This window comes from Desulfogranum marinum, from assembly GCF_963675105.2.
Lineage (GTDB): Bacteria > Desulfobacterota > Desulfobulbia > Desulfobulbales > Desulfobulbaceae > Desulfogranum > Desulfogranum marinum.
Genome location: NZ_CAXXRO010000003.1, coordinates 288,358 through 403,700, shown reverse-complemented (window position 1 = coordinate 403,700; position 115,343 = coordinate 288,358). Strand labels below are relative to the sequence as shown.

Here is a 115,343-nt window from a genome sequence, read left to right as displayed (position 1 = left end):
ATTGTCACTGTCTAGCCTCAATGTAAGGGTTTGCTCTGAGCTGATTTCTGTTTTTAAATTAAGCTCTATTGAACAAATATAGGAGCTATAGGTAGGCTTGAAGCTCTGTCCTCTAGCGAAGTTAGCATAAATACTTGTTCCTTCCCCATTTTGGTTTATCTGTTCAGTTACAATAGCATTTTTTTCATAAACTAGTTTTTGGGTAATTGATATACCTCCAGCGTTATCAACCACTGTTAAGGTGGCAAAATATGGAGATGTTGATTCAAAAGTATGAGTTTTTATCATGCCAAATTCTGTTGATTCATCCCCCCCCCATTTCCATTTATATTGGACTATTTGTCCATCTTGGTCAGAAGAATTGCTAGCGTCAAAAGTATATGATTCGCCAACCTTCGTATATGTAAATTTGGCAATAGGGGGTTGGTTTGTTTCATCTGCGTCAGTTATCGAAACACCTGTGAGGTTCACTGGCAAGTCCTCTGCGGCTTGCGTGATTACTGGTGCAGTTAAAATACATGTGATTAGAAAACTTCCTATTAGATAGGAATGGCTATTCTTTTTCAGGCCTAAGTGTTTTTTTGATTTGTTGATTCTATATCGCATCTTGCCCTCGTTTCCTCTGTTTTTTTAGGCATTCATTTATTGTGTCAATTGAAGTTGGTTGGAGAGGTTCGTCTCTTCACCTAGTATAGTTACAGCCGTCATTTGAAATGTATACGTATCCGCTTCTTGAATTTCGCAACTTATAAACCTGGATGCAACATCTGATTCTTCACAGACGGCCTCTCCATTAACATGCATTCTAAAGCTGGAAATCGTATCTTCCAGTTCACTTGGGAAGTCCCAGTTGAATGTGACTAGTTTGGTGATGCTTCCAGGTTGTTCTTTGCTTGTTAGTACGAGGTAGCCGATAACCTCTTTTGTATGGCTGACTTCGTCGTTTTTAGATTGCTCTTCCTCCACTTTAACCTGTAATCCTGTTTCGGTGGAGTTTTGGATTCTCACTGTAGAGGTATCACCTCCGTCAGTTGTCTGCATGTCACCGAACAGGAATGGGATTTGTTCGGCCGTTGTTTGGTAGGTAATGTCATACCAGGCATGTGTTACTGCATCGGCTGTTTGTCCGGCTTCAAAAATTATGGAGTCGATTGTTCCGCTTCCAGGTTGCCATGCAATATAGTTGATGGTTTCATCGACATGTTTGTTGGTATTTAATTCTTGTTCTCGGAAGTAATAATCAAAGCCTGAGGCCGATATTTTTCTGATTCTACCACTTATGGTTTCTGTTTCGTTTTCGGTAGCAACGGTTGTCATCACAACTGGTACTTCATTAAATACTTCTTGGAAACTGTTCGCTTTAAAGCTTGTCGTTCCGGTGAAGGTGCCTGCTTCTATTATGTTGTCGTCCACATGATGGTGACCTTTTTCTATGGCCAGGTAGCTCACAGTTTCGTCAGCGTGATTGCCATCAAGATAGTCCCATTCTGCAAATTTAATTTCAAAGCCAGTTGTGTCAATATTGCGCAGGCGTATCACCCCTGGATCACTGCCGTTAAAGGTCGGAGGACCTGCTATGATGATTGGATCAGTAAAGGATTTCTCAAGTTCTACCCGCTTCCAGTTTGAGTTAACTGCTACTTCGCCGATCTCGATCGCAAATGGTGCGTCCTCCTCAGCAGGGTCAACTGTGATGGTTGTGCTGGCGGTGGCGGTCATGCCTTTGTCGTCCATTACCTGGAGTGTGGCTATGTAATCCGCCTCTGTGGTATACGTATGGGTAGTCGAAATACCGCTGGCAGAGGATCCGTCACCGAAATTCCAGGTGTAGCTTGCAATTGTTCCGTCGGTGTCTGTGGAGCCGGATGCACTGAAGCTGACAGTTAAAGGTGCCTTGCCGGTTGATGCTGTTATGCTGATAGCTGCAACTGGCGGTTGGTTCGTCTCTTGTACAGGGGCGGTCGCTATAATCGGTATACTGGTCGTGCTGGTCAACCCTTGGTTGTCTGTTACCAGGAGGTTTGCAGTAAATGTGCCAGCATCGGTAAAGGTGTGGCTTACCTGCTTGCCAGTAATTGAAGATCCGTCACCAAAGTTCCATGTGTAGCTGCTGATGGTACCGTCGCTGTCGCTGGAACTTGAGCCGTCAAAAGTAATGGTTAATGGTGCTTCCCCTGCGGTTGCAGAGGGGGTAATGGCAGCAATTGGTGGGGTATTGACTATGACTGCTTCGGTTACAGTAATTGTTGCGGTGTCGCTGCTTGTGTTGCCGTTGTTGTCGGTAATGGTCAGTTTGGTAGTATAGGTGCCGGGGAGGGTAAAGGTATGGCTGGTATTATTGACATCTGCAGTGTCCCCGTCACCGAAAGACCATGCGTAGGAAGTTATGTCGCCGGTTGAAGACGAACCATCAAGAGCGACGGTCAGCGGTGCTGTACCTTCAGTTGCATTTGCAGTTATTGCTGCCAGGAGTTGGGTAGTAGCAGGGGTGCTGTCTTCTGTGTAAGTGAGTGTGTTGGATAGGGTTGTTTCTGTGCCGTTTATATCCACTGCGGCGATGGCAAAGGTATTGGTGGAGCTGGTAAAGTTAGCGGTGCAGGTGAGTGACCGGTCTTCCGGGTTGGTTGTTTCGCAAAGGGTACTGCTGTTGTGGTATATTTTAAATCCGGCCAGGTCCGTTGCGGCAGGGTATTCCCAGCTAAAGGCGACCTGTTTGGGGTTAAACAGGGTGGGGTATTCGGTTGGGTCAAAGGTAAGGATATTGGACGGTGCGCTTTCGAGACCATTGGTGTCAACTGTGGTCATGGAAAAGGTCATTAAGCCGTTAATGAGATCTGCGTTGCATGTGAGGCTTGTGGCTGTCGGTTGGCTTGAAGCACAGAGAAAGTTGTCATTCAGGTAGACGCGGTGTTCACTGAATGTATCGGTTGCAGTGGTGGTTTCCCAGGTAAAGGTGAAAGCATGGCTGCCGCTTGTCTCAGGCTCAGGAGTCTCGTCAGGTGGTGTTGTCTCATCTGCAGCGGTGAAGGGGAACGATGCTGAATGCGGGCTTTCCGAGCCATCGTCGAACAGGGCTGTGAGGGTGAAGTTGGTTGTGTCTTGTTCGAGAGACACGGAGCAATCCATGCTTGTCGCAAGGGGATTTTGGGTTTCACAGGTGAAGGTCCCTTCTTTGTAGAGTCGGTAGCCGGTTACAGCAGGTTCACTGGGCGGCGTATAGCCCCATTCGATGTGGATGGAATGGTCTGCAGCTGCAACCATGGTGGCAAAAGTGCAGCAGGTGATAGTGAGGAGTATTTGCAATAGTTTTTTTAGCATCGGGCTTCCTAAACTCTGAGAAGTTAGTCTCCGTTAGCTAGTGCCCATCCATAAAGGGTATTTAGGCCCGATAGCGGCGTTATGTAGAAAATTTTATCCTCGAAGATAAGCGAACGAAGTGAGACTTCGATATTGACTATATGTCTGTGGTAAAATTTTCAACATGCCTAGCTCTCGAACCAAAATCCTCCTTTCTGAATAGACACTAATTGGGGCTATGAAAAAAGTCTTCTGCTGTCAGGAAGCATTTAGCGTGCCAATTGTGCGCTGTGGGGAAAGTCTTTTTATATTAAGTGGTTAGTTGTTTTTGAGGTTGTTTTTTATGTTACGGTATCGTAATTGAGTCCTTCTTGGTTACATTTTATTCTGTCGTCTGTCGGTCAGCGGGGGTGTGCAATAGCCCATTTTATCCATTCGTATTGGGAGGTGGAGAGGTCGTCTTTTTTATGATCAATAAACTTGGCGAGTGCCTCGGGTGAATCAAAGGAGATGGAGTAGTAGCCGGTTGTATAGGCGCCTCGTCCAAGGAGGGTGGTGCTGCCGGTGTGCTCTATGCCGACCATGAGGTCATGGTTTTTGTAAATAATAGAGTCTGCGGTTTTGGTGATGGTGCCGTATTTGGTTTCGCTGTAGAAACGATAGGTGAATCCTGCCACTGCTACAATCATTACCAGGGCAACGGTGGAGGCTATTTTTGCCCATTGGGCATAACTTTGGGGGTTGAAGATGTCACGCACAGAGAGGGGGATGTGTTTTTTTATTGCCTGGTTAATGTCGTTTTGTCTTGCCAGGCATGGTTGCACTGCTTTGCCTGTGAAATTTTCTATGTCCACTATGGCTTCGCTGTCTGATGGATCAGCCATTGCCAATTTGAGAATGTTTTCCTTGATGGTGCCAAGCGGGAAAACTTCATATTTTTTGCAGAGGTAGCGCGGTAAAATGGTTTTGGCCTTTTCTGAAAAATTTTGATTTAAATCAAGTATGGGAAGGGCAAATTGATCTGAAAGGGTCTCCAGCAACTGGTCACTTGTTATTGCACCCATCTGCACGAGGATTCTACCAAGTCTGCGATTGCCGCCGACCTGCATTTTTAAGGCTTGTGCGAGTTCTTCTTCAGTAATGAGGCTGGCTTGGATGAGAAACTCGCCGAGACGTTGTTTAGTAACCATAATGATTTTCCTAAAGAAAGCGGGAGGTTAAGTGTTCGTTTGGTAAAGCAATGAGAAGGGAGAGTGGTACCCATCCCCTTTGCTTTTTTAGTATATGGTATGGCGAGTGGCTATTACAAGGTAGAAAATCGTTTTTTCTTGAGCGTTACAGCTGGATGGGCACAGGAGGAACTGGTGCACAGTTTGTTAACAAGTGCCCGTCCATAAATGGCCTTTTTGCTCAATTTCAGCGTTGTGCTCCACTTGTAAATATCAGGTACCCTATTACTTCTGTTGTGTGATTAACCTCGCTGTCTTTTGATTGCTCTTCTTCTACTTTTACTTGGAATCTTGTCTCTGTTGGATTCCTCATTCTCGTCGCAGAGACGTCGCTGCCGTTTGTGGTCTGCAGGTCTGCAAAAAGGAAGGGGAGTTGTTCGGTTGTGTTTTGAAAGTCTACATATTCCCAATCATGGGTGATTGCATTGGCAGTGTAAGAGGCTTCAACGTTGATTGCATCTATTAAGCCGTTACCTTCCTCCCAGGCCAGGTAGTTTACGGTTTCTTTTGTATGGGTATTGGCATTGGCTTCCTGCTCTGTGAAGTAATATTGAAAGCCGGATGATGATACATTACGGATGCGGCCGGCTATTGTTTCCGGTTCGTTGATTGAGGCAATGGTTGTCATTACTATGGGTGTATTGGAAAACGTCGTTTGAAAACTGGTTGTTTTAAAGCTGGTTGTGCCGGTTAAGGAGCCTGCTTCTATGGTGGTGCCATCCACAGTGTGGTGGCCTTTTTCCACGGCCAGGTAGCTCACTGTTTCTGTGGCGTGGTAGCCGTCAAGATAGTCCCATTCCGCAAATTGAATTTCAAATCCAGTGGAGTCTATATTACGCAGGCGTATCACCCCCGGTGCATTGCCGTTATAGCTTGGGGGGCCTGCGATGATGACCGGATTGGTAAAGGAGTGCTCAAGTTCGACTCGCTTCCAGTTGTGATTCACTTCTACTTCACCAATTTCAATGGCAAAGGATACATTGTTCGCCCCAAGGGTACTACTGGTTGTTGTGCTTGTGTATGTATCGGTGGCTGAAGTGGCACTGGAACCTGAACTATCGGAAGTAACGGTCTGCGCTGTTTCTGTGGTATCAGAAGTGGACGTTTCAGTGGTTGATGGGGTATCGCCTGCTGCAACTGCATCGTCAGCAATTGTAAAGGGAAAAGGGGTAGAGTGTGGGCTCTCCGAACCATCGCTGAAGGTGGCTGTGAGGGTGAAATTGGTGGTGTCTTTTTCCAGCGACACTTGACAGTCCATGGCTGTGCGTTCAGGGTTGCGGGTGGAACAGGCTAATGTGCCTTCCTGGTAGAGATTATATCCTGAAAGTGATGGCTCGCTGGGTGGGGTGTAGCCCCATTCGATATGGATGGAATGGTCGGCGGCTGCTGCCATGGTGGCGAAAAGGCAGCAGATAAGCGTGGTGAGAATTTGGGCTGGATTGTAGAACATGATGAGGGCTGGAGAGGTAGAAGATTATTATTGGGTTTTTATATGGGCATCAGGCAACGCTTTTTAACATAGCATGATGTGTGCCAGGTGATGTTGAAAATGATGGTTGAACGAGTGAAGGTGCTCGTCGGCTATGCAGTCCGATCTTGGATTGTTGGCCTTTTGGTTTAGGTGAAACATGAAAAATGAGGGAGACTCGTGTGGGGCGAGAGAAAGAAAGGTTTTACCAATCATGACAATTTATTGAACGTGTAGCTGTTATTCATCTAAACTCACTGTTTAGGTTTTTTCTGACATTGGCGGCCTTGGGGTTGGCAATTCTACCGCATCTGCTTTGTTATCGAAGGCTTGAAGTATTCATATACGTCTGCGCCTCGATCTGCAAAAAACTTCACTGCTGAGAAATCTGGGCTAAAATCTCCGGCAGGTAGCGTAGACTCCGAAATTGCCAATTGCAGGGTTTAGGCATAACTAGAAGGGCTTTCACGAAAGGCTTTAGAAACTAGGGAAAAGGTATTATATTTCTCTTAGATGCTATTCTGACTCAGCAACAGATCAACCGCCTTGCAACCACGAGCGAAGCCAGGCACTAAGCAGAGGTGAGGTATGCAGACGCAAACAGTTAAAGAAAAAATAGCCCAAGTCGTTTTGTCTCAGCCGGAAGATGCCACCTACGATGAAATTATGCGGGAGTTGGCTTTTGAAAGGATGATAGATCACGGTTTAGGGGATGTTCGTTCCGGTAGGGTGATTTCCAATGATGACATGGCCCGGTGTATCAAGCTATGGCAAAAATAAGATGGTCACATGAGGCCGAGCAATGGCTACGCGAGATTTATGAATACATAGCGCAAGACAACCTCTCTGCGGCTAAGAAAGTTGTTTCCGGCATCTATGAAAAGGCGCAAATACTGACCGATTTTCCGGAGATCGGCTACAAGTATCGCGACGAACCGGAAGGGGAAATCCGCATTCTCCTTTATGGTCATTATCGAATAGCGTATATCATTACCGACGAATACATTGATATTCTTGGCGTTTTTCACGGGGCAATGGGTATAGAAAGATATTTGCCGTAAGCAAAGCCAGGGGAGCGGCTGAAGTTATGTTTTTTTAGTTGGTTAGTCGAGGGGGAGAATGTTCCCATGCTCTGGGCCGAGCATGGGAAGCAAATTTTACGAACCGACAGTGATTTCAGATTTTATTTTTTTGAGCATTTTGTCGCCAATACCTTTAACATTGGTGACATCTTCCACTGTTTTAAACTTTCCGGCCTGGTCGCGATATTTGACTATGGCTTCGGCTTTAGCCTGGCCGATACCAGGCAGGGAAGTGAGCTCGTCCACCGTTGCGGTGTTGATATTTACCTTGGCAAGAGCTGCCACAGCAAAAAAGAGAACAAAGAAAAGTGTTAGGGTGATTTTTTTCATGTAAACCTCCTGATGAAATGATGGATAAAACGACTTATTAGCTTCCTACTTCGAATAATCGTATGGTATGGAAAAGTGTGTTGTCAAATTTAAAAATCGCAGTTACAGTGAGTTAGGACGTGGTGATGTTGGGATTTGCGTTGCAGGACTAAGCGTTTTTCTGGATTGGTGTGGTGTAAAAAAAAATGGAGTAAGGCATTTTTATTTCTGATTACGTGCAAAACTCAGCCAATTATCTACCGAAACAGACAGAGGACTGATTTTATTTCTCTTTTAAACCCGGGAGACAGATTAATTTTCATAAAAAACCATGAAAAAAAATCAGTCCCCTACCTCAGTACTGAGAAATTTAGGTAAGCGAAGACTCCGATCTGTCTCCTGAGTCCAAAGAAAAAATGGCTGAGTTTCATGGGTAATCAGATTTTTTTTTGGGGCGCAAATGTGCTCGGTAGCTATTTAGTGAAATCTACGAATGCCTCACTCGCTGATTGTGCTATACCTTTTATTTGATTGATTTTAAAAATCCTTCTTGTACAATGTGTACAAAAAGTACATAAAGGGACAAGCTATGAATAAAACTATTACAACCGCTGATGCTAGAAAAAATTTTGCGGCTATTGTTAATACCGTTGCTTACGGAAAAGAACCTGTGGTTTTGACTAGAAGGGGGCAAGAAATTGCTGCTTTGATCTCTATTGAAGAGCTTCAGTTGCTTCAGAAAATTGAGGATCATATTGACATTGAAGATGCCCAAAAAGCTCTTGAAGCCCCTGGTGAGAACATTTCTGCAGATGCTTTTTGGAAGAAACTGGGTCTTTAACACGTGGTATACACTGTAGAGTTTCGTCCTTCGGTTTGGAAAAATGTAAAAAATATACCCAAGAAGGATTTGGTAAAAATTAAAAGGAAGATCGATGAAATGTGTTCGAGCTTGCCGGATCCAGCAACCACCAAAATGAGCGGTAATAATGCTTTTCATAAAATAAGGTGTGGTAATTATCGAATAATTTATGAAATCCATGAAGATTGTCTAGTGATTTTAATTGTAAAGGTAGGTTATAGAAAGGATGTTTACCGCGATTTGTAAGGACCCATTTTTACACATCAGTGTTAGTCTATCTTTCTGATTTCTGATTACGTACAAAACTCAGCCAATTTTTTTTGGGCCCGGGAGACAGATTAATTTTCATAAAAAACCATGAAAAAAAATCAGTCCCCTGTCTGTTTCGGTAGATAATTGGCTGAGTTTCATGGGTAATCAGTTTCTGATTTGTTTGGCTATTATTTTAACGTCCTTGTTAAGGAGGGGCTGTGGATAGTTTATCGTCGGAATTCTCTGAGAGCTTGATCGTTCATTTTAGAAGAGCTGAGCAGCTGCGTAAACAAGCTGTTGACCTGTTTTCGCTTGATTTGAACATACGTCAGTTGTGTGATTTGGAGCTGTTGCTTAACCGGGGGTTTTATCCTTTAAACGGCTACCTGAATCAGCAGGATTACGAAAATGTAATTAAAGGGATGCGTCTGTCCAATGGCGATATTTGGCCCATTCCCGTCTGTTTGGATGTTGATGCTGCCACTGCTGCAAAGCTTGCCAGTGGCCAACAGGTTGCCCTTAATGATCAGGAAGGTTTTTTACTGGCGATATTAACGGTTGGTGACGTGTGGCAGCCGGATAAAATACATGAAGCAGAGGCGGTGTATGGGACGGCTGATGCTCAGCAGCATCCAGGAGTGAAATCGTTGCTGCAACAGACTGGAGATTGGTACGTCAGTGGAACGGTTGAAGGGGTTACGTTGCCGATCCATTATGATTTTCAGGAGTTGCGGCTAACGCCTTCTGAAACCCATCGTCGTTTTACACAATACGGTTGGCGAAGGGTGCTCGGCTTCCACACCAGGGAGTATTTGCATTGTGCCCACCGTGAAATGGTTTTAGCTGCAGCCCGCGATATTAGTGCCACCCTGTTTCTCCATCCCGTGGTAGGGCTGGAGCATCCTGGAAAAAGAGACCATTATACCCAGGTGCACTGTTATCAGGAGTTTGTACAACATTTTCCTGCCAATATGATACTCTTTGGCATTACTCCAATGGCTGAACGTTTTGCCGGGCCGCGGGAAGCATTGTGGCATGCCATGATTCGGAAAAATTTTGGATGCAGCCATTTTATGGTTGCCGATACCCATGGCGACCCTTTTGCCGGTTCTGATCATGAACCTTTTTACCCGAAATACGCGGCGCAGGAACTGGTAGAGGAGATGGCTCCAGAGACGGGCATTGCCATGGTGCCTGAGCGGGCCATGGGTTATGTGGAAGACAAGGCGCAATACGTTTTTCTCGCAGATGTGAAGGATGATGAATCCGTAAAAACCATCACCTCGGAAGAGTTGAAAAGAAGGCTGGAGTGGGGGCGCGAGGTACCTGAATGGTATTCCTATGCCAATGTTGTTAAAGAGCTGCAGAAAGCCTTCCCGCCGAGATCCAGCCAGGGATTTACCGTCTTTTTGACGGGGCTTTCCGGTTCCGGAAAATCGACCATTGCCAAGGTGTTGATGGTTCGTTTTATGGAGATGAGAGATCGTCCGGTGACCTTGCTGGATGGTGATATCGTCCGTAAAAATTTGTCATCCGAGTTGACGTTTTCCAAAGAGCATCGTGATCTTAATGTGACCCGTATTGGGTTTGTTGCCAGTGAAATTACCAAAAACGGCGGGATAGCTCTTTGTGCACCGATTGCGCCTTACGAGGCCCCTCGTACTGCTAATCGCGAGCTCATCAGTCGGTATGGCGGGTATATAGAGGTGCATGTGGCCACGCCGCTGGAGGTGTGTGAGCAGAGAGACAGAAAAGGGCTCTATGCCAAGGCGCGCAAGGGGATAATAAAGGGTGTAACCGGTGTTTCTGATCCTTATATTGTTCCGGAGAACCCTGAGCTGACCATTGACACCAGCCAATTGACCCCGGCAGAGGCGGTGCAGGAAATTATGCTGTATTTGGAAGAACAGGGGTATACGCGCTGATATGCTGACACGATGAACGCTAGACTTGCTGAATGAAAGTATCCCTTTTTTTATGCGTCATCCTTGGCGGGGTGGCTCCTTTCTTTTTTTTCGGTGGTCCCGGCTATCATTCACCCCAATCGTACAAGGCCGCTTGGAACCTTGGCCATATCTTTTTTTTCAGTGTTGTCACCATCCTCTTGTTTCCCTATTTAATTCGCTGGAAAAGGCAGTGGCATGAATTGCAACACCTTTCGGTGGTGTTTTTTCTTGTGCTGGTGGCGGGCGTGCTGGTCGAATTCTTGCAAATGTACAGCAGTCACAGATCCCCTGATGTGTATGATATACTGCGTAATCAGCTTGGCTGCCTGGTAGGGTATACTCTTATCACTTTCAAGTATAAAGCAGCAGCGGCAAGATGGTGGGTATGGCCATTTCGCTGTTTTGTTTGTGCTTGCCTGCTTTTTGCTCTGTGGCCGCTTACCCGCAGCCTTGTTGATGAACATGTTGCGCGAAAGCAGTTTCCGGTGCTTGCAGATTTTGAAACACCTCTGGAACGGATGCGCTGGATGAATTCCAGGCAACTCAAAGTTCAGGAAAAAATTGTGCGGCATGGTAAGCGGGCGGCCCAGGTCCGGTTGACCACCGCAACCTACTCCGGCACCACCTTGTTTAATTTCCCACATAACTGGTACGATTACAGCATATTGCATTTTAGTGTTTATAATCCTCTAGAGCAGCCACTTAAACTCCACTGCCGCATCCACGACACACGGCACAAGGAGAGCGGTTCGGCCTTTTCTGATCGATTTCACCAAAAATTTACCCTGCATCAGGGGTGGAATGATTTGCAGGTGTCGCTGAAGGAAGTAGAGCAAGCACCCAAATCAAGAAATATGGATATGGGGCAGATTGAAAATCTCGGCTTTTTTGTTGTCCGCCAACCGGAGCCTCGTTTGATGTATTTGGATCATATCTATCTCAGCAGGTAATACTAGCCCACACTTCTCATGAACATTTTTCAAAATTCAAAAATACTGTTTCAAAGCAAATGGATGGACTCAGCGAACAAAGGCGCCAATTTTTCTCAATGTTCACCAAGGGTCAGCCCAGGCGACGCCATCTTCGGCAGTATTTTGGCAGTGAACATAGGCAACTATCGGAGTCTCCGCTACCTGTTCACGGCCAAAAACTTTGAACCTGTCGCCGCCTGAACTGATGAGAAATGCAGGCTAGGAGGCCATCCGAGAATGCCCTTTTTCCCCATATCTGAATAAAAAATATTATTCTCGGAGAACCCCCTAGTGCGTTTTTATCGACCTCGGTCCTTTTTTTCCCTTCTTTTGCTCGGCTTTATTCTGGTCTCCTTGCCATTGCTTGTTGCCCTGTTTAGTTCGGTACAGATTCTAGACGGTTTGGTTCAGCAGAGTGCGGTCGCTGTTTTTCGCTCTGTCAACCGGGTGGAGAAATCACGTCAACTCATTGATTTATTGCATGATCAAGAACGTTCTGCACGTCTGTATAATGTGCTTGGCGAGGCCAGTCACCTGCAGAATGTGAACGCGGTTGAGGCTGAACTGGAGAAAGTACTCCGTCAGTTTTCTGCAAGTAATAAGGATGATGACTTGCAATTTCTTATCCAAAGTCTCCAGGCAAAGGCTCAACACCTGGTTGCTACTTTAAATTTGTCTACCGGCGGGCCGGAACTGAGAAACAAAACACAGGAGGCAGCCCTTTTGCTCTACAGCGAAGTGGTTGCTGTGGCCGGGCAGCTGGAAGAGCTCAGCAATGCGTTAATGGGCAGTGAGGTGGACAGTATTAAGGAGAATGTTCAGCGCAATAAAACAGCGTTGATATCGCAGGTATCTGGAATGATTGGGTTTAGTGTTTTGCTCATTGTCCTTTTTATTGCTCTGATTGTCAAACCGGTCGCCCAGATCGACAAGGGGATTGATCGCTTGGGAGGGGGAGATTTCTCAACCCCGATAGTCGTGTCTGGATCTCGGGATTTGGAGGCGCTGGGTGAGAAACTGGACTGGCTGCGCAAGCGCCTGGATACCCTTGACAAGGAAAAGGTCAAGATGATAGCGCATATTTCCCATGAGTTGAAGACCCCCCTGGCATCCATCAAAGAAGGGGCTGGATTGTTGAAAGACGGGCTGGTCGGGCCATTAAGTTCCAGCCAGGAAGAAGTGGTCACTATTTTAGATAATAACTGCCATAAGTTGCAGCGATTGATTGAGAATATCCTGGATTTTAATATGGCTGAAGCCAGGGAGGCGCCGATTGACCTGGTTGAGACCGACCTTGGCATGCTTATAAACGAGGTGGTTGTTGATCATCACAACCCCATGCTTGCCCGCAATATAGCGCTTGATCTTGCCCTGGAACCTGTGAAGGTTTCCTGTAACCCCAAGCAGATAAAAACCGTGTTTGATAATCTGGTGGCCAATGCCATTAAATTTACCCCGGATAATGGGGCGATCCATATCTATATGCGGAAAAAGAACGATAAAATTAATGTGATTGTCGAGGACACCGGCCCTGGGATAGACGAGGAGGACCGGCCCCAGATATTCCTTCCCTTTTTTCAGGGAAAACCACCTCAGCAGTCTACGGTTAAGGGTTCTGGTCTGGGACTTGCAATTAGTAAAGAATATATTCAAGGATGCGGTGGTACGCTCCGCTTGCTCCCGAGTAGTTCCGGAGCTCGATTTTCTGTAACTTTACCCTGTGTTAAAGGTGTAGCTGTATGAAATGGTGGAAATTTTTCAGTCTTTTTTTTCTTTGTCTGTTGCTTGCCGGGTGTGCGGGGTTGTCTCCTCATTCGTCAGCCCCCAAGGGGCAGCAAGCGGCAACGGTTATTTTTTCGCCAACAGACTGTGACAGCCTGCTGGCATGCCTTGAGGAGTCTCGTGAGCTTTCCCGTAATGATTTTAAGGCCTACTACAAGCGTGTTGCTTTGGAGGTGGACAAAGACGTGTCCGGCAGCCAGTTGCAGCTTATCTGCTTGAGTCTGCACCATTATGCAAGCTACAAGCAGTTTAAGCGCGGAATGGGCATGATCGAGGAATATATCGAATTCCATCCTGAGGAAAGGCAGAGTCTGCAGGGGCTGTATCGCTTGGTGGAGCGTATTAATCAGGAAAAGATTAATCGTTGGTCCCAGCGTAACCGGTTGATGGATGAAAAAGAGACGCTGGAGGAGGAAAATCGCGAACTCTTTGACACTGGTGCTGCTCTCGAGAAGCAAATTGAACAGGATAGCAAACGCATCAGTGAGCTGGAAAAACAGATAGAACAGCTCAAGAATATAGAGAATATAATTAAAAACAGAGAGTTATGAGACCTCTTTACATCTGCAAGGCAAGAAGAAATGAGTGATAAACAATATAAGGTCCTGTTAGTTGATGATGAGGCCGATCTGCTCCGGTTATGGAAATTAAGGATTCAGTCCAACGGGTATGACGTCTCTGTAGCAGAATGCGCAGAAGAGGCGTTGGCAACATTTGCAGCGATAAAGCCCGATGTGGTTTTAACGGATTTACGTATGCCGGGTATCGACGGCATGGCCCTGTTCGAGGAAATTCGAAAGCAAAATAAATCGATCCCTGTGATCATTATTACTGCTCACGGTTCTATTCCTGAAGCGGTTGAGGCGACCCGTCAGGGTGTTTTTTCTTTTTTGACCAAACCCATTGATGGGAAAGAACTGGTTGAGGAAATTGAAAAAGCTATTGAAAGTACAGCTGGCCCTCGCAGTGAGGTGCGGGGAGAGCGGGAGGAGTGGCGACAGGATATTATTTCCCGTAGTACGGTTATGGAAGAGTTGCTGTCCAGGGCGAAACTGGTGGCGGAAACAGATTCAACTATCCTTATCCGCGGGGAAAGCGGGACCGGCAAGGAGTTACTCGCCATCGCTTTGCATAGGGCCAGTAATTACCGTAACGGGCCGTTTATCCCTGTAAATTGTACGGCCATCCCCGAAAGTTTACTGGAATCCGAGCTGTTCGGTCATGTAAAAGGGTCTTTTACCGGTGCATCGAAAAGTTATGCCGGGCTGTTCCAGTCTGCCCATGAGGGAACCCTGTTTCTTGATGAGATCGGCGATATGCCGCTGCATATCCAGGTTAAATTATTGCGGGTTCTGCAGGATCGTCAAATTCGCCCTGTTGGGAGTGCTCAGCCGGTGCCGGTCAATGTACGCATTATTTCCGCGACCCATAGGAACCTGGAAGAGGCGATTCTGGAAAATCAGTTTCGTGAAGATTTGTTCTATCGGTTAAATGTGGTGAGTTTAGAGCTGCCGCCTCTGCATAAGCGTAAGGAGGATATCCCGCTCCTTGCAGAGCATTTTGTGAGTATTTTAACTGCCAGGGGCGATGGGCAGTTGAAAAAGTTTACCCCGGAGGCCATGCAGACCCTGCTCGATGCCTCGTGGCCTGGTAATATCAGGCAGTTGTATAATGTGGTGGAGAACGCCGTGGCCCTGGCGACTTCTTCGTTTATTACCGAAGAGTTACTGTATGATGCCATTAAAACAAATCAGAAGAAAATCGTTCCGTTGGCAGAGGCCAGGCGGCAGTTTGAGCAGCAGTATTTGATCCAGTTACTGCAGACAACGCGTGGTAATGTTTCGCAGGCTGCTCGGCTTGCTCATCGGAATAGGACTGATTTTTATAAGTTGCTTAATAGGCATCATATTGTCCCCTCACTCTTTAAGTCGTGACGCAACTGTCCAGCAGCACTCCATCTGCACACGATTAGGCCTGAGAACATAGCTTTACTATGGTTCTCAAACCTAATCGTGCACATCTGGAGCACTGCTGAACAGTTGCGTTGTTGTTGCTGGTTGCTGTGTGATGGTGATGGCGGACACTGCGGAGCCTGCGCTACCTCTGTACCCGGTTACGCATGACCGCATAGGACAGCTATAGCGGTCATACGTAACCACGCAAATTTGGGCACCTTTGACGACTTGCAGCTTCGAGGCATATGGTATTCTGATTACGTACAAAACTCAGCCAATTATCTACCGAAACAGACAGGGGACTGATTTTATTTCTCTTTTAAACCCGGGAGACAGATTAATTTTCATAAAAAACCATGAAAAAAAAATCAGTCCCCTACCTCAGTACTGAGAAATTTAGGTAAGCGAAGACTCGATCTGTCTCCCGAGTCCCAATATAGTGCCCTCACTTTTTAAGTCGTCAAAGGCACCCACGGAGTCTGCGCTTATCCACCCTACGCGGCTGATGAGAAATCCGGGTTAGATTTTCGCTGAATAGTTGCGTCGTTATTGCTGGTAATGCTGCGAGGGAAACCCGATGTGAAGGGTTTTGCGTATCTTTTTTGCGACACTATGGGGCTGTGGTTTTAAAAGAGACACAACATCAGTAACTTGTTATGTCTTTTTTTTGCGACAAGGTTTTTTTGCCGGCTGCTGCTTTGGTTGGCACCGGGGGCAGCAGAATGTCGCTCTTCCTGCCAGTTCGGTTTTGAGGACAAGGCTTTGGCACTGAGGGCAAGGGGTATCTTTTTTTCCATATACATTGAGCTGAAGTTGGAAGTACCCGGGTTGTCCGCTTGACCCTAGAAAGTCTGAAATGGTTGTGCCGCCGGCTGCAATTGCTTGTTTAAGGGTAGACTTGGCTGCTGCTACAATCTTTTGCCACTGTTTTTTGGTGATGTGCTGCGCTGGGGTGTTGGGGTGGATGCCTGCTTTAAAAAGGGTTTCATTGGCGTAAATATTACCAATCCCGGCAACGTATTTGCTGTTCATCAGAAAGGGTTTTATTGCTAGTTTTTTGTTGCTTGCCAGTGCTAAGAGAGATTGAGGTGTAAATTCTTTTCCTAGTGGTTCCATCCCTTCTTTGGCAGAAAAATCGCGTTCCATTTCCTCGGCTCTATCCGGCGGCCAGACCGTTACGCTGCCAAATCTTCTGCTATCGTTAAATCGTAATTCTTTGCCATTGCTCAGCGACAGCGCCAAATGGTCATGCTTCGCTTTAGGGATATCTTGTTGCAGAAGGCTCAGTTTGCCGGTCATCCCAAGGTGGACGACCAACACTGCCTTGTTTGTCATTCTGAAAAGAAGGTATTTCGCCCTGCGGTCGATGGTCGATATTTCCTGTTGCTTGATGCTGCGTTGGAGCAGTTGAAGCGGCATGGGGGTGCGTAATTTTTTTCCGCTCCACCATATGTTGATGATTTTCAGGGTGGGTAGATGGGGCAGGAGGCCGAGCCTGGTAACTTCTACTTCCGGCAGTTCAGGCATGAGGTTGTCCCTCCGTGCATCCGATTACAAAGTCGTTAAAGGTTGCGATTTTCACTGTGGTGGACGAGTGGCAATTCCCAGTAACATCGCAGTGTAGTTTCCACGCCCCTGCGCCTGTTGTTTCAACTTTCACCACCTTTGTGCCTGTGAAGGTTATGGGTTGGTCATGGAGTAAGCTTTTTTTCACCGCCTCCTTAGCAACCCAGATGATGGTAAGGGTGAGGAGGTGCTTTTCCGAGTCGCGGAAAAGCGACTTTTCGGTTTCGGTGGTGAATTTTTCGGCAACATTCAACATTTTTGAGGTGACCTGTTGGATATCAATACCGCAGGATTGCCTGGGTGAAACATATGCCGCAGCATACCCTTTGCTGTGGCTGATGGAAATAGAGAGAGGGGTGGAAAATTCCGTTTCCAGATAAGGCCGCCCATGTTCGTCTGCTAATATTGAGAAGGTGTTTGGGGCAAGAGGTGTTTGTTTTGTTTTTTTTCGGAAGAGCTCAAGGCCATATTTAGCAGCCAGTCTGCCGCCAAGCCACTCGGCGTATCGTTTCTTGTAGGAGAAATTTGCCAGCTTGTGCATTTCAGCAGAAGAGAGGTTTGCTGCAAACAAGGCCGGAAGTTTTTCCTCGGGGTGCAGGTCGTCCAGCAGGGAAAGATCTGCCAGGGCAATGGTTGCATTGTCTGCTGCGAGCGATGTATATTGGTTGCTAAGTTGCTCCATTTTTTGGAAAAACCGCACCTGACTTTTTGCTGACATATCCCTTTGTTTATGCTTATAGATTGTAATTTTCAACGTATTTATTATCGTGCGCTGTCGTCGGTCAGAGTATAACTTATTAAAATCTGATTACCCATGAAACTCAGCCAATTATCTACCGAAACAGACAGGGGACTGATTTTATTTCTCTTTTAAACCCGGGAGACAGATTAATTTTCATAAAAAACCATGAAAAAAAGATAGCGTAGACTTCGATCAGTCCCCTACCTAAGTACTGAGAAATTTAGGTAAGCGAAGACTCCGATCTGTCTCCCGGGCCCAAAAAAATTGGCTGAGTTTTGTACGTAATCAGATATTAAAATATAATCAACCCTGTCTACTATGCCTGTTTTTACCGATTTTTCTTTGTTTGATACTATTGTTGGCGTGATATTGTTGTTTTTTTTGGTGCGGGGGCTGTGGATAGGTTTTGTCCGTCAGTTGGCTGCGTTTTGTGCGTTGGTGGGTGGGTACTGGCTGGCAGCACATTACCACGGCGAAATCGCACCTTTTGCGGCACAGTTTCTGGAAAATCCAAAATTGATTTTTATTGTCAGCTTTGTCTGTATCTTTCTTGTTGCGGCAATGGCCTTTGGCCTGCTGGGCAAATTGCTTCGCCGCGTAATGGAGATTACCTTGATGGGCTGGTTTGACCGGCTGCTTGGTGGGGGGCTCGGTTTGGTCAAGGGGGCTGTTGTCACCTCGCTTTTGTATATGTTTCTTGCCTCAAGTCTTTCCGGTTCAAATGATGTGCTGCGAAAGTCCTTAAGCGCACCATATCTGGAATTAGGTGCTGTTCAGCTGCAGGCGCTGATCAATGACCCGCGGTTGCGCGAATATTTTAAACCGAAAAAACCTGCCATAGAGGCACCCCCAAAGAAAGGCACCTCTTCTGCCAAGAAAAGCAGCAACGGTAAAGAAAAGTAAATTATTTACAGGCAGCTTCAGCCTCTTGGATCAGGGCGTCCCTGTGCTGGTTTGCAAACTGCTGGACGTCCTCTTTCCAGTCTGCCATGACATTGATGCCTGCCTGCTTGAGTCGATTGTTTTCCAGTATAGAGTTCGCAGGCCTTGCTGCAGGGGTTGGGTAATCGGCTGTGGTACATGGTTCCATGGAGTAGGGAACGTCCATGCAGTCTAAAAAGAAGCGTGCTCCCTCATACCAGGTGGAGTAGTTTTCCGCACTGGCATGGACAATGCCCGTTATTTCGTTTTCAAGCAGGACTTTAATCTGAGCGGCAAGGCGGTGCGACCAGGTTAATGAGCCGTATTGGTCATTGACTACCCGCATGGTACGTTTGGGATCTGCAATAGCCAGGCGCAGCATGGTCTTGAGGAAATTTGGTCCGCCAAAACCATAGAGCCATGCTGTGCGAACGATCAGGTGGTTGGGCACGGTTTGGACAGCCTCATCGCCTTTGAGTTTGCTTTTTCCATACATTGAAAGGGGCGTAGTCTCGGCGTCTTCGAGGTATGGTTGCGGTGCCGGACGTTTTCCCATCGTAGACGTAGTCGGTTGAGATCTGGATGATCCGGCTGTTGTACTTGTCGCATTGTTCTGCCAGCAGTTGCGGTCCGTGGGCATTCACCTCCATGCAGCGTTGCTGGTCGGTTTCGCAGGCGTCAACAGCGGTGTAGGCTGCACAGTTGATAACAGCCTCGGGCTGGTGGGTGGCAAAAAGGCCTGCTACTTGGGGCGCATCGGTAATGTCGACCTCCTGCACATCACAGCACAAAACAGTGTGCTGAGGCGTAAGTGTTTGCAGGCAGTCTTGGCCAAGTTGTCCGTTGGCGCCGATTATGAGAAGTTTCATGGAAGGTATCCTTATTGGAGGTCGGCCACAATATCCATCAGGTATTGGCCGTATTGGTTTTTCATCATAGATGCTGCGAGCTGTTCTACCTGGCTCCCGTCAATGTAGCCGAGGCGGTATGCAATTTCTTCCAGGCACGCTATTTTTAACCCTTGTCGATCCTGAACTGCCTGGACATAGCTGGAGGCCTGCTGCAGGGATTCGTGGGTGCCGGTATCCAGCCAGCAAAAGCCTCTGCCGAGGAGCTCGACGGTGAGCTTCTTTTGCTTGAGATAGTGGTTGTTAATGTCTGTGATTTCCAGCTCGCCCCGGGCAGAGGGCTTGATGGATTCAGCAATTTCAACAACCTGATTGTCGTAAAAGTAGAGGCCGGGTACCGCATGTTTTGATTTTGGTCGGTCAGGCTTTTCTTCTATGCCTATAACCCGGTTGTCTTTATCAAATTCGACCACACCGTAGCGCTGAGGATCTTTGACCAGGTACCCGAAGATGGTTCCCCCCTCCTTAAGGTGACTGCACCTGGTGACAATTTCGGCAAATCCGTGGCCGAAAAAGATGTTGTCGCCCAGAACAAGGCAGACTGAATCATTCTCAATAAATGATTTCCCGATCAAAAAGGCCTGGGCAAGTCCCTCGGGGCGTGGTTGCTCGGCATACTCGATGGTTAAGCCAAGGTGACTGCCGTCACCAAAGAGTTCGCTGAAGCGGGGGAGATCGTGCGGGGTGGAAATAATAAGGATATCCCTGATGCCCGCAAGCATCAGGACCGAGAGCGGGTAGTAAATCATCGGCTTGTCGTACACCGGGATCAGTTGTTTACTTATAACCCGAGTGAGAGGGTAGAGGCGGGTTCCAGAGCCTCCTGCCAGAATAATGCCTTTCAACGTGCTTTCTCCTGTTTTTAAGGGGCACGCCCCATTTTTGGGGGACGCTTTCCTTATTAATCTATGAGCCAATTGATTTACTGCCTTTTCGCCCAAACTCTCGGAGTCTTCGCTTACCTGACTTTGAACGAAAATTTTCGTAAATCAACGGACTCATCTATGCTTTGCAATAAATGCCGGAAGTGTGATACGTTTTATGTGATACGTTCTATTTTAAGCGTGCAGTATATGCTTGATATGCTTTTGTGAGCCTGTTTATTTACTGTCTTTTCGCCCAATCTCTTTGTTCTGCTGAAAAAATAATCCTCGGAATATCAAATATATGCCTGTGGTTATTTTTTCAGCATGCCTCGACCTTGAACGAAAATCCTAGTAAATCAACAGACTCTTTTATGTCGGTACATACTGTATTTTCTCGTTTCTTTCAAATATCATTACCAAGGGTAACTCCATTGAATAACGTGCCTACCTGTTTTACTGCTTATGATATTCGCGGCAAAGTGCCAAGCGAGTTGGACGAAAAGCTGGCAGCTTTTATCGGGCTTGCCTTTGTTGAACAATTTTCCGCTAAAAAAATAATAGTCGGCCGTGATATGCGATTGTCCAGCCCTCTTTTGTCTGCAGCTTTGTGTGAGGCTGTGCAAAAATATGGGGTAGATGTGGTCGATATTGGGCTGTGCGGGACCGAAGAAGTGTATCACGCTGCGTTTAGCGGGGTGGAAAACGGCATTGATGGTGGGATTATGATCACTGCCAGTCATAACCCTGCCGATTATAATGGCATGAAGCTCGTTCAGAAGGAGGCAAGGCCGGTTTCCGGAGATACGGGGCTCGTTGATATGGGTGCCAGGGTGATGGACCAGGAATGGAAAGATACCATTTTACGGACTGAGCCCGGCCGCATTGGCACATATGTCCGGAGGGAGGATAAGCAACCGTATATAGGTCACCTGTTGGGCTCAATTGCTGTTGATCGTCTGCAGCCCATGAAAATAGTTGTTAATCCTGGAAATGGATGTGCCGGGCCGATCATTGATCTGCTTGAGTCGTCGCTGCCTTTTACCTTTATCCGAATGAACGAAACACCGGATGGTACATTTCCCAATGGTGTGCCCAATCCGCTCCTGCCTGAAAAAAGAGCCGCTACTGCCGATGCGGTCCGTGCACATGGAGCCGATCTCGGCATTGCGTGGGATGGTGACTTTGACCGGTGCTTTTTTTATGATGAAAATGGACGATTTGTTGAGGGGTATTACATTGTTGGTTTGCTGGCAGCAGCTCTGCTTCAACAGCATCCAGGGGCAACGATTCTTCATGACCCCAGGTTGATATGGAATACCATAGAGGTTGTTGAGGCCGCCGGCGGGGTTCCGGTCATGACTCGTACCGGCCATGCTTTTATCAAAGAAAAAATGCGTGCCTCTGATGCTGTGTATGGGGGAGAGATGTCTGCCCATCATTACTTTCGTGATTTCGGCTATTGTGATTCAGGCATGATTCCATGGCTTCTGGTGTGCGAGTTGATGAGTACGCAGCAGCAAAAGCTGTCCGCAATGGTAGACAGCGCAATGGCCGCATTCCCGGTGAGTGGGGAAATAAATTCGACCGTGGCGGATCCTGACCAGGTGATAAGAGCTATCGAAAAGAAATATGCCGATGGAGAGGTTGATTACACTGACGGGATTTCCATCAGTTATCCTTTGTATCGCTTCAATGTGAGAAAATCAAACACTGAGCCGGTGCTTCGTTTAAATGTGGAAACACGTGGCGATGCGGAATTACTTGAAAAGATAACCCAAGAGTTGCTGCAGCTTATACGCGGTTGATGTATACGCAGTTAACATACAAATATTAGAGGTATATTGTGGCTATTCAACCCATTATTCTTGCAGGGGGCACAGGCTCCAGGCTGTGGCCCCTGTCCCGTGAATTATATCCAAAGCAGGTGATTAATCTTACCGGCGAGCTGTCTTTGTTGCAGAATACACTGAAGAGGGTGGCCGAGCTTCCCGATATCTTGCCACCGGTGGTGGTTGTGGGGGAAGAACACCGTTTTATGACGAAAACCCAGGTGGAAGAGCTTGGTGTTTTTCCCGAGTACCATATTGTACTTGAGCCGGTTGGTAAGAATACAGCCCCGGCTATATGCGGAGCTGCCAGGTTTGTCGCCCAAAATGGTGCTGCAGATGATGTTCTTTTGGTTCTGCCTGCCGATCATCTGGTCACCAAGCTGGACGCTTTTGTCGAGGCCGTGGCGGCGGCGGTGGAGCTCGCCGGGCAGGGTAAATTGGTCACTTTCGGTATCGTACCCGACCATCCGGAGACTGGGTATGGCTATATTGCTCAAGGGCAAGGGGCAGAGGTTGAACGTTTTGTGGAAAAGCCGGATCTTGCAAAGGCTGAGGAATATATAGCCAGGGGCAACTATCTGTGGAACAGCGGCATGTTTGCCTTTACTGCGCACGCCCTTATTGAAGAAATGGGCCTCCATGCCGGCGATGTTGTTGCGTGCATGGAGGCAGCCGTTTCCGAGGGCAAGTTTGACGGGGTTTTTTTTCGATTTGATAAAAAATTAATGGCAGATTGCCCTGCAGATTCCATTGACTATGCGCTGATGGAGAAAACCAGTAATGCTGCAGTGGTGAAAGCAGACATCGGATGGAGCGATATTGGTTCCTGGCGCACTCTGTGGGAGGTTGCAGGGAAAGATGAGCAGGGAAATGTCGCCAGCGGCGATGTTATTCTTGAAGATGTTGAAAATTCATTGATACGCTCTGAACACACGCTGGTTGCCGCCGTAGGATTAAAAGACACCATGGTGATTGAAACGGCTGATGCCGTTCTTGTCGCCCCTATGGATCGTTCTCAGGATGTGAAAAAGATTGTTGATCGATTGAAAAAGGAAAAGCGGGGAGAATTTCAGGTTCATAAAACCGTTTACCGTCCCTGGGGTTCTTATACTACTCTGGAGCTGCACGACAGGTTTCAGATTAAGCGCATTACTGTTAACCCGGGAGCAAAACTTTCGTTACAGATGCACCATCATCGCCATGAACACTGGGTTGTTGTATCGGGGACGGCAGAGATCGTAAATGGTGATGAGTCGATCTTGCTCCATGAAGATCAGTCCACCTATATACCCAGTGGCACTAGACATCGGTTGGGGAATCCCGGCGTTATTCCGCTGGAACTCATTGAGGTGCAGGTCGGCAGCTATCTTGGTGAAGACGATATCGTCAGGTTTGACGACGAATACGGTCGTTAGCGCTTCGGGCCAGGAAGGGTGGAGCTTAACCTGGGTTTCGAGTAAGAAATCCAGGTTAGCCCGGTTAGTTGGTAACGCCATCTTCCGGCTCAAGATCTGGTTGCTGGGAGCCCTTGTAATGTTCATGGAAAGCGTGCACATATTCATTGAGTATGGCCCGGTCGTTTTCTGCAACATGGAAAAATTCAATCCCATTCTGGTGGCGCTCTGAATCAAATGTCGTATAAATGATTCTTCCCATAATATTCACCAGATTTTCTCCAAGCCCCAAGGTAATCATGACCTGCTGCCCTTGAGGCAGTGGGATGTGGGTTTCCATGAGGATGCCTCCTTCGCTGACATTAAGTGTCCGCGCCATGGAGTACTCACCTTGGCGGCCCTGTTGGTCAACCACAAGATAATCGAGCAGATTTAATGATTCCGGTCTGATGTGATGCCTTCGTTCATTACTCATGGAGCGGCCTTTTCGAGGTGTTTTCAGTCTTGCGAAGATGAGGCGGTAGAGAGCAGGTTGCCTGATGGTACCTTGCTTTAGCCTCTCATCACTCTGATTATTCAATAAAATACTGTTTCAACAATAGTAAGTATCCCTTTTTTTTTCCAGTCCTAAAAATAAAAGCAAAAGAATTAAATCTGTCCCCTTTATTTCTTTTTTAAATTGTCTACCGAAGCAGACAGGGGACTGATTTTATTTCTCTTTTAAACCCGGGAGACAGATTAATTTTCATAAAAAACCATGAAAAAAAATCAGTCCCCTACCTCAGTATAAAGAATAAAGGGGACAGATTTATTTTTTAATCTTTTTCGGGCGCCCTGGCCCCTTGTTGGAGAAACGAATACCGTGCTTTAAGAAAATTTCTTCACGAAACCGGTGGGTTCCTGTCAATTGACCACGTTGTAGAGAATCACGGATAAGCTTGAGTTCATGATCGGGCACAGTTCCAAAAACATACTCTGCATATGCTGCCTGCCTTTCACTTTCACTACTTCCCAGCGCCAGATAATTTGTATCGAGATCGACGACCAGGTCCTTTTTCCCTTCCCCTTTACAGGGGTAACTCGACCATTGGTATTCGGCAGGATGAGTTACCATGCCGGCACGTAACGGATTCAACTCAACATAGCGGCAGCAGGCTGCTAAATATTCCTTTTGTGAGACGATGCTGGATTTATACCTCCCTTCCCATAAACTACCGGTACGTTTTTCCAGCTTGTTGACATACCTTGTCTGACGGCCGGCAACGTGTTTCATCAACAGGGAAAGAGACTCTGGGTTTGCACCAGGATCAATGACAAGGTGGACATGATTGGTCATCAGGCAGTAGGAGTAGATCTTGCATCCAAGCTCCTGCTTAAAATAGATAAGATTCTCACGATAATAGTTGTAGTCATCGTCGGAGGAAAAAACGATTTGACGATTATGTCCACGCTGGACAATATGATGTGGCGTGTATGGAAGAACTATTCGTGCTGATCTTGGCATAAGATACCAGTACATAAAAGGCAGGTAATTGGCAAGTAAGAAATAAATCTGTCCCCTTTTTTATTTGATGAAAAATCCGCGCTAAATGTTACGAAAATGTATGTTTGGGGTTTTTGTTATACATAAATGTACAATTTTTATGTAGCTGGTTTGGTGCTTTTTGTTTGATTGTGCAATGTTTACGATATGTTAAGTTTTTATTGGCCGTTTTGGCATGTTGTTTGATATATGTAAGGAAGCGCATACAAGGGTAGACAGCGTGGAGCTTGCTTTTGTGAAGCTACTTTGTTTGTGTTTTGAGGATGGAGGAAATGGGGGTTTTCTCCTTTTTTGTACCTTTTTTTAGGCTGTTGGGTGGAGAGTTTTTCTAGAAAGTCGGTGGGTCGATCCAGTGGAAGACGGCCTTTCGGCTGGAAAAGCGACCTGTTTTGTGTGGAAAAATAGAAAATAAATTACAAGTTTGTTGAAATTTGTTAAGGGGGGAGTAATGATTAACGCTGCTGATACAGCTTTTATTTTGGCTGCTGCTGGTCTGGTTTTGTTGATGACGCCGGGGCTGGCTCTGTTTTATGCTGGTATGGTGAGAACTGAAAATGTGTTAGCCACCATCATGCAAAGTTTGATCATGATTTCCCTTATCTCTTTAGAATGGGTCTATATAGGTTATACGATGTCTTTTGGGCCCGATGTGGGTGGGGTTATTGGAGATTTTTCCCATTTTGCGCTCAAAGGGGTCACTAATGCACCAAGCAGTGAATATGCGACAACCATACCGCAAACAGTTTTTATGATCTATCAGTGCATGTTTGCGGTAATCACACCGGCTCTGATTACCGGTGCTTTTGCTGAGCGTGTTCGCTTTGCTCCTTTTGTCGGCTTTAGCGTTTTGTGGGCAGTTTTTGTTTATAATCCTGTTTGTCATTGGATTTGGGGAAGTGGTGGCTGGCTTGGTAAAATCGGAGTTTTGGATTTTGCTGGTGGCCTGGTTGTGCACGCAACTTGCGGCATGGCAGCTCTTGCAGCTGTTATGGTTATCGGCCCGCGAAAAGGCTATGGTCACACCCATTTTATGCCGCACAGTCTCCCTATGACCATGCTCGGCACCGGCCTGTTATGGTTTGGCTGGTTTGGTTTCAACGGTGGAAGTGCTCTTGCGGCAGATGGTGTCGCGGCCACTGCTTTTGTGGCAACCCATTTGGCAGGCATGGCAGGCATGGCTATGTGGACGCTTATGGAATGGGTGAAAATAGGAAAACCAACCACGCTTGGTGCTGCTTCCGGAGCTATATCAGGCTTGGCTACAATAACCCCTGCTGCAGGTTTTGTCGGTCCCAACAGTGCTATTTTTATTGGGCTGATTGCAGGAGTAGTGTGTTATTATGCTGTTAATTTTAAAGCGAAGATGAAATTTGATGACTCTCTCGATGTGGTAGGTATCCATGGGGTGGGAGGTGTTACCGGAACCTTGCTTTTAGGTATTTTTGCTTCCACCTCGGTAAACCCGGGAGGGGTTGACGGGGTTATCGCGGGATCTTTCACTCAGCTCTTTATTCAAATGCTTGGTATTCTGGTTGTTTGTGGGTACGCTTTTGTTGTGAGTTGGATTATTTTGAAAGTTGTAGATATGTTGATAGGTCTTCGTGTAAGCACGGAAGAAGAAACGCAAGGACTTGATTTTTCCGAACACTCAGAAACCGCATATAACTAACATCGTAACTATTCATCAGCACTCCAACTCTCCACGATCTGCCCGTCCAGCATACCGATGTGTATAGCTGATCGGTCAGCTTGTGGATATTTGGAGCACTGCTGAACAGTTACAGTTCGCGGTCGATTGACAGTTTTTAGATCTTCGTTGAATAGTTACCTGGAATCCAGCAAAATTAAGTTTGATTGCTAATACGCTGATAACCAGCTGCAAGAGGGGAAAAAGGTACGCTTATGAAAAAAATAGAAGCCATTATTAAGACTTTCAAACTCGATGAGGTCAAAGAGGCATTAACCGCTATCGACATTACAGGGATGACGATTACGGATGTGAAGGGATATGGCCGCCAAAAAGGGCATACCGAAGTCTACAGAGGTGCCGAGTATGTTGTCGATTTTATACCTAAGGTAAAGTTGGAAGTTATTGTGCGGGACGACGCGGTAGATGACGTGGTTAAGGTTATTGTCAAGGCAGCTCGTACTGGAAAAATTGGTGATGGGAAAATTTTTGTGCTGCCCATAGAACAAGTTATACGGGTCAGAACCGGCGAGGTTGATAACGAGGCTGTATGATGGTGACATCTCTTCGGTCACATCAGGATGCGTTGGAAGAACTCTGGCGGCAAGGGCTCAGCGGTAATACGTTGCTTCGGCAGTATACTGAACGAGTTGATGCGTTTATTACTGAGTGTTTCCAGGAGGCATCGGCTCTTCTTAAACTGAAGGGCCAGGTCGCTGTTATTGCGCTTGGGGGATATGGCAGAAGCGAGTTGTATCCATTCTCCGATATAGATCTTCTCTTGTTGCATGACCGACGCTCTAAAAAACAAATCCAGTCCTTGTCGGAATCGGTTCTTTACCCGTTATGGGATGAAGGGTTGGATGTCGGCCACAGCGTGCGAACGATTAAAGATACTCTTCAGTTTGCCAGGGAAGATTTTATTTTTCAGGTGGCCCTGCTTGATGCGCGTTTGATAACCGGATCAGTACCGCTCTTTGATGAGCTTAAGCAGGCGTACGGGAAAAAAATTCTTGAAGGAAAGCGTTCCGCCTTTGTGGGCACAATGGAGCAGTTCTGCAAAGAGAGGCATGATAAATTCGGCAGCCATGCCTATCACCTGGAGCCCAATATTAAAGAGGGTAAGGGGGGGATGCGTGATATTCAAGCCATGCTGTGGGTTGCGAAAGCTGTGTATGGATTGACGGATCTTGATGCAATCGAGGCCTCTGCAATGATTAGCCCTGAAGATCGCCGGTCCCTTGAAGCATCCTGGAATATGCTGACAAAGATTCGCAACAGGTTGCATTACCTTAGACGTCGTAAGGACGATCAGCTGATCTTTGACTATCAGGAAGAAATGGCTGATGCCTTTGGTTACCGGGAAGCAGATGGAATGCTCGCCGTGGAACATTTTATGGGTGATGTGTATGGTCATTTGCAAACAATTGCGGTGGTGACGGATCTCTTTTTTGAACATGTCCAGGAGCTCCTCGGTGTTGTAGAGAAAAAAGGGCAAGAAAAGCAGCTGGAAAAATTTATTGTGCTCCGCGGTGGCTATGTGCGTTTTGCTGAAGCGGATTTGACGGAGCACCCATATCTGCTGATGCGAATTTTTCTCCAGTCCGGACGCACAGGAAAACCACTCCATCATCTCGCCAGACGATCGATAACCAGTCATCTCCATCTGGTTGATGACCGGTTCAGGGCCTCTAAGCGGGTAGGGCGCATATTTTTTGCAATTTTAACTGAGAGTAAGAACGTTTTTTCCGTGCTGGAGAGCATGCTTGTTTCAGGGTTGCTTCCATTGTACATCCCTGAATTCGGATCGGTAGAGTCGCTGGCGCAGCATGATCTTTATCACGTATACACTGTAGACAGGCACCTCCTGCAGACGGTGGCGGAGTTGCATCAATTACGGGAAGAAATGGGTGAGCTTTTTGCTTCTTTGCCGGAGCCCCACCTACTTTATCTGGCCGCCTTGCTACATGATATCGGCAAAGGTAAGCAGGCTGATCATAGCGAACGGGGAGCGGTAATGATCGAAGCCGTGGGCAAGAGGCTGCAGTTGAATCAGGAGCAGCTTGCCACACTTGCTTTTCTCGTTCGCTACCATCTTTTTATGCCGGAAAATGCACTGCGCAGAGATCTAAGTGATCAGGATTTCATCCAACAGACAGCGGAGATGATAGGTGATACCCATCGGCTTACCATGCTGTATCTCCTAACCATTGCCGATTCTAAAGCGACCGGTCCCTCGGCATGGTCCAGTTGGAAATCGAGTTTGCTTTCGGACCTGTATTTTGGGGTGAAGACATGTCTCGATGCAGGGTGTGATCAAGGAGATGGCAGTGGAGAGAGTGAAGAGCAGGGCGCAGCCTGGTTAAGAGAACAGTTAAGTGAAAAACTTGTTGATTCCGATATCGCAGGTCTGCATATTGAGACATTGCCTGATGATTACCTGTTGGCGTTTACGCCGGAACAAGTGAGCCGGCATTTGCAGACTCATCAAAAGTACTTTAACCGTCTGCAGCAGCAGGTATTACTTTTTTCTTCAAATGAAGGCCCTTCCTGGTCGTTATTGGTGATGGGCAGAGACAGGGCAGGGCTGCTGACTAAGCTGTTCGGTGTACTTGCTTTGCATAACCTTTCCGTTTTAGCAGCCCATATCTTTACTTGGCCTGATAATACGGTTGTTGATGTGCTGGAGGTGACTTCGTCGGTAGGGAATGATTTTGAAGAACATGACTGGCCTGCTGTTGAGCGGGATTTTAATCTGGCAATCAATTACCGGCTGGATCTTGGCGCTCGGCTGCAAAATAAAAAGCAACCCTTTGGTATGGGGCGGCCGGGAAACGTGCAGCAGTTGGAACATAAGGTGGTTATCGATAATGACACCTCTCAAAATTTTACCATCATTGAGGTGTATGGGAGCGACACCCCCCTTGCCCTTTATCTGTTAACTCAGATTCTGTCTGACTTTAAGTTGACTATCGGCAGGGCTCGTATTGCAACGGAAATTGAACAATTGATTGATATTTTTTATGTGACAACCGAGGACGGTTCAAAATTGCTTGATCCGCTGGTTCTTGGAAAGGTCAGAGCGGCCTTGCATGATTGTGTAGGTGTGGACGAGGAAGAGGTATCATCTGCTGTATGAACGTGCAGTTTTTAATATATTGGAAAAAATTCGGTGTATTCCGGATGTAATTAATTACCTAAATTTAAGGAGATGAGTTATGACCCGCGATGAGATAATGAAAATTATTGAGGAAAAAAATGTAAATTTTTTCCGCCTTCAATTTGTAGACATTTTTGGGTTTATGAAAAATGTTGCCATTCCAAGGAGTCAGATAGAAAAGGCTCTTGATGGTCAAATGATGTTTGACGGTTCTTCCATTGATGGGTTTGTTCGCATTAATGAGTCTGACATGTATTTGAAGCCTGATTATGACACTTTTACCGTTCTTCCTTGGCGTAACGCACAAGGGAGTAACGCGGCTCGAATCATCTGCGACGTGTATAAATCAGATGGAACGCCTTTTGAGGGTTGCCCTCGAGTGAACTTGAAGCGCGTACTGGCTGAAGCCAAAGAGTTGGGCTATACGATGAACGTCGGGACAGAATGTGAATTCTTTCTGTTTGATAAGGATGAAGAGGGTTTTTCCACCACCGATACGAATGATGTTGCCGGCTACTTTGATGTAGACCCTGAAGATACCGGTATCAATTGTCGTCGTAAGATTATTGAAACTCTGGAAGAGATGGGCTTTGAAATTGAAGCCTCTCACCATGAAGTTGCAGAAGGACAGCACGAAATTAACTTCAAGTATGCCGATGCGCTGGAAGCCGCAGACAATACCTTGACATATAAATGGGTTGTTCGATCTATTGCTGATGAGTTCGGATACCATGCCACCTTTATGCCCAAGCCTATTTTTGGTATAAACGGTTCCGGGATGCATACCAACCAGTCTCTTTTTAACCTGGATGGAACCAATGCTTTCTATGATGAAAATGGTCCCCTGCAATTGAGTGAAGTAGCTTATAAGTATATTGCCGGTATCGCCAAAAATGCGAAAGGTTTTGTTGCTGTAACCAATCCTTTAGTCAACTCTTATAAGCGGCTTGTAGCTGGTTATGAAGCACCGGTATATGTTGCCTGGTCTGCTTCCAACCGTTCCGCCCTTATTCGTATTCCAGCATCCCGTGGCATGGGAACAAGAACAGAGGTTCGTTGTCCTGATCCTACCTGTAACCCATACCTTGCCTTTGCAATGATGCTCAGTTCCGGTCTTGATGGTGTTAAAAATGATTTGCCGGCACCGGATTCAGTTGATCTTGATATCTTTGAAATGACTCCTGCAGAAAAGGAAGCCGCTGGTATTGATAGTTTACCTGCAAACCTTCAGGAAGCTATTGAAGAATTTAAGGCTAATCCTATTTCCAAGGAAGCCCTTGGCGAACATATCTTCGAGAAGTATGTTGAAGGCAAGGAAAAAGAGTGGGATGCGTACCGAACCGCGGTCACTGACTGGGAATTGCAGAACTATCTGGATAACTACTAGGTCGTTCTTCTATAGACCTTTTATTTTTTCATAGTTGACAAAAGGCGGCCTGCAATGGGCCGCCTTTTTTTATTTAAGGTAGGGGAGGAGTCTTGTGAAAAAGCAGATTGCATGTTGAGCTGAGTCTATTCGTACCCATTGTCGGGTAAGCTTAAACCGGAAACTGCCTCTGCTCGCAGATGGAAATCTATGTGCGTAGGAGGATTCTTCAGAGTTAAAAGTGTATAATAATGCTTGAGCAGCTAGTTTCAGATAGGGAAAATAGAGGTCGGTTTTTTTGTTGTCACTCAGGAATCGTGCCAGCGAGTATGCAGCAATCAGTCCTTCGGATCGAGCTCCATCAGGGTAAGCGTGTTCTCCGTATGTATAGTAAAACATGCCGGGGTAATCAGGATAAGGTGAGTTGTTATTTTTGTACATGTGATTGATCATGGCCAAGCTGTCGTTATGCACAAAATCTATATATGATTGTTGTACTTTTCCCCCTGTAAGAATCCACGATTCAACTGCCTGCATCAGCCATCCGTCTGAGGGAAGATTGTGGAATAGGTGGCTGTACTTTATCGGACGCTTTTTTATCAGAAAATTAAAAGCTAGTTCGCATTTTTCGTAAATCTTTGCTCTTAATTTTGTTTCAAGAGTTTCCATCACCTGAAGAGAAAGAACAAGTCCGAGTAAGGCTTCTCCTGGGTAATAGAAGGAGAAGAGCTCTGTCTTCATTGTTTCTGAGGGAGCTATTAATTCCTTACCATCATTGTAAAGGGGATGGATGAAATAGCCTATCATTTCCCCGTCTTCTTCTATTCGGGAAAGTATATGCAGGATGAGCCCTTTTGTCTTCTTTTCGTAAACCGTATCGTGTGTTGCCTGTTGGTATCTTAGCAGTGCAACTAAAGCAATGCCGGCACCACCGAGTTTCGATTTTTTGTTAAAAAATGGGTAGCATGCTACATCGTTTCCTACTTGATGATACTGAAAGGTAGAGATCAAGAACTCGACGGATTTGCGTGCAGCTGAAAGATATTTTTTATCGTTGGTTAAATCGTAAACCTGCAAAAGAGTAATTGTCCCTCCTGCATGACGTAAGATGTTGTAATAATCACTATTGGGATGCTGAAAATCTTGAGTGCTTCCCGTGGATGCATCGTAATAATAAAGAAATTTTCCGCTTTCTTTTTGATTGGTAACAATCCAGTTCGCGCCTTCTATAATGCAATCGCGTACTGCTTTTTTGTTTACCTTAGGTGGGGTGGGAAGCCCCCTGTACAAGGGAAGTATATTGCTTTTATAAGTTACAAATGCCTTGCTCTGGATACGGTAGAACCTTGTTGGTAGATTCCGAACGATTGAGGCTCTTTCCTTTTTACTTTTAATTTCAGGGATAAGTCCTATTCGCTTTGCCAGATGATTGTACACCTGTGGCATTGTCATCTGGCTTCTTGTGTAGGCGTCTGTCGGCATATAATAAATGGTACGTCCATTCCAGTTAAATGTAAGCCCGTGAATGCCTGGTTCAAGCCTGTTTTCAGTGAGGCCTAGAGTAGTCGTCCTTTTTGGATCACAGCGCTTTTTGTCTATAACTATTTCAAAGAGTATGCGGCAGGCTAGTGGGTTAGTAATTGTAAACTGATTAAACCTTTCATTTTGTCGCAGTTTTTTTACAACTCTATTGATGCTCTCTGCTAGGGTTTCCCTCCTGCTTCCCCATCGAATCGGTTTTTTCCCTTCCTCGAAGAGGGTTATGAAAAGTTGTGAAATTTCCTTTTTAAATTCAAAGGATAAGTTTTTGGGGGGCATCGCAATCTCTACACCTTGGGAAAGGGAGTTGCGGATCATTTTTAGCAGAAGCTGTTCAGCTTCAAATTCCTTCAGAAAGTTATTCTCGTGTTTTTTGCAAGATGGTTGCATGGAGTGCTTTTGTGTGAAATGAAAAACGCCCAGCACTGATAGTGCGGGGCGTTTGCAAGAGATATGTCTAATTATTCATGATCTTCGAATGGGTTAATGAGCATGTCATCCTCGTTTCCGCCTTCAAAGTTATCATGTTGGTCCTCTGAGTCCGGATCCTCACCATAACCATTGCCGCGAGTAAACAAGCCTTGCCAGCCGTTTCCTCCGCTATGGTCATCCCCTTGGTTACCATCGTTGCAATCCTGATTGCCAGGTTTTCCTCCATGATCATTATCCGAGTCATTATCGGAGTCATTATCGGAGTCGTTATCCGAGTCGTTATCCGAGTCATTATCGGAGTCGTTATCCGAGTCATTATCTGAGTCGTTATCGGAGTCGTTATCCGAGTCGTTATCGGAGTCATTATCGGAGTCGTTATCGGAGTCATTATCCGAGTCATTATCGGAGTCGTTATCTGAGTCGTTATCCGAGTCGTTATCCGAGTCATTATCTGAGTCGTTATCCGAGTCGGTATCCGTATCCGTATCCGTATCTGTATCCGTGTCGGTATCCGTATCGGTATCGGTATCGGTATCAGTGTCCGTATCGGTATCAGTGTCGGTATCTGTATCAGTATCGGTATCGGTATCAGTATCGGTATCGGTATCAGTATCGGTATCTGTATCCGTGTCGGTATCAGTATCAGTATCTGTATCGGTGTCGGTATCTGTATCGGTATCTGTATCAGTATCCGTGTCAGTATCGGTGTCCGTATCTGTATCGGTGTCGGTATCGGTGTCTGTGTCCGTATCCGTATCGGTATCTGTATCGGTATCCGTGTCGGTATCTGTATCAGTATCCGTATCGGTGTCGGTATCTGTATCGGTATCCGTATCCGTGTCGGTATCGGTGTCGGTGTCAGTATCTGTGTCAGTATCGGTATCGGTATCTGTATCGGTATCCGTATCCGTATCGGTATCGGTGTCGGTATCAGTATCGGTATCGGTGTCTGTGTCAGTATCCGTGTCAGTATCTGTATCGGTATCGGTATCTGTATCGGTATCGGTATCTGTATCTGTATCGGTATCTGTATCCGTATCGGTATCGGTGTCTGTGTCTGTATCCGTATCGGTATCCGTATCGGTATCCGTATCGGTATCTGTGTCTGTGTCCGTATCCGTATCGGTATCCGTATCGGTATCTGTATCTGTATCCGTATCGGTATCGGTATCAGTATCCGTATCTGTGTCTGTATCGGTATCCGTGTCAGTATCGGTGTCTGTGTCAGTATCTGTATCGGTATCCGTGTCAGTATCGGTGTCTGTGTCAGTATCCGTGTCAGTATCAGTATCGGTATCAGTATCGGTATCTGTATCCGTATCGGTATCGGTGTCTGTGTCTGTATCCGTATCGGTATCCGTATCGGTATCCGTATCGGTATCTGTGTCTGTGTCTGTATCGGTATCCGTGTCGGTATCTGTATCGGTATCGGTATCAGTGTCCGTATCTGTATCGGTATCAGTATCCGTGTCGGTATCTGTATCAGTATCGGTATCTGTATCAGTATCCGTGTCAGTATCTGTGTCTGTATCCGTATCCGTGTCGGTATCAGTATCGGTATCGGTATCCGTATCTGTATCGGTGTCAGTATCGGTATCTGTATCCGTATCGGTGTCGGTATCAGTATCTGTATCGGTATCAGTATCCGTATCGGTATCGGTATCGGTATCTGTATCTGTATCGGTGTCGGTATCAGTATCCGTGTCAGTATCCGTGTCAGTATCGGTGTCGGTATCTGTATCGGTATCGGTATCCGTGTCAGTATCAGTATCTGTATCGGTATCGGTATCAGTGTCCGTATCTGTATCGGTATCGGTATCCGTGTCGGTATCTGTATCAGTATCGGTATCGGTGTCTGTATCCGTATCCGTATCCGTATCGGTATCCGTATCGGTATCAGTATCCGTGTCGGTATCTGTATCAGTATCGGTATCGGTATCTGTGTCTGTGTCTGTATCCGTATCCGTGTCGGTATCAGTATCGGTATCCGTATCGGTATCAGTATCCGTGTCGGTATCTGTATCAGTATCTGTATCCGTATCGGTATCTGTATCCGTATCGGTATCGGTATCTGTATCGGTGTCGGTATCCGTATCGGTATCGGTATCCGTGTCAGTATCAGTATCTGTATCGGTATCGGTATCTGTGTCTGTATCGGTATCCGTATCGGTATCGGTATCTGTATCGGTGTCGGTATCGGTATCAGTATCCGTATCTGTATCGGTATCCGTATCTGTGTCGGTATCAGTGTCCGTATCTGTATCTGTGTCAGTATCGGTATCGGTGTCGGTATCGGTGTCGGTATCGGTATCGGTATCGGTATCTGTATCGGTGTCGGTATCCGTATCGGTATCGGTATCCGTGTCAGTATCAGTATCTGTATCGGTATCGGTATCAGTGTCCGTGTCAGTATCAGTATCGGTATCAGTATCGGTATCAGTATCCGTATCAGTATCCGTATCGGTATCTGTGTCTGTGTCTGTATCCGTATCCGTATCCGTGTCGGTATCAGTATCGGTATCAGTATCGGTATCGGTATCAGTGTCCGTATCTGTATCGGTATCAGTATCCGTGTCGGTATCTGTATCAGTATCTGTATCAGTATCGGTATCGGTATCTGTGTCTGTGTCTGTATCAGTATCCGTATCGGTATCTGTATCCGTATCAGTATCCGTATCGGTATCGGTGTCTGTGTCTGTATCCGTATCGGTATCCGTATCGGTATCTGTGTCTGTGTCTGTATCCGTGTCGGTATCAGTATCGGTATCAGTATCGGTATCGGTATCAGTGTCCGTATCTGTATCGGTATCAGTATCCGTGTCGGTATCTGTATCAGTATCGGTATCGGTATCGGTATCCGTGTCGGTATCAGTATCGGTATCCGTATCGGTATCAGTATCCGTGTCGGTATCTGTATCAGTATCAGTATCCGTATCGGTATCTGTATCCGTATCGGTATCTGTATCAGTATCCGTATCTGTGTCAGTATCGGTATCTGTATCCGTATCAGTATCGGTGTCTGTGTCAGTATCCGTATCTGTGTCAGTATCGGTATCTGTATCCGTATCAGTATCGGTGTCTGTGTCAGTATCTGTGTCAGTATCTGTATCAGTATCGGTATCTGTATCTGTATCGGTATCCGTGTCAGTATCGGTGTCTGTGTCAGTATCTGTGTCAGTATCTGTATCAGTATCGGTATCTGTATCTGTATCGGTATCCGTGTCAGTATCTGTGTCTGTGTCAGTATCCGTGTCAGTATCTGTATCGGTATCAGTATCGGTATCTGTATCCGTATCAGTATCCGTATCGGTATCTGTATCCGTATCAGTATCCGTATCGGTATCCGTATCGGTGTCTGTGTCTGTATCCGTATCGGTATCCGTATCGGTATCCGTATCGGTATCTGTGTCTGTGTCTGTATCCGTGTCGGTATCAGTATCGGTATCAGTATCGGTATCGGTGTCGGTATCTGTATCGGTGTCGGTATCGGTATCAGTATCCGTATCTGTATCGGTATCCGTATCTGTGTCGGTATCAGTGTCCGTATCTGTATCTGTGTCAGTATCCGTATCGGTGTCGGTATCGGTGTCGGTATCGGTATCGGTATCGGTATCTGTATCGGTGTCGGTATCCGTATCGGTATCGGTATCCGTGTCAGTATCAGTATCTGTATCGGTATCGGTATCAGTGTCCGTATCTGTATCGGTATCAGTATCCGTGTCGGTATCTGTATCAGTATCGGTATCGGTGTCTGTATCCGTATCCGTATCCGTATCGGTATCCGTATCGGTATCGGTATCGGTATCTGTATCAGTATCCGTATCTGTGTCTGTATCGGTATCCGTGTCAGTATCGGTGTCTGTGTCAGTATCCGTGTCAGTATCAGTATCGGTATCAGTATCGGTATCAGTATCGGTATCAGTATCCGTATCAGTATCCGTATCGGTATCTGTGTCTGTATCCGTATCCGTATCCGTGTCGGTATCAGTATCGGTATCAGTATCGGTATCGGTATCAGTGTCCGTATCTGTATCGGTATCAGTATCCGTGTCGGTATCTGTATCAGTATCGGTATCGGTATCTGTGTCTGTGTCTGTATCCGTATCCGTGTCGGTATCAGTATCGGTATCCGTATCGGTATCAGTATCCGTGTCGGTATCTGTATCTGTATCAGTATCTGTATCCGTATCGGTATCTGTATCAGTATCCGTATCTGTGTCAGTATCGGTATCTGTATCCGTATCAGTATCGGTGTCTGTGTCAGTATCCGTATCTGTGTCAGTATCGGTATCTGTATCCGTATCAGTATCGGTGTCTGTGTCAGTATCCGTATCTGTGTCAGTATCGGTATCTGTATCCGTATCAGTATCGGTGTCTGTGTCAGTATCTGTGTCAGTATCGGTATCTGTATCTGTATCGGTATCCGTGTCAGTATCGGTGTCTGTGTCAGTATCCGTGTCAGTATCTGTATCGGTATCAGTATCGGTATCTGTATCCGTATCAGTATCCGTATCGGTATCGGTGTCTGTGTCTGTATCCGTATCGGTATCCGTATCGGTATCTGTGTCTGTGTCTGTATCCGTATCCGTGTCGGTATCAGTATCGGTATCGGTGTCTGTGTCTGTGTCTGTATCCGTATCGGTGTCTGTGTCTGTATCGGTATCCGTATCGGTATCGGTATCTGTATCGGTGTCGGTATCGGTATCAGTATCCGTATCTGTATCGGTATCCGTATCTGTGTCGGTATCAGTGTCCGTATCTGTATCTGTGTCAGTATCCGTATCGGTGTCGGTATCGGTATCGGTATCTGTATCGGTGTCGGTATCCGTATCGGTTATTTCGATTATTCCTGGTTCGGGCTCCTGAAAGGATCTTTCTATTCCTGTTGTTTCTGCACCGCTATCCGGGAGAAGAGAATCGCCAGTTGCTATTACTTTAACAAAAGGGTGGCCGCCGCCTATTCCTGCGAGAGCAGTTCCGCCACCGGCGGCAGGGTTATCTAGTTCTGTGGTTGGGTCGAAGTTTGGGTCTTGTAGAGCGTCCTGAATGTCTTCAATTTCAGCGACTATATCAGTGGTGTCGGGGAGTTCCGTTGAGAAAACGTCCTTGTCAATGAGTACTTGGCTGTTTCTGCCCAGGTCTAGTCGACCTTGCAGGTCGTCTCCGAATAAAATGGAGAGGCGGCCATCAAAGCTGGTACTAATCTGGTCGTTTGCGTAAATTGGACTGTTAACTTCAAGCGTTCGCTCTGTTCCATCTGGCGAGATTGCCTTTGCTTCGCCGTAGAGAATGTATACTTGTCCAACTTTTATTCCAGCTTCCATGATGCCTCGATTGTTATCAAAATCTAATTCAATAGATTGCAAATAATATTTTTTGACTAATATGATAAATATTATATTACACGTGTTTTCCGTTTTCCATCGTACTTAAGTATGAAAAAGTAGTTGAGTTGAAAGCTGCTTAATAGAGTAGAGCGAATCTGTTTAAGGTTGGAGTTGGATCTGATAATTTTAGTTCAAAGACAATAAAGGTTAATTTAAAGGGCTTTTTGAATAATGATTGCAGTAAAATGGGCTCTTGTATGCGCTAAATTGGCTGAAATATTGTTTTTACGCTATATTCTTCCATCTTTTCAGCTAAACCGTTTCAAATGATAGCGCCTAGTAATATATTTCAGCCAGGATTCTTCGGTCCCATAAACGAATGCACAAGATCGACTTCAAGAGTGGTCCAGTCGAAAAGATAGATCAGGTTGTTGGGTGAGACATTTTTCCTTCTGCCATTGGAAAAGCACAGCAGGCGCCAGGTAAGTCTCCGGTCGGCTTTAAGGGGTATGATGTTATATTACTTATTAAAATTCTAATTCTTCTGTCTCTGTGCGATCTGTCCGACGATGCAACCGAATGCCAAATTTTTACAGGCATTCTTTTTGTCTTTTCCTCGGGCCGCACAAAGGAAGCGAATTGCCGGATGCTACATTTATATGGCGTTTTTGTTAAGACTTGATTACTGCCGGCGTGATTGAAGGACTGTATGCTTAGTTTGAAGTGCATTTGCAAGAATGAGGCTGTTACGGTGCATAAAGGCCAGATAGCGTATATCTCTATTTTAAAGGTCTCAATTTAGCAGAAAAATCTTAACGAAAACAGCAAAATAAAGGAAGGGAAAATGCCATAAGAGTGGAGTGAAAACTAGCCCCGTAGAAAGGACGTTGATGCACGTTGGACAAGGAATAACGGCCCATTCTTTTTGGCTCAAAAATCATGTCTTTGTTGATGTTAAACGTAAGCCAATTCTTGGATGGATGGAGCTGATGCTTCGGTTCATGACAGTAATGTCTTCGAAAAAATTATTGGTGACAACACAAGCCGTGGTGTTTGGGCAAACTCAGTGAGCTGTTCAGTAAAACATCTGGATGCGTTGAAAGCGTTAGGCTACCGTGAACACATTCATCGCAAAGGGAATGGGTGTCGAAAATAGACCAATCGGGGATAAAAGAGTAGCAGTACCAAATTGAAGGCTCGTGCCAGAGTGGAGAATTTTTCGGTATGAAAAGCCAGAAGGTTGGCCATTTGGTTGTGCGGGCCGCCGGCTTGGCCCGTGCGACGGTGAAGATAGGTTCGAGGAATTTTACGTACAAGTATGGATCGAGTGGTCGACTAGGGGGCGTGCCTGGTCAATGAGGTTGTTCGCGGTAATCTCTGAAAATAGAGGGTTCTGATATTGCATCGATTTATTCAGGCATGTTTAAGTACATGGTCAAGAGTAACCTACAAGGACTGTTGGAATTATTTATCACTCAATATTCCCTTGATTTTATTACATTGCTTGTGATTTTTTGGTGAATTATTTATGGAAAATATGCATCGATTATTTGTTAATTTGAGAGTTAGAGGTGCTGCTGGTAAGAATAAATTAGTTAATCATGATATGCGTTGGGCATATAGTATGGATATGGCAATAGCAACGGCTGTTTTAGCAATGAGCTATGGTCTAGAGAAGAGCGTGATTGAATCTTTATACGTTAAGTTCCATCGCTTACTTCCAAAAAATAAAGAACCAGAATATCTTGAACCAGCAGTACTGGTATCTTATTGTCAACATGCCCTCCCTGTCGACAAACGATTGAGTGCACATGATATATGTGATTTTATTCTTGCTCTATCTCACCGTAGTTATGCGTTTAAATATGAGAGCGAGCGCTGGTTGGCATCTAAGTTTAAGGCTATTCCAGTTGGTCTTCCTAGAACTCGCAATTGTACCCCCGTAGCTCGTAATTATACACCTCATACATTTTCTATGTACCAAGGGTATCGTGAGCAACTGAGAATGGGAAAAGTTTTTGAAGTTCCTGCAATATTTGATCTGTGCAATAACTTATGGGTAAGAAGAGTGTCAACTGAAGCGCCAATTGAACTAACAGAGACGAGGAGTGATAATTGGTTACATACGAGATTGAGTAACTTGCCATTAATTTGGAAACATATTGATGACTTATTTAATTTATGTGTTGAATTGAAAAGTGAGCGGAATACAGCTGTTAAGTTGAAGACAGTTTTAGGGATTGCAGCACAAGTGCATTGGTGGATGAGCCATGGAATGCCTTATCGACGAGGAAGTGCTGCTGTAGCTGATATGCTAAGTAAGGCAATGTTGCAATATCACAATGTTAGTACACCTTGCTGGAAGGTAGGGATTGCGCCAGATTTGGAAGCTTTTTGTAGAACTCTTGATGATTATATTGAAAAATATAATTTATTTTTTACTAAAAGACCTTCTTTTAATTAGTAACTTGGTAATTTAGTTCGTTTGAACAATTTATTTAATGATAATTTTTTTTAAATATCTTTCGTGAAATTTGTAGGGAAAATTTATAATGTATTTTAGTTCATATGGTGGGGAAAATACTGGAGTAAATTATAGAGAGTTTTTGTCTAAGTTACATGCTTTTTGTCTGCCCAGTAGTTATTTAGGAATAGGTACTCGTAACGGTAATTCTTTTAAATATGTTAGCTGTGATTCAATTTTAATTGATCCTCATTTTGTTGTTAATCAAAATGTTTTTACTAGCGGTAGAAAGTTGTCTTTATTTTTTCAAGTAACGTCTGATTATTTTTTTTAAAAATTATAATCCAAAATTTTTAGTAAAATATCCTATTGATTTTTTTCTTGATGGCATGCATCTTTTTGAATATTTGTTAAGAGATTTTATTAATGTTGAAAAAAAATCTCACCGTGATTCTTTAATTTTAATACATGATATATTGTCAACAAATAAAAGAATGACATCAAGAATATTAAATTCAACTGGGGATAAAAATAAAGAGCCAAAAACGTCAAAATGGTGGACCGGAGATGTCTGGAAAATTCTTTTAATTCTTAAAGAATATAGAAAGGATATTCATTTTTTTACAATTGATTGCGCGCCAACAGGTTTACTGTGTTGTTCTTGCTTGAATCCTTTTTCAGATATATTAGAGAAAAATTATTTTGATATAATCAAAAAATACGCCAGTATTGAGTTTTCGTTAGATAAAGTGTCGAGTATATAGCCAGTTCTAAATAGTAATCTGTTATTTGAAAACGTACATGATATGGGAATATTCTTTAAACCTTTTCAGTAATTGACAGCTTGATTTCTATATTAAGCTAAACCAAAAAGGATTGTATGTAGAATTTTAATTTTAATCCGATTAATGAATATGTTAGCACTCTCGATGGGGCATTGCTGGCAAAAGGGTTTATAATCTCGGAGGGGTCGACTAGTGGCCACTATGAGCCCCAAAAAAACATTTCTTGTCAAAATTATCTAAAATTTTTCTGTTGTTTGATTGGACACATTCTTCATTGAGTATACTTAGCTCTCGATGAAACCACACCATACCTTTATTATTGCCAGAGATAGCGGTATACTTCGATATTTCCCCCTCATTTTTCGGTATCCATTGAGTAAATATAGCTGTATGCGTAGAATTACAATTGTTTGTTAACATCGATACAATTGTTCCTGGGGTAATTAATCTTTTTTTCTTTTCATCTGGCCAGTTGTCAACTTCTCTACAGGAGTAAATTTGTCCATTTTTTTTAAAATACTCATAGAGATTTCGCCAATGGACATCACTCTTGTTCGGATCAGGAGCATCTAGATTATTCTCTCTCAAAACAAATGCCGCAAACTCTGAGCACCAGTTTTTTCCACGTTTCGCGTATTTATCTTTATCTGTCTGGCCTAGGTCATTGTAAGCTGTTTTTAAAATATCTCCACTCAGTTCATAATAACCTTCACGGAATTGCTTCATTACGTCCCTCAAAGGTAAAAGAGGGTAAATACCCTTTTTGGGGTACAAATTTATATTTGGAAGATTAGTCGCGATCCTGTTTTTGCTTGGATAGGAGTACTTCCTTCTTGTATCCAACAGTAGTTGTCCGCCACGTCGTACAGCTACATTTGCGATAACTACCTCACTTGAATCTTGTTTGGCCGGCTCATACGCTATTGCAATGTTATCCCATATGTCCGGAGCAAATTTGCCCCAGTCTTGCCAGTGAAAATGAGTTCCATCATTCCACGGTTTTTGGGAGTCGAAACGATCACCTAAAAAATATTCTACTCTTCCATTTTTATTGATTGCTTTACCAGAAAACTTTAAAGCAAGTACTTCTGGGTTTGTTTGCTGGTGTAAATAGCGTGATAACTCTGATTGAGAGATGCTCGCACCTAGCGGCTTAGCGGAAAAAATAATATAAAAGGTCGGCGTTGTTGTTATTTTTGCATGTGTAACAATGATAATCTGATTGACCCTTTGTGGAAGTATACTGCTTGAATAAGCTACCGGTACCAATAGAAAAAAGAAGGACTGCAAAAAAAGAATTGCATACATTAAGAACTTCTTCATGTCTGAACTATCTGAGTTGTTGATGCATGATAAGTTGGGCTCTCGATTACGCCGTTATTTTAAACCTTTAACTGTTTAGCGAAAATAAAAAACCTTGCCTTGCCCTTGTTCTGTTACTGTTTAGCCCTTCAAGGGCTGACACTGAACAAAAATTATTTTTCGCAGAGTATGGCAACCTGGAGTCTGCTGCTGGTTCCTGTTTTTTTAAAAATTGAAGTTAAATGAGATTTTACCGTCCTTTCTGATATAAAGAGTTGGGAGGCAATAGCTTTGTTCGACATGCCTTGGGCAATCAGTTCTATTATCTCCTGTTCTCTGGCTGATATTCCTTCTAAAGGAAGACCACCTAATCGCTTCCCCTTCTTTTTTGTTTGGGACGTGTGTTGTATTAGAGAGAGCATCAGGCTCTGCCCAACCCATACTTTCCCTTTTTCAATCGTATCAACTGCCTTTAACAGGAGTGGCTCGGCTATATACGAATTGGCATATCCTACGGCACCTCCCTGTAGTAATGATATTCCCTCCTCTTCTTGAGGCTTGAGCGAGAGAAAAAATAGTTTTGGCTGAGTATCAACAGCCCATGCTTCCAGTAAATTTTTTAAGGGTGAAAAATTGGAGTCAGCCAGAATGATGGTTCCTTCTTTTTTATACTCTGCAGAAAGTTGGCGTAGGGCTTCGATGTTTGTGGCCTCATAGACCGTGTATTTTTGGGAGAGAATTTTTTCCCATCGTTCCCTTATTGGAGCATTGGAGCTGCACAGGATCAAAAACATATTACCTCTCCCTCAATGCATTCTTTTTTGCTCGCAATATCGGATTGAGCAGGTAGTTGAGGACGGTTTTTTTTCCTGTCATAATGTCAACCGAGGCAGGCATACCAGGGATTATCGGCATCTGTTTGGTTCCTTTCGTCAAATAATTTTGGTCCGTTCGAACTTTTACCAGATAAAAGCTATCACCATTTTCATCAGGGATACTGTCTGCGCTGATATGCTCAAGTTTAGCTGAAAGTCCTCCATACAGAGTAAAGTCATATGCAGAGAATGTAACCATTGCCGTTTGTCCTGGGTGAAGGAAAGCAATGTCTGCCGGGTTTATTTTTGCTTCGATCAAAAGTGTATCGTCAAGGGGAACAATTTCAATCAAATCCATCCCTGGTTGGATGACCCCGCCAACCGTATTGATAAGGATTTGATTTATTATCCCTTTTACAGGGGATTTAACGTCAGTACGCGTGAGCTTGTCCTGTATGGTTACAGCATTGCTCAGTAGGGTATTTTTAGTCGCAATAGCCTTGTTCATTTCCAGCTTTGCATCTTTTTGAAAAGAGACCTGTGTCTCGTGTATTTTTCTTTTTGCTTCTGCATGTTTAGAGCGGATAATAGGGATTTGAAGTTCTGCAGTTCTTAATTGTCCTTCAAGATTATTGAGGTCTCTGCGGAGTCGTAAAATTTCAACCTCTGAGACAGCCCCTTTTTTTACCAAAGGTTGCGTCATACTGAGTTCTTTTTTGAGAAAATTCCTGCTTTGCCTGTATTGCTCAATGTGTGCTTTAAGCTCCTCTAGCTCTTGCTCTTTTTGATTTGATTGAGCCTGGAGGATGGCTATTTTGGTCTTGAATTCTTCGGTTTCTGTTACAAAAAGATCCTTTTCCCGAGTAACTGTATCCATGTACTCAGCAGGGATGTTGGTCGGCACATTGAACTTGCTGCCCGATATTTTTGCCTGCAGCCTGGCTATTTTGGCATCCAGTGCGCTTATCTGTCTCTGGTTATCTGAAAATTGTGAGGCGTAACGGGTCGCATCAATTTGCAGCAACGTTTGCCCTTTGCTGACGTTATCTCCAACAGCAACAAGTATATTTTGAAGAATGCCGCCTTCCAGATTTTGAATAATCTGAATATAACTTGATGGGATAACACGGCCTTTGCCGTTTGTGATTTCTTCTACTTCCGAAACCGCAGCCCACCATGTGCCGGCGATACAAAGTAAAACAACTGCCCAGAGTATAAAGCGTCCCCCTTTAGGCGACTGAACAAGTATACTTGTACGAATATCTGTAACAAGATCCAGCTCAGATGCATGTTTGGAATGGAAAAGTGTAGATGATTGCTTTGTTTTTTGGCTAGCCATATTGTCCATCAATATATTATTAGATACTTAAGGCGCCTGATTGTAAATCCTGTATTATGCGATCTCTTGGGGCATCGGCAACAATTTTGCCATTATCAAGGACTATTATTCTGTCCACAAGGTCTAGGAGCGAGGCCCTGTGGGTAACGACTAAAAGGGTTTTGTTTTGAAGAAGAGTCTTTAGATTTTCCTTGAGTCGCATCTCTGTTCTGTTATCGAGAGATTTGCTTGGTTCGTCAAAAACGAACAGGGGAGGGTCATGAATGAAGGCCCTGGCCAGGGCAACACTCTGCCGTTGTCCACCAGACAGGTTTTTTCCCCGTTCACCAACTTCTAAGTCCAGCCCTTTTGGATGTTTTTGGGTAAATTTTATAACCCCTGCTTGTTCAACTGCGTTCTGCAGTTGATTGTCGTCTATTCCCCTTGTTCCGAGAAGGATATTATCTTTTACGCTTCCCCTGAATAAGGTGACGTCTTGGGGCACGAAACCAACAAATCTGCGCAATTCAGCCGGGTCTATTTGTCGAACGTCTACTCCATCTATGCCAATCATTCCTGAAGATGCCTGGTAGAGACCCAATAGAATTTTCAACAGTGTTGTCTTGCCTGATCCCGTTGGGCCGATGATAGCCACACGCTCCTTGGGTTGTATTTGCAGGTTAAGTTTATGCAAAATTTCATTCTTCTGAAAAGGGTAAGTAAAAGAGAGATCGCGGCATTCAATGGATCCTTCAATATTGGATTTGTAGAGAAAGGTTTTTCCCTCTGGTCTTTCAACCGGTAGGTTCATAACATGGTTAAGATCAAGTAGCGATTCTTTTGCCTTATGGAACCTTGTCGCCAAATTGGCGACTTGGGACATGGGAGAAACAGTCCTTCGAGAAAGAATAATGCAGGCGATAAGGCCACCTTTGCTGAGCTGATTGGTTGAGATAAAGTAAACACCTGCTATCACAACAGCGACAAGAACAGCATGTTGTATAAAAACAGAAACATGACTAACCGAAGTTGATAGAAAACGGGCTCGTGCACTCCATTTCGCAATAAAACTGACTGATTCTTCCCAAGATTGCTGTAGTCTGCTCTCTGCACCAAGCAGTTTGATGGTTTCCAGCCCATTAAGTCCTTCAATGAGAACCGCATTTTTTTGAGCGGAGGCCTTAAAAGTGTTTTGGATAGCCTTTTTTAGCGGCAACTGGACAAGGGCAGCGTAGATCACCAGGGTGACTATAGCCACCACATGGATCCAGACTATGTTGCCGGCAAGGTACCACAACGCAAAAAGCCCCAGAAAAACAAACGGAACGTCAATAAGTGTTGTAATTGAAAACGATGTTATAAAGTCTCGAATGTTTTCAAATTGCTGTAGTTTTTTAGCAAATGATCCTGTTGCCTTGGGTACAACTTCCATTTTCAGGCCAAGGACTTTTTTAAAGAGTGCAGCTGAAATAAGCAGGTTTGCCTTTTTACCGGCTTCATCAACAAAGTATCCTCTGAGTCCCCGAATGATGAGTTCGAACAGGTAAATGATCATTATTCCAGAAGACAAAACCCACAGTGTGTCAAGGGCGCTGTTGGGAATGACCCTGTCATATATGTTGAGTATGAAAAAGGGGGTGGCAAGGGCGAAGAGGTTAATCAAAAAAGAGGCAACGAAAACATCCCTGTATATTTTCCAGGAAGAGAATATCGGCCCCCAAAACCAGTTTTTGATATTTCCAATCCTGTCAGCAATATTCGTTTCTGTGTCTTTATATTTGGGCTGAAGGAAAAATGTGTACCCGCTGTAGGTCTTTTCCATCTCCTGGAAGGAAACCACAGTTTCTCCATCACCTGCCTCCGGGAAAATGATATGGAGAAACTGCTTGTCGTAGTCTACCTGGGTGACAATGCATGCATCATAAGGTTTCAGGAGAAGGATCGCAGGAAGCGAGAGTTTCGGTAGTTTTTGTAATGGTTGCTTGAGAAGTCTGGTTGAGAGATCGGCTCGAACAGCAGCTCGAGGAAAATTTTCGACGGTGAGTACATTGTTGTTTTGGGGCAAGCCGGACCGAAGTGTTTCTGCAGAAATATCACGCTTATGGTGTTTGGCAACAATGAGCAAACAGTCCAATAACGGGTCGTTAAGGGTATTACTGTTACTGGGAAACTGCCAAGTGCTGTCCATTGAAACCTCAATTAGGTATTGTAAGTTGTTTCTGACGTAAGAATGACTTCATCGCGTTGGAGTAGGTCGACTTTCTTCATTTCGATAATTGTTGAGCTAAACGGATGCTTACCTATTTCTTGAATAGAAGGGGCTCTGAAAATTTTCTAGAGATAATATATAAAAAAACAATTGGTTATGTGTGAAAAATGTTGATTGAGCTTATTCTGACTTAAAAAGCACTCGTTTGTAATTAGCAAAAAAGATGCTACACTACGAATAACTTTAGCAGAATTTTTATTTTTTGAATAAGGATATCATTTTTTTACCTTTTGTAGCAACGCCTACGCGGGAAATGGGGATATATGATGCTGTATGTTGAAAGAGACGCTCAAGGGAAAATAGTTACTATTCACCGTTTTCAACAGACTCCTGCATTGGAAGAAAAGCAAAGTATTGATGATGAGGTAATGGAGTTTTTGGCCGAGTCAAAAGGGGAAACTCAAGAACAGGTTATGGCCCTGTCTGATCAGGACATGATTCGGGTTGTTGATGACTTGGTGGAGCTCCTTGTCAAAAAAGGTCTCATCATGCTGACGGAACTTCCCCATTCTGCTCAGGCTAAGCTTCTTTCCCGCAAAAAGGCACGGGCAAATATACAGCCGGATTCTTTGCTTATTGATCGGATCCTTTAATGCATATCATTAGTTTCTTCTAGATTCAACCTATATGGACGCTTGAAAAAGTATCCCTGATACGCATCTAGATTGATTTTTTGCAACAATGCTAGTTGCTCCTTGCTTTCCACCCCTTCGGCAATGACGAGAATATCAAGGCTATGTGCTACATTACAGAGTGAGTTTATAAAAAAGTAGCTGTCGCTGTCTTGGCCTGTAAGCTCATTGGTAAATGCTCTGTCAATTTTCACATAATCAGGACGGAGTGATTTAAGGTATCCAAACTGAAGGAATCCTTTCCCAAAATGGTCAATTCCTACAAAATGGCCCATTGGTTGAACCTTATCAGCAAAACTTTTGATAGTATCCTGATACTGTGGCAGCATACCTTCTGAAAATTCAAAATTTAACGGCAGGTCCGATGTCTTCAATCTTTTCTCAAGGGTTGTTAGTAGCCAGCTGTTAAATTCGATGTTGATAAGAGAAATGGGGGAAAGGTTAATCGCTACCCTTGCCTGCTGTTCGAGCAGGGATGTATTGCTGAGTACTTTTTCAATTATTATTTTGTCCAGCTTGTGTATCTGCTGTGTTCGTTCCGCCAGGGGGACAAACATTCCCGCCCTGTGTTCAGCACCTGATTTTTCTTGGAGACGGGAAAGAATTTCCACATACAGTGTGTCTTCTGTGCTGGTACTTCTGACTGTTGGCTGGGCATATAGGGAAAAGCGTTTCTCTGCAAGAGCACTTTGTAACAGCTTCAGCCATTGAGCCTTTCCGGAAGGTATGGTCGGTTGCTCGGGATTCATCTCACGGATTACAACTGCCCCGCTGGCCAATGATTGAGCCTGTCGTAGGGCTTCGTCAGCACCGGCGAGAAGATGCGGGAAGTCAATTGCCTTACGATAATAATATCCGCCAATGGCAGCGGGGTCATTTTTTTGCTCGTGCTTGTCTTGTAGGAGCTGCTGCATTGTTTGGCTGATTGTTTGGGCGATCTTTTCCGCAGAGTGCCGGTCTAGGGCTGGAAGGAGTAGGGCGAAATCCGCACCGTTTAATCGTGCTAAAACAGCATTTTCAATGGTAGCGGAATGTTGTGCCATCAGCTCTGCGGCTGTGGATATAAGTTTGTCCCCTTTAGTGTAGCCATGTTTTCTATTGGTCAGTTCCAAAGAGTTGATATGTATCATAAGTAAGCAACCTTCGGCAGGTTGCTGCTTGCGGCTTATCCGGCTGTCCACTTGTCCTTCCAGGTATCGACGATTGCCAACGCCTGTTAATGGGTCTATATATGCTTTAGTTCGTAGTTGATCTGCTATTTTTGTCTGCTCTGCAAACATTGCTTGTACTTTTTCCGTCATCTGGTTCATTGCCGAGACAACTCTCGATAACTCCCTGGTTCGAGGAAGTTTCTTTTGGGTGATATATTGTTTTTCGCAGATAGCCAAAGCCTGTTCTTCAACTAAAGTCAGTGGTTTTAAGATAATGCGAAGTCCTATCCCGCCAATGATAATGATACCCGCAAAGGCAATTCCGAACCAGGCTGCCGTTGATGTCCCAGAATCCCATAATGCTTGATAAGCATAGCCAGGATGACTCATTACCTCAATGGAGCCGACTTGCTGCCAACCATCCATTATCTGCGCTGCTGTATTGGGGGTTGTCAGGGGAATGAGTTCTGTAAACCAATGGGGTATATGCTCAAGCTTTACTGCTGTTTTTCGGGTGATAATTGTATCGCCATGGAGATCTTTTAAAATAATCTGTTGGTAATAACCTCGGTCGAAAATAGCATCAACCATTGCTTCCATTGCAGGGGTGTCCATCATTTTCACTTTAAAATGAGTGGATATGGAAAGGCCAAGTGAGGTGGCGGTATCTTGGGCGTGGGACTCTAGCTGGTCAATAAGAAAAGATTTAGTAGAGTTGAGCTTTATGAACCATATCCCTGCCAAAAGGAAGCAAAGAATTGTGAAACTGAACAGGAGAAGTTGGCGATAGAGAGTCATTTTTTGCACCCACTTAATTGAATTCTTGGGTCATGCGATGCATTACATTTTGCCATTTTTTGAGTCGGCCGCTATGGCCGATATTTTTGCCCTTACCCCTTTGTTTAGCAATCCAGAGGCTGGAGCCGTTAAAGGTATATACAGGATACAGATCCGGTCTTTTTGATGCTGGTAAAATAGATGGTGTCAGGTTGTCGAGAACCAGTGGTTCGGCGCCCGGGTATGCGTAGTATGTGCAAACCATATGAGCCTGATTGAGCTTAATCGCCTTTACATAGGTGATGGCCAGTTTTTCTTCAGGTATGCCGATGGTCTTGAGGGTGATGTATTTGGCAATGGAAAAGTCTTCACAGTCACCAGCGCCACTGGCTAGAAATTCCACAGGGGTTGCCCAGTAATCGGATTGTTTCCATTGAACGTGGTCGGGGACAAATCGCATTTGATTGAAAAAAAGGTTAACCTTTTTAAGCACTTCTTTTTCATTCTCCACAGAAGCGTGATCTATCAGATGAAGCCACTTCAGAAGGCGGACCCGTGAGCTCTGGCCATGTTCTCGCTCAACTTGTTGCAGGAGTGTTTCGGAAAGAAAAAGTTTCTCCTGTGTATTCACAGGAGAAACATGGCCAAGGGCAAATACCGCGATCAGGATAAGAGGGGCCTTGGAGGTGATGTAAAGGCGTAATGCGGTAATCATTTAATCGTACAATAGAAACAGGCTCTCAACAGCATCGCCGATACTGTCGATATTTTCTGAAGTGTACGCTTAGTTATCTGTATCCTCTTCTTCGTCAACAAAGCTCTCTTTAGGCCATTCGAGATGCAGGGCGTGAACCAACGTGCCCATACCATTGAGTATACGGTACTGGGAGTAGTGTCGGTCGTATATAGCATTGACATAGTCCTGTTGGGCATCAATACGCTCTGCTTCGGAGTCTAGTACGTCAAGAAGTGTTCTTGAGCCAATATTCCACTGCTCAGTGTAGGCTGCCGCTGTATTCTGCGTCGCCGTTACTCGCAGTTTTTGATATTCTATCCGTTTAATGGCTGCTTGGTAGGCCATCCAGGATAAACGTATGCTTTCTACAACTTGACGCTGAGTATGGTTGCGGATTTCCCTTGCTTCATTTATGAGTTCAAGGGTTTCTGCTTTGCGGGCGGTATCGTTCCAGCCTTTAAAGAAATTATACCGCAATCTTACCATTCCAATTAAATTATCTCGGTTATCATACGTATAGCCATAATCATCTGTCCATATTCGATCGACTTCCAGATCAATGATAGGCATAAAGGGACTTTTTGCTACTTCATTTTGTGCATGTCGGGCTTCCAGGTCAGCTTTTGCAGATTTTAATTGCGGATGCGCCTTTATGGCCTGATGTGAGGCGATTTCCTGTGATGCCGGCAAAAGGTCATCAAAAGATTCAGGCATGGTGAGCATATGGGGCATGTGACCAATCACAGCCTGGTAGTTTGTCTCTGCGTCCAGGAGGTTGGTTTCTGCTAGAATTAGGTTGGACTCAGCCAGCAGCAGCCGGCTACGAGCTTGATCGATGTCTGATTTACGACTGATGCCTGACTCGCTTCGCAGTTCTATCTGGTCAGCTATTCGTTGATGAATGAGCAGGTTTTCTTCTGCCAGTGCTAACAGTTCTTTATGTCTTAAGACTTGAAAATAGACTTCAGCGGCGCGAAGAGTGAAGTTTTCCGATGTGGCTTGTAAAAGATATGCCTGTGAACGTACTCTGGCTTCTTGGCGGGCCACTTCATTTTTTGTAGATAAGCCTGCAAAGACATTCTGCCGAAGGCCTAAGGTAAGCTCATAAGGGGAAAGAGTATCATCAAATGGTTCGTAGACCTCATTTTTACCGGCACCTGCCCCCAGGTTAAGCTCAGGGAAGTATCCTGAGCGAGCCTGTTTCACTTCCTGATCCCTGGCAAGCCTGTTATGCCGAAGAGTTAAAATGTCCGGATTGGAACCCAGCATGTACTGAACGGCTTCTTGTAATGTTTCAGCCTGTGTTGCAGAGAAGCAAGCAAAGATGAACATCGTTGCCAGGCTGGCTGACTTCACTTGATGCAAGAACGTCTGCATGCGTTAATCTCCTAAACTAAATAAAGTATGGGCGTTAGTGTTGGTCAATGATGGTTAGTTAGCGTTTTTTTTTTATTGTGGAGCGTATGAAAACATGAATGAATTATCTCGCCACTTGTAACTAGTATATTCTTATCAATAAAGCAACGTGCCTTGTAGTGTGGAAGTAACTGTTTAAAAATACAGAAAGCGGCCAATGAACTGGATTTGTGAAAAAATTATTCGGTGACAGTTATTTCTTTGAGCAGAGCGTACAGGAGGCGTTTCGCTCGTTTGTTGCCGGTTTGAGCGGCAAGGTTATACCAATAATACGCTTTACCTTTATCAATTGTAGTGCCAATACCTTTCTGCAGGCAACGGCCAAGGTTGTTTTGTGCTCTTGTGTTACCGCGTATTGCTGCCGACCGAAACCATAAAAGAGCTTGAGCTGGGCTGCTTAACTCTTTTTCAAGGAGAAGTCCTAGGTTGTTTTGCGCCTTCGAATTACCCTTAGATGCAGCTTGGCGTAACCAGTACTGAGCCTTTTCAAGATCCTTGTCATGGTAGATGCCGTCGAGGTAGAGAAGACCCAACTTGTTTTGTGCTTGCGTACTCCCATGTTCGGCCGCCTTTTGATACAAGTGCAGAGCCTTGGTGATATCTTTTTCATGAACGTCGTCGTGTTCCAGTCGTTGGGCGAGAGCGTATTGTGATTTAGCGTATCCTTGTTCAGCTGCCTTTGTCAGCATGCGCAACGCTTTTTTATCTTTGCCCAGGCGGAATAATCGTAGCGCTAGAGTGTGCAGGGCATAAGGGATCTCGGCATCTGCTGCGAGCAGAAGGTATTTTGCATCATTTTGCTCGGGAGCATAGAAAGGGGCGAGGGATCCAGATAAAGTAGAAATTGAGCCTTCTAAAATGTCTTGTGCTGAGTAGGCTACATGCCTTTTATGTAGATCTTTGTGGGTTAATGCGCGAATAAGTGTTTTTATTTTTTCTGAAGTAATCGAGTCCAGGTTAAGCGACTCGAGGCAATGGGCTAAGCAGCGATAGTGCTGAGCAGAAATTGTTGCAAATTGGTAGGGACGTTTACCCGAAAGAGCCTCGAAAAGAAGGAGGCCAAGGCTGTAAAAATCGGTTGAACTGTCATGCTGGCCGTAAAAACACTCAGGGGCCACGTATTCGTGATTTGTTCTAATGGATTCGCATCTACCATTACCTTTGAGTTCAGATACTCCCCAGTCAATAAGATAAGCGTTTTTTTCTGTAATAAGTATGTTCGATGGCTTTATATCCTTATGGAGGATGTTTTTAGAATGGGCCTCTTTGAGGCAGTCTAAGAGCTGATTGAATAAGGATAACCCCTCTTTTTCTGATAAAGGGCCATGGCGTTGGATATAGTGGTCCAAACGATCACCATCTATGAGTTCTGTTATGATCTCAAGGTGATCATTGTTGAAGCCGGCATCTACAAGAGTTGGGGTATGCGGATTGTTTTTCAGTGCGGTGAGAGCATTTGTTTCGTTGAGAAATGTGCGGATATGATACCTGTTGAAAAAACGTTTGAGAGCATACCTTTTATTTCTCCCGGGATAGCGGATGGAATACACGTTTGCATACCCCCCACTATCTATCTGGTGGGTGATGATATAGTCATTTTTTCGTAAATAAAATGAATGGCCCATGTCTTTTAACAGGGTGAGGCTGTATGGCGAATTTTATATGAAATTTTGATGGAGACTCATTTATGTATATAGTTCTTTTTAAAATCGCATCAAATCTGTACTCTGTCAAGACATAAGCAAGAAGCAACAGTGCGCTTTGAAGACGTAAAAGCGCACTATCGTTTACATATTAACACTGGCTAGCTGTCGATTCCACCCATGCAGAGATATTTTATCTCAAGGTAATCATCCATTCCATATTTTGAACCTTCGCGTCCGTTGCCGGATTCCTTCACCCCGCCAAATGGTGCCATTTCGTTGGAAATTGCACCATCGTTAATACCAACGATACCGTATTCGAGCGCTTCGCTGACCCGCCAGGCGCGTCCAATATCCCGAGAATAAAAATAGGCTGCCAGGCCACACTCGGTATCGTTGCTTATCGCGATAGCCTCTTCTTCTGTTTTGAATGAAACAAGCGGTGCAACAGGGCCAAATATTTCTTCTTTGCACACCCGCATGTTATCCGTGACCTGAGTCAGGATCGTCGGCTGTACAAAAGAGCCTCCAAGTGCAGGTTGACCGCCGCCAAGCAGGACTTCGGCACCTTTTTCCTTTGCTTCATCTATCAAGGCCAATACATCGTTTGCTGCTTTTTGATCAATCAGTGGGCCGGTGGTCACGCCTTCGTCCATGCCATTGCCGAGAACGAGGCTGGTTTGCATTGCCGCTGCGAGCTTCTGCGCAAATTCATCATACACCTCATCCTGCACGAGAATACGATTACTGCATACGCATGTCTGTCCTGCATTGCGAAATTTAGACACCATGGCCCCTTGGACTGCGGCATCCAGATCAGCATCGTTAAAAACAATAAACGGAGCATTGCCCCCCAGTTCCATGGATGTCTTCTTTACCGTAGCTGCGCACTCTGCCATCAATTTTTTGCCCACCTGCGTCGAGCCTGTAAAGGTCAATTTGCGCACAATAGGATTAGAGGTGAGTTCTGCACCAATCTCACGGGTTATACCGGTAACGATATTGATCACTCCGGCGGGAATGCCGGCCCGACATGCCAACTCCGCTATTGCCAGTGCGGATAAGGGGGTAGCTGTTGCCGGTTTGCAAACAACCGTACAACCTGCAGCAAGGGCGGGTGCTATTTTTCGAGTCAGCATAGCGTTGGGAAAATTCCAAGGGGTAATGCAGGCAACAACACCTACTGGCTGCTTAATACATACCAGCCGCTTGCTGCTGTCCGGACCAGGAATCGTATCGCCGTAGACACGCTTTGCTTCTTCTGCAAACCATTCGACATAGTTGGCGCCGTATACAATTTCCCCCTTAGCTTCTGCCAGGGGTTTGCCCATCTCGGCGGTAAGGATTTTGGCCAGGTCTTCCTGATGTTTCATCATCAGGTTGAACCAGCAGCGGAGTAAGTTGGAGCGTTCCTTCGCAGATTTGGCACGCCAGTCAACCATGGCTTTTTGCGCTACCTCGATTGCGCGGCGTGTCTCGATAGTGCCGCATTTAGCGACGGTTCCCACCAATTCGCCTGTGGCTGGATTGTGGACTTCTATGGTTTCGCCAAGATCAGCATCAACCCATTCTCCATTGATAAATGACTGCCCTTTCAGCAGGCCAGAATCGTTTATATTCAACATTGTAAATCCCTCAAATATTTTTAATTGAAATAACAAAATGTATAAGGACGAGAAAACGTGGCGATGTTAATAAGGGGCTAGCACTCTCTCATTCACAACTTTCACTGCTTTGATGTCGGCATTATGTTACCGTTCGTTGATTGTGCCGCATCACGTTTACTGTCTTTGTTTCAGCTACATCTTTAAATGCCTGCCCTTAAAATACTCAAAAAGAGGGTTTGGCTTTTTCGTTGTATAATACCGCCTGATTCTACTTGATGGAACTTCAGCCGCCATAGCAATAATGCGTTTCCAACCATACGATGATGTTGCAAGCCTTTTCCCTGCCAAATGTTCCATGTGTTACGTAGTAGCTCTGTTCTCATTCAAGTGCAAAGGCCCGTTTCGGGCCTTTGCGTTGACAACCAATAAAGGATAGTTGTAGGTTCTGAAACTGTTAAAGATACCGTTTAAAGCACACTGCGATAAATTGCTTCAGCGTCCTCAATTTTCAGTGTTCTTGGGTTGTTGGCGAGCAGGCGGGTGACTTTCATAACGCCTTCTGCCAAGGCCGGAACATCATCCGCCTTGACATTGTACGCACTCAAGTGCTGCGGCACATTCAAATCCGCAGCCAGTTCTCTGACAGCCGCTACTCCAAGCTCGGCTAGCTTTCTTGGACTCATGCCGGCATCGCCTTCACCGAAAATGCGTGCTATGTGGGCAAATTTATCAAGATTACCTATGAGGTTGAATTCCATCACCGGCGTTAACATAATTGTGTTGGCAATGCCGTGGGGGATATGAAACTCCGCGCCGATGGGATATGCAAACGCATGTACGGCGGTTACGCCGGCGTTGGCAAACGCCATTCCGGCCAGCATGCTCCCTTCCAGCATTTTGTTTCGTGCTTCGATGTCATTACCGTTGGCGTATGCTGTTCGGATGTTGCCGAAAATGAGTTCCATGGCCCTGACAGCCAGCATGTCGGTGGTTGAGTTGGCATTAATCGATGTGTAGGCTTCCATGGCATGGATCAGAGCGTCCATACCCGTTGCAGCCGTAACAGCAGGTGGAAGTCCTACTGTCAGTTCCGGATCAAGGAGTGCACAGTCGGGTAACAGATGCGAACTGACAACTCCTTTCTTCAGCTTTTCGTGATTATCAGACAGGATGACAATCGGTGTGACTTCGCTTCCCGTACCAGCGGTCGTTGGCACCAAAATAGTTTTCAACCCTGGTTTTTTGACCAGGTCAATGCCGAAATACTCTTCAACCTTTCCTGGGTTGGTGACCATGACGGAAGCTACCTTGGCAATGTCAAGGGATGACCCACCTCCAATGCCGAGAATGCAGTCAATGTTATTGGCTCGTATAAGATCGACAACTTCATTGACAATTTCAAAGCGTGGATCTGCCTCGACTTTATCAAAACGTATAAACGCAAAGCCACCTTTGGTTAAAAGTTTTTCAATACGATCGATTATACCGGTCGCCACTAAGCCGGGATCGGTAATTAGCATGGGTTTGGTGCCGCCAAGATTTTTTATTTCCTGGTCAAGGGTGTTGATTGATCCAGCCCCCATGACAATACGTTCGGTTGTCCTGAAAAGGGTGATGTTTGACATTATAGTTGCTCCTTTCACGCTGAAGCTCTCTGTGCAGGCGACTTCAGCTGTGGATTCAAGTATGGAAAAAGATCCGGTCAGCCCATAGGCTGATTGTTGCCTATACAAAAATGCCCGGAACTTGATGAAATAACATTTATTTGAAATATCGTTTGTGCAGGTAGCCGGCAAACCCCTGCACTACTTCACGCTGGATGTCGTTTTGGGCGTGATGCTGGATATGAGATGCGATATCGCCTGGTCCCATGATGGCTATCCCATCATATTCCGCTATAGCTACAGAATCACAGTGAGTTGCGACCAGAACCGGCTGAGGCATAATTTCTTCCTTATACCCTTTTTTTAAGACAATATTGATCAGGTGGCAGATGCGCCACAGGTTGCCGGTTTGCTTACTCAGAGGTTCATTTCCCGCCATTAATGTGCCGGCGTCTACTCTGAGCGGTTCGGATGAGGTGAGTTTTCCGACAACAAAGATACCCTGTGGGCCGAGTACGAGAAATTCGACATGTAAAAGCTCAAAATTAAAATCGTACATGACGTAATGATCATTATTCAGGGATTGCAACGAAGCTAGAATTGTATGGTCGGCCTGAACCAGTCTCTCGAATTCGGCTTTCTTAAACAATCGTTTCCACCCCATCGGGTTCACTTTGTTCAGTGCAAACCCGACAATAACAACAATCACAGCAACAGTGCCCAGCATGGAAAGAATATTATCCTTCCAGTTGTCTGCGGGATTAAGCATGAATCCGATCAGCGCAACCGTTACGATAATAATCAGGAAAATATGGGAGGTCGGAATGCCTTTAAATGACTCTTTCCGATAACCGACGATATGGGCCATGAGGCATAACCTTTATTGTTCTTCTTTCATTATTTCAGCGATCTCGTTGGCAATGGTTTCCGGTGAGTCACAAGGGAAGACAGGCTCTTCCTTTTCATAGGCTTTGCGGAAACTGCTCATATAGATCAATACAGTCAAAATGATAGCCGATCCAAGCCCCCAGGCTGCACCGCGGGTCGCAAGGATTGCTCCGGCAACACCGGCAATACCGAGGTCATTAAATCCTCTGGATTTTAACACGCCTACCCGTACGCTTACATACCCTTGAATTAACATGGTAGATGCCAGGCCGACGCCAAGAATCGGTTTTACTGTGGAAACAATTGGCGCGAGAAAGTACCCTGTCCAGGTTCCAAAACGAAAAGAACCGGCACCACCAATGATTGATTCCATGGCCTTGGGCCCGTGCTTGTAACGCTCGCAGACGACAACCTGCATGGCAGCCCAGAGAGGACCGCACATGGATATATCCGGTCCGATAAAACTCATGATGGTGTTTCGAGCCCCAAAAATCACATGAGACCGATTTGGGTTGTAATTGATATCTTCGTCAGGACGATATTTCTGGGCATCGTCGAGCAATGCCTGGGATTGGATAACGTCACCAAAAACGACTACATAAGTACTTATCACCATTGGAATACCGGTAATAAACATCTTGAGCGGTGGAAAGGGGATTGCCCCGAACACGGTAAAATCTTTAAAGAGTGTAGCGAAGTCCGGGTGGGTAAATATCCCGCTATCGTAGGTGGGCCAGGCAAGTTCTCCGAGCAGAGGACCGACAAATATGGCAAGAGCCAAAGCAGGCATCATGCCGAGATTACCCAAGTAGTACATTATCTTGTTCTGACGCCTGAGCTTTTTGAAATGCTCGGAAAATAGCAGGTAAAAAGCAATCCCGATACAGATCGTAATAGTCCAGGGGTTAGAATCAAAACTTTTCAAGCCTTCACCCGGTTTAAATACAAGCATGACCGCAGAAAAACCAGCCCCCAGCAAAATAGCTGACTGAACCGCATTGGGAATGAACGAGACGAACTTTTTTGCCATTCCTGTGACACCGAGAAAGATGCAAAAAAGGCCGAACGACAATTCAAAAGCAATCAGGGATTGCATTCGCTCGACCCCTGGTGCAAAGGTCTCCACATAGGTAATCAGTAAGGGGATGGCTGGTGTTACCCATCCCGGTATTACCGGGTCACCGAAAGTTATATGGGCCAGATAAAGGGTTCCGTTGAAAATCACAATGGCCAGTGCCACTTCAAAAGACATCCCCAGTTTACCTGTCAAGACGGGGATAATGGCAAGGCAAACCGTGCACATCAACAAGCCCTGTAGGTAATCCGCCCATTCAAACCGGTAATGTATGAACGGCAGGCGCAGGGTTAACAACCCCATGCGAACCCCTGGTTGTCTTTTTCCGTACTCTCTTTTTTGCCTCATGTACGTTCCTCCTCTCATTGTGTTGAGTCATTAAAATTCAATTTTTCTTTCATCTCTGCGCAGATTATTCGGTCGATCGAACTTTTGTACTTGTCCTCCTTGTCAGCAAGAATTGATCCGAAAAGCGCAACCATGCTTTTTCACGAGCTGTTTTCAACGAAAAGCTTGATTGTTTAGGAATGGCATGGGGGCGAAGAGTATTGGCTGGTTACTCTTTTTTTAGAGGTTGAGATAATAAGAAGCGAAAGGGGCTTTCGGTTCTAAAGTGTTAATTTTCAGGGGTTAAAGCAGACCTGGGGCACAGTCACGGCTAAGGAAGGCGGTGAAAGAAAATGTATTCATTTCAGAAAGGTGCATCACTGAGGCATAAAGACAAAATACGTTCTACGGGATAAAGAAAAAACAAGAGAGAGGTGGTCACAAAGACAAAATTGTTTTCTTGTTTGATGCGAAACGGCATCGTTTTTTTGTTGGTATGTGTATGGCTCTCTGTTTAACTCTTTGTTTTTGATGAATAAGTTCTAGTATTTCCGTGTTGATGCATTGGTGCATCGGGTTGATGCTTTAGGGCATCGAACAGTATCGTGTAATTTGATGCAACGACCTGTTTATCACCTGTTGATTTGAATACCAAGGCGATTGGCCTTACGAACAACTGTTGATTGATTAATCCCGAGGGCTGCTGCTACTTTTCGGGAGGTTCCGTGTTTCTGGATGGCTGTGCTCAGAATTCGATGCTCAAATTCTGCCATGGCCACTTTAAGGGGCTTGCCGTCAAGTAAGGATACGCTGGGCAGTAGTGGTGCGGCTTTCATTTTTTCAGGCAGGTTACGTGCTGTAATAACTTCTCCCTGGGCCATTACAACCAGTCGTTCAATCATATTTTCGAGTTCCCGTACATTCCCCGGCCAGTCATATTCAATCATCGCATCGATGACTTCGGAGGTAATCTGTTTGCTAAAACCATATTTACGGTTGTATTTTTCAATAAAGAAGTAAATAAAGTGGCTGATGGCCTCCTTTCTTTCACGCAAAGGAGGAATCAATACAGGTACAACATTGAGTCGGAAAAAAAGATCTTTGCGAAATTGTTGCTGTTTGATCATCTCTTCGAGGTCACGATTGGTGGCAGCCATTATGCGAGTATCTACCTGGATGGGTTTTGCTCCCCCTATACGGACGATTTCTCTCTGCTGTAAAACACGCAATAATTTTACCTGCAGTCCCATGGGCATTTCGCCGATTTCGTCTAGAAAAATCGTGCCGCCATCTGCCATTTCGAAAATCCCAGCCCTGCCGTCCCTGCTTGCATCGGTAAAAGCCCCTGGAGCATATCCAAATAACTCCGATTCAAGAAGGTTTTCAGGAATGGCTGCACAACTGATTTTAATAAATGGTTTTTTGCGCCTGGCACCATGGTTATGGACAATCTCTGAAAAAACTTCTTTGCCGACACCTGAATCACCTTGGATGAGGATGGTTGAATCTACTTTGGCGAGCTTAAGGGCCAAGTCGTAGATCTCCAGCATCTTTTGAGATTTGATAACAAATTTTTTGTGATCGCCGGCAGCCTTGCGCAATTGCTGTAGCTCCATTTCATATCGAGACTGCAGTTGTTCCATCTTCTTGATTTTTTCTTGAAGCTGATTCAGCTCGGTAACATCCCGCACATTGGTGACAACCCGGAAAATATTGCCGTCGTCATCAAATATTGGATTGCCGGTGACAACAATAGTCTTGTCCGTTTTCATAATGTTTTGGACAATAGTTATTGGCCGTTTTTCTTCCAGTACTCGTAATGTTGCAGAGTCGTTGTAGAGACCTTTGGCCACCAGGTTCTGCATTGTATGGCCTACAACTTCATTGCTTTTTATGCCGGTAATACGTTCATATGCTTTGTTGATTCTAAGCGTCTTACTTTCTCCGTCAGTCACATATATCCCGTCAAATGAGGATTCAATGATGGCATTAAGCTCTTTGGACATAAGCCGAACTCGCTCAAGCTCACTTGACATGAATTCATATTTTGTAATATCGCGTAGAATCGCAAACGAAGCGATTATCTTTTTATTAATTATTATAGGTGCCCAGTTCGTAACATACGTTTTATCGTCAAATGTGAATTTTTGGGTGAGTTCAAAATTGCCGTCATTTAAATGTTTTTTTGGATGGGACGGAGTAAGGAGCGTTGTAACGGGAAGAGCAATAATATCAGGTTTGGAACGATGTATTACCTGACAAGCAGCCTTGTTGCATAAGAGGATATTGCTGTTGTTGTCGATAACAAGAATAGGCTTATCGATACAGTCTATGATTGGTTCCATTTGGGAGATGAAATTGACAGGGAAATTCGAAAGAGTAGTGCTAAAGTCCGATCTCTGCAGCAAACCTGCTAGATGCTCTGCATCATAGACAACCCAGCAATCAAACGGCATAAGGGCTACGGTTTCCAGTTCATCGTTAAGACATGCCTTTCCGACTTGCCTGCCAATCAAGCGATTTGCCGGTTCGTCGGGCATGCAACCGTCAGCCAAGGCGCGTAGAATATCCTCTTGGGTCAGGACTCTTTCGGGCAATCCTTCCCGGTTGAGCAAGAGAATGCTGTGATGCGGATGACTGGTCAGAATTGCAGCAGCACGGCGAATATTTTCACCTGCTTCCAGGATGTGCATCTCGCTACGCATGTAATTTTTAACTTTCATACTTTCCTTTCATGTAAACACGCCGTAAATACCTCTACTTCAGGCAACCGGAATCATGATACCGAATCGAAAACTTGGCGGCACCTGATATTTTTCAAAGTCAAGCCTGATGGCGTCGTAAAAAGTCCGATCTAGGGTGTTGCAGGTTTTGCCCGAGGATTTGACATACCATATGTATAGTCAAAGGCTCGGGCAAAACCTGCGCCTTGTATGTCGAACTTTTGTACTTAGCCATCTTCACTGTGTGATGGACTTTTTACAAGTCCATCAAGCCTGAAAAGTTACTTGAGTGCTGTAATTAATACCTGGTCAACGCAGGCTCTCCGTGAGTGAGTGCAGATGCAACCATTGCAGGGCGTTGTGAAATGGTCCGTTGGCCTGGAGCCTTTGATTGTTTAGAGCATTTATAATGGTAGGCATTGTAATTACAGTGAAGAAGCGGTTATATTCACCATTGTGTGGGAAATAAGGTGCTGCCGGAAAGGTTTATGTGGTTCAGTACACAGTTCTAACTCAAGGGAACCGAATCGTTGCGAACAAAGGACCTGAAAAAAATTTATAGCACCAAGAATTGGCACAACCAATGGGCGTTGTTTTATTTTGTGCGAAACTGGGAAAATATTCTTGGTTATCCGCTAGGTAAAGTAACTTATCCTGCCTTTTTTCGTGGTGATGTGTTGTGGATCTATGTGGATAATTCGGCATGGATGCAGCAGATGCAGTATGTGAAGATGGATTTGCTGGATGCCATTCAGAAGGCCGTGCCCACCGCTGTGGTCAACGATTTACGGTTTGCGGTGCACCCTGCGATCCAGGAAGAGGAAGCACCGTCTGCCCCACCTCCCAAGAAGCCCATTGACAAACAAAAAGAAAAGCGGTTTGTGGACATGGTATCAAACGTATCCAATGAGCAGTGTCGACAATCCCTCTATCAGTTATGGCGAGCATCTGCCGGAAGTGCCGGGAAAGGGACTAGCAAGTAGAGTTGCCTTTACGTTGTTTATTAAGGAACTGTCCGTAAATAAGTTGAACCATATAGCGCTCATATTTAAGTTTAGATTCGGATAATCTCATTGAACAAAGCCGCATGGGTGGGTTGTGCTACGTTGAGGACTTTGTGCTTGAAGAATAGCCAAAGACGATTTGAAGATGTGATGCGATATGTGCAAGGTATTTCAGGACAACTCCTAAGGTTAGAGTAAAATGAAAATAACAGAATTGATCGGTAATACCCCCTTGGCTGAATTGACAGGGTTTTCCCCTGTTGAAGGGGTAAAAATTTTCGGCAAACTGGAATCGTGTAACCCAGGCGGTTCAATAAAAGATCGAGTTGCCCTGTCAATGGTAGAGGCTGCTGAAAAAAGTGGCGAGCTGACCAAAGATAAAATTCTTTTGGAAGCAACCAGTGGCAATACCGGGATCGGTATGTCTATGGTCTGTGCTGCCAAGAAGTATCGTTGTCAATTGATAATGCCTGAATCGGCCTCCATTGAGCGGAGAATGATTATGCAGGCCTACGGTGCGGAAATTATACTTACGCCGGCCAAGAGGAAAACCGACGGTGCCATTGAAAAGGCGTATGCCCTGGCCAGAGAACATCCAGATATCTACTACCTGGCGGATCAGTTTAATAATCCCGCCAACTGGCAGGCGCATTACAACTCGACCGGTCCCGAAATATGGGAACAGACCAACGGACAGGTTACCGACATCATCGTTACATTGGGCACCTCCGGCACTGCAATGGGCTTGTCAAAATACTTTAGAGACCATCATCCGGAAGTCAATGTGGTTGCGGTTGAGCCCTACCTGGGACACAAGATACAAGGGCTGAAAAATATGAAGGAATCATATAAGCCCGGTATTTTTGATAAAAAATTGCCGCATGCCATCGTCAATGTGGAAGATGAAGACGCCTTTTCCACTGTGCGCCGTTTGGCTGCTGAAGAGGGGATTTTTGCAGGTATGAGCAGTGGCGCTGCAGCTTTTGCCGCCATTGAATGGGCTAAGAAAATTGGCAAGGGGTATATTGTTGTTATTTTACCCGATGGCGGAGAGCGGTATCTGAGTACGCCACTTTTTGTGCAGCAGAAAAAAACTCCTGAAAAGGCATCCCAGCTCAAGTTTTTTAATACCATGTCGCGTACAAAAGAGGTGTTTGAACCTGTTAATAAAGAGCGCGTGACCATGTATGCGTGTGGCCCCACTGCTTACGAGCAACCTAATGTTGCTCATTTGCGGCGTTTTGTGGTTTCAGACATGATGGCTCGTTATCTCAGGTACCGGGATTATACGGTGGATTCATATATGAATTTTACCGACCTGGATGATAACACCATTGCCGGTGCCGAGAAGGCAGGGATGGATTTAAAATCCTATACCTCACAATATATAGATCAGTTTCTTCAGGCTGCAGATGCCCTGGGCGTGGAAAAAGCATCCGGATATCCACTGGCATCAGACCATGTCGGCGATATGATAGAGATAGCCCATGAATTGATCCATAAAGGCTATGCCTATGAAAAGCATGGTTCTATTTATTTTGATATTTCAAAATTTAAAAATTACGGGAAATTATCCGGGGCGGATCTCACGAAAATAAAGGTCGGCACAACTGTAGATCTGGACAACTACGAAAAAGATAATCCCCGTGATTTTACTCTGTTGAAACGTTCAACCCTGGCAGAGTTGAAAAAGGGGATCTTTTTTGAGACAGACTGGGGGAATGTCCGTCCTGGATGGCATATAGAGTGCACTGCCATGTCCACTCGTTATCTGGGCGAGACCATGGATATTCACACCGCAAGTCAGGATCTTGTGTTTCCCCATCATGAAAATGAGATTGCCATTGCCGAATCACTTACCGGTAAGCCCCTGGCGAATTACTGGGTGCATTCCGGGTTGCTGCTTCGCGATGGGAAAAAAATGTCTGAAGACGCCGGTAATGTGGTCACTTTTCAAGATGTAATGGACAAAGGGTACAGTGGCAGGGAACTGCGTTTTCTCCTGTTGAGTGTGCATTACCGCAAGCCGATGCAGTTTTCATTTAAGCGTCTGGAGAGTGCCGCATCAGCCTTAAAACGAATAGATGCCTTTATTCGTAAGTTACTGTGTCTGCCGGCAGGTTTGCCACATCCCCAGGTTGCCACCTATATTACAGCACTTGAGCAACGCTTTTCAGAATCCATGGATGATGATTTGAATGTCTCTGGTGCTATCGGTGGCCTTTTTGATTTTATCAAAAAGGTAAACCCAATTCTCCATACCAGCCATATTGATAAAGAACAGAAAAACGATATTTTGGAAATTCTGCGCTCAATCAATAACGTTCTGGGGGTGCTGGAGCTTGAGCAGTGCCCGATAACTCCGGAAATTGACCGTCTCATACGGCTACGAGAACGGGCACGGCAATTAAAGGACTGGACCGCTGCCGATTCTGTACGAGAGCAACTTTTAGAGAAAGGAGTTACTGTCCAGGATAGTGCAACCGGAACGGTTTGGGAAAAAACGGATTGCGAATAGGAACACCATCTGGGCAAAGCAAACGTTGGAAAAGAGTGAGGACGTAATGGTCGTTTCTGCGTAACTGCTTAGTAGTCTTCAGATGCGTACAAACAGGCTGGATACGTACAGTAGTGCTCTATTTTCCTGCTTGATCGTGCGCAGGTGGCGCGCTGCTGGATAGTTACGTTTGTGCTTGCTTTCTTTGGGCTTCCCCTGTACATTGCTCGCGAAAATACGTGCGCCAGTAGCTCAGCTGGATAGAGCAACGGCCTTCTAATCCCGAGTGATATCAGTAGTTTAGCAGTGATGCTAAGGGGTTGGAGAGGTTGAAAAAAGACAAGTAACCATTAGGTAACTTTTTAGCGGGACAAGTAGGGAACTATAAGGTATAAAACAAAAAAAGAGTTAAATATGCGCCAATAGCTCAGCTGGATAGAGCAACGGCCTTCAATTGGAGTGCCTTGGGGGAAACCTCAAGAGTAGAACCAGCCAAATTCGGGGAAACCTTCACTGCTCAAAAGTAGAATGGCAATCCCGAGCCAAGCCCCCCAGAAATGATGGGAAGGTGTAGAGACTAGACGGTTGGCATCTAAGTTCAGCAATTCGCTGAATATGATGAAGGGATAGTCCAGACCACGAACTTGCAATCAGGCAAGGCGGGGAAATCCGAAGTGGTAAGCTAAGCCGTAGGTCCCAGGTTCGAATCCTGGTTGGCGTACCATATAAAGAAAAAAGCCACCTTCAGAAATGAGGGTGGCTTTTTTTTTCATCTTATGGAGTAGTGATCACGGATCCTAACGATTTAAAAAACAGAGAAGAGTGGGGATCGTTTCTGAAATTTGCGAATTGAAATTTGTTTGTTAGGGTTTTACCCATATGCTCATAGAATGGCATCATAGGCGCCTTAGGTTAGAGTGCTGTTACATTTTTGAGAAGTTTTTTTGGTAAGCTACACCTTCCAGTTGCTCCATTTCTGATCGATTTTAGCAAAAAGCCAGGTCTACCTTCACAGGAATAGTGTAAAGTTGCAGGTTTGCTTAAATGGTTAACATTGCCGATGTTAACCTCTGCCACTGCGGCAAGGTGTCTCCCCGCAGACTAACAGTAGGACTCTCAAGTTGTTGACATTGGAAACCTAGTGGCTCAGATATTATCCGTTAATCTCTAACGGGATCGATATTCCGATCTGGGCCGCAACGGGGGTGTAGATGTCGACCTCCTCTGATGAGGTGGTGATGGATACAATCAGAGAATAACGAGTTCTACTGTTCCACTTGCCGAGATGGGATCGCTCACGCCACCAACCAATGGTTGGTCGGATAGCTATCAAATTCGACAACGCAAGGTCAGAGGCATAGCCCTTCCAAATATCTGAATGAATTGACCCTTTATTACGGGCTTGACCAAGGGTCCAGTAATCGGCGGCAGAGTCTGTGCCTGGGTGCCCATTTTCCTCACCTGGAGCCGCTGCATTAATACGGCGTATCAATTGTTTCTTTTCTTCTCCAGGAGAATTCAATTCAAAGCGCAGCCCATGTGACGCATATCGATATCGGTCCTGCCAACCTATTTCGCCAGGACCAGGTTCTATAAAATAAGAGAGGGTAACGCGCATTTGAACCTCAGTATCATCTGGTAGACTATGGAGGACATCCTGTGGCCAAGGCAGTTCATAGAAATGCATGTCTTTGGTGCAATAACCACCATTTTCTTTTTGGTCGTAGGGCTGTATCTCTGCCTGAGATATCATGGTTAAGCTGTTGCTTGCAGAATACAGGGCCTTCTCCAAGTTTGGTACCCCATAGCCACAAATCCGGAGTAATCGTTTATAAGCGGTTTTGCTATCGTCAGAAAGAAATTGTTTTTTGATTGTATCAGGCCATTCCGCAGAATGAATTATGAGGGCGCGGATTGTCTCTGGCCAATAATCTGGATACTCAGATTGAATCTGAGCCGCAACCCAAGCCGCTTGTGCAGTGGCGGCACTGGTCATATTGAAGGGATGAAAATGGGCTTCTTGAGGGTCACGAAAAGTTGATAGTACGGAAAGATCATCGCATTCAGTGACAAAACCTGAACCATCTTTAGCGATATTTCCTCCTTCCATGACGATTTCAGGCTTAATTGGCCACTTATCATCCCAATTTGAAGATGTGGTAGAAAAGGGAGAAAGCCCACCCGCTGGGGCTATGGGATCATATCCCTGCAGTGTAGAGTCACTGATATGGTCGAGATTTGTGAAGGCCCCTACAGTTAACGCATTCCATGATTGTGCCGGGTCGTGGATAGACTCATCTATTTGAGTTTTAGGATAGTCACAGCACTCAGCTAAAGTTCTAGTTTCATTGCAGTTCCCGGTGCTAATGATAAAAAGTTGTTTTTCATCATTAGCAGTACCGGAGCATATTTGGTCAAGCTCGGCGGACCAGGAGGAAGGTCTTCCTTTATCCCTGGTGTCGTCAGCGGTTACCGCCATACAACAAATGCGCTTTCTTTCTGCTACCTGGATTATCGCCTTTGAAACCGCTTGTGAGGTGACATATCCCCATAATTCAGGATCTGTGGCACCATCAGGAGGTAATATTTTGACTGATTCGAGGCGATGTTTCAGAGGGATTGCTTCATTATGGCTTAAAATTTCTTGCAGGTTGCCAAAGGCTGATACACCTGCCATAAGAGTGCCATGTTTGTCGTGGTCATGCCACCCCCACTCCGGATCGACTGCCTGGCAGTCTTCGTCTTTGAGGCAAGGAGCCAGCAGAGGATGGCCATTGTTCACCCCCGTATCCAAAATGCAAACAGCAACCTTGGAATCTCGGTGTATTTCAAGCCGGTCAAGAATATCTTCCACCCACTCGGCTTGAACTCTGTTCTCTTGGTCTAACCAAAAAGCTGCCGTCTCTTTTGCACGACGGTATTCGGCAATATCATCCGAAAATCGTGTAATTGTTTCCAGCTCTCTTCTGTTGGCATGAACCATTTTAACGGTTCTCTCAGGAAAACGGATATTGCCTTGTTTGAAAATTATCTGGTGTTGTTCCAGTAGTGCTTCGAAGCGTTTAACCACTTCAGATCGATCTGAGCTTAACCAGACTTCGCACCACTGTGGCTCATCAGTTGGGATCAAATTTATGGAGTCCTGCCAGAAAGACTCGATTTCAAGAGCCTTGCGGATAGCTGATATACTTTCAAGTAAATCAGCGTTTTTCGGGCGGCCGGATCTGGCGTTATCCTCAGTAGCGTAACGCTCAATTTGTTTAAAAAGTAGTTCCTTCTTGGAGTTTGGTACATAAACGGTGGCATATACGACATCGGACGTTTCTTGGCTTCCCTCTGCTGAAACTCTTTCCCTGCGAACATTCAGTAGGCGGGTCCAATTTTCCTGTTTTCGGCCTCGCAGGTTTTCAAGGCTTTTAGTGACTAACTCATAGCCTTGCTCTCCCTTGAATTCGAGATAGATACCGTTGCGCTGTGAATGATAAACAATCACATCGTTTTCCGCTTCTGACCAGGCATGCTGTAATTGTTCTTTCAAAAATACACTGTGATCATAACGCGTTCTAGGAGGTCGTTGTCTGCCATTGCCTCCACCGGTTGGGGTAAAGGGTTCCTGCTCGTAATTCGTGATATTGATATGGGGGTAATGAATGGGCATCCTGATTATCCTTGGATACCTTCATGAGTCAACCGCCTCTCTTTGAGGGGCGTCAAAAGCTGGATCGCTGATATTTTTCTGCGGTCAGTAAGAATGGCGTCTTTTATGGCATCTCTGCAAGCATGATCGATTTCAGCGTGACTTAATCCATCACTTGTTTGAAGAACTTTTTTCCAGGCAAAATTTGTGGACATAAATGTTCCAAGTACATTAGCAATCAAGGATTTTCTTTCTGCCTCTTGAGGATTGTCATAGTAGAGTACATCATCAAAACGGCGAAAGAGGGCTCTGTCGAGCAATCGCGGATTATTCGTTGCGGCAATGATCAAACTGTCAGAACTGTCCTGCTCTATAAATTGTAAAAATGAATTGAGCACACGACGCATTTCGCCAACTTCGTTTTCCATTGAACGATCTCCTCCAATGGCATCAAACTCATCAAAAAGATATACTCCATGTTCTTGCTGAATCATGTCAAAAATCTGTCGAAGTTTGGCACTTGTCTCTCCCATGAACTTTGTTACAAGCCGGTCTACTTGAATAGTGTGAAGGGGAAGGTGGAGTTCTTTAGCAAGTACCATAGCACTCATGGTCTTTCCTGTTCCTGGGGGGCCAATAAGCAATATTTTCCGACGATGCTTCAGGCCATGTGTTTTTAACTTATTCTGTTGACGGTATTCATGGATTACTCGTTCTATACGTTCTTTGATATTGCGAGGGGTAACCATGGCCTCGAGTGGCACTGTCGGATTTTCCGAAAGAACTAAGCCTTGAATATTTTTAGGGAAGGGAAACAGCTTGGGGCCTTTTTTCTTCCGCTCCATATCAATTATGTCACGGATATCTTGCGCTAAGGCTTTGTGACCCTGTCTAGCTTCATGAGCTGCCACTTGAAGAGCGATGGTGTGAAAACGATCAGTATCGTCACTAAACTTAGAGCGAATCAATGATTTTATGTGTTCTGCTGTTGCCATGACTTACCTTCTACGCTTTTCAAAAATTGGCTTTATGCTGGTCATTAGAGTAATCTAATTTTATATAATATAAATCAATATATGGCCTTGTCTCAAAAAATGATGCTTCGACAAGACCATCTTGCCCAACTCCTCGCTTAGGAAAATTTGATGGAAGACCGCAGGCAACATGCATCATGTTACCTTAAAAGGAAACTCTTGATTATCTCGGCTCTGGACAGGACTCAAATACCAGGTCACAAATATCAACTGGCAACTTTAAGTCACCTATGAGACTATAGCGTTGACCGTGTTCCTGATCAGGTAATTTCGGCAGCTGAGCTTTGGGTTTAACATTGCCAACTAGAAGGTAACCAATTTGGGCACCTGCTCAAACGAAAGGTGTTTCCTGTGAAGGTTTCAGCACAGAATACGTAGAAAATCCTCCCCGACCAAAGTCAACATCTTTCCACTATATGTTGACCTATTGTCTATAGAAGATGTGACGCTCTTTAGGTGGCTTGTAGCTGTTGCAACGCCACATGTTCTCCCTTTATAAATCATCAACTGACCTGCTACGTTGTGGCGCAAGTCATTACTTGTCATACAAATTCAAGAGGTTACACGATACCTCTGTCGCCGCATTAATTCAAATATTTTTCAGAATTCCGGGAATTTGAATATACATGAATTGATAGTGGTTTCTTTTTGCAGAGCCAGGGGAGAAGGCGAGTTGCCAATATTTTGCGCTGAACGGCATAAGCCTACGCCTACTGTTGCCCCACTCGGGAAGTCGGGAAGGGGTGCTTTTCGAGCTGGAATAAGAGATAATTTCAGATTATTCTGGACGGCTCACTTAGCGTTCTGTACATGGGAGATGCCCATTGGCAGGGTTTATTTGCGGATAAATTTCAAAAGTTAAACTTTTTCCTGATTGTGTATAACAAGCCTTCAAGTACGGTCTGTACCACTAAGTGGCTTTTTTTGAGCTGTCAGCCAGATTAGGATTGTATATGATTCTCTTGCTGCAAAAAGTATTGAAAATTGGCCGGTAATCTTCTAATGACTGGCGCTCTGTGAATATAGAGATTGTCCCTGACACATCGGTGTGGCTCAGCTTTATCGGGATCCCTTTTTAATACGCCTCCCGCCTCCTTCCCATAAATTAAGCGTCACCTCATACCCACAAAAGTGATCAGTTGAAGAGGTTCCCCAATTTGCTTCTTTGGGTTTGGCGGGGTGCAGCTTCCTGCAAATAAGGGGGCATAGCAGTCGCATTTAAAAAAGAAAAGGGGGCACTGCGGTCGCATCAGGGGGGCATAGCGGTCGTAAGGCGGGGGCATTGCGGTCGCATCAGGGGGCATAGCAGTCGTAAAGAGGGGGGCATAGCGGTCGCACAAAGGGGGCATAGCGGTCGCGTTTATGAAATGAAAAATCGGCTCAATCCCTTTGCCAGCAGGAGATTGAGCCAAATGACCATCAACGCCTAATCATCTTTAATCTATATTTAATCTTTTATAGAAGCATTTTTCGTCAGTGTTGACACCAGGTGACGATGACTAACCCCTCAATTACATCGGCAACCTTTCAACTTGCCTTCAATCATCTTCCAGGCAAATAACGAGTCTGTATATTTTGCCGTCTTTCACTATTTTTCGTTTTAGACGAGGTAATTTTTTTACTCGCTTGCTCTTTTTCCCAGACTGACTCCTGGAATTTCGGACTTTTGTTAAGCGGTCTTTTTAAGAGGCCTTGGCTCATCACAGTTTCCAGCCTCCTCCAATCTTGCTATTCGTGCTTCAAATTCCTCTATTTTTTCTTTTAATTGCTCGTTTTCTGTCGTCAATTCTGAGCATTTCCTCTCAACGGTCACCTTTCCGTGCAGTGCCTCTATAAGGTCCGTCAGTAATTTCGCATTGCTGGTATCTGACCCAAGTATCTCAATGATTGCGGTGGATATATCAGAAGAATTATCTGCAAGGTGCGTTATAGCTTTTTCCTGTTGCTTATCCGGCTCGCCGCCAAGCACCGGTGACTCTTCCCCATCCATGATACGTCGTCCAAGAATAAGTATCTCCTCGTAGACCATGCCGAAGTGTGAGGCAATTTTGTTTCGTATCTGTTCCGATCCCGGCTTTTTGCCTCTGACTATCGCGCTGAGATAACCTCGGTCGATCCCCTGATTCTCTGCCAGTCGAGCCTGCGCACCACGCCCTTCCTGTTTCAACAGATGAATAAGTGCAGTGCGAAATTGATTGGAAGCTGATTGATCCATAGGTCAACAATAGACCATATGTTCAATAAATCAAATAAAAAAGACAATTATTGACGGAAAAGACAATTTTAATATTGACATATTGGTCTTCATTCGGCAGTTATGTTGTCTATGATGACAAAGAAAAGGCATACAACTCAAAAAGCTATAGCTGATCAGGTTGGAATCAGACCTGATTTTCTTAGTCATATCGTCCGGGGCAGAAAACCTTGCCCTCGTGAGCTTGCTCCAAAACTGGAGGCTGTCACCGGTATTGAGAGAACTGTTTGGATGTGGCCGGAGCCGGACGAATTAAGGCAGAAAGTCCATGATTTTATCTACTCGGAGCCAGAGTGACTGCTGCAGAGGATGAACTTAATTGAAGAAGGATCAGCCGAGAACGCCTGTCTAACGGTAATTTTATTTTTCTAACATGGGGCTTGAAGATGACAAGAGAATTGATGCACTCGAACTTTTTTCCCCTGAAGTCAGAAAGAAAATTGAAGAGGCGACCAGATACCCACCTTTGCCTGACTGGCCTGTACAGGTGCGGGGTATCCCGAATATCTGCCTGCGCTCCGCCCTGTTTGGTGTTGTCCAGAGAGGTCGTAGAAGGGCTGTCAAAGGTGAGCTGCTTGCTTCGATCAAAGGAATCAGCATTCGCTATACCGGATGGCGGCTTGATCAGGGTGATTTCGATGTCCTCCTCTATGCCCTGCATCTCGTCTCTCTTGAAAAGTCGACTAAAGACCATACACGATTCACCGGCAAAGGATTTCTCAGAGCCATTGGCCGCGCAAGTGGCAAATCAGGACGAGAATGGCTCAAAGATTCATTCAGACGTCTTACAGGATCTGCCGTGGAAATAACTTTTGAGATAAAAGATCAATTTAACGAAAGGTCCTACACCTATGCAGGATCGTTGGTGGATGAGTTTTACTACTGCTCAGACGAGGGCTGCTATCTGCTCAAGATCAACCCCAAGATGGCAAGACTCTTTGACGCAGGCTGGACACAGATGCAATGGCAGCAACGACGGCTACTGAAAACTGATCTTGCCAAATGGCTGCATGGATTCTACGCCAGCCATAGAGCCCCATATCCCATAAAGGTAAGCACCCTTAAGCTTCTCTGCGGATCCAGTTACGGCAGACTCTCTGATTTTCGCGGCAAACTCCGTCGCGCGCTCCACGAGTTAGCAAACATCAACCTGCTTGAATCATGGGAAATAGACAAAAAAGACAAAGTCCATGTAATCAAACGAACATCCAAACTTCGCTCATGATTTTAGAAAAATATGCCATTGCGATCTCGACACATGCAAACAGAACAATTTGAAATACGAGTTCAAATCTCGGCAAAATGCACTGATACCTGGTCACTCGCATCTCTATGGATCAAATCCAATCCGATGCTGATAAAGTGTATTGCCGCACAATACATCCCTTACATGGGTTGCAGTTCCCAGGACCTGGAAAGCGAAGCCCTGCTTGTTGCCTACCAGACAATCTCCAGTCTGTTTCAAAGTGAAAAAGATCTCTCCTGTATGGCCCGGTATTTCAGAGTCGTATTTCGTTCACGCTGCATTCAAATGACCATGGGAATCAAGGTCGTTGATGATTTGGACCCTGAAATAATCAATGTCCCCAATGAAGATGAAACGCTGCCTCAGGAACTGGACCAAGATGTCATTGATGCCGCTCTTGCCTCTTTGACCAACCGCCAAAGGCAGGTCGCAAAATGGATACTCAGTCAACCGTCACCTGTGAATACCGATCTGGTTGGAGAGCATTTCGGTATCTCCACAAGAGGAGTCAGGCGGCTTATCAATGATGCTGTAACCAGGATTGAAAATGGACATCGAAACGTATGCCGGACAATCCCGGCTCTCACATAAAATACTGCGCTGGATGGTAAAGAACAAAATATTAAACAACCCACTTTCAGGAACTGATCTCATGGGGTTGCAACTGATTGAAAAGATATGGGGCAGAAGGGAAATCCTGAGGGCACAGCTGTGTCAATTTTCCAAAAAAAGAAGACAGCAACTTATTGATTCAGCAGATCTGAAAACCAAGTGGGAACGCTATGCATACAGCCGCTTAAGTAACCTTGAGAAAGGGGAACGATTACCCTTGAAAAAGCTCTTTGATGAAGTGGAGATCACCTTTGGTTTCATTCTTAACCGCGCACATAAAGCACGCCTCTACCGAGTACGTCGAAGAGTCTACAACGAAAGAAATCAATTACTAAAAAGTGGCAAAGCTGAGGCCTGAGAAATTGCTAAAAACCGGCAAACAAATAAAAAGAAACGTAGTTTCTTTGATTACTAAAAATGAGAATGGGATATCTGCCATTAAATTACTTGCTGAACTGGTGGCAATTCTCTCCATCAGCCAGTCATTTCCCATCATATCTTTGGGGGCAGATCTGGAGATTCGACAAGGAACGTATCTTTACAAACTGCCATTTGCCCAGGTTGTTTCAGCTGAGACTTTTGTTATTTCCACAGCCACAAAAAAGGACTCGGTGAAGATGGTTGTTTCCCAAAAATATACTCAGCCTACTCCTACCCCTGGTGCGCTTTTTAGTAATCCAATCTCAGTCCATTTCAAAATCGACAGCGCAGAGATTGCCCCAGAAGAACAGACCCAATTGTTTTCTCAATTACAGGAGTTTGAGGTACCTCAAAATGCACCTCTAGCAGTTACTGGATTCACCTGCGCAATGGGACCAGCCGAGTTCAACGCCTGGCTATCTGAAGAACGTGCAAAAGCTGTTGCAGGATTGCTTGAAAAAGAAGGCTACACAGTTGCCAAAATCGAGGGCAAGGGGGCCACGGATCTGCTCAGTAAACACTATGCGCCTTTGAACCGTCGAGTTGAAGTTACACCATCTGAAACAAGTTCTGCCCGAACCGGGCAATCCCAATACTCTACCCAGGAGGAAACCCCATGAGCCCTACATTCTATCGGAAACAATCCCTCATCACGGTACTGGCAATTGCCTCACTTCTCTTTGCAGGTAACGCCCTGGCCATGACCACCCCGGCAACGGGTTCATTTGCCTACGATTTATACGACATCGGCGTCAACCAGATCCTGCTCGGCCCTATCGGTTTTGTCAGTGGTGTTGCTTGCATGGTTTTCGCCGCAATCATGGCGATCCGTCAAATGCTGTTACCTGCAGCAGGCGTTGTTCTCGGCGGTGCATTTCTGCTTAAGGCAGATGCCGTTGTCCAATCTGTTGGGGCCGTTATCAGTTGAGGCTAAAAAGAGAGTAAACCAGGCAACCAAGGTCCAAGATGAGCAACAATGAGCTAAACAAAAGCTTCCCCCAGTACCTGGGCAAACCCATCCAGGTGTTGTGGTTTGAACTCGACGAGCTGATCATTTTTGTTTTCACCTTGACCTTTGCCCTCATTTACGGCGGCTTCATGTGGATCATATTCATCGCCATCCAGTGGTTTTATACCCGCACTAAACGAAAACATGCCAGGGGATTTCTGAAACACATCCTCTATACGCTGGGACTTCTGGAGATGAAAAATTACCCGGAATATTTTGAAAAGGAGTTCCATGAATGAGAATCTCCGATTACCTGCAGAAATCCAGCGCCCTTTTTGACGAGAATAAACTGCTCAAGTTTTGCTTTGTCTGCCTTACCATAGCGTTTTGCTACAACTCGCTCCAGGTTCACAGGGCGGTGAACTACCAACGCACCATTCTGATCCCACCCAAATTGACCGGGCAAATCGAGTTTATCCAAGGCAAACCAAACGAGAAATATATCCGCGATATCAGCAGGACCATTGCCAACCTTGCCGCGACCTGGTCCCCGGCTACAGTGAGGGAAAACTTTGAAGAATTGCTTTACTACTTCGCCCCCGAGTCATTTCCCCAGGCTTCGGAGCGTTGGTACTCACTGGCCAGTCGGGCAGAAGAAGGATTGGTCAGCTCAACATTCTACCTTGAGAAAATCAACTTCGACAACTCGGAGATAGAGCTGTTTGGACAACTGGTGCAATACACCGGCAATACCCCGCTTGAAAACACAACCAGGATTTATCTAGTGCAGTACCGAATCGATCAGGGCAGATTTTATGTCTTATCCATCCAGGAAAAAGTCAAGAACGTTGAGGCGGATCAGGGAAAGGAAAACAAATGAAGAAGTTATGTACAGCAGTAATACTGCTCTCCCTTTGCGGTACGAATGTGCAAGCAGCGCAGTCGGTAGCTCCGGATGTTCGAACCACGGTCAAAATCTCCAACCACGATGTTAATCGGTTTGTCTGTCCAGGCACCATGCAGGACATGATCTATTCCAAAGAGAAGGATATCACCGGCCATTTCTCTAAAAGCGACGCCTTCATCAAATTCAAGATTACCAAGATCGGCTCGGATGAGAAGTATGCCACAAAGGATAATGAACTCTTCCTGGTTTGTGACGGCAATGTTTATACCATCATCACCCAGCCGACTAATATGCCGTCAACGACAGTGCATTTGATCCCGCCTGCTGGGGATTCGTTTAAACAAAATGTGGCCATGTTCAAGAATATGCCGCTTGAAAAGCAGGCTCTGCATATCATCCGGCAGGCTTACGGTGAACAATATCCCTCCAGCTACAAAATAACTGAAGCAGAACAACGGGTGATCATCAGGCCAGACCTTGAAGTACTGCTCAAGCAATATGTTGACGTAGAAGGTATAGGTCTTCGCCTGAAGCGCTATACCATTAGCTCAATGGCCACTGAAGAAATCCGTGTAAAAGAGACCGATTTTCTTCGATCAAATATAAGCCCATCCCTACTTGCAGTGGCCATTGAGGACCACACCCTTCGCCCAGGGGAATCCACCAGAGTCTTTGTGGTGGAGAAAAAGGAGGGTGGTAGATGAGCGGTTTTGACAAACTTGAACCACGACAGAAAAAGCAGATTATTTGGGCTGTTATAGGGATCATTCTCTTTGCTCTCATCATGGTTGGTTACAATCTCCGCTCCAAACGCACCCTTAACCTTGCTGGTGACCAGGGCGTTAAATCTGTAGCACTTGAACCGGACCTGATCCAAAAGACGACACTCCGGGAGACACGACGGGAACTGGAAAAACTCAGGAACGATCTTTCTGCACTCAAAAAAGAACAGGAGTTAGCTAAACGTAAAGGCAAGGAGCCTGAAAAGGTAACCATCCCAACCGCTGATGAAATCAGCCGGTCTGCAACTTCCCCATCAGCGACAGTAACTGAATGGCCGCTGCCCATCACAGAAAACGGTCAAGGCAGAAGACTTCCGACCGCTCCTCCTCCTGCACCAATTAACCCTGAACCGGTAGTTATTGGTGAAATCGCGGTGGTGTCCAACGGTCATGCAGAAGAGGTCCTGGAGGATCATAAAAAAAAAGGACGCAGCGTCTATCTACCACCTTCTTTCATGGAAGCGAGCCTTCTGACTGGTTTCGACGCTTCTACAAGTGGGACAAGCAAGAGCAGCCCTGAACCTATGTTGCTTCGAATCCAAACCCCAGCGGTTCTGCCCAATGACATCAAAGGAGATGTGGAAGGTTGCTTTGTGGTAGCTGAAGCCGTGGGCAGGCTGGATAAGGAACGTGCCGATGTTCGGCTGGTTTCTCTTTCCTGCCTCTCTAAAAACGGTCAGGCCGTAATTGACGAGCCGGTAAAAGGTTTCGTAACCGACTCAGATTCCAAGGTAGGGCTTTCTGGACGAGTCGTCTCACGTATGGGAGCGGCAACCGCCAGGGCGACAGTGGCCGGAATTTTTGGTGGAGCAGGTGACTGGCTCAAGGCGGCTTCAACCACCACCTCTACTTCAGCACTTGGTTCAACACAGACCGTGGATTCCGGCGATGTCGTCCCGTATGCCCTTGGTGGGGGGCTCTCCGAAGGAGCAGACACCCTGCGCGACTTCTACCTTGATCTGGCCCGGCAGACCACGCCGGTTATCGAGGTGGGAGCCACAAAAGAAATTACCGTGGTCATTTCAGAAGGGAAAGACCTGCAGATAAGGGAGATCGACAGTGGAACGATTTAAACAACTGATAGCCATGCTGACCTTGCTCAGTCTCTCAGCCTGTGCACCACTTGAGAAGGCCGTCAATCCATACGAGGAGGACTTCAAGTGTCGAGCCAGTGATGAAACCGGCAAGTGTATCGATACCCCCAGCGCATACAAGGAGGCTAGGTATCCGGTTATCGAAGACCCTTTGCAGTCAGAGGTGCTGACGCCTGGGGGAGATAGATCCGACCAGCGTTATCAGATGGTGGCTGGCCTATTGGATGAGCCTCAAAAACCGATCCTGCAGCCTCCAAAAATTCTCCGCGTATTGCTCCTTCCCTATGAGGGTGAGGGGGATGAACTGTTTATGACCCGATACGTGTATCTCAAAGTTGAAGAATCCGACTGGATCCTCAGCGACATCAGTGAAACTTCGGAATAATCATGCTGCTCAATTTTCTGCAAAATAGTGGCCTCGGCGGTCGTAATCACCTGAAGCAATCCGATCTTGAGAAGATGACGAGAAGGACACCGTTTTCGTCTTTTTTAAACTATGTGGCATACGACCAACGAACGGAGGTTTACCTCAACCAGGATGACAGCCTGGGAATGCTGTGGGAGTGCTATCCACTGGTTTATGCAGGTCCAAAGACCATCAATGCTTTGGAAGGGCTCTTCCGGGCAGGCATCCCAAAAGACAGCGTCATTCAGCTCACCTTCCACGCAGACTCACATATCGAACCGATCCTGGATAGATACCGCTCCAGCAGAACCAGGCCTGATGAGATAATCCAGTCCAACACAGACAAGGTGGTGGATTTCATGATGGCCGGAAAGAAAGGACTCAGGAACTGCAGTAATATCCCGGTACGCAACTTCAGGCTCTATGTGGCCGTGACGATCCCCGCAAACAGTCAGGGGATGCCAAAACCTGAGGAACTACATGATTCGTCCAAGATTGCTCCTCTCATGGAGATCAAACGCCAGATCAATGAAACCCTGAAAGCGGCTCTCCTCAGCCCATACCATATGTCCCCTGAAGAGTTACTGGAGTGGTTACGTAGACTGATCAATTCATACCCAGATGGGTACACGGAGGATAATCACGCTGTCTACAGCGACCAGGTTCCCCTGCGAAAGCAGATAATCACCGCAGATACGCCCATCCGTGAAGAAAAAGACCATATGGTCGTAGGTGATAACTACTTCTGCTGCACCACACCCAAGATAATCCCCAAACAGGTCAACTCACTACAAACCAACTCATTATTTGGCGGGATCTGGGGCGTAGTCTCCGATGCTGACCAGATCAAGACTGATTTTCTCTGTACCTTCAACATCATCTTTGAGAAGGGATTGGAGATGAAGATTCACGGCAAATGTAATCTTCTTCTTAATCAACATGCAGTGGGCTCACTCTCTCCATCACTCAGACGAAAACAGACGGAATTTTTGGAGGCAACCGATCAGCTGGAGAGCGGGGAAAAATTTATAAAAGTTATCCCCATCATCTGGGTGTGGAGCGATGACCTCGAGCAAGCCAGAGATTCCCTGACCAGGGTACGGCGATTATGGGAGAATCAAGGCTATGTAATGCAGAAGGACAACCTAATCCTGAAAATCCTGTTTCTCTCTTCTCTGCCATTCTGCATGTACACCGCAGGCAGGAACGTGGAAAACCTGGAGCGTGATTTTGTGGCACCTGTAGGCGGAATCACCTCCATTTTACCTGTTCAAGGGGATTTCTCAGGCTCCGGTGGTGATCCAAAGCTGATTTTTACCGGTCGTAAAGGTCAGCTGGTCTCCCTTGATTTCTTCGCCAGAGGAGCAGCCAATCATAACGTCCTTTGTTGCGCCACATCCGGATCTGGGAAATCCTTTTTAATCAACTACATCGCCTTTAACTACTATTCCACCAACGCCATGGTGCGAATCATTGATATCGGTGGCAGCTACCAGAAAATCGCACGAATGCTTGGAGCCCGGTACCTTGATTTCCAGGCTGATACTGATGTCTGCCTCAACCCCTTTACCTATATCCTGGAACCGGATGAAGAGCTGAAATCCGTCGCGGCTGTTTTCGCGCAGATGGCCTACTCCAACTCGGATATAGACAGATGCGATGATACCGAGATGAACCTTATTCGAAACGCGGTCAGGTGGGCCTGGCAAGTGAAGGGACAAGATGCTGATGCGGATACTGTCTACACCTTCCTGATGAAGTTTCCGGAAGTGGAAAAGGCAGACCTCGAAGAGCTGTCCGATAACAAAAAGTTGATTGAATCGGCCAGAAAACTGGCTTTCAACATCAGGGAATTCACCTCCCACGGCTTTCACGGCAAATTCTTCACCGGGCCTTCTTCCTTTGATATCCGCAGGGATGAGTTTGTCGTCCTGGAACTGGAAAATCTAAAGATTCAACCGGACCTGTACCGAGTAGTTACCCTGCTCATTATCAACGCCGTAACCCAGGATCTTTACCTCTCCGACCGCTCCCGACCCAGATTGGTGATCTTTGAGGAGGCATGGCAGTTCCTGGATAAAGCCGCCATGCTCTCTCCGGTGATTAACGAAGGGTATCGCAGAGCCAGAAAATACAACGGCAGTTTCATGGTAGTCACCCAGTCTCTGCTCGATCTGATGAATTTTGGTGAAGTCGGCAAGGTAGTTAACGGTAACTCACAGTTTAAAATCCTGCTTGAGTCAGGCGATTTTGCCCAGGCCAGAAGTATGGAGCTGATCGACTACGACGACTTCACCATGGAGCTCTTAAAATCACTCAAGTCCAATCCACCGTACTACTCAGAGATCTTCTTTGATACCCCCTTCGGCCTTGGTGTGGGCCGCCTGGTAGTCAATGACTACGCCTACTTTATCTACACGTCCAAGGCTGCCGAGATCGCCATGATAGAGCAACTAGTAGATAAAGGGCTGACCCACCATGAGGCAATTGAGCACATGGTCATGTTGAGGGAACAAGGTGAAGTGTAAATTGTTATATTTTTATATATTTATCTTTTTAGCTGCTTCTGTGGAAGCTCAAGCAATAACTGAGCTTGAGCCTGCAGGGCCAGTATACGTGATAGTGGAACCGGATATCCGAAACGAGATAAAGCAGGAGGTTGCACAGCGGTGGAAGCAGCAAAAAGATAAATATCAGGAGAAAATCCACAACTACCAGCCCAAAAAACTGCAGCGACTTCCTAGAGCTGAGAGTGATCGTAGTTTTACTGTCGATATGACCTACACCCAGGATCGTGATCTGACAGACAGGGACGGTAAGGTGCTCTATCCCAAAGGGTACAGGTTCAATCCTCTGGACTATATGAGTTTAACAATTGGCCTGGTGGTGATCGACGGGAGTGATCCAGACCAGATCAAATGGTTCAAAGAGTCCCCTTACTCTTCCAACCACAGAATAAAGGTACTCCTTTCAGGTGGCTATGCCCAATCCCTGGTCTCGGATCTAAAGCGAGCCGTTTATTATCTGGACAAGGAAGTTGCTGATCGCTTTCAGCTGGCAGCGGTCCCCTGTGTGGTGGTGCAGCGGGAGAAACATATCCAGGTGACTGAATTTGTAATCAGGGAAGAAAAGCGATGAGAGTCAGTCGATTACTTCTCACGGTTATATTACTGAGTCTGGCAAGCGATGTTTGGTCAAAAAGTGGGGATTCGTTTAACTATTTCTCGGATATCCATTCTGAAGAGATAGAGCTTACCTTTCTAGGCATCTGTATTTGCCCACGTCCGCCACCCATCTTCTACGAGGAGGGGGAAATTTGGACCTATTGGGAGCCTTTCGCAGCAGTTGATACCGTCAGTACCCCTTTTTACTCCCCATTTATGGGCTCCTCCATAGGCGGTTCCGCACTTGATGAACTTGGTGGTACAAACGGTACCCAGGACGCGGCAAGTGTTGCGAACGAGGTGACCTTTTCCCAGGCCCACATCTTTCCACTCCCCCTGATGGAGTGGATGTTGTGCAGCCGCAGTGACTACCCAGTGTGGATCTCGGAGTATGACTCCCAATGGAATAATGATGAACTCTCCATTGTAATCCATCCGGAGGCTTCTCTTTTTGCAAACAAGGCCATGCAGTTGATGTGTATGACAGACGCCGCCGCAACCAACATCGGCTATACCCTGGATTACATGCCCTGGTGCATTGGCTCCGGTGGCTCTTCCTATCCCATGACCGGCTCTATCCAGAACGACGAGATCACCCAGGCCAATAACAGCGCTGCAGCCCGTCTGATTTATAAAATGAACCGGGTATTTATGATTTGTGATCCCTATGAATCGCTCTGTGGTTGTGAGTACACACCTGTGTGGATCAAGAGCCATTACAAGACCCACGTGGTGCGCCCAGCTGATCGCTCCCCTGCCTACCACTTTGGTGCGACGTCCGAATTATATAACTCAGGTCTCAATGTACCAATGGCAGGCAGTGGTTCAAACCCAAATGACGAGTATCTCTGGACCGTTTACAGGAGGCAGCTGTGTTGTACCTGCTGCGATTAATTTTAGTGCTAACTTTACTGCCTTTTTCAGTCTCTGCTGCTGATGAGCTGGAAATTGCCGTACAACGGGCTATGGAGCAGGCGAGAAAGCACGCTGCTAGGATGGAGTTACAATTCAACAAGCACCAGGAGGCGGGATTTAAAGCCGCCAAGGAAAGTGTCAGGATATTCAATTCACCTGAGTTTCAAGAAAAAATCCGGTGTGAGGAGAAGCGACTCAAAAAGGAAGTCTTTGCAGATGACGTAGAAAGGGCAGGGGAGCAGGACGTGTCCAACCCTGGCAAACTGGCGGTAAACGAAAAGATGTATCTTTTCTTTTCCTCATCCATACCTGATGAAACGATCCACTCATACATGGCTGCAGTAGAAGAATTGGATGAACCAGGTGTGGCAATGTTGATGAAAGGTTTTGTTCCAGGTGAACGTCACCGGTACCTGATCCAGATTGCAAAGAAGGATCGGAGTTGTGTTGATCAGATGCAACGAGAAAACCCAGAGGTCTGTGAACGATTCGAGATACCGGTCAGGATTCAGCCATCCCTGTTTAACAAGTATGAGGTTACTCAGGTACCAGCCCTTGTATATGAGCGTCAAGGTGAGGTCTGGAAGATAACCGGAAATGCCAGATTTGATTATCTGCTGGAACAGATAAACCGAGAAGCAAAGAGCCCTGGTTTAGAGAGTCTGATCGCTACATTACAAAGGGGCAAGCATGAGTGATAGCAGATATACCCATCAAGACAAGAAGCTGACCCCTGGCTACATTGAGGTCATCGTTATCTGTATGATAATTGTTGCGGTAGCCTTCTGGAGTTATGACAGGTATTTCGCTCAGAAAATCAAGATTGTGGACATGAGCGGTTACTTTCGACAGCAAAAGGCGCTGATGGCTGCAGGTGAACTAACGGAGGCTGACTTTAGGACCAGCCTCAACAAGCTGGATGCCTATATCAGCCAGGACGCTGAGCTTCACAAAAATCAGGTCTACATCCTCAAGGAAGTTGTATTGAAAAATGGCGATGAACTCTCTTTCAAATAATAACCGGCCGTTTTGGCGACTCAGTAAAAAGGAGCAGCGTATTACTTTAGTCCTGTTGGCAGGCCTTCTCGCTGGCCTGATCTTGCCCCAACGGATCATAGTTGCCACCAGTGACTCACTGGACCATCGAATATTTTTTAAGGTGCCGGTGGATACCACCAGAATCAAGCATGGAGATTATTTGCTGTTTGAGCTGCAGAGGGGAGAGCATACATCCTTTATCCACAAAGGGCTCAAAGAGAACAAAATACTGATTAAAGAGGTTGGTTGCACCCCAGGAGATCTTTTAACCAGGGACGTCAATGGAGTTTTTTTCTGCGGGCAGACCAGGCTTGGAAAGGCCCTGATAGAAGACAGTAAGGGAAATATTCTTCCCGTCTTCGATTTCACCTGTCCTGTCCCCAAAGGAAGCTATTTCATGGTTGGCAGCAATCCCCGTTCCTTTGACTCACGTTACTTCGGACTCATCCATGACGACGAATTTCTCTCAAAAGCACTGCCGATTTGGTAGGTCCATTGTTCTACTGTTCGTTCTCGGATTTGTTTGTCTGCCTCCATGCGCTTTGGGGGAAGACAAACAAGAAACAAGATTTTACGAAACACAGAAGGAAGGATGGTTCTGGTACCACGATCCACTTCCGCTACAGGAAGAAGAGCCGGGACATGAAAGAAGTCAGGTACAGGAAGTCCAACAACAAGAAAACAGGTACCGAGGAACGGACCTGGGAAAGGTGAGCCTGGAAGCGTTATGGACAATGTACCCCGACGATTTTCAGGAGCTTCTTGATCACGTCCAGAACCTCGCAGTCCAGACCCCGACGGAAGAGAACACACTCCGTTATCTGATCATGCAGGACGTGGCCAGAAGAAAGGCCCTTGCTTACACCAACAGTGCCATGTATGTGACCCAGAAGTATGGAAACCTGTTTAACGTCAACCAAGTCTATCCGACGTCTAAGCCGGGAGTCACCGCCAGGGTACAGATGCAGAATCAGGAGATCGGACAAACAATCAGAAGTGCAAGAAACGACCATGCCCTGATCTATTTCACCAGCCCCACATGCGGCTTCTGTGAAAAGCAAAGCGGGATCCTTACCTATTTCGTTGAGAAATACGGCTGGACGATAAAGCCAGTGGATATAGGCCAGCAACCAGGTGTTGCTGCCAGGTTCGGTATTGAGACAACTCCAACCCTGCTGCTCATCAAAAAAGGGATGGAAGACTATATGTCGGTATCCGTTGGAGTGGTCGCGCTTACGGAACTCGAGCGCAAGCTCTACCGTGCAGTCCGCTATCTGCAGGGCGAAACAAGGGATGACAATTTCCTGATGTACGACTTTCAAAAAGGGTCGGCATTTGACGCGACCTCGATCTTAAACAACGAGAGCACACAACCATGGCAAGGAAAATAATCTCAATAGCGGCAGGCATCTTTTTTCTGTTGTGCACCTCTGCTCATGCCCAATGGGTTGATGATTGGCTGCAGCAGCGCAGTATCAGTGGCCCCAACTACTTTCACGGTCAGGAACGGGGGTTTTATCAGGCCGGGAGCTTTTCTACCCGCTGGTCAAACACCAACGACTATCCTGTTACCGTTGAATCCCCTAGGATCAAGGCCGGTTGTGGCGGGATTGATGTATTCCTTGGCGGCATGTCTTTTATGAACACCGATTACCTGGTGGACAAACTCCAGGGGATCCTCTCTGGAGCCGCAGCTGTTGCCTTTGACCTCGGCTTAAAGACCCTTTGTTCCCAATGCTCCAACACCATCAAAAACTTTGAGGCTATAGCAGACAAGCTCAACTCCATGCAGATCGAGGAGTGCGCGACCGCGCAAGGCGTGGTCGGGGTGGTGATGGATGAAAACGGTTTTCACTCCTCTGAGGTTATGCGAGAAAAACTCGGCACCGCAATCAAAGAGAATAAGCTCTCCCAGGGTATCACCGAAATGTGGGACATGGCCACCAAAGAGGATCAGGCCAATAACAACGTACCACAGGCCGCAGATGTTACCCGGATCAACAGCGGCTGTAATGCAGATATCCGTAACACTTTTTTAGCTGGCGGCTCTCTGCTTGATAACCTTGGTTCCAGCATGGGAATCCCTTCCGGCCACACCGATCTTATCCGCGGCCTGGTTGGCGATATCACTCTTCAGGGGCCGGGCAGTGCCTATAAGGTGAGCTATGAAGGTCCTTGCCCGCAGAATAATCCGGACGATATTAAGGGGATCTCCGAAGGGGGGCTCTATTCCAAAAGTTCCGGCGGTAGCTGTAGTCAGATCACTGATACCAATAGGGACCTGGTCCAGTACGTGACCGACACCCTGGACGCCATTACTACCAAGATTGAGTCCAAAGCTGCACTCAGTACCACGGAGCAGGATTTCCTGGAATCGACTCCGCTTTCTCCCCTTCCTATTCTCAAGACAGCGATTGGCAGCAATATGAAGGAATCTATGGTTACCAGCCTGGCCGATATAACCGCCAAAGCCTACAGCCTGCAGATGCTCTCCGATCTGTATATCCGTGCAGAGTCCATTGGAGTCAAAGCCAAGGAGATGCTGGAGAAAAAAGCGGGAGCTGCCAGTGGCCAACCTGCCGAGAACTGCAACCCGGCAGTGTTTGCTGGCCACATCGACACGGATCTAGGCATCATGCTGGGAAGAATAAGACAAAGACAGGAAGCATCGAGAGACGCCTATATAGCCGCAGCAGGTGAGATAACCACCATCATGGCCTATATGGAAAAGATGCAGAAGATCGAGACTCAGATGGTGAGTGAAATTACCCGCAGGTACGGCAAGGACATGGCCTCACGAATGCAGCTGTGATTATCATGAATAAAATCAGCCCTCTCATAATAACCATTGCTTTATTACTAGCAGCATCCCCTGTAATGGCCATCGATATGGAGTTTTATACCTATGGTGGCTTCAACCCTGTCGTGCAGGCCTTCACCAAAGTTGCGCTCATTTTTGGCGACAACGCATATAAGGGATTGCTTGTCGTTGTAACGGTTTTAGGTGTGGTGGCAGCTGCAGTAGGAATGATAGCTCAGGCTGCCGTTGGTGGCAGGATCAGTCTGACCTGGCCGATACCTGTGCTGGCTGGAATGGTGGTCTATGTTGCCTTGTTTCTCCCAACCGGCAACATCACTGTCTATGATCCGGTGCTCAACCGGTTTCAGATTGTTCCAAACGTCCCGGACGCGATCGTTGCCACTGCAGGAACCCTCAATAAACTGGAAAAAGGGCTGGTGGATATTATCGATACAGCCTCTGCCCCCAACGCCCAGTATCTTGATACCGCTGGAGGCAAAGGCTTTAAGGTTCTTGAATCTATAAGGGGGTCAAATCCCAAGGATAATCATGCCAGGACTTCGATGATCCGCTATATCAAGGACTGCGTGACCTTTGAGCTACTCCGGCCAGGTTCCACCATTTCCCTTGATACCATGCGGAACAACTCCACCAATTTCCTGACTGAGCTGTCCAATGCGCAGAACCCTGCGATTTATACGGTTTATTATGACAGCTCTAATCCTGAAGGGCAATCCATGACCTGTACCCAGGCGTGGAATCAACTGCAGCCGATTTATGCCAATCCCACCAACTATGATGAGGCAATCAAACGGGCCTGTGCCAAAGCACATTTTGATCCGAACAGCACAACTGAAATGCTCAGGTGCGAATCCCTGATCTCAACCACAATGCTCCACGTTACGGGGAACACGTATACTCCTGAGCGGCTCATCCAACAGCGCCAGATAGCTGAGATCCTCTATAACTTTTACTATCAGGATGATTATGAAACCTCAGTCCTGATGGAGTCGGACAGAAAGATCGTAGCCACCGGCATGGGCATCGGCATAACCATGAATGAGTGGATCCCTATTATCCGGGCAATTATGACCGCTGTTGCGGTCGGCACCCTCCCTTTTCTCGCCCTGTTTCTGCCAACACCGGTTATCGGCCGGGCTGCATCGGTGATGTTTGGCTTTTTTGTATTTCTCACCACCTGGGGAGTAACCGATGCCGTGATCCACGGTGCGGCCATGGACTACGCGGCCTATGCCTTTGAAGATGTACGCCAGTCCAATCTCGGGGTGTATGCAATGGCATCCTTTCCCAACATGTCACTCAAGATGATGGCCATGTTCGGGGTAATCCGCTCTGCCGGGATCATGCTGGCAAGTATCTTCTCCATGATGCTGGTTCGATTTGGCGGATCGGCTCTTGCTCACTTCGCCACGAACCTCGGCTCCATTGCAAGAGGGGCCGGTGCCCAGGCTGGAGGGCTAATCACTCCGGAAGGCAATGCCTCTGCTCTGTCCGAACAGACAAGAATTGCTGGATTGCTGGAAGGAATGCAGGAACATCGGTTTACCAATATGGCTGCAGCTGGTGCCTATAAGATGCACTCTAATGTTGGTGGATATCATGCGGCTATGAACACTAGAAATACCCTTCAAGACTCAGGACATCTTCCACAAGGAACAACTGCAGCTGAGTATGGCCAAGCCGAAGCTTCCTCTGGTAGATCTGCAGGTACAAACGCTGGTGTCGTTAGTGTAACAACCGGTACTGATGGTAACGCCTCCAAGATGAAAGGTGAATCGGTCAATGCTGATGGCTCAACAACCCAGATAACCACTGGGCCCGGTGGTACAGGTCAGGCGGTGGATACTATGCCTGCAGGCACAGCCAAGTACGACGTTGATAGTGGTGGAAACCAGAGCCTGACCTACGCCCAGGTCAACGGTATGAATCCTATCAGCATCGGACAGTCACTGCAAAATCAACTCATTGGCTCCGCTTCGAATACTCTTGGCGGATCCTCTAACTGGAACATGATGACCAGGCAGTTGCAAAAAGATAGCCTCACCAGTGCCAGTGCTCAGACTTACAGCGAACGGCTTGATAATTCTATGAGGTCGAATTGGCAGAGGTCGTTTAACGACTCATCTAGTTTTTTGCATTCAATGAGTGAGGATACTCGAACTTCTTTTAATTCTTCGATTGGCGGGGGATTTAAAAACATAATTGCAGGAGAGGGTAATATTACCGTTGTTGGAAATGATGGAGAAGCGGTGAAGTTTAATGTTTCCGAGCAAACAGCCCAAGCCTTTGCTCGTGATCAGGCTAGAGTTCGAGCTGAATCTATACAGGATACTTTTACTGGCACTCGAGGGCTTGATTACCTCACAGATATTTCTAAGCAAATTGGTGCTTCAGAAAGCTATTCTCTTCTTGAGGATGCCAGAAGAGTTGAGGCCGCAACACAATCCTATGGGGCCAACATGCAGACTGCGTTTGTTCGTGATTTTGCTACGAATCATTTTGGGGATGAATCACCAGGAAGTATTCGGAAGGCCATTGGCAGTTTAGCGCACATGACCCAGGATGACCCAAAAGCGCTGAACAAAATGGTTGATGGGTTTTTCAGTGGCAATGGATATGGATGGGGGCGTACCTGTAGTCAAGTTAGTAATGCCATTAATGCCATGCAGAATAAAACCCATGATGATGCAATTTTCAAAGGGGCTGTTGATTATACGACTGGTGCAGCCCATCGAAAATCATCTGGAATTTCTTCGGACAATCTCACACCACAAGACCAAAAGGTCTTAAGTGAACCAGATCAAACCAGCACACAAGAAAAAGCAGCTAGCCTCAAAAGCAGAAATCGGTATGAAGAATCCTCCAACGACGGAAGAATTCGTACTTCTGCTACAGGAATAGCAACCGAAGGGGTTGGTAAAGTTTTTAAAGGCGTTGTAGACAGTCAAGGGAATAGACTAACAGATGAAGGAGCTTTTGATTATGTTGGTGCAACAAGAAAGGTGGAGAACGCACCACCTCCAGGACCGATCCCCAAAGATGCACCAAGCACCCTTGGGGGGCGAGATAATTAATCTTCGTGAAAAATGTTGGAAGGAAGAAACGTCCAGGTTCGATCAAACTCTGGTTGTTCCCTGAATTTTTTCCGTTTAAGAGGTTGTAACTCTACTGCCCGCAGACCACCCCCCAGAAATTCCAGGAGAGAGATGGTACGATTAGGAATTAGATCATCATCAAAGAGTTTGCCACAAGCAGCACAGTACTCATCATCTTCACAACGACAACCGCAATGGGGGCAAACAGTAGATTCAAGAGTCATAGTTTCACCTTTAAGGAAAGGCAGAGCCCTGACAAGGGTATTGCCTTTCTAACTCCTTACAACAATGTTTGAATTTGTCAAGTGCAGCAAAAAAGAGGAAAGAATGACCATATGCCGTAGGAACGTTGAGCCAGTGCTAATTCTTCGCCTCAGAAAATCACTATCACAATCGTTTGATGGCAATCGGCATCGCTGCCTGGTTACTCTCGTAAATGCAGTTGTCCTGATTTTTTATCATCAGATTCAATCTCTTCACCTGTTGGGATGCCGACAACGAAAAATCAAAATTTGCTTTGTTTAGAGAATTCCGAAACTTCCAGTAAGAGACACCTTGATCAAGGAAAATACAGATTTTGTCCCCAGACACAAATTCAACATTGAGTTCCCTTTTATGGGGAACTTCCATAATGCCTTTACTGTAAACATCTAACTCTAGCTCGCGTGTATTAAAAAGTGCTTTGAGAATGTCCCTTCTGATAGCGTTTTCGCTCCAATCGTCCCACATGAGTGACGAAATCCGGCCTCCTCTGTGTGGCTTGATATCGCAAGTATGCAGAGCAACATTGGGCTTGCCCCACCGTTGTATCCCAACTATTTTTTTGAATGCTTCGATTAAAAGCACAAACAGGGCCGAGGTGATCGGACTTTTCAGGTATCGATCACTGTACTGCACCGATTTAACAGTGAGCGATTTGTCGGTTAGCAGTTCCTTTACAGTAGGATGACCTTCTATTATGAACTGCCAGAATTTCATACCAAAATCGCTAACGGAACCGTTAAATTCCTTCCAAACCTCCAATATGCGATCCTTATGTTCATGAACTACAGGTCGTAAGACCTCTGCACTCAAAGGATTCTGCAAAGAAGAAGGAAAAGTATTACTATCACATCGGACTAAAATGTCGTCAGTGTCTTCAATCTGTGCCCAGCCACCACTGAAACAGAGTTTTTGTTCACCTATTCCTGCCCAACGTGAACAAGAGGCTCCACCGACTGTTTCAACCAGCACCGTCCCCTTTCCAGCTTCCTGTGTTGCATCAGCAAGGAAGAATTGAATATGTGGTGCATCAGCCATGGCCGCCAAACGGTATCGGTCTAGATTATCCAATATATCGAGGCAATTTTCTGGTAGGACAATTTCAACTTGGATATTCTGCCCTGAAAGTTTATACGCCAGATGCCAAAGAGGGCTATTGGGAATTTCCCAGGTCTCGATTGTCCCCCCTGTATAACATCGCACTCCGCTGGAACTGTTTTTGTTCACCGCATACAAGATGGCCTCTGTCATATTTTTATGTTCCGGTCTCGACACGGTACCAAACAGCAGCCACTCCTCTGGTAGCCGTAATTCATCAAGCCATTCCTTGTTCAGCCAACGAAGGGCAACATGCCGATCCAAAAAATCTGCGACAAAACGCTGGTCAAAATCAAGAACACAGTGAGGACAAACGCTGTCGCAGCCGGCAGGACAGCACAGTTTTTGATACGCTTTGTAAAAGAGTTCCGCCAACCAATTGTCTGCCCGAGAAGCATACCCTGCAGCATGATTATCAAAAATGAGTATGGACTGACAAACAACTCCTGGCTCCGGCTGTCCCTGTTTGATTTCACAACCCAATTCGATAGCCTGCACACCGAGCAATTCCGCAAGGCTGTCCCGCAGGGCGACCGCAATTGTACGTGCAGCAACTCGATCATTTAACCAACTACCATTGCTATTTTTCAACTGGAACTCGACAATATCGGTATGCAATGTATGCCCCAGGCTGATCCCCTCTTTAATAGACCATTCACCAGCCGTACAAAAGGCGCCCTCTTCCTTTGCCCGCCGTAACTTCCGGTGAGGACTCTGGAACACCTGCGGCAATTCGCCACTGGTCGTCATAGGCTCGGCACGACCGCAGGCAAGACAAAGAGCGTACCCCGTACCATTTACCCCCTTGGAATGATGAAACAAATGGCCTTGTGATGTCATACGAAAATGGCCCAGTGCTGGGTTGGCAAGCGGCTGCCACTCGCCTCGGCCATTCACCCAGGGTGATTCAACCGAAACAAATTGCGGGGTACTTATGTTATTATGGGGAGCCGAATAGAAATCGACGGCAAAGCCTGCAGGTTCCAAAAATTCGCAGCTGTTTTGTTGCTTAATCGAAGCCCCACAGGCATCGCAAGCACCGCTATACGTGATGGACGAACCACTTGCTCCACAGTTATCACATCGCCAGGCATAACGAATTGCCTGGGTCTCACTAACCTCATCCACAGTGGCAGGAATATGCCAGTTTAAGGTGATTCCAGCAGAACGAAACACCCGCCCATTCATTACCACCTCAGCTCCTGGTGCATACTCTCTGAGAGCCGTGGCAAGGTCTCTGCTAGCCAGATCCCGCCTTTGATACTTGTTGTCTTCAGGTTCTCCTTTTTCCTGTTTCTTTTTAAACGTCTTGAACTGATCCACCGTCAAATTATCAAAGGCTGCAATATGAGCCGGGAATCCATAGGCTGGCAGATAGCCCTGGGTGGCCAGTTCACGCAGCAAATACTCCCGTGTCAACCTGTCGACACGGAACTTTAACGCTTTTACAACAGGGGCTTTTTCACCGACTATCTTGACACAATCTTGCAGTTCTGTTTCCAGGTTTTCCAATTCTCTTCGCCAACGTACCATCAACTCATTCAACTGCTCTCCGGCCTGCCTCGTTCGTTCTGCCAGAGATTGACCGGCAAGAACAGAAGATCGAACCAGCCGCTCCAGTCCCGCCTTTAAGTCGAGATCAACCTCAGGAGAAAAGGCCGCACACCAGGCACAATACTCTTCTGCCCAGGAGTCTTCCCCTCCAAAAAAGAGACCACAGCTGAGCTTTACCTGATCTGGCCCCCCCCCAGCTAGTTTCGTAGAAAGGAATCTGTTAAGCAGGAAGGAGTGAATATGCCGCTGCACAATGATCTTGCTGTCCAGAGAAACATGAGGAGCAGCCAATACGGTATCAAACGCCCAGCGGCTGTTTGCGAAAACAGCTTGGTCAAGAGGGTTTGCCTTGCAAAGCGTCAGAGCAAGAGATCTGGCTTCTCTTCTTCTTCCCGCGCGTCCTGCCCGCTGCAGGTAATTGGCTGGATGGGGAGGCACGTTGTTCATTGCCACCTGGCTTATCCCGCCAATGTCAATCCCCATTTCCATCGTTGTTGAGCAGGATAGAATGTTAACCTTTCCCTGTTTAAAAAATTTTTCATATTCATGGAGGATGGCCGCTGGCTGCTGGGCAGAATGTTCGGCTGTTCGATAGTAAGGCGACATTTCAATAACCCTGTCCTGAAGGTCGGACCACACTCCCTGTTCATGTAGTCCAACAATATCATTCTGCTGCCTATGCCATTCCCGTCCGCGCTGAATACGCTCATTCATGCTAGTTACACCGCCGAACGGTTTGTCATAAACAGGGATTTTAACCTGTTGACAGGTTGCAGCATTCTCCGCAGGGGGACGCTCTGGCAGATAAGGTGTGATACCACGCAAAGTGGTATCCAATAGACGCCGGGTCACCGGACATATCCACGCCTTACTGATCGGAGCTAAGGCGAGCTGCTCAAGGGAAAGGATGTAGCCATCCCCTGTAAGAAGCAGTATTCGTTTATCTATAAGTGTATTCCAGGCTCCCTGTAGAATGGCATCAATACGGTCCTCGCCTTCAGATATATGATGATCTAATGTGAACACGTAGGATAACAGACGCACTACCACTGCCCGCAAACCGCTGCGTCTCGCCTTGGGCCAGCGACGTTGATTTCTTCCACAATCTTCAGCATCAAATTCGCGTAACCAGCTCTGGCGAAATGGCAGACCAAGCCATCGTCGCCATTCCCGGTTAATTTGCAGGGAACCACCGGAACGGACAAAGAAATCAAGGCACAATTTCAGAAATACAACCCATTCACCTCTATTGAAATTAGCAGCCTGCCCAACGAGGGGGGGCACGTCATCAATTTCATCCAGGGCAGGATAACATACTGAAACCATTCCCATAGTCTCCAAACTATTGCTATATTTAGGTCGCCTGCCAAACTCCCTAACTATAAGCATTCTGGCAAGTTCCCTGTTCCCATTCAGCGCTCCAAAGAGGGCAGGATCTAACTCTCGGTATACGGATAAAATATTGTCAAAATCGGACCCAGAATTGATTAGTTTATCCACAAGAGATCTGAAGGGGATCGGCTTTGACTTCTTCAGTTTAGCCAGCTCCACTTCTTTTTGATCAATCAGCACCTTAATATCAGGAAGTGGGGCTTGCTCATAAGCGCTCTCCAAACGGGCTTTGTCTTCGATTACCTTGGCGATTATTTCCTCATTTCCTGACTGTCCATGCTGCAGGGCAAAATGATAAATCAGACCTCGTATAGTATTCCGCTCTGCTCCCTGCTGCAGACTCACCGCCATCTTTGCCGTCCCCTGACGACTATCATTGAAGGTTAACAACCGATGACCGCGCCAAGGCAGCTCGACTGGCTTTTCACCACTGTCCGGGGCGAATTCCAGCAGGGTTGGGAGAATTGTGTTGAGCAGAAACGGACCACCGATCCGACTCATCCGGAACAATGGCTGCTGGCTGTTGCCCTCCTGCTTCCCACACGAGGGACACTGCAGTCCCTCCCCATCATCCTCACAGACCAGAATGTCCAGCGCATCTGGGCCGGGAGTAATGATTTGCCGGCTCTCCCGATCAAGAGAAATAACACCAACCCCTTCCAAGCCCCTATTGGCAATCAGATACCTGATTTTCATCGTTGTGTTCAGCTGTGTCTCCGTTACCCGATTATCCTCCTCTGTATCTTCTTCTGACTGCTCCACATCGAGTTCAAATTCATCAATTCCCTGTAGAGGCTGAAGGTGAGTTAGCACTTCATTCTGGTTTTCCTCGGCAAGAAGATAAACCTCTCCACAATCTGAGCAACGGGCAACCTCGTATGCCGGACTGCCACAGGTGCAGTGCTTTCTTGGCTCAAGGTAGACAGTACCAAAAGGCCACCTAGCATCGTTAAGATGTGTTCCTGTCTTTTCGGGGCAATTCTGGTCGGCACAAGCCCATACACCACTCAGTGTCTGGTGGAAGAGATGACCGCGCAACGGCAGAAAACTCTCTGAGTCTTCCTGTTTTTTCCCATTCTTGACTTTACCCTTCTTTCTTGTCCCGGAGAGAAGATCCAGCCAGCGAAAAGCCTCGTGCTGCTGATCGAGCGTGTATTGTTCTTCCTTGGGATAAAGCAGACAACAGATATCTGAAAGCCTCACGACAGGGTTTCCACTTTGATCGGTGAACAGTTTTCGTATTGCGTTAGCGTTCGCATTCCCCACAAGTTCACGGTACCTTGTTGTCGACACCTCTTCTTCGGGATCGATATCTTCGAGTTCCGCAAGACTTTTAAACGGCTTTTTCTTTTTTTCTCCGATCAGAGGTATTTGTCGTGCCCCGGTGACAAGGTGCACCTGTCCGGTAGGAACACCGGCAATATCGGCGAGAAATTGTTTTAGATCCTGGCCCGCCTGCCCTTTCGGGTCGCCGATGGTAGCAGAGGTGGCAATAAAATGAACCTCTTCCGGTTGCACACCGAAGGCAAGCAGCACCCGTCTAATCAACAACGCTGCTTCCGCCGCCTGTGAACCGATATAGGTGTGTGCTTCATCAAGAACAACCCATTTCAGTTTGCCCTGAGATGCCTGTAAAATTTGGGCATCCACGTTGCGAATCAACATGTATTCCAACATGGTAGGGTTAGTGACCAGAATGGGAGGAGGACTCTTGCGCAATGTTGACCGGTCCAAGACCTCACAGGTAGAGCGATGCCTCCCTGATTTTGGTAGGCTCTCTGGTGTGTTGCCGTTATACAGACAAAAACGGATATCACCGCCAAAACTTTCAGTCCAGGCCTTAACGCGTTCCCGCTGACTGTTGATCAAAGCGTTTAGAGGATAGAGAAAGAGCGCCCTTACACCAACCAGCTTCTCTTGTTCCAGCTTCCGCTGGCGAGCCAGATGGTTCAACACCGGCACCATGAAGCATTCGGTTTTTCCTGAACCGGTCCCACTGGAAACAACAACTGACTGCGGTGGTTCCTGGTTGAGCAGACGCCAACTCTCTACCTGATGAGTATAGGGCCGCAGATTGCTTGCAAAACGATAATCGGCTGCCAGTTCTTCTGGCGGTGCGTCCATGGCTTTGACCAGATCGGGTTCAAGAAGCCCATCTTCGCCCAGTTGTTCCATGGACAGCTCCCCAGGTTGCCAACCAAAAACAGCCTCAAAGGCTGGATCGGCAAGAAAGGCCCCTTGCTGTCCATACGGCCTGGAAAACAGCTCACTGAGATGACGCCTGAGGGGGATATTGGCATACCCCAGCTGGCAGATTGATGCCAGTTTGCTGCGCTCGGCAAGAACAGGAAAAAGTTTGGTAAAATAGCTCTGTTTCATGGGTCCTTCCTTACACTGTGAGAATATTATCCGCCAGGCAGCGGGCAATGGTCATATTGTAGGCATCTGCAAACCAATCCGGATCAAAGGATCTGCAGCACCGCAGCATGCTGATCAGTTCAGGGTTGTTAAACCACTCCTCTGTTTTGCCTGCAGCACACTGCACTGCCAGCAGCAGAGGAAGATTTATGACCGGGTCTTTAAATCCATGGGATGTTGGAGAGATATATCTGGAATAGCCCGGATGGTTTCTCGCTTGAGACAAAATCATCTTCAATCCGCCAGGCCATTCATCCCCGGCATGGCGATGAAAAAGTTGCTGTTTTTTACAGCTCTCCCCAGTAAAAAGCTCATTTTCCGCCTGGGGACTGACATGCAATTGAAGACCAACAATCACCTGCTGCCCGTTTCCATCAAAGCCAGCCGACGCAATTCCGAGAAGAAATTGCAGTTCAGGATACTCACCGGTAAGTTCATCGCACACCGATGCGATCCGGGCAGAAAAAACTGGCTGCCAGATTTCAGTGGAATACATTCTTTCACACTGACGGCGAAGATTCACCATGGCCTGTTTCCAGTCCTGATATGCTATTGTCGTCCAACAAAAAGGCATTTCGACTGCAAAATGGCGTATAAAGTTCATGGGAATGTTTCCCAGTCGAAGCGCTAAAGCAGCCATTCCCGTGGCAGAACGAGCGAAAGCGCGCCACAAATCAAAAGCCGTCAACGAGAGATGTCCAATCTGCGCCACCCACTGCTCCACTTCGCCCCATCCTTGATGGAGATAATCGGCAGCAAGGTCTTCCACAAATTGCCCCAATGCGACCATCCTTAATTTTTCATTCGCCTCGCGCATAATCGCAGCCAGGCCATTTTTTTCTTTTAAATGTTCAGGAAGCTCTCCGGGTACTGTCATAAGCAAAGGGCGCAAAGCTATAGGCGTGTCCATGTGCGGATATAACAGCCATGGCCCGGCGGTGCGTTCTTCCTCCCCAAAGCCCCATATACCGGTCAGTCCTCTCTCGCTGGTGCACTGTTCTATTTCAACGACTCGGTCATCCTCAGAGACAAGATTGCACGCCATGATACGGATACGGCCAAGCGTTTCAGGATTGAGCGTCTGCAGAGTACTATCGTTGAGGCAGGCAAGCCCTTTATTGGGCTTCAAATAGCCCTGGTAGCGGCATACCGTCAGGCGAAACATTTCGCTTCCATCAAGAATTATTTTCACTGCAATCAAGGCATCAAGCTTATTGCTCATGGAAAGCATATGCCGAATTTCTTCTTCAAAATGGAGCAAACGAACCGTCATCTGCGTCGAATGAGCATCACGTGTTATGGGAAATGTGCGGCTGGAATGATCCTCCAAAGAGCGCAACACCAATTCAGTATAAGCAGAATACCGAGGTTCTTGAATGACAATTCTCGCACCAAGCAGCTGCAAGAGGGAAATACGGGCACCACTTTTCCATTCTGTACCTTCTATACTAAAGGCCCGAGCACCTTTGGCGGGATAGGGGAGAGCCAGACAAACCGGCGTTGTTGAATGTGGCCAAAAAACCTCCAAGCCCAGCGTTGCGGGAGTCCTGGTATCATCAGCCAGAGAAGTATGTAGAATGAGACTGTGATCAGCCCTCTCCACATCCAGCTGCACGTTGGGCGTAACAATTCTGGCCAGGTTACAGCCCCAATGGTGTAAACTGATTGTGCCGGATACGGCATCACTACCCTGTATTTCTACACGTGCCTCCTGGGGTAAAAGAACCATCCTGGTGCGGCTCTGAATCTCTCCCCCCTCGCTATATTGGCCCAGTACAGGGCCCAAGTGCACGTCAAGTCCCTTACTACCAAGAATGGTGAACTCAGGCTTACCGCCCACCTTTTTCGTCGTACCTTCCGCACCCACTGCGAAGAGTTCCGGCAAACCACGAAAGGCACGGCCAGGAGAGCGGAAGTCGAGCCAGAATGGGTCACCTTTCCAGTAGTAACTTGTCTGGGTTGCATCTGCGCGCCCGGTCTGAAACCGGAATGTTTCCCCCTGCTCACTGCACGTTGTCACTCTGCCACGAATTTTCCAGACGGTCCGTTCAATGCTGCACAATGCACCCACCTGCTGGCAACTGCTGTTTTCGTCCATCACCTCTATCTGCCAGTGAGCAGGAAGGGCAAGTTGAACCTCGGTTTCTGCTATCTTTCCGCCCCCCTGTTTTATAAAGGGATGATCATTATACGCAGAGAACACCCAGGGAAGCCCCTCATCAAGCTCTTCCCCATGATGCGCCAGACCACACCAGCTGCTACCATCAGCCAGGTCGATTTGCATCATATGATCACGGCTGGCAGAAAGATCGAGGATATAAGGAAAGTGGCGCATCATCCGAAACCTATTTTTCCCGGCAATCCGCCGCAGACGAGCCGTGTGTATCTTTTCACCGGCAGACAGAGTGAGATTGATCTGACGCGGCAGCGTATCCACCTCCATAGAAAAAAATGCGCCCAGGTTTGCCGCATTGATGCTCTCCTGTAACATCAAAGAAGAGACAAGGCGCCACCCCTGTTCGCCGTTCTCCAACGAACGTTCCACAAGAAAAGGTGAACCAGAAGACCCGGTGACAACAACCTCCGCAGCATCCCGCAACAGTTGAGCTATGAGTCCCTGGGCATGGTCATCTTCCAGAGGTAGCGGAAACTGGGCGCGCCAGTCAGGCACCTGGTTGTCAAGCTTGGTCAGGGCATCTTCACTGCTGGTCAGTTCTGCCTCTGTTTTCAAGCGCAGGACGGTGATAATAATCTCGGTTAACAGGTGATAAATGACCGGTTGGCGAAAACTCTTGGGGAGCATCTTCTCCAGACTTTCAATCCAGCCATAAATATCCTGCTCACGAATCGCTGCAGTACCCTGGCCGCTCTCCCCGGTTATATCGCTGCACAGATGCAGGATTCTTTTCAACAGTTTTCCCAGTCTTCCGCGGCCTTCTGCAACCAGACGCATAGGCAGGCCACCCTGCAGGGCAATACTGAGGATAAAACGATACCCTCCCTGCCGCCGCACCCGACATTGCCACCGCTGCAATCCCCTTTCAACACAGCCGGAGCGCTGCTGCGGTGACCAGGCCCCTTGTGCACAACGCAGGTCGGCAAGGATGGGGTCCCATGCAACGCCGGTACCCTTATAGCGCCGACGCCACCATTCCGAGGCGTAGAAGACAAAGAGCTGCCCAAAGAGTCGGTCATCAGCCAGTTGTGCCAGAGAACTGCTCTGCGGGAAGGCCGCCAGCCATTGCCGCAGCACGGTTTCAACAGCCAGGAACTCCTGTTCTTCTGTACGGTAGCGATAGAGCTCCCGGCCATCAGGGTGTTCCAGACCCCGTTTTTCAAAAAAGAACTGCAACCATCTTTGAGACTCTGCTTGCATTGGAAAACCTCATTAAGGGGATGAGTATCGTAGAGTTACCGCATCTCTGCCCAAAAAACATGCTGACGATGGTGCTGTAGAGACGACAAGTGGTAAGACAAAATTTTGCTCAATTTCATTTCTTTATTGATGCAGTCATGTCAGAAGCGGAGCATCAGAAAGTCGTTGTCGATCTTTTTAGAGGAGAATTGTTGCAGGGTTGCCAGGGATTCTGCGATTTGGGTTGAGGAGAAGGGGCAGTTACTGGGCATTAGAATTCGCTCTTCTGGAAGGATTTTTGCAACGAACCCTATATGTTGCCATACTTTTGAAAAAGTGAGCTACAATCAATTTTTCCATTTATTTGAAAAGGTTAATCAAAAATTACCTCAGAGCAACATTGTTCACAGACAACATTAATCAAGCCCTTGAAATTTCTTGGAAACAATTTTCTTCGACAAATTGACTCCATTTTTTTTGATAAATCTCTGGTTTCATTAAAATGACTTCGTCGGTATGCGTTTCATTACCAGAAACACCAAGACCATGTCCAAAGCTAACCCGAATTTCTCATTGAATTGAAGAAAAAAGGCCTCAAGTGTGGTATTTTTATCGTTATATCAATACGTTAAGCATGTCAACGAAGGTGGCCTTATGAAAACAGAGTGTACAAAAGATTATGGTTCATTTCAAGCGCTAGGTAGGCGAGAAATCGTTACAGATTTTAATGGTGGGACTATCTCTTCTGATGGTGGTGCATTGCTACTGCGAGAAGTCGAGCAACGAACAAATATTCTTCAACGCTTTGCTCAATGCTTTACCGATTATCGCGACCAAAAGCGCATAGAGCACAGCGTGTTGACCTTAGTTTCACAACGTGTTTTTGGTTTGGCTTTGGGGTATGAGGATCTCAATGACCATGATCATTTAGCAAGTGATAAAATGCTCGCTGTGGCCGTTGGCAAGATTGATCCAACGGGCATGGATCGTAAGTGTCCAAAAGATTGTGGTAAACCTCTTGCTGGCAAGTCCACTTTGAACAGGCTTGAACTCACGCCTGCAGATGCCACCTCTGAAAATATTTATAAAAAAGTAGCACTCAATACAGAATCTGTAGATAATCTTTTGGTTGATGTTTTTCTTGAATCCCATGTAAAAATTCCGGAAAAAATAATCCTTGATGTAGATGCAACCGATGATCCGCTCCATGGTGACCAGGAAGGGAAGTTCTTCCATGGTTACTACAAAGCTTATTGTTACTTGCCTTTATACATTTTTTGCGGTGAATCTCTGTTATGTGCACGTCTCCAAACTGCTGATATTGATGCTGCAGCTGGCACAGTTGAAGAACTCGGACGGATTGTTCAGCGTATCCGACAAGTTTGGCCAGATGTAAAAATACTTGTTCGTGGAGACGGTGGTTTTTGTCGTGAACATATTATGATTTGGTGTGAAGACAATGATATCGATTTTCTTTTTGGATTACCCAAGAATTCTCGTCTTGGCAAAAAAATTGAAGAAGAACTAGCCTTTGCCAAGGCTTTGTTTCAGTGCAGTGGTGAACCTTCCAGGATTTTCAAAGATTTTTGTTATAAGACTATCGATTCATGGCGTTGGCAGCGGCGGGTGGTAGGTAAAGCAGAGCACCTTGCCAAAGGATCCAATCCTAGATTTGTTGTTACCTCTTTAAAGGCTGAAGAATATGATGCCCAAAAACTGTATGAAAAGGTGTATTGCGCACGAGGCGACATGGAAAATCGAATCAAGGAACAACAGTTAATGCTGTTTGCCGACAGGACCAGCACTAATAAAATGCAGAGTAATCAGGTGCGACTCTACTTCTCGTCTTTGGCCTACACCCTGATGCAAACCTTGCGCCGCATTGGTCTCGTTGATACGGATATGGCCAAAGCTCAATGCGCCACTATCAGGCTGAAATTATTCAAAATTGGTGCAAGGATCAAGATAACAGTGAGAAAGGTATGGATATCCTTTGCAGAAGGCTATCCATACAAGTCAATATTCATTCAAATAATGAGAAATATTGAAAAAATACCTATAAAGGTGTGACGGGGGAACCGTCAAAAGAGTGAAATTCAACGCACCAGTGCGTCCTTTATTCTGGAATGAGAACAAATTTTGCTTTGTTAATGGCATCTGGCGTCACAAATTGTGTTTTCTCTTTTTTTTTGAACATGAAGCTGTCTCAAAAATCGATTTTTCGTCGATTTGTGAGGTTTCAGCCATAAATAGCCGTTTGATGAGAAATCCGGGCTAACACCACCATGTTCTGTTAAAATACACCGATTATGGAAAACATCGCTTCCAGGAACTTCTTCCAATTCGCTAACCTTTAATACTGTACATATTTCATCAATACGCACTCTTGCGAGAATGCGTTCTCGTACCTCATTTGCATTTAAACCATTAGTATTTGTTTTATAAAACAGTGTAATAGACGGAATTTGATGATTGACCCTTTTTTCAGGAAGATGATTAATCAGGTACTGTATTTGTTTAATCGCTTTATCTGAATAACCATAGGGGTCGATGACAACAATCTGTTCAGTTGCAAGCCTTAAAAGGTTTGAGATAGCTGAATAGAAGCCTTCGGTTGTTCGGTGGATATTCAGTTGATCTTGATGATTCCAGATACTTCCAGGCTCGTACATCTTATCTGGCGTAAGATTTCTATCTGTTCCGATTAGTTCTGAAGAAAGTATCACATTGAAAGGAATTCGTTCATTCTCTGCTACCGCCCGCTGACTCCATTCACTTTGATCTGCTTCGACCTCACGCACTACGATCCTTTCAACGAGTTTAACAACCATCTCTGTATATCGCATAGCCTGTTGTGACTGGTCATCAGCAGAGACTTGCGCTAGAAAGTACCTTCGAAGCTTCTTAGCCTTTTGTTTGGGAAAGCTGCTAAATATTCGAGGTGTCCCCAAGCCATATTCTCTAAAAAATTCGTAATAATCGCGGTCATTAGTTGCCCAGGAAAGTAATACCGATGGTTCTATTGCATACTCGTGGATCATTACATCAACTCCTCACGACGTTCTGCAAAGAAACCATCTGGCCAGTGTTGCTGAAACTCTCCATCTTCATCTAGGTGAATACGTTTTGTTTTGACACCAGAATCTGAGGCCTCCAGATAAATAATGGCCACATCCTCTTTAGAAACCGGCTTCATACCTTCCGGCAACTCTCCATCGGTTGTTTGACGGATTCGTTTCAGTAGTCGGAGAATCAGGTGTTCGCTATGCGTTTCAACCAGAAACCCGACATTATTGTTAACTTGAGTAAGAAGATCCCCAATACCTACCTGCACTCGAGGGTGAACATGGAGTTCAGGCTGCTCTATGGCAATAAATCCTCGATCTTTTACTATTGCCGCTACAAGGAAGGGTAAGATTTGAGATACACCAACGCCAATGTCACACCCTGAAACTTCAATGTTATTTCTCCAGTCCCAAATAGCATATTTTGACACAGGAGAGCTAAGATCAAAATTAATTTCAGCACCATCAGGTGGCTGATAGTTCAGTGTAATACCATCAGTATCATTCCCCTTTTCCTTAGCGCTTTTAAAAGAATTTAGACTCTTATATTCAACGCAAGACTTTTCCTGTTTAATGGTCACGCCGTACCCCAGCGCAAGATTTTGCATCCAAAGATCAACTTTCGACAATAAAGGAATATCCGTTTTTTCCAGGTAATCCCATGCAGCTAATCCATCATACCAATCCTTTGTTTGTGGATTAGGGTTGGGCTGGTATGTTGGGTCAGGTATTGCTCTTAAGGGGCCAATACAAAGGCTTGATTCCAGGAGGGTCAGTAAATTATCAAAGACAGGAACAATCGCATCACTGAGAATCTCGACAAGCAACGCACCAATTTTTTTGTCCTCAAAATCAAGTATTGTATCCAACGTTTTCCCTAAACGTGGGACTGCTCCTATGATATTTTTAAAAGCTATTGGATAATGAAGAAGCTTTATGCCGTCAACAATCCTTATAAAACGAATATCGTCAAAGTCCGTGTCAGGGATTCTGTCACCGTTCAAAGCTAAATGAAATTGTGAAACAAAAAAATTATCTTTTATTATCGGAATGTCTTGAATCAACTTTTCGATGTCACTGTCATCACTATCCTGTTTGTGAACATACTTTTCTTGTATTTCAAGGAATCTTGAAGCATTTGCAGAGTGAATTGGTACATGATTATCAAGACACTCCTTCAGCCACTCCTCATGGTATTCATCAATCAATAATGGGTGAAGATAGTTTATCGATTCAATAAAGGCTTGCTGCCCACCGGAGGAACTTTTTAATGTCGCATACTCATGATTATTAAGTTTGATCACGCACTCACTGACATAGGCAAGCTTTCGCTGGGCAGACCAATCGATAGCTATTTCTATCGCCACACGCTCAACAGTGATGGAAGCATCAGCCAACCCAGAAAGACCAAAGCCTTCAAGTTCATTTTCTCCTAGTAAATCAATCACGTCGGTGTATGATGAGCCTATGGTGTTCCCTTTGCTATACTCAATGCCGATGCGAATCGTCTGCTTCAGGTTTCTGCCATGAACCAGATTTACAAAGCCGCCAACATATTTATCGCCCAGCTCTTCAATGCGCTGAGGGTTACAGTCACCTTTCGATAACACATGATGGATATAGAAAAGCGCCATCAATACTGTTGACTTACCTACACTATTGGGGCCAAAGAGCAAGGTGACAGGAGCAAACTCTATTGTTTGCTTCTCTTTGAAAGAGCGGAAGTTCTCAAGGGTTAGTTTGGTTATCTTCATTTGAATATTCGTTTACTGTAATTTTTGGGCTAAATGACCGACCATAATATAAACAGCTTGTTCTACGAGGCCACTCCGGCCATCATGTTGTAATGCCCAAGCTGATCGGCTTTCACAAAAACTTCCCGAAACACCTGTAAATAGCTTTCATTGGTCTGTTCGCCATGATTGATGTACAAATCGTCATGTATCGAATGGGAACCATCGTTGACCCAAGAAAATAGCGACTGGCAAATTAATTTATCCCGACCCTCAAAGAGGTCACAGATCTCGTCTTTACTCTTACCACCCCACATGGTGAAGTAATTCTCCAATATGCGCCTGAGCGTATTCTGTAGGTTCATGCTGGAAAGGTTTTCGCATCGTACGTCGGTCCACAGAAGTTCGTATGCAGAGTGGATAGGATTCTCACTGCAACGCTCGACAACGGATCCCTGCTCGTGTTTCTTTACCAACCAGAAACTTTCGGTAGTTAACGTTCGTCCCGCTGGACGGTTCCGGTTATATGTAATCTCTTTATGGAAATAGACATTGTGGGTAAGAACAAACACCTGCTTGATGAAGCCGGTTTGATTTCTGACATCTTCCATGACGGCTTTTATCAGGCTGCTGACGATATAGAGAATATCGCTATCCAAGGAAGAGATCGGGTCATCAAAGACCACGATTCGGTCAGCTGTTGTACCTGAAGCTGTCTGGGCCCCTTTGATCAATGAGTAAAAATAGAGAAATGTGATAAATGTCTTTTCACCTTCACTCAGAGAGCGGCTGGCGTCATCGCCATTCTGGCGGCAGATTTGGTAATGCCCCTGTTCATCGACAACATCAATATGAAATGAGTTAAATCCAAAGGTTTGCAAGAGGTTGTTAATTGCATCTTTTGTCGGATGAATTGACGTTGTTTGCCTCTCCATTTCTTGGACTTGTTTTTTCAATTCACGCAACTTTTGCTGCTGTTCATTCAAGGAGCCTTCCATTCCGTGAATGGTTCGAGTCAGCTGGGTTTTCTTTTGCTCGTATTGGAAAAGATCATCTGCAAGCTCATTTAAAATATAACGCCATACCTGCGAGGTCAGAGTTTCCTTTTCTGCAGCAATGTTAGAGACTGTCTTGTTATGGGTGACAGTTGCTGTACTTGCCTCGGTGATAAACCCCTGTAGCTTAGTGACTAAATCGCTAATCGGGTCTAATTTGATTTTACGACTGGGTTCAGAAATTTTGTTCTCGAGGAGTATCTGATTACGCTGCAACCGTTCGAAAAGGAGCTGGCTTTCAGCCTCGAACACCTCTTTTTTCAAAAAGGGGTTGTTCAGGTCTGTATTATCTTTCACAATCCTAATCAGTTGCTCACTTGCAGTAAGATATGAGCCGAGTAATTGGTTTAGTGCTTGAAGATCCTCGTCATATGCCTCGCTGAAAAAATCTTCCAGGCTCTTGGCAAAATCCTCATCGATCGACTGCTGACAAAAGGGACAGATCTCTGGTTCTTGCTGATGATATTGCAAACCCTGCTTCACCCAGTCACTGTTGCCAAGCCGCTCGATCATGGCGGCAATATCGACATCCTGATTACCTACGATTGTTTTTTGCAACAAGGCATCGGCTTCAGTTGCAATCAATGGATCGGCAGACAATGTAGATAGGGAGGAAACTTTTTGAAGAGCGTTTGAAAAAATGGTTAAGGCCTTTTCTTTCAGCGTATCCAATGCAAGAAGTTCAACACTGTTTGAGGCTCTTTCTACCAGCACTTTCTTCTTGAACTTTTCTGAGCTATTACGGACACCAGTAAATGCGACCTGAAAATAATCATCATGGAGTTGCTTTTGTTTCCAGCATTTATCACGCAACACGGGTTCCAAGTCGCGCAGTTCCTGGCGCTTTCCCGATTGACTATCTTCGCCATCCAGCTGTTTTTTTAGATTGTTTATTTTACCTGTAATCGTATCAATTTCCGGCTGTAAACGAGCAATCTCTCGCTCCGCTTCGACTTGGTTGTCACCCAACGTAAATACACCTTGTACTGTGTTTTCTTGGTTGAAATTACGTTCGACAAAATCTCGGTTATACACCATCACTTGTAATGGCGAACTATTTTGCCAGTTTACTTGACAATGCGTATGACCAGAAGCCTGTTCGATCACCCGACTGATAGTAGTTTTACCGGTACCATTTGCGCCGAACATATAGTTGATTTGACGAAGATCGCTCAGCGTTTCGGGTGATTCGTATGTTGCTACGTTGGTAATCTGAATTTCGCTGATCATGTTCCCCCTCCTTAAAGAAGGCCTTTAAAGGCGTTTTGGCTTATCGAATTTAAAGTTTCCTCAACCTTGAGAAGAGATTCTTCGAGGCAGCAAATTGTTGTCTGGACTTTCCAATATATAGAATTGAATTCTTTCTGTAGATGCAGAGGAGGAAAAATCGTTTCTGTAGATTCGAACTTGCTTTTAGATATATTTAGCATTGAGCCACTGGTACCTGTAGCCTGTGAAGTCAGCTTTTCTTTAAAACGTGGTTGCCAAATCAAATGGTTTAAGAACTCGGGCAATAAGGCCGTTGTTTTTGTTGTGATTTTCCAAAGTTTATCAGGCAAAAAAACATTGTTCACATCACTTGGAACAATACATGTAGCTGCTACAAGTTCGCGAGTATTCGCTCGACTGAAAAGCAAATCACCTTTACCCGGGAAGACTAACACTTTTCCTTTTGGAATACGTTCTTCATAAACGAGTTTATTTTCCTCTGGCTTAAATTTACCACTCGTTACAGATGAAATTTTGAGAACTCCCGTTTTACCATTCTGACAAGGGTAACTCTCACCTTTAGCACTCCAACCAGAAGTTATCAGATCTATACCCTTTGAAAGAGGTTTGACTTCCCACCCCTTAGGATTCGTTACCGGATCGCCAAACATATCCAGGAAAACTGCGCGAAGGAAGTCGTCGGCAAGTTGGATGGCCTGCTGGCGTTTGCGGCGGATGGCATCGGCTTTATCGAGGATGGCGGCTATGCGCTTTTGTTCGGTTAGGGGTGGCAGGGGGATTTCAAACTCTTTTAAAAAGTCAGCACTTACACGCTTTTGCCCAGCAGCACCAGACATAGATGCCTCGCCTAAGTAACGAAACCTCTTGTTCCAAATCATATAGAAAAGATATGCACTATCAATCTTTTCTGGACTTGCTCTCAACACATGAAATTCCGTAGAACCAAATCCAATTTGATTGGTTATTTGGTTAGGTCTCAAACATTTACCGTTCTCAAAGCATGGCGTAATTTTCGCCAATAACACATCGCTTTTTTCAAAGTATGTAAACCCTTTTCTTGTCTCAGCTAATATGCGAGACTCTTCGTTTAGCAATAGACCTTCTTCGGAAGTAGAAGCCATTGCAATAAACGAAACCTTTTGGGTATCATCAGCGTCTTTGGGCAAACGAGGGTTGACTGTTGTAACCTCAGACAATTTCACAGTAGGCCAACTCACAGCATCCCCTCCAGCTCGTCTAAATCACCCAAAATATCCTTCTCCAACGCCCTAAGCTTTTGTAAAATCACCTTCGGCTCTTCATACTCCTCTTCCTCGTACACCACCTCCTTATAGCGGTTAATAGAGAGGTCAAACTTATTGGCAGCAATATCCTTTGCATCCACCACAAATGCCTTTTCTTTCTTATCGCCAAAGGCAAACTCGATCTCCTCAGATTTCGCATTGGCCAGCACCAGCCCACGATACTCCTGCCACTTCGCAATGGCATCCGGCAGGTCATTACTTCCCTCGCCCTTCAGCTCGGTACGTTTATCATCGAGCGAGTAGCCATCGGCCTGCAGATCGTAGAACCAGACGCGCTCGGTGGTGCCACCCTTGGTAAAGAGCAGGATTGCGGTGCTCACGCCGGCATAGGGCTTAAAAACACCACTGGGCAAGCTGACGATGCCTTCCAGCTGATTGTTTTCGATCAGCTCCTGGCGCAGTTGCTTATGGGCCTTACTGGAACCAAAGAGTACACCATCCGGTACGATCACTGCTGCGCGGCCACCGAGTTTTAGGGCACGCAGAATATGCGCCACAAAGAGCAGTTCGGTCTTTTTGGTTTTGACCATTCCCAGCACATCTGGGTTGGTATTGCTCTCATCGAGGCTGCCCTTAAAGGGCGGATTGGCCAGGATACAGTCGAAAAAATTCTCCTCCTGCTGCGGATAGTTCTCCTTGATCGATTTGCTTAGGCTGTCCTGGTAGAGGACATGGGCACCACTGACGCCATGCAGGGCCATATTCATGCTGGAGACGCGGAGCATGGTTGTATCAAAATCAAAACCCCAGAACATCTCTTTATTGATATGGCCACGGTAGGGTTCAAGCAGGTCGCCGCTGTATTGGATATTGCCCTCTTCATCGGTGAAAATCCCGGCTTCACTGGAATACTTTCGATTAAGATACTCCATGGTGCGCACCAGAAAACCGGCCGTACCACAGGCCGGATCGCAGATCATATCGGTGGGCTGCGGGTCAAGCATCTCCACCATGGTATCGATGATATGGCGCGGAGTACGGAACTGGCCATTAATTCCGGCGGTGGTGAGTTTGCTGAGCAGATACTCGTAGATATCGCCTTTGACATCGCTCTGGGCCAGCGGTAACTTATCAACCATCTCGACAGCACTGACCAGGACCGATTCGTTCTTGATCTCCAAATCGGCATCCTCCATATACTCACCGATATGGCCGAGCGACTTCACCTTCGTGGCCTCTCCATTTTCTGAACTCTTTTCCTCCGCCTTCGTTTTCACCTGGCTGCCAAGGGAGGCAAAGGAGGGGTAGACCTTCTCCTTGAGATGAATACGAAGCTCCTTGCCGCCGAGGTTTTTAAAATTTTTCCATCGCAGTAGCTGACCTTCCGGGGTGTCTTCGTACAGCCTGATAAAATCTTTACCGGTACGCCGTGCTTTGCGCTCGGCCACATCTTCCTGCATATCGAGCATGCGGGCAAACATTAGATAGCTGATCTGCTCGATGACGGTCAGGGGGTTGGTGATACCTCCGGTCCAGAATTTTTCCCAGAGTTTATCGATATCGTTACGAATTGGTCCAGTTAACATATTTTTTTCGCTTTACTCCTACGCGGGGTTTGAGGTGGCGCTGGTTGATGAACCAGGCCGTAAAAATGGTTTCAGTGCGGCAATCAGGTCGTCGGCCTCATCGAGGCTAAAGACACCCTCTATGCCCTCGTGTGAAACAGAGGTAAAGGGTGCTTCATAGAGTTTGTCGACAACGATGGAGCCGTACTGGGCAATATAGTTTTTCAGCAGGTTCATAAACTGCACCTGTTTGGCTGTCAAGGCGGGATGCGTATGCAAAAAATCCTTGAAATGTTCTTCAATAGCCTCTTGGTCCAATCCGATGATCTCGCAGATGGTCAGATGCAATTGGTCCGCAGTTCGTCCGTAGAAGTTGTTCAAGACTTCGAGACTTACACCGGGATGGTTGGCTAGAATGCTTGAGGTAAGGCTCTTGAGCTCTGCCTCTTCGATTGTTTCACCTTTACGGATCTTCTGCAGGGTTGGGCTTTTGCCTATCATTCCATCAAGAATGTCCTTGAGCCTGCGGCGGTAGAGCATCGCATCGTTGGCTCCGGCGATCTCGACCTCGCGCTCACGGGTCTCCAGTCCCGAATCTTTGGTACCGGTAGTGGCCGTTTCGTAGCTGGGCCCTGTCGTTTGCTGGCGATACTTCATGATACCCCGCAATTCCCTGCGGGCCGTTTCCAACCGCTCGATGGTTGGATTCTGCCAGAAGTCCGCCGAGCGCACCTCGGCTATTACCGCTTCCTTTTGTCGCACCGCCTGGATATTAATAGCCAGTCTGTCAAGATCAGCCAGCAGCTGGCTCTGCCCATCGACAAAACAGCTCGCCTGTTCGACTAGACAGCGTTCTATAAAGGCCATGAGCTTGTCAAACTGGGTGGCATGCCTGTCGCGCAGCACCCGTGCCGACATCAGGGGGGCTATGGTTGTGGACAGCAGGTGGTGGGTTCTGGCATCCATGTTCTCCAACAACTCGGTCTGCTGTAGCTGGTGCACCAATCGCAACTCACGTCGTACGGCGATGCTGGCATCTGGTAGATCGTTGATATCACCTCGTAACAGCTCGATCGCAACAGCAAAAGCGGCGGCGTGGTTCTGCTGCAAGGCGGCAGAGGCCAACTCAATACGTGTTTCGAAGGCAGTCTGCAGCAGGGATTTACTGCCGACATCTTCCGGCTCCTGATATTCTTCTTCAAAAAAATCGAAATTGGAATAGTGGTCGAAAATCAGAAATTCGGTCTTATGTTTGCCGGGGCCAAAGAGGTTTGGGCACAAACGGGTTCCGCGGCCAATCATCTGCCAGAACTTGACCCATGACTTTACCGGCTTGGCAAATACAAGGTTGACCACCTCGGGGACATCGATACCGGTATCGAGCATATCCACTGAGATGGCGATACGGAACTGGTTGCCACTCTTTTTGAATTCCTTGATAAGACTCCCCACATGGGGAATAGCATTGTGGATAACCTTACAAACCTTGGTTCCGTATTGCGGGTAGAGTTTGCAGAACAGCTTTTCCAGGTGTTCGGCGTGCTCCTGGCGCTGGGCAAAGATGATGGCTTTGCCGACCAGCGAGCCGGTTTCATCTTTGATACCGTTATTGATCAGGTTTTCCAGGATAATGCGGTCGGTATCCTCACTGAAAATCTTCCGACCTATATCCTTGCCCGCGATGGTGGTATTGCGCGCTTCTTCGATGCCGACATCTTCTTCCAATTGACGTTTCTGTTCCTCGGTGAGGTCATTGTAGTGGATGCCATCACGCAGAAAATCGGTAGTGAGGTCTTTGACACGAAAAGGTGCCAGATATGGAGGATCGTTGTTGATAGCAGCATCCAGACCAAATTCGAAGGTGGGATCGGTGGATTCGCAACCAAACATATCAAAGGTATTGCGGCTGATAAATTTTACCGGTGTTGCCGTGAGCCCCACCTGCAGAGCATCGAAATACTCGAACAGGTCCTGATACTTATTGTAGATAGAGCGATGCGATTCGTCGGCGATGATCAGGTCGAAAAAACCCACATCCAGCTGGGTGAACCGGTTCATCATCCCGGGATAGGTGGCGATGTAGATACGCGAGGAGGTGTCGATTTTATTAGTCTCTCCTATGATGCAACGTGGCTCCGACGGCAGGTGCTGTTTGAAGGCGTCATCGGCCTGGACCCGCAGTTCTTTGCGGTCGCAAAGGAATAGAACCCGTTTGGCCCAGCTGCAACGCAGTAAAAGTTCGGTCAAGGCTATGGCGACACGGGTCTTTCCGGTACCGGTGGCCTGAATGAGCAACGCCTTGCGACGTTCGTTTTGAAAATGAGCGGCCACGGTCTTGATGGCCTCGATCTGGTATGGTCGATCGGCAATACTCAGCTGGGGATTATGCTTTTCCAGCTCTTTTGCTCGGTAATGCCGCTGATAGATGCAGTAGTTGAGGCTGTCCCTGCTGTAAAAGCCGTACACCGGACGGTAGGTACTGTACTGATAATCGTCCCAGATAAAGCTTTCATAGCCATTAGAATAGAAGATCACTGGTCGCTGATAGCCCATATTCTCGAAGGCATCGGCATAGAGGCGGGCCTGCTCGCGGCCGGCCTGCAAATTGGTGTTGCCGGATTTCTTGGCTTCGATCACCGCCAGAGGATGACCATTCTCACCCCAGAGGACGTAATCTACTTTTCCTTTGCCGGAGGGGTTGTCCGCAAACTGCACTTCGACCTCCAGCCCAACCTGCTCCGGATCTTTGATATCCCATCCGGCCTGCAGTAACATGGCATCGATCAAAAGCTTGCGTGTTTTGGCTTCGCTCCACTGCAGGCTGTCGGCTACACTCTGACTCTGCTGTTTACGTTTCTGCTGCTCAGGTCCGGCAGGGTTTTTAAGTTTTTCGCTGCTTTTTATGCGCTCATGCTCCAGCTGGTCCATCACCCGCTGGAGCTCGTCCTGCTGTTTTTTCAGTTCCTTTTCATAGCTTGAGACTGATTTCTCCAGCTTGTTCAATGTGGCTGTAGGATCTGGAATTTTTTTAAATTCGGCTATTTGCTCTTTATTTCTACCATAGTAGCGAAGGGCCATGTACATAGCAATTTGATGGGCAGTTTCCAGTGCCATTCTCGCATTGCTCAGGTCACCCTTGCCGCCGTGAGCGGTGTTATTGCCTTGAATCCGCAGAAAGGTTATCTGATGGATCAGTGATTTATTGACACAGGCCTCAAACACAGGGCTTTTGACCAATTCGTAGAAAGTGGCCTGTGGCATGCGGGGCAGTTGCTCTTCGTTATAGATGGCTTTGGTGAGTTCTTCAGCAAAGCTGCGCAGCCGGGTCAGCGCACTGCCTGGATCGATATAGAGCACCGCTTCCGCCAGGCCGCCAAGATTAGCCAGGGGCTCATTCTCTGGTCGAAGAAATTCAAAATTCACTGATTTCATAAAAAGTATTCTGTCCATGCCGACCATCTAGCGAAGGCCGTGCCAGTTTGAGTTTTCTGGTTACGAAATATGGTATTTTTCTATCCAATTGTTCAAGGTCTGGTAGTTTTTAAGCCCCAGCAGCTTGGCTGCACGGGTCTTGTTATGCCCGGTATATTCAAGTGTCCGGCGTATATAGATGCGGGCTACATCTCCCATTATGCTTTGAATATCAATCCCTTGCGCCACATCTTTTTCGAGTACGCTAGGTTCTTTCTCCGGCATTTGGAATAAGGCCTGGCGTATATCACTGGCGGTTATGGTCTTTCCCTGACACCAGAGCGCCGAGCGCAAAAGAGTGGACTGCAACTCCCGGACATTTCCTTGCCAGGGATGGCTCAGGATAATATTTTTTGCGTTAGGGGAAATATTTTTATGTTTCAGACCTGTGTCTTTTTCCGCTAAAACTGACAGCAGGATTTCAGCAAGCAGTAACAGGTCACCTTCGCGTTCTCTCAGCGGTGGCAGGTGCAACACCCCGACGGCGACACGGTAAAACAGATCCTCTCGAAAGGTACCGTCTGCGACAGCTTCCATCAAGTTGCGGTGGGTGGCGGTGATAAGCCTGATATCAACCTCCTGCTCCTCTATGCTACCAACTGGTCTACAGGAACCATCCTGCAGAACGCGCAACAGACGCACCTGTACGCTGGGCTCCAGCTCTCCAAATTCGTCAAGAAAAAGCGTGCCACCGCTGGCCTGTTGGAAGACCCCAGGCTCATCTGACGTTGCGCCGGTAAAGGCACCTTTCTTATGACCAAACAGGATTGAATCCACCAACTCGGTTGGAATGGCACCGCAATTTACCGCGACAAAGGACATGTTAGCCCGTGGACCGGCATTGTGGATAGCGCGAGCGAACAGCTCCTTGCCGGTACCGGTCTCACCATAGATCAGCACCGGCACCTCACGTTCAGCCAGGATCTGTGCCTGCGCCTTGAGGGTCTGCATTCGGGGATTGCGGGTAATGATGTTATCAAAAGCCGCACCGATCGGCACCTCTGTGACAGCCAACTGACTGATCTTTAGACTATTTAAGTCCCTGGCTGCAGGAATGTACTCCGCAGACAAGTCAAATGGAATATCAACCTCCTGCACGCCTTGTTCGATTGAGGCCTGGTAAAATCGACAGGGATACCGGGTTTTGCCCAGCAGAATCCACACCGCCTGCATAGCCGGAGTACCGGGACTGAGCAGGATTGAAAGTTCTTTTGATGCAGAGTTGACCCGGGCCAGATGTTTATCGGCCTGCTGGTAGATCTCCCCAAAATCCACTGGAGATGTGAGCTTTACGGCATACTCCTGGATAGGAACAGTTATGCGCGCCTTCAGCCAGGAAAGATACGACTGCACTTGCTCTTCCGGGTAATTATACAACAATTCAGCTGCATCAAACGAGGCCTTCTCAAGTGTCTCAGCTATGGGACCTGCAGTCCCTCCCTCCATGGCTTTAAGATCGTTGCCGCCAACCCAGCTGATCAAAATTTTTGATTTAACGCTGTTCATCAATAACAAACTCCAAAATATTAGCAGGATCACATTTAAAAAGCCTACAGAGTCGGCTTAAGTATTCTTGCTGCACAATTTCTTTGCAACTCAGAGTGACGGCATTGCGACTGATTAAGAAAATAGCAGATGAAATTGGGGAAAATGTGAGAGGCAAACGATGGTTTTAAAATGATGTAGATCAGACTTAGTCTGACACAAAGCTTGAGAAGAGCGAGGGCTAAATACAATATATTGTGACTCTTGTCCTACTAGCTGTTAGTCTTCGAGATTTGCTCAAACAATGACCATATCTGGCTCACATCGCGAAAATCGACAGGCTCCAAATGCGCCAACTTATTTCGTGAAATTCTGAGATTTTGCAAAAGATCGTAAAGCTTTTTTGGTAATCTCCCTATTAAATTTCTCTCATGAAAAACATCCAAAATTTTCCCAGGCTCAGTTGTATCAAGGCATTCTTCTTTCCACTTTTCACCCTTTATTTGGGTAATTTTCTCTGATGATATAGCCGTAATTTCCATGAGTAGTGGAAAAATACCAGCAACCTGCTCTCTCC

At 46.2% G+C, this 115,343-nt stretch carries 83 protein-coding genes (2 of these 83 only partly in view); 42 read left to right on the top strand and 41 right to left on the bottom strand.

Features of this window, described 5'->3' with window-relative positions; genetic code table 11:
* The 4 genes from ACHZCY_RS08550 to ACHZCY_RS08535 form a co-directional block, all read right to left on the bottom strand.
* Positions 1-606: the 5' portion of a PKD domain-containing protein gene (locus ACHZCY_RS08550; protein ID WP_319548581.1), read on the bottom strand. 327 nt of this gene lie to the left of the window's left edge; the window shows 606 of its 933 coding nt (coding positions 1-606); the start codon lies at positions 604-606; its stop codon lies off the left edge, out of view.
* A 36-nt stretch (positions 607-642) separates the two neighbouring features.
* A complete protein-coding gene (locus tag ACHZCY_RS08545; RefSeq protein WP_319548580.1) occupies positions 643-3,318 on the bottom strand; it encodes a PKD domain-containing protein in 2,676 nt (891 codons plus the stop codon).
* Between the two features lie 380 nt (positions 3,319-3,698).
* On the bottom strand, positions 3,699-4,487 hold the full coding sequence (locus ACHZCY_RS08540; RefSeq protein ID WP_319548579.1) for a GspE/PulE/PilB domain-containing protein: 789 nt from the start codon (positions 4,485-4,487) through the stop codon (positions 3,699-3,701).
* A 226-nt stretch (positions 4,488-4,713) separates the two neighbouring features.
* Positions 4,714-5,976: a hypothetical protein gene (locus tag ACHZCY_RS08535; RefSeq protein ID WP_319548578.1), complete on the bottom strand. Its 1,263-nt coding sequence runs from the start codon at positions 5,974-5,976 to the stop codon at positions 4,714-4,716.
* Positions 5,977-6,582: 606 nt separating this feature from the next.
* Between ACHZCY_RS08535 and ACHZCY_RS08530 the strand changes: the two genes are divergently transcribed.
* Together ACHZCY_RS08530 and ACHZCY_RS08525 are read left to right on the top strand one after the other, a co-directional pair.
* Entirely contained in the window at positions 6,583-6,774 is a 192-nt protein-coding gene (locus ACHZCY_RS08530) for a hypothetical protein (RefSeq protein WP_319548577.1), read from the top strand.
* On the top strand, positions 6,762-7,055 hold the full coding sequence (locus ACHZCY_RS08525; RefSeq protein WP_319548576.1) for a type II toxin-antitoxin system RelE/ParE family toxin: 294 nt from the start codon (positions 6,762-6,764) through the stop codon (positions 7,053-7,055). The genes ACHZCY_RS08530 and ACHZCY_RS08525 overlap by 13 nt, the downstream gene beginning before the upstream one ends.
* A 96-nt stretch (positions 7,056-7,151) precedes the next feature.
* On the opposite strand, the gene ACHZCY_RS08520 is transcribed toward ACHZCY_RS08525, so the two are convergent.
* On the bottom strand, positions 7,152-7,406 hold the full coding sequence (locus ACHZCY_RS08520; protein ID WP_205223730.1) for a ComEA family DNA-binding protein: 255 nt from the start codon (positions 7,404-7,406) through the stop codon (positions 7,152-7,154).
* Between the two features lie 568 nt (positions 7,407-7,974).
* Between ACHZCY_RS08520 and ACHZCY_RS08515 the strand changes: the two genes are divergently transcribed.
* From ACHZCY_RS08515 to ACHZCY_RS08480, 8 genes are all read left to right on the top strand, one after another.
* Positions 7,975-8,226: a type II toxin-antitoxin system Phd/YefM family antitoxin gene (locus tag ACHZCY_RS08515; protein WP_319548575.1), complete on the top strand. Its 252-nt coding sequence runs from the start codon at positions 7,975-7,977 to the stop codon at positions 8,224-8,226.
* Positions 8,227-8,229: 3 nt separating this feature from the next.
* Positions 8,230-8,493 carry a type II toxin-antitoxin system RelE family toxin gene (locus ACHZCY_RS08510; RefSeq protein WP_394713378.1) on the top strand — a complete coding sequence of 88 codons (264 nt, stop codon included), beginning with the start codon at positions 8,230-8,232 and terminating at the stop codon, positions 8,491-8,493.
* A 224-nt stretch (positions 8,494-8,717) separates the two neighbouring features.
* Complete coding sequence (locus ACHZCY_RS08505; RefSeq protein ID WP_319548574.1) at positions 8,718-10,424, top strand: bifunctional sulfate adenylyltransferase/adenylylsulfate kinase; 1,707 nt, start codon at positions 8,718-8,720, stop codon at positions 10,422-10,424.
* Positions 10,425-10,456: 32 nt separating this feature from the next.
* Positions 10,457-11,395 carry a VanZ family protein gene (locus tag ACHZCY_RS08500; RefSeq protein ID WP_319548573.1) on the top strand — a complete coding sequence of 313 codons (939 nt, stop codon included), beginning with the start codon at positions 10,457-10,459 and terminating at the stop codon, positions 11,393-11,395.
* Positions 11,396-11,458: 63 nt separating this feature from the next.
* Positions 11,459-11,617, top strand: a complete 159-nt coding sequence (locus ACHZCY_RS08495; protein ID WP_319548572.1) for a hypothetical protein — start codon at positions 11,459-11,461, stop codon at positions 11,615-11,617.
* A 90-nt stretch (positions 11,618-11,707) separates the two neighbouring features.
* The gene (locus tag ACHZCY_RS08490; RefSeq protein WP_205223735.1) at positions 11,708-13,159 is read left to right on the top strand and encodes a sensor histidine kinase; all 1,452 of its coding nucleotides are present in this window, start codon (positions 11,708-11,710) and stop codon (positions 13,157-13,159) included.
* Entirely contained in the window at positions 13,156-13,749 is a 594-nt protein-coding gene (locus tag ACHZCY_RS08485; RefSeq protein WP_319548571.1) for a hypothetical protein, read from the top strand. Before ACHZCY_RS08490 ends, ACHZCY_RS08485 begins: the two co-directional genes overlap by 4 nt.
* Positions 13,750-13,779: 30 nt before the next feature.
* Entirely contained in the window at positions 13,780-15,132 is a 1,353-nt protein-coding gene (locus tag ACHZCY_RS08480; protein ID WP_319548570.1) for a sigma 54-interacting transcriptional regulator, read from the top strand.
* Positions 15,133-15,807: 675 nt separating this feature from the next.
* Here the strand turns inward: ACHZCY_RS08480 and mutM are convergent.
* Both mutM and ACHZCY_RS08470 read right to left on the bottom strand, forming a co-directional pair.
* Entirely contained in the window at positions 15,808-16,680 is an 873-nt protein-coding gene (mutM, locus tag ACHZCY_RS08475; RefSeq protein WP_205223738.1) for a bifunctional DNA-formamidopyrimidine glycosylase/DNA-(apurinic or apyrimidinic site) lyase, read from the bottom strand.
* Positions 16,673-17,437: a 4'-phosphopantetheinyl transferase family protein gene (locus ACHZCY_RS08470; RefSeq protein ID WP_319548569.1), complete on the bottom strand. Its 765-nt coding sequence runs from the start codon at positions 17,435-17,437 to the stop codon at positions 16,673-16,675. The genes mutM and ACHZCY_RS08470 overlap by 8 nt, the downstream gene beginning before the upstream one ends.
* Before the next feature lie 342 nt (positions 17,438-17,779).
* On the opposite strand from ACHZCY_RS08470, the gene ACHZCY_RS08465 reads away from it, so the two are divergent.
* Positions 17,780-18,364, top strand: a complete 585-nt coding sequence (locus tag ACHZCY_RS08465) for a CvpA family protein (RefSeq protein WP_319548568.1) — start codon at positions 17,780-17,782, stop codon at positions 18,362-18,364.
* Between the two features lies 1 nt (position 18,365).
* Here ACHZCY_RS08465 and ACHZCY_RS08460 read toward each other — a convergent pair whose 3' ends face one another.
* The 3 genes from ACHZCY_RS08460 to rfbA are packed head-to-tail and all read right to left on the bottom strand — an operon-like array spanning position 18,366 to position 20,135.
* Positions 18,366-18,878 carry an SDR family oxidoreductase gene (locus tag ACHZCY_RS08460; RefSeq protein ID WP_319548567.1) on the bottom strand — a complete coding sequence of 171 codons (513 nt, stop codon included), beginning with the start codon at positions 18,876-18,878 and terminating at the stop codon, positions 18,366-18,368.
* Positions 18,847-19,251: an SDR family oxidoreductase gene (locus tag ACHZCY_RS08455; RefSeq protein ID WP_319548566.1), complete on the bottom strand. Its 405-nt coding sequence runs from the start codon at positions 19,249-19,251 to the stop codon at positions 18,847-18,849. Before ACHZCY_RS08455 ends, ACHZCY_RS08460 begins: the two co-directional genes overlap by 32 nt.
* 11 nt (positions 19,252-19,262) lie before the next feature.
* Positions 19,263-20,135 (bottom strand): glucose-1-phosphate thymidylyltransferase RfbA, encoded by an 873-nt coding sequence (gene rfbA, locus ACHZCY_RS08450; RefSeq protein WP_319548565.1) that lies wholly within the window; start codon positions 20,133-20,135, stop codon positions 19,263-19,265.
* A gap of 452 nt (positions 20,136-20,587) precedes the next feature.
* Between rfbA and ACHZCY_RS08445 the strand changes: the two genes are divergently transcribed.
* On the top strand, positions 20,588-21,961 hold the full coding sequence (locus tag ACHZCY_RS08445; RefSeq protein WP_394713377.1) for a phosphohexomutase domain-containing protein: 1,374 nt from the start codon (positions 20,588-20,590) through the stop codon (positions 21,959-21,961).
* A 38-nt stretch (positions 21,962-21,999) separates the two neighbouring features.
* A complete protein-coding gene (locus ACHZCY_RS08440) occupies positions 22,000-23,400 on the top strand; it encodes a mannose-1-phosphate guanylyltransferase/mannose-6-phosphate isomerase (protein WP_319548564.1) in 1,401 nt (466 codons plus the stop codon).
* Between the two features lie 64 nt (positions 23,401-23,464).
* Here ACHZCY_RS08440 and ACHZCY_RS08435 read toward each other — a convergent pair whose 3' ends face one another.
* Both ACHZCY_RS08435 and ACHZCY_RS08430 read right to left on the bottom strand, forming a co-directional pair.
* On the bottom strand, positions 23,465-23,854 hold the full coding sequence (locus ACHZCY_RS08435; RefSeq protein WP_205223744.1) for a PilZ domain-containing protein: 390 nt from the start codon (positions 23,852-23,854) through the stop codon (positions 23,465-23,467).
* 333 nt (positions 23,855-24,187) lie between these two features.
* A complete protein-coding gene (locus ACHZCY_RS08430) occupies positions 24,188-24,883 on the bottom strand; it encodes a transposase (RefSeq protein ID WP_319548563.1) in 696 nt (231 codons plus the stop codon).
* A 487-nt stretch (positions 24,884-25,370) separates the two neighbouring features.
* On the opposite strand from ACHZCY_RS08430, the gene ACHZCY_RS08425 reads away from it, so the two are divergent.
* From ACHZCY_RS08425 to glnA, 4 genes are all read left to right on the top strand, one after another.
* A complete protein-coding gene (locus tag ACHZCY_RS08425) occupies positions 25,371-26,591 on the top strand; it encodes an ammonium transporter (RefSeq protein ID WP_319548562.1) in 1,221 nt (406 codons plus the stop codon).
* Between the two features lie 233 nt (positions 26,592-26,824).
* Positions 26,825-27,163, top strand: a complete 339-nt coding sequence (locus tag ACHZCY_RS08420) for a P-II family nitrogen regulator (protein WP_205223745.1) — start codon at positions 26,825-26,827, stop codon at positions 27,161-27,163.
* Positions 27,160-29,748 carry a [protein-PII] uridylyltransferase gene (gene glnD / locus ACHZCY_RS08415; RefSeq protein ID WP_319548561.1) on the top strand — a complete coding sequence of 863 codons (2,589 nt, stop codon included), beginning with the start codon at positions 27,160-27,162 and terminating at the stop codon, positions 29,746-29,748. Before ACHZCY_RS08420 ends, glnD begins: the two co-directional genes overlap by 4 nt.
* A gap of 79 nt (positions 29,749-29,827) precedes the next feature.
* Entirely contained in the window at positions 29,828-31,156 is a 1,329-nt protein-coding gene (gene glnA, locus ACHZCY_RS08410) for a type I glutamate--ammonia ligase (protein ID WP_205223746.1), read from the top strand.
* A 69-nt stretch (positions 31,157-31,225) separates the two neighbouring features.
* Here the strand turns inward: glnA and ACHZCY_RS08405 are convergent, their stop codons facing one another.
* Together ACHZCY_RS08405 and ACHZCY_RS08400 are read right to left on the bottom strand one after the other, a co-directional pair.
* Complete coding sequence (locus ACHZCY_RS08405) at positions 31,226-32,953, bottom strand: hypothetical protein (protein ID WP_319548560.1); 1,728 nt, start codon at positions 32,951-32,953, stop codon at positions 31,226-31,228.
* A gap of 182 nt (positions 32,954-33,135) precedes the next feature.
* Entirely contained in the window at positions 33,136-38,430 is a 5,295-nt protein-coding gene (locus ACHZCY_RS08400; protein ID WP_319548559.1) for a FecR family protein, read from the bottom strand.
* A 1,531-nt stretch (positions 38,431-39,961) separates the two neighbouring features.
* Here ACHZCY_RS08400 and ACHZCY_RS08395 point away from each other — a divergent pair.
* On the top strand, positions 39,962-40,897 hold the full coding sequence (locus ACHZCY_RS08395) for a hypothetical protein (RefSeq protein ID WP_319548558.1): 936 nt from the start codon (positions 39,962-39,964) through the stop codon (positions 40,895-40,897).
* A gap of 389 nt (positions 40,898-41,286) precedes the next feature.
* Positions 41,287-41,661, top strand: a complete 375-nt coding sequence (locus ACHZCY_RS08390; RefSeq protein WP_319548557.1) for a hypothetical protein — start codon at positions 41,287-41,289, stop codon at positions 41,659-41,661.
* Positions 41,662-41,871: 210 nt separating this feature from the next.
* On the opposite strand, the gene ACHZCY_RS08385 is transcribed toward ACHZCY_RS08390, so the two are convergent.
* From ACHZCY_RS08385 to ACHZCY_RS08370, 4 genes are all read right to left on the bottom strand, one after another.
* Entirely contained in the window at positions 41,872-42,990 is a 1,119-nt protein-coding gene (locus ACHZCY_RS08385) for a hypothetical protein (RefSeq protein WP_319548556.1), read from the bottom strand.
* 167 nt (positions 42,991-43,157) lie between these two features.
* Positions 43,158-43,778: a response regulator transcription factor gene (locus ACHZCY_RS08380; protein WP_319548555.1), complete on the bottom strand. Its 621-nt coding sequence runs from the start codon at positions 43,776-43,778 to the stop codon at positions 43,158-43,160.
* Position 43,779: 1 nt separating this feature from the next.
* A complete protein-coding gene (locus tag ACHZCY_RS08375; RefSeq protein WP_319548554.1) occupies positions 43,780-45,138 on the bottom strand; it encodes an HlyD family type I secretion periplasmic adaptor subunit in 1,359 nt (452 codons plus the stop codon).
* A gap of 19 nt (positions 45,139-45,157) precedes the next feature.
* Complete coding sequence (locus tag ACHZCY_RS08370; protein ID WP_319548553.1) at positions 45,158-47,305, bottom strand: type I secretion system permease/ATPase; 2,148 nt, start codon at positions 47,303-47,305, stop codon at positions 45,158-45,160.
* A gap of 344 nt (positions 47,306-47,649) precedes the next feature.
* Here ACHZCY_RS08370 and ACHZCY_RS08365 point away from each other — a divergent pair, with 344 nt between their 5' ends.
* Entirely contained in the window at positions 47,650-47,979 is a 330-nt protein-coding gene (locus ACHZCY_RS08365) for a hypothetical protein (protein ID WP_319548552.1), read from the top strand.
* On the opposite strand, the gene ACHZCY_RS08360 is transcribed toward ACHZCY_RS08365, so the two are convergent.
* The 9 genes from ACHZCY_RS08360 to ACHZCY_RS08320 form a co-directional block, all read right to left on the bottom strand.
* The gene (locus ACHZCY_RS08360) at positions 47,976-49,967 is read right to left on the bottom strand and encodes a bifunctional diguanylate cyclase/phosphodiesterase (RefSeq protein WP_319548551.1); all 1,992 of its coding nucleotides are present in this window, start codon (positions 49,965-49,967) and stop codon (positions 47,976-47,978) included. The genes ACHZCY_RS08365 and ACHZCY_RS08360 overlap by 4 nt on opposite strands.
* 13 nt (positions 49,968-49,980) lie before the next feature.
* Positions 49,981-50,661 carry a transglutaminase-like cysteine peptidase gene (locus ACHZCY_RS08355; RefSeq protein WP_319548550.1) on the bottom strand — a complete coding sequence of 227 codons (681 nt, stop codon included), beginning with the start codon at positions 50,659-50,661 and terminating at the stop codon, positions 49,981-49,983.
* A 69-nt stretch (positions 50,662-50,730) separates the two neighbouring features.
* Positions 50,731-52,059, bottom strand: coding sequence for a TolC family outer membrane protein (locus tag ACHZCY_RS08350; protein ID WP_319548549.1), 1,329 nt, complete (start codon positions 52,057-52,059; stop codon positions 50,731-50,733).
* Between the two features lie 218 nt (positions 52,060-52,277).
* A complete protein-coding gene (locus ACHZCY_RS08345; protein ID WP_319548548.1) occupies positions 52,278-53,723 on the bottom strand; it encodes a serine/threonine-protein kinase in 1,446 nt (481 codons plus the stop codon).
* Between the two features lie 179 nt (positions 53,724-53,902).
* Positions 53,903-55,366 carry an NAD-dependent succinate-semialdehyde dehydrogenase gene (locus ACHZCY_RS08340; RefSeq protein WP_319548547.1) on the bottom strand — a complete coding sequence of 488 codons (1,464 nt, stop codon included), beginning with the start codon at positions 55,364-55,366 and terminating at the stop codon, positions 53,903-53,905.
* Positions 55,367-55,815: 449 nt separating this feature from the next.
* Entirely contained in the window at positions 55,816-56,973 is a 1,158-nt protein-coding gene (locus ACHZCY_RS08335; RefSeq protein WP_319548546.1) for an iron-containing alcohol dehydrogenase, read from the bottom strand.
* A 136-nt stretch (positions 56,974-57,109) separates the two neighbouring features.
* Complete coding sequence (locus ACHZCY_RS08330) at positions 57,110-57,820, bottom strand: hypothetical protein (RefSeq protein ID WP_319548545.1); 711 nt, start codon at positions 57,818-57,820, stop codon at positions 57,110-57,112.
* Positions 57,821-57,832: 12 nt separating this feature from the next.
* Positions 57,833-59,263 carry a hypothetical protein gene (locus ACHZCY_RS08325; RefSeq protein WP_319548544.1) on the bottom strand — a complete coding sequence of 477 codons (1,431 nt, stop codon included), beginning with the start codon at positions 59,261-59,263 and terminating at the stop codon, positions 57,833-57,835.
* A 611-nt stretch (positions 59,264-59,874) separates the two neighbouring features.
* Entirely contained in the window at positions 59,875-61,965 is a 2,091-nt protein-coding gene (locus ACHZCY_RS08320) for a sigma 54-interacting transcriptional regulator (protein ID WP_319548543.1), read from the bottom strand.
* 530 nt (positions 61,966-62,495) lie between these two features.
* Between ACHZCY_RS08320 and ACHZCY_RS08315 the strand changes: the two genes are divergently transcribed.
* Both ACHZCY_RS08315 and cysS read left to right on the top strand, forming a co-directional pair.
* Entirely contained in the window at positions 62,496-62,948 is a 453-nt protein-coding gene (locus ACHZCY_RS08315) for a DciA family protein (protein WP_319548542.1), read from the top strand.
* A gap of 220 nt (positions 62,949-63,168) precedes the next feature.
* Positions 63,169-65,487 carry a cysteine--tRNA ligase gene (cysS, locus tag ACHZCY_RS08310; RefSeq protein ID WP_319548541.1) on the top strand — a complete coding sequence of 773 codons (2,319 nt, stop codon included), beginning with the start codon at positions 63,169-63,171 and terminating at the stop codon, positions 65,485-65,487.
* 1,132 nt (positions 65,488-66,619) lie between these two features.
* Here cysS and ACHZCY_RS08305 read toward each other — a convergent pair.
* The 3 genes from ACHZCY_RS08305 to ACHZCY_RS08295 form a co-directional block, all read right to left on the bottom strand.
* Positions 66,620-69,124, bottom strand: coding sequence for a S8 family peptidase (locus ACHZCY_RS08305; RefSeq protein ID WP_319548540.1), 2,505 nt, complete (start codon positions 69,122-69,124; stop codon positions 66,620-66,622).
* 5 nt (positions 69,125-69,129) lie between these two features.
* A complete protein-coding gene (locus ACHZCY_RS08300; RefSeq protein WP_319548539.1) occupies positions 69,130-70,098 on the bottom strand; it encodes an AAA family ATPase in 969 nt (322 codons plus the stop codon).
* Positions 70,099-71,806: 1,708 nt separating this feature from the next.
* A complete protein-coding gene (locus ACHZCY_RS08295; protein WP_319548538.1) occupies positions 71,807-72,352 on the bottom strand; it encodes a hypothetical protein in 546 nt (181 codons plus the stop codon).
* Between the two features lie 412 nt (positions 72,353-72,764).
* On the opposite strand from ACHZCY_RS08295, the gene trfA reads away from it, so the two are divergent.
* From trfA to ACHZCY_RS08200, 19 genes are read left to right on the top strand one after another with little or no spacing between them, the layout of a single operon-like run.
* Positions 72,765-73,616: a plasmid replication initiator TrfA gene (trfA, locus tag ACHZCY_RS08290; protein ID WP_319548537.1), complete on the top strand. Its 852-nt coding sequence runs from the start codon at positions 72,765-72,767 to the stop codon at positions 73,614-73,616.
* A 33-nt stretch (positions 73,617-73,649) separates the two neighbouring features.
* A complete protein-coding gene (locus tag ACHZCY_RS08285; RefSeq protein ID WP_319548536.1) occupies positions 73,650-74,228 on the top strand; it encodes a sigma-70 RNA polymerase sigma factor region 4 domain-containing protein in 579 nt (192 codons plus the stop codon).
* Positions 74,185-74,607 carry a hypothetical protein gene (locus ACHZCY_RS08280; protein WP_319548535.1) on the top strand — a complete coding sequence of 141 codons (423 nt, stop codon included), beginning with the start codon at positions 74,185-74,187 and terminating at the stop codon, positions 74,605-74,607. Before ACHZCY_RS08285 ends, ACHZCY_RS08280 begins: the two co-directional genes overlap by 44 nt.
* 46 nt (positions 74,608-74,653) lie before the next feature.
* The gene (locus tag ACHZCY_RS08275) at positions 74,654-75,289 is read left to right on the top strand and encodes an OmpA family protein (RefSeq protein ID WP_319548534.1); all 636 of its coding nucleotides are present in this window, start codon (positions 74,654-74,656) and stop codon (positions 75,287-75,289) included.
* Positions 75,286-75,597, top strand: a complete 312-nt coding sequence (locus tag ACHZCY_RS08270) for a hypothetical protein (RefSeq protein ID WP_319548533.1) — start codon at positions 75,286-75,288, stop codon at positions 75,595-75,597. Before ACHZCY_RS08275 ends, ACHZCY_RS08270 begins: the two co-directional genes overlap by 4 nt.
* Before the next feature lie 38 nt (positions 75,598-75,635).
* Positions 75,636-75,917 (top strand): type IV conjugative transfer system protein TraL, encoded by a 282-nt coding sequence (locus ACHZCY_RS08265; protein WP_319548532.1) that lies wholly within the window; start codon positions 75,636-75,638, stop codon positions 75,915-75,917.
* On the top strand, positions 75,914-76,498 hold the full coding sequence (locus ACHZCY_RS08260; RefSeq protein WP_319548531.1) for a TraE/TraK family type IV conjugative transfer system protein: 585 nt from the start codon (positions 75,914-75,916) through the stop codon (positions 76,496-76,498). The genes ACHZCY_RS08265 and ACHZCY_RS08260 overlap by 4 nt, the downstream gene beginning before the upstream one ends.
* Complete coding sequence (locus ACHZCY_RS08255) at positions 76,495-77,229, top strand: TraK domain-containing protein (RefSeq protein WP_319548530.1); 735 nt, start codon at positions 76,495-76,497, stop codon at positions 77,227-77,229. The genes ACHZCY_RS08260 and ACHZCY_RS08255 overlap by 4 nt, the downstream gene beginning before the upstream one ends.
* Positions 77,226-78,380 carry a TraB/VirB10 family protein gene (locus ACHZCY_RS08250; protein ID WP_319548529.1) on the top strand — a complete coding sequence of 385 codons (1,155 nt, stop codon included), beginning with the start codon at positions 77,226-77,228 and terminating at the stop codon, positions 78,378-78,380. Before ACHZCY_RS08255 ends, ACHZCY_RS08250 begins: the two co-directional genes overlap by 4 nt.
* Complete coding sequence (locus tag ACHZCY_RS08245) at positions 78,367-78,786, top strand: TraV family lipoprotein (protein WP_319548528.1); 420 nt, start codon at positions 78,367-78,369, stop codon at positions 78,784-78,786. The genes ACHZCY_RS08250 and ACHZCY_RS08245 overlap by 14 nt, the downstream gene beginning before the upstream one ends.
* A gap of 2 nt (positions 78,787-78,788) precedes the next feature.
* Entirely contained in the window at positions 78,789-81,335 is a 2,547-nt protein-coding gene (locus tag ACHZCY_RS08240) for a TraC family protein (protein WP_319548527.1), read from the top strand.
* 1 nt (position 81,336) lies between these two features.
* Complete coding sequence (locus ACHZCY_RS08235; RefSeq protein ID WP_319548526.1) at positions 81,337-81,945, top strand: hypothetical protein; 609 nt, start codon at positions 81,337-81,339, stop codon at positions 81,943-81,945.
* On the top strand, positions 81,942-82,865 hold the full coding sequence (locus ACHZCY_RS08230) for a TraU family protein (RefSeq protein ID WP_319548525.1): 924 nt from the start codon (positions 81,942-81,944) through the stop codon (positions 82,863-82,865). The genes ACHZCY_RS08235 and ACHZCY_RS08230 overlap by 4 nt, the downstream gene beginning before the upstream one ends.
* Complete coding sequence (locus ACHZCY_RS08225; protein ID WP_319548524.1) at positions 82,844-83,584, top strand: TrbC family F-type conjugative pilus assembly protein; 741 nt, start codon at positions 82,844-82,846, stop codon at positions 83,582-83,584. Before ACHZCY_RS08230 ends, ACHZCY_RS08225 begins: the two co-directional genes overlap by 22 nt.
* Positions 83,577-83,903: a hypothetical protein gene (locus tag ACHZCY_RS08220; protein ID WP_319548523.1), complete on the top strand. Its 327-nt coding sequence runs from the start codon at positions 83,577-83,579 to the stop codon at positions 83,901-83,903. The genes ACHZCY_RS08225 and ACHZCY_RS08220 overlap by 8 nt, the downstream gene beginning before the upstream one ends.
* Complete coding sequence (locus ACHZCY_RS08215) at positions 83,878-84,414, top strand: S26 family signal peptidase (protein ID WP_394713376.1); 537 nt, start codon at positions 83,878-83,880, stop codon at positions 84,412-84,414. The genes ACHZCY_RS08220 and ACHZCY_RS08215 overlap by 26 nt, the downstream gene beginning before the upstream one ends.
* Positions 84,374-85,315: a conjugal transfer protein TraF gene (locus tag ACHZCY_RS08210; protein ID WP_319548521.1), complete on the top strand. Its 942-nt coding sequence runs from the start codon at positions 84,374-84,376 to the stop codon at positions 85,313-85,315. Before ACHZCY_RS08215 ends, ACHZCY_RS08210 begins: the two co-directional genes overlap by 41 nt.
* On the top strand, positions 85,300-86,736 hold the full coding sequence (locus ACHZCY_RS08205; RefSeq protein WP_319548520.1) for a conjugal transfer protein TraH: 1,437 nt from the start codon (positions 85,300-85,302) through the stop codon (positions 86,734-86,736). The genes ACHZCY_RS08210 and ACHZCY_RS08205 overlap by 16 nt, the downstream gene beginning before the upstream one ends.
* Positions 86,737-86,741: 5 nt before the next feature.
* Entirely contained in the window at positions 86,742-89,819 is a 3,078-nt protein-coding gene (locus ACHZCY_RS08200) for a conjugal transfer protein TraG N-terminal domain-containing protein (protein ID WP_319548519.1), read from the top strand.
* On the opposite strand, the gene ACHZCY_RS08195 is transcribed toward ACHZCY_RS08200, so the two are convergent.
* The 3 genes from ACHZCY_RS08195 to ACHZCY_RS08185 all read right to left on the bottom strand — a co-directional run bounded on the left by ACHZCY_RS08195 (position 89,816) and on the right by ACHZCY_RS08185 (position 99,939).
* Positions 89,816-90,064 (bottom strand): hypothetical protein, encoded by a 249-nt coding sequence (locus ACHZCY_RS08195; RefSeq protein ID WP_319548518.1) that lies wholly within the window; start codon positions 90,062-90,064, stop codon positions 89,816-89,818. The genes ACHZCY_RS08200 and ACHZCY_RS08195 overlap by 4 nt on opposite strands.
* Positions 90,065-90,227: 163 nt before the next feature.
* Positions 90,228-96,524, bottom strand: coding sequence for a DEAD/DEAH box helicase (locus ACHZCY_RS08190; RefSeq protein WP_319548517.1), 6,297 nt, complete (start codon positions 96,522-96,524; stop codon positions 90,228-90,230).
* 10 nt (positions 96,525-96,534) lie between these two features.
* Positions 96,535-99,939 (bottom strand): STY4851/ECs_5259 family protein, encoded by a 3,405-nt coding sequence (locus ACHZCY_RS08185; protein WP_319548516.1) that lies wholly within the window; start codon positions 99,937-99,939, stop codon positions 96,535-96,537.
* Positions 99,940-100,572: 633 nt separating this feature from the next.
* On the opposite strand from ACHZCY_RS08185, the gene ACHZCY_RS08180 reads away from it, so the two are divergent.
* On the top strand, positions 100,573-101,988 hold the full coding sequence (locus ACHZCY_RS08180; protein ID WP_319548515.1) for an IS1380 family transposase: 1,416 nt from the start codon (positions 100,573-100,575) through the stop codon (positions 101,986-101,988).
* 77 nt (positions 101,989-102,065) lie between these two features.
* Here the strand turns inward: ACHZCY_RS08180 and ACHZCY_RS08175 are convergent, their stop codons facing one another.
* The 8 genes from ACHZCY_RS08175 to ACHZCY_RS08140 all read right to left on the bottom strand — a co-directional run.
* Entirely contained in the window at positions 102,066-102,959 is an 894-nt protein-coding gene (locus tag ACHZCY_RS08175) for a hypothetical protein (protein ID WP_319548514.1), read from the bottom strand.
* Entirely contained in the window at positions 102,959-104,737 is a 1,779-nt protein-coding gene (locus tag ACHZCY_RS08170) for an AAA family ATPase (RefSeq protein ID WP_319548513.1), read from the bottom strand. The genes ACHZCY_RS08175 and ACHZCY_RS08170 overlap by 1 nt, the downstream gene beginning before the upstream one ends.
* 62 nt (positions 104,738-104,799) lie before the next feature.
* The gene (locus ACHZCY_RS08165; protein WP_319548512.1) at positions 104,800-107,001 is read right to left on the bottom strand and encodes an AAA family ATPase; all 2,202 of its coding nucleotides are present in this window, start codon (positions 106,999-107,001) and stop codon (positions 104,800-104,802) included.
* 11 nt (positions 107,002-107,012) lie between these two features.
* Positions 107,013-108,218, bottom strand: a complete 1,206-nt coding sequence (locus ACHZCY_RS08160) for a restriction endonuclease subunit S (RefSeq protein WP_319548511.1) — start codon at positions 108,216-108,218, stop codon at positions 107,013-107,015.
* Positions 108,215-109,831, bottom strand: coding sequence for a type I restriction-modification system subunit M (locus ACHZCY_RS08155; RefSeq protein WP_319548510.1), 1,617 nt, complete (start codon positions 109,829-109,831; stop codon positions 108,215-108,217). The genes ACHZCY_RS08160 and ACHZCY_RS08155 overlap by 4 nt, the downstream gene beginning before the upstream one ends.
* Before the next feature lie 18 nt (positions 109,832-109,849).
* Entirely contained in the window at positions 109,850-113,242 is a 3,393-nt protein-coding gene (locus tag ACHZCY_RS08150) for a type I restriction endonuclease subunit R (RefSeq protein WP_394713391.1), read from the bottom strand.
* 60 nt (positions 113,243-113,302) lie between these two features.
* Positions 113,303-114,787 carry a sigma-54 interaction domain-containing protein gene (locus ACHZCY_RS08145; RefSeq protein ID WP_319548508.1) on the bottom strand — a complete coding sequence of 495 codons (1,485 nt, stop codon included), beginning with the start codon at positions 114,785-114,787 and terminating at the stop codon, positions 113,303-113,305.
* 251 nt (positions 114,788-115,038) lie between these two features.
* On the bottom strand, positions 115,039-115,343 hold the 3' portion of the coding sequence (locus ACHZCY_RS08140; protein ID WP_319548507.1) for a hypothetical protein. 886 nt of this gene lie beyond the right edge of the window; 305 of the gene's 1,191 nt are visible here — the last part of the coding sequence; the start codon falls outside the window, past its right edge; it ends in the stop codon at positions 115,039-115,041.

Excerpts from the sequence above, each read along its gene's own strand:
- ACHZCY_RS08530 (WP_319548577.1), top strand. The coding sequence starts at position 6,583 with ATGCAGACGCAAACAGTTAAAGAAAAAATAGCCCAAGTCGTTTTGTCT.
- ACHZCY_RS08195 (WP_319548518.1), bottom strand. The coding sequence starts at position 90,064 with ATGACTCTTGAATCTACTGTTTGCCCCCATTGCGGTTGTCGTTGTGAA.
- ACHZCY_RS08480 (WP_319548570.1), top strand. The coding sequence starts at position 13,780 with ATGAGTGATAAACAATATAAGGTCCTGTTAGTTGATGATGAGGCCGAT.
- ACHZCY_RS08420 (WP_205223745.1), top strand. The coding sequence starts at position 26,825 with ATGAAAAAAATAGAAGCCATTATTAAGACTTTCAAACTCGATGAGGTC.
- ACHZCY_RS08280 (WP_319548535.1), top strand. The coding sequence starts at position 74,185 with ATGGACATCGAAACGTATGCCGGACAATCCCGGCTCTCACATAAAATA.
- ACHZCY_RS08230 (WP_319548525.1), top strand. The coding sequence starts at position 81,942 with ATGAGAGTCAGTCGATTACTTCTCACGGTTATATTACTGAGTCTGGCA.
- ACHZCY_RS08300 (WP_319548539.1), bottom strand. The coding sequence starts at position 70,098 with ATGGCAACAGCAGAACACATAAAATCATTGATTCGCTCTAAGTTTAGT.
- ACHZCY_RS08260 (WP_319548531.1), top strand. The coding sequence starts at position 75,914 with ATGAGAATCTCCGATTACCTGCAGAAATCCAGCGCCCTTTTTGACGAG.
- ACHZCY_RS08335 (WP_319548546.1), bottom strand. The coding sequence starts at position 56,973 with ATGTCAAACATCACCCTTTTCAGGACAACCGAACGTATTGTCATGGGG.
- ACHZCY_RS08170 (WP_319548513.1), bottom strand. The coding sequence starts at position 104,737 with ATGAAGATAACCAAACTAACCCTTGAGAACTTCCGCTCTTTCAAAGAG.
- ACHZCY_RS08545 (WP_319548580.1), bottom strand. The coding sequence starts at position 3,318 with ATGCTAAAAAAACTATTGCAAATACTCCTCACTATCACCTGCTGCACT.
- ACHZCY_RS08390 (WP_319548557.1), top strand. The coding sequence starts at position 41,287 with ATGCATCTTTTTGAATATTTGTTAAGAGATTTTATTAATGTTGAAAAA.
- ACHZCY_RS08360 (WP_319548551.1), bottom strand. The coding sequence starts at position 49,967 with ATGACTCTCTATCGCCAACTTCTCCTGTTCAGTTTCACAATTCTTTGC.
- ACHZCY_RS08405 (WP_319548560.1), bottom strand. The coding sequence starts at position 32,953 with ATGCCCCCCAAAAACTTATCCTTTGAATTTAAAAAGGAAATTTCACAA.
- ACHZCY_RS08215 (WP_394713376.1), top strand. The coding sequence starts at position 83,878 with ATGGCGATGAACTCTCTTTCAAATAATAACCGGCCGTTTTGGCGACTC.
- ACHZCY_RS08350 (WP_319548549.1), bottom strand. The coding sequence starts at position 52,059 with ATGCAGACGTTCTTGCATCAAGTGAAGTCAGCCAGCCTGGCAACGATG.
- ACHZCY_RS08465 (WP_319548568.1), top strand. The coding sequence starts at position 17,780 with ATGCCTGTTTTTACCGATTTTTCTTTGTTTGATACTATTGTTGGCGTG.
- ACHZCY_RS08190 (WP_319548517.1), bottom strand. The coding sequence starts at position 96,524 with ATGAAACAGAGCTATTTTACCAAACTTTTTCCTGTTCTTGCCGAGCGC.
- ACHZCY_RS08395 (WP_319548558.1), top strand. The coding sequence starts at position 39,962 with ATGGAAAATATGCATCGATTATTTGTTAATTTGAGAGTTAGAGGTGCT.
- ACHZCY_RS08485 (WP_319548571.1), top strand. The coding sequence starts at position 13,156 with ATGAAATGGTGGAAATTTTTCAGTCTTTTTTTTCTTTGTCTGTTGCTT.
- ACHZCY_RS08200 (WP_319548519.1), top strand. The coding sequence starts at position 86,742 with ATGAATAAAATCAGCCCTCTCATAATAACCATTGCTTTATTACTAGCA.
- ACHZCY_RS08470 (WP_319548569.1), bottom strand. The coding sequence starts at position 17,437 with ATGTCAGCAAAAAGTCAGGTGCGGTTTTTCCAAAAAATGGAGCAACTT.
- ACHZCY_RS08400 (WP_319548559.1), bottom strand. The coding sequence starts at position 38,430 with ATGGAAGCTGGAATAAAAGTTGGACAAGTATACATTCTCTACGGCGAA.
- ACHZCY_RS08320 (WP_319548543.1), bottom strand. The coding sequence starts at position 61,965 with ATGAAAGTTAAAAATTACATGCGTAGCGAGATGCACATCCTGGAAGCA.
- ACHZCY_RS08285 (WP_319548536.1), top strand. The coding sequence starts at position 73,650 with ATGCAAACAGAACAATTTGAAATACGAGTTCAAATCTCGGCAAAATGC.
- ACHZCY_RS08520 (WP_205223730.1), bottom strand. The coding sequence starts at position 7,406 with ATGAAAAAAATCACCCTAACACTTTTCTTTGTTCTCTTTTTTGCTGTG.
- ACHZCY_RS08210 (WP_319548521.1), top strand. The coding sequence starts at position 84,374 with ATGACGACGAATTTCTCTCAAAAGCACTGCCGATTTGGTAGGTCCATT.
- ACHZCY_RS08375 (WP_319548554.1), bottom strand. The coding sequence starts at position 45,138 with ATGGCTAGCCAAAAAACAAAGCAATCATCTACACTTTTCCATTCCAAA.
- ACHZCY_RS08345 (WP_319548548.1), bottom strand. The coding sequence starts at position 53,723 with ATGGGCCATTCATTTTATTTACGAAAAAATGACTATATCATCACCCAC.
- ACHZCY_RS08340 (WP_319548547.1), bottom strand. The coding sequence starts at position 55,366 with ATGTTGAATATAAACGATTCTGGCCTGCTGAAAGGGCAGTCATTTATC.
- ACHZCY_RS08150 (WP_394713391.1), bottom strand. The coding sequence starts at position 113,242 with ATGAAATCAGTGAATTTTGAATTTCTTCGACCAGAGAATGAGCCCCTG.
- ACHZCY_RS08355 (WP_319548550.1), bottom strand. The coding sequence starts at position 50,661 with ATGATTACCGCATTACGCCTTTACATCACCTCCAAGGCCCCTCTTATC.
- ACHZCY_RS08515 (WP_319548575.1), top strand. The coding sequence starts at position 7,975 with ATGAATAAAACTATTACAACCGCTGATGCTAGAAAAAATTTTGCGGCT.
- glnA (WP_205223746.1), top strand. The coding sequence starts at position 29,828 with ATGACCCGCGATGAGATAATGAAAATTATTGAGGAAAAAAATGTAAAT.
- ACHZCY_RS08220 (WP_319548523.1), top strand. The coding sequence starts at position 83,577 with ATGAGTGATAGCAGATATACCCATCAAGACAAGAAGCTGACCCCTGGC.
- ACHZCY_RS08525 (WP_319548576.1), top strand. The coding sequence starts at position 6,762 with ATGGCAAAAATAAGATGGTCACATGAGGCCGAGCAATGGCTACGCGAG.
- ACHZCY_RS08205 (WP_319548520.1), top strand. The coding sequence starts at position 85,300 with ATGGCAAGGAAAATAATCTCAATAGCGGCAGGCATCTTTTTTCTGTTG.
- ACHZCY_RS08430 (WP_319548563.1), bottom strand. The coding sequence starts at position 24,883 with ATGCCAAGATCAGCACGAATAGTTCTTCCATACACGCCACATCATATT.
- ACHZCY_RS08325 (WP_319548544.1), bottom strand. The coding sequence starts at position 59,263 with ATGAGGCAAAAAAGAGAGTACGGAAAAAGACAACCAGGGGTTCGCATG.
- ACHZCY_RS08255 (WP_319548530.1), top strand. The coding sequence starts at position 76,495 with ATGAAGAAGTTATGTACAGCAGTAATACTGCTCTCCCTTTGCGGTACG.
- ACHZCY_RS08165 (WP_319548512.1), bottom strand. The coding sequence starts at position 107,001 with ATGATCAGCGAAATTCAGATTACCAACGTAGCAACATACGAATCACCC.
- ACHZCY_RS08175 (WP_319548514.1), bottom strand. The coding sequence starts at position 102,959 with ATGATCCACGAGTATGCAATAGAACCATCGGTATTACTTTCCTGGGCA.
- ACHZCY_RS08250 (WP_319548529.1), top strand. The coding sequence starts at position 77,226 with ATGAGCGGTTTTGACAAACTTGAACCACGACAGAAAAAGCAGATTATT.
- ACHZCY_RS08535 (WP_319548578.1), bottom strand. The coding sequence starts at position 5,976 with ATGTTCTACAATCCAGCCCAAATTCTCACCACGCTTATCTGCTGCCTT.
- ACHZCY_RS08380 (WP_319548555.1), bottom strand. The coding sequence starts at position 43,778 with ATGTTTTTGATCCTGTGCAGCTCCAATGCTCCAATAAGGGAACGATGG.
- ACHZCY_RS08370 (WP_319548553.1), bottom strand. The coding sequence starts at position 47,305 with ATGGACAGCACTTGGCAGTTTCCCAGTAACAGTAATACCCTTAACGAC.
- ACHZCY_RS08185 (WP_319548516.1), bottom strand. The coding sequence starts at position 99,939 with ATGCAAGCAGAGTCTCAAAGATGGTTGCAGTTCTTTTTTGAAAAACGG.
- ACHZCY_RS08365 (WP_319548552.1), top strand. The coding sequence starts at position 47,650 with ATGATGCTGTATGTTGAAAGAGACGCTCAAGGGAAAATAGTTACTATT.
- cysS (WP_319548541.1), top strand. The coding sequence starts at position 63,169 with ATGAAAATAACAGAATTGATCGGTAATACCCCCTTGGCTGAATTGACA.
- ACHZCY_RS08265 (WP_319548532.1), top strand. The coding sequence starts at position 75,636 with ATGAGCAACAATGAGCTAAACAAAAGCTTCCCCCAGTACCTGGGCAAA.
- ACHZCY_RS08295 (WP_319548538.1), bottom strand. The coding sequence starts at position 72,352 with ATGGATCAATCAGCTTCCAATCAATTTCGCACTGCACTTATTCATCTG.
- ACHZCY_RS08305 (WP_319548540.1), bottom strand. The coding sequence starts at position 69,124 with ATGCCCATTCATTACCCCCATATCAATATCACGAATTACGAGCAGGAA.
- trfA (WP_319548537.1), top strand. The coding sequence starts at position 72,765 with ATGGGGCTTGAAGATGACAAGAGAATTGATGCACTCGAACTTTTTTCC.
- ACHZCY_RS08495 (WP_319548572.1), top strand. The coding sequence starts at position 11,459 with ATGGACTCAGCGAACAAAGGCGCCAATTTTTCTCAATGTTCACCAAGG.
- ACHZCY_RS08500 (WP_319548573.1), top strand. The coding sequence starts at position 10,457 with ATGAAAGTATCCCTTTTTTTATGCGTCATCCTTGGCGGGGTGGCTCCT.
- ACHZCY_RS08540 (WP_319548579.1), bottom strand. The coding sequence starts at position 4,487 with ATGGTTACTAAACAACGTCTCGGCGAGTTTCTCATCCAAGCCAGCCTC.
- ACHZCY_RS08240 (WP_319548527.1), top strand. The coding sequence starts at position 78,789 with ATGCTGCTCAATTTTCTGCAAAATAGTGGCCTCGGCGGTCGTAATCAC.
- ACHZCY_RS08180 (WP_319548515.1), top strand. The coding sequence starts at position 100,573 with ATGAAAACAGAGTGTACAAAAGATTATGGTTCATTTCAAGCGCTAGGT.
- ACHZCY_RS08330 (WP_319548545.1), bottom strand. The coding sequence starts at position 57,820 with ATGGCCCATATCGTCGGTTATCGGAAAGAGTCATTTAAAGGCATTCCG.
- ACHZCY_RS08155 (WP_319548510.1), bottom strand. The coding sequence starts at position 109,831 with ATGTTAACTGGACCAATTCGTAACGATATCGATAAACTCTGGGAAAAA.
- ACHZCY_RS08425 (WP_319548562.1), top strand. The coding sequence starts at position 25,371 with ATGATTAACGCTGCTGATACAGCTTTTATTTTGGCTGCTGCTGGTCTG.
- mutM (WP_205223738.1), bottom strand. The coding sequence starts at position 16,680 with ATGCCTGAACTGCCGGAAGTAGAAGTTACCAGGCTCGGCCTCCTGCCC.
- ACHZCY_RS08455 (WP_319548566.1), bottom strand. The coding sequence starts at position 19,251 with ATGAAACTTCTCATAATCGGCGCCAACGGACAACTTGGCCAAGACTGC.
- ACHZCY_RS08435 (WP_205223744.1), bottom strand. The coding sequence starts at position 23,854 with ATGAGTAATGAACGAAGGCATCACATCAGACCGGAATCATTAAATCTG.
- ACHZCY_RS08270 (WP_319548533.1), top strand. The coding sequence starts at position 75,286 with ATGAGCCCTACATTCTATCGGAAACAATCCCTCATCACGGTACTGGCA.
- ACHZCY_RS08460 (WP_319548567.1), bottom strand. The coding sequence starts at position 18,878 with ATGTATGGAAAAAGCAAACTCAAAGGCGATGAGGCTGTCCAAACCGTG.
- ACHZCY_RS08145 (WP_319548508.1), bottom strand. The coding sequence starts at position 114,787 with ATGAACAGCGTTAAATCAAAAATTTTGATCAGCTGGGTTGGCGGCAAC.
- ACHZCY_RS08385 (WP_319548556.1), bottom strand. The coding sequence starts at position 42,990 with ATGTATGCAATTCTTTTTTTGCAGTCCTTCTTTTTTCTATTGGTACCG.
- glnD (WP_319548561.1), top strand. The coding sequence starts at position 27,160 with ATGATGGTGACATCTCTTCGGTCACATCAGGATGCGTTGGAAGAACTC.